Below are 113343 nucleotides of genomic sequence, written 5' to 3'. Positions count from 1 at the left end.
CGCCGTCGTGCGTTTGGCTACGGTGCGTCTTGCCTGGGCAAATGGGGGCTAGAAGCCGCCCATGCCGCCCATCTCGTCGCCGCCACCCATGGCCGGAGCGTTCTTCTCCGGCTTGTCGGCCACTACGGCCTCGGTGGTGAGGAACAGACCGGCAATGGAAGCCGCGTTCTGCAGGGCAGAGCGGGTTACCTTGACGGGGTCGTTGATGCCGGCAGCCAGCAGGTCGACGTATTCGCCGGTGGCTGCGTTCAGGCCGTGGCCTGCGGGCAGGCCGCGGACCTTGTCCACCACAACGCCGGGCTCGAGGCCGGCGTTGAAAGCGATCTGCTTCAGCGGAGCGTCGATGGCAACCCGGACGATGTTGGCGCCCGTTGCTTCGTCACCCGTGAGGTTCAGGTTGGCGAACGCCTTGGCGCCGGCCTGGATCAATGCAACGCCGCCACCGGCGACGATGCCTTCTTCAACAGCAGCCTTGGCGTTGCGGACAGCGTCCTCAATGCGGTGCTTGCGTTCCTTGAGCTCAACTTCGGTTGCGGCACCGGCCTTGATGACTGCAACGCCGCCGGCCAGCTTGGCCAGGCGTTCCTGCAGCTTCTCGCGGTCGTAGTCCGAATCGGAGTTTTCGATCTCGGCGCGGATCTGGGAAACGCGGCCAGCGATCTGGTCGGCGTCGCCGGCACCTTCAACGATGGTGGTCTCGTCCTTGGTGACAACAACCTTGCGGGCGCGTCCCAGGAGTTCCAGTCCGGCGGTCTCCAGCTTGAGGCCGACTTCCTCGGCGATGACCTGGCCACCGGTGAGGACAGCAATGTCGGCCAGCTGGGCCTTGCGGCGGTCGCCGAAGCCCGGAGCCTTGACGGCAACAGACTTGAACGTACCGCGGATCTTGTTGACGATCAGCGTGGCCAGGGCCTCGCCCTCGATGTCCTCGGCAATGATCAGCAGCGGCTTGGACGACTGCATGACCTTTTCCAGGACAGCAACCAGTTCCTTGACGTTGGAGATCTTGGAGTTGACGATCAGGATGTACGGATCCTCAAGGACCGTTTCCTGGCGATCGGTGTCGGTTACGAAGTAAGCGGAGATGTAACCCTTGTCGAAGCGCATGCCTTCGGTGAGCTCAAGCTCGAGGCCGAAGGTGTTCGACTCCTCGACCGTGATGACGCCTTCCTTGCCAACCTTGTCCAGGGCCTCGGCGATCAGGGCGCCGATTTCGTCGTCACCGGCGGAGATGGAGGCGGTGGCCGCGATCTCTTCCTTGGTTTCGATCTCCTTGGCGGAGGCAAGCAGTTCAACCGTGACGGCTTCTACGGCCTTCTCGATGCCGCGCTTGAGGGACAGCGGGTCAGCGCCGGCCGCAACGTTGCGCAGGCCTTCCTTGACCAGTGCCTGGGCCAGCACGGTTGCCGTGGTGGTTCCGTCGCCAGCGACGTCATCAGTCTTCTTGGCAACTTCCTTGACCAGCTCAGCGCCGATCTTCTCGTAAGGGTCGTCCAGCTCGATCTCCTTGGCGATGGACACACCATCGTTGGTGATCGTGGGGGCGCCCCACTTCTTTTCGAGGACGACGTTGCGGCCACGCGGGCCGAGGGTGACCTTGACGGCGTCGGCGAGGATGTTCAGGCCCCGCTCAAGACCGCGGCGTGCCTCTTCATCAAATGCAATGATCTTGGCCATAACGGCAGTAGTCCTTTCGGGACAGTCGTTAAGAATGAACCTCACTGCAGTGCCCGCGACGGACGATCTTTGACCGCGGCCTCTGTATGCCGTGGCTGGGGATCTCACTCCAGCTAGGTGTTTCTCTCGCTCCAGGCCCGGCGCCAAGCTCCGCAACCGGCGGATGCCGGACGTTGCTTTAGCAGTCGGTACGTAGGAGTGCTAACTCAATAATTAGCACTCCCTAGGTGAGAGTGCAAGCGAATGGACCTCGAAACCGCGTATCCGCCGGTGGCCGTTCGCCGTTGGCGATCAGCCTGCCGCCCGGCCTGCTGCCTCGCGTCCGGTGAGTACGGCCCGGTTGTCCGCGCCGTATGTGAACACCATGAAGTTCGCCGTGGTGATGTCCCCGTGGGAGTCGAAGGCAACCGGCCCCGATTCGCCGTCGTAATTGATTTTCGCCCCGGTCTTCAGGACTGCCAGGCAGTCGGCATACGAGAGGCACGCTTTGCCGGGCTGGCCCGCGTCCTGCCCGCCGGCAGTCCCGCCGGACACGGCGATCAGGTTGGCCGCGATGGAGCGACCCGCGTCGTCATCGGCCACAGCCGCGGCCAAGGCCGCAAGGTTCACTGCATCGAAGGCCTCGGCTGCGAAGGACAGGTCCTTCAAGGCCGGATTAACTTCCAGCAGCCGCGCCTGAAAGGCTGCCGAGGCGAACATGCCGGGCACCACGGCGCGGGCACCATCCAGGGCCTTCGAACCAAGCCCCGAACCATACTGCGCGAAGGCACCGTCACTGAGGATAATTTTGGCGCCGGAGAGCCCCGCATTATTGAGTTCCGCGAGGTCACCCTGAGCGTCGTCGCGCGCGATCAGTATGACGGCGTCGGGCTTTGCAGCCCGGGCAGCTGCGGCTGACTTCTGCGCGGCGCCCGGTTTGAAGCCCGATGTGCTGACGGTTTCCAGGCCCGCTGCCGTGGCGGCGCCGGCTACCGCGTCAGAGACGTCCTTGCCGTAGGCGCTGTCCTGGTGGACAACGGCGATGCTCTTGGCTCCGCCGTCCTTGGCCAGCTTCACCAATACGGAAGCCTGGGCAACGTCAGCTGCCGCCGTCCGGAAATAATAGCCGCCGCTCTTGTACGAACTCAGCGCCGCTGCTGAATTCGCCGGCGAGATCAGCGGTGTCCTGGCGGCGGACAGCACGTCGATGGCGGCTGCCGCATGGCTGGAATCCGTGGGTCCAATCACTACGTCGGCTTTGCCGGCAACGAGGTTACCGGCCTGCGCTCCGGTATCCTCGCCGGCCCCGATGATCAACTCAACAGGTCTGCCCTTGTGGCCCCCGGCGGCGTTTATGTCCTTGACGGCAACCTCGGCCGCCGCCCGCTGTGCGTCGTTGAGGAAGCTCTGCTTCCCTGCGTTGTCCAGGATCATGCCGATGCGCAGGACACCATCGCCGGAAGCTTCAACGGTGTCCAGCCGGGCGTTGCCCCCGGCGGCGACGGCACACCCGGCCAGTGCCAGAAGGACGGCCGCCGCTGTGGTACTCCGGAGGATTGCTGATGTCAGGCTGCCGCAGTTCACTCTGCGGGCCGGACGCTTTCGGCCTGCGGGCCCTTCTCGCCTTCGCCGACTTCGAGCTCCACCCGCTGCCCCTCTTCGAGGGCCCGGTAGCCTTCGCCGTCGATGGCCGACCAATGCACAAAGACGTCATCCCCTGAGCCATCCACGGTAATGAAGCCATAGCCCTTTTCGGTGTTGAACCACTTGACGGTTCCCAATGCCATGATGTCCACTCTTTCCGTAGTGCCGACGGTCCACCCCGCTGTGGGCACGTGCAGCCGTGCGCCGCGACAGGGACCGAAGCCTGAAATCACTCTAGCCACAACCCCTTCAAGTGGCCGAGCCGCCCTGCTCACGGCTGCCCGAAAGTTATGGACGCGTGACCGCTGGTGCTAGCGGTAGCCCGGCCCCAGCACCACAACAAGGGGAACCTGGAACTCCTGGCTGTTGACCAGTGTGGGGACGCCCAGGAGGGTCCCGAGTGCTTCAGCGTTGGCCCGCTGAGCCTCACCCGCATAGAAGATCCTGGACGTCTGTTGCGGCGCCCCGGCCCAGTTGCCCACCTGCCCCAGCGTCCAGCCGTCGTTCTGCAGGACCGAACTGACACGTCCGGCCAGCCCGGCGGTACCGGCCGCGTTGTACACCGCAACGCCCTGCGCTTTGTTCAGGACGGTGGCCGGCGTCGCTGTGGCGGACGGCGAGGCCGAAGGCTCCGGGCTCGCTGACGGCTCGGCGCTCTCCGAGGCCTCGGCGCTGGGGGACGGCTCCGCGCTGGCCGACGGGGCGGCGCTTGTTTCGGGTGACGCGGACGCTTCCAGGCTTGTGGACAGCTCGCTGCCGGCGTGAGTGAAGCCGAGTTTGGGAAGGATCAGGAAGGAAACAAGTCCGATGGCCAGCGCCGCGATTCCCACCGCCAGGACCGGCCAGAGCTTTCGCCGGACGGCCACCGCGGCCGTGCGGTGGACGCCTTGCCGCGAGGCGGTCTCCGGTACCTTGTCGAATTCATCGCGAGCGTATTTGGTCATGGTGCAGGGACGTCCTTGTTGATTGCTGCTGATGGCTCAGCACGAAGTTAGTCAGGCGTCGGAACCCAGGCGGCGAGCAGTGCGCGCCCGGTGACGCGACGTACGTAGTCTACGCAATCGCTTGACCAGCATGGGGTCGTGGGCCAGCGCCGCCTCGGAATCAATGAGGGCATTCAGCAGCTGGTAGTAGTGTGTCGCGGACAGGTCGAAGAGCTCCCGGATGGCCTGTTCCTTCGCCCCCGCGTACTTCCACCACTGCCGTTCCAAAGCCAGCATCTGCTGGTCGCGCTCGCTCAACGGGGAGTCACGAAGGGTGAAGTCAGCCAGCAGCGGGCTGTGCTCCGCGGCTTCCGGCAGGTGTTCCCGAGCAGGCTCCGCCACGGCACATCCCTTCGCTGGTGAGGTTGAAATTCTCATCCCATGCTACGGCGTAAATAACAGGCTTGTCATTTGCGGCCCGGCCGCTGTGGCCGTCGTCCCCGGGAGCATCCCTGCGAGAATGGGACCGTGTTTGAATCTGACGCCCTGTTCGAGTTGGCGGCGGAGCCGGCGGATGCCGTTGGTTTCGCCGAGCTGGTTGCCATGCCGCTGCGTGAGCTGATGGCTGCTGACTGGGCGGAGGCCCTGGGCGCGGTTGAAACAGAGCTGCGCGGCGTCCTCACGTTTTTGGCCGCGGAAGTGGACGCGGGGCACAAAGTGTTGCCGTCGCCGTCGAACGTCCTCCGCGCCTTCAGGCAACCGCTGGCTGATGTCAAGGTCCTCATCGTGGGCCAGGACCCCTATCCGACGCCCGGCCACGCGGTAGGCCTTTCCTTCGCCGTCGACGCCCGGACGCGGCCCATCCCCCGGAGCCTGGCGAACATCTACCGCGAACTGGAGTCCGATCTCGGCATTCCGCCGCGAGTCCACGGCGACCTGTCCGCGTGGGCCAGTCAGGGCGTTCTGCTGCTGAACAGGGTCATGAGCGTCCGGGCGGGTGCCGCAGGCTCGCACCGCGGTAAGGGCTGGGAGGCAATTACGACGGCGGCAGTCACCGCAGTGGCCCACCGGCGCACCGCTGACGGCGGCAGTCCGCCGCTCGTGGCGGTGCTGTGGGGCAGGGATGCCGAGGGCGTCCGGCCGCTTCTGTCCGACGCGGCCGTAGTGTCCAGCGCGCACCCGAGCCCGTTGTCGGCGTCGCGCGGATTCTTCGGCTCACGGCCTTTCAGCGCCATCAATGAGCTGCTGCGGGAACAGGGCTCGTCCGGCGTAACCTGGGAGCTCCCCCAGGTTGTTTAGCTTAGGGTTGCCTTATGAGCACTGTCCCGGCCGCCACGAGCGCAACAAAGAACACCCGTCCGCAGATTGACCTCACGGTCATCCGACGGGAAGAACTCTCGCCGCACATGGTCAGGATCGTGGCGGGCGGCCCGGGCTTTTCCGCGTACGTGAACAACGCTTTTGTGGACCGCTACGTGAAGATCGTGTTCCCGCAGCCCGGCGTTGAGTACGCCCGGCCGCTGGATCTGTGGACCATCCGCGAAACCATGCCCCGGGCGCAGTGGCCGTTCACCCGCACCTACACGGTCCGCTGGGTGGATACGGCTGCCCAGGAACTGGCCATCGACTTTGTGGTCCACGGGGACGAAGGACTGGCAGGGCCGTGGGCAGCCACCGCGAAGCCCGGCGATACCTTCACGTTCACCGGCCCCGGGGGCGCCTACAACCCCTCGCCTGACGCCGACTGGTACCTCTTCGCCGGGGACGAGGCCGCCCTGCCTGCCATCGCGGCAGTCATCGAATCCCTGCCGGCTGACGCCCGCGGCCTGGCATTCATCGAGGTGGACGGCGACGCCGACATCCAGCACATCGCGGCCCCGGCAGGTGTCCAGCTCAACTGGCTCCGCCGGAACGGTGCCCCCGCGGGCGAAGGCGATCTCCTTGTCTCCGCAGTGGCCGACGCCGACTGGCCGGCGGGACGGGTTGACGTTTTTGCCCACGGCGAGCGTGGCTACATGAAGGCCCTGCGGGAGGTGTTCTTTGTCCAGCGTGGCCTCGAGCGGAAACAGGTGTCACTGTCCGGCTACTGGGCCAAGGGCCGGGTAGAGGACGATTTCCAGGCTGAGAAGAAGCTGCCCGTAGGAAAGATCTAAACAGGGAAGATCTGAGCGGGAAAGATCTGCGCGGGCGGACCGCTGCAGACGCCCCGCGCGGCCCGGCGCCGTGCTGCCAGCGGCTTTAGCGCCGGCGGGCGCGGCGGCGCTCGTTGCTGGCCAGGCTGCGCGTCAGGGGCCGTGCAAGCGTGTCACCGAGGACAATGCCGGCCGCCGTGCCCAACACAATCGCCCCGGCGTTCAGCATCCCACCGGCGCCAAACAGAATTTCGGATTCTTCGATGGTCAGGACGTACATGGAGCGGAAGATGGTCAGGCCGGGCAGCAGAATCAGCGCAGCCGGAACGGCAACCACCAACTGCGGGGCGCCCATCTTCAGTGCCACCACCCTCGCCAGCAGACCGATCACGACGGCGGCGATCGCCGGGGAGAACCGGTCCCCAACGCCGAGGGAGCCGGCGCCCAGGAGGACAAAGTAACCCACCACGCCCACGCCCGCTGTGGGCAGCAGCAGATCCCAGGAGGTCTGCTCCGTGATGCCGATGGCCATCACAGCGAGGGCAATGAAGATCACCAGGACCCACAGGTCGTAGGCGGGCGGGAACGTCTCGGTGACGTCTATGGCCTGCATCCCGGTCATCACCCCGACCACAGAGGCCACCGCGATCCCGGCCACAATTGCGCCGAAAGTCAGCAGCGTGGACAGGAACCGGCCCGCTGCCGTGACGGGGAACCCGTTGATGGCGTCCTGGACAGAGGAAACCAGCCGCCCGGTGGGGAGGAGCAGCAGGATGCCGCCCACCACCACGATCGCCGGCGCATTGGTGAGTCCGAAGCGCCACAACAGCAGCGCGGTGAGCGTGACACCGAAGGAGCACGCCGCCGTCGTAAAGAAGTCCGGGACCCGCCACCGGCCCAGCTGGCGGGCCAGGAGGCTGACCCCGAGGTTGGCCACGAAGGCGATGGCTGAAGACGCCGGACCCCCGCCGAGGACGCCCACAAAGACTGCAGCGAAAACGCCGAAGGCCATGGTGACCATCCAGCGCGGGAACGGTTTGGGGCTGGTGATGGCCTCGTCCAGCCGGCGGATGGCTTCATCGCGTCCCACTCCCCCGGCCACAATGTCGGTGACCAGCCGGTGAACTTTCGCCAGCCCGGCGTAGTTGTTGGTCCAGGACCGGACCACCCGAAGCAACGCGATGGGCGGCTGGTCTTTGGGAGCGTAGTTGATGGCCACCGACTGGTTGGTGATGTCCACCTCGATGTTCTTCAGCCCCAGCGCTGCGGTGACGGCAATGATGCTCGTCTCCACCTCCAGGGCGCCTGCTCCGTACCGGAACATGGTCTCGGCCAGGTGCAAGGCAAAGTCCAGGGTTTTGCGCGCGGAGGTGTCCACGCCTCCCACCTGGATCATGGGGTTGGCGTAGGGGCTCCCCGCGAGCCTGTCCACGATGCTCAGTGGCGCCGTCGGCGGGTTTTCCCCCTGGACCAGGCGCCGCAGCATCCGCTTGGCGGCAGCATCCTGGCGGAGCTGGGAGGGCGAAAGCGGCTCTGTCTTGGGCAGGCCGTCGGTATGAGCCTTGCCCCGGGAATTTTCAGGACGTTTGGTCATTTTGGTCCTCCTCCCTGTTTGGCGCTTGTGGTTTGGTATTACGCCTGCCGCTTCAGCGGCAGTTTGCCGAGCAGTATCCTGGCGGCGGCAATGGCTGATCGGCCCAGGCGGTTGGCCTGGAAGGCGACGGGCCGGACCGGCAGCACGAAGTCGCCCACCAGTTGAACCACATTCCCGCCGAAACCCTTCTTGAACTGGTAGCCGCCGTGGCCTTCCTCGTCCTGCCCCTCGATGCCGAAGGTGCCGTAGAAGTTGTACCTGGCGTAGCCCTTCTCCAGGCCGTGCAGCATCATGCCCCAGTACAGGGAGGTGGCCCCGTTGAAGTAAATGTAGTCCTGTTTGGTGCCGCCGATCACGCACACCACTTCGTCGCCAAAGCAGACAAAATGGATGGCGGCCACGGTGGCGACGCCCACGGAATCGGGGAACCGCTCAATGTCCTTGAGGCTGCGCTCATAGCTGTCCGCGAGGTCCTGGACCACTTTGAGCCGGTTGGCTTTTTTCTTGCTGCCGGTTTCCTCGACCTCGCGGCGCAGTTCGGCGGCGGCCGCGGATTCGGCCTCCAGCCGTTCGGTGATGGACTTCCGGTACGCGGGGATGTCGATCTTGGCCATCATGAGTTTGGTGAACTCGGGCGACGTGGTCCGCAGAAGCTGTTCGTAGTATTCCCGCTCCCGGTAGACGAAGCCCTTCTCGTCCCCGGCGGTGCTCAGCGCGCTGTAGAACTCATCCAGGGTGTCCAGGGTGGCCTGTTCCAGGAACACACCGTTTTTCTCAGCCTTCCGGATGGCCTTGCGCGTCCGGTAGCTGGTGCTCATGATGAGCTCCTCGGAATCCTTGATGCCGTCGAGCTTCTTGATGAACATCCAGTTCACGTTGACGAAGTCCATCTCCGAGCCCTGGTGGTCAAAGCCCAGGCGCCCCAGCTCGGCCACGAGGGGCCTGTTATCCGTGATGTCGGGGTGCTCGGCACCGTCTTCATCCCGGGCGATGTACGGCAGGTTCGGGGAGATCCGGAGTTCCGCCGCATTGTGGAACGCGCCGCGTTCCTTGAGGAGTCCGACGACGTCACGCACCAGTGCGGTGTCCGTATAGTCCATGAGGGGGCCCTTGGCGCACTCGCACACCTTGTAGCCCCACCGGTTGGTGGTGTAGTTGAGCTTGCCGGCGGCGACGAGTTCGCCGTCGCGCCTGACGCCGAAGAGTTCCACCACCTGGCCGCGGGAACGCTGGAAGCGGACAAAGTCGGCGGACTGGATGAAGTTGTTCTGCGGGTGTTTGAGGGAGAAAGCCTCGAACTCGGCATCGCTGAGGATGCCAGGCTGGAGTCCGGCGTCGGCCTTGGTTGGATTCACGGAAGTAACCTCATCTGTGGCTGCGCCGCCCGGCTGGGGCATGCGCTGGCGTTCGTCTGTGTGTGGTCGGTGTGTGTTGGTGGCGCGCTGTCAGTAGAACTGCTGGCCGGTGCGGGCAGTTTCGACCCGTCGGAAGATCCGTTCCGCTCCCTTGACCCAGAGTGCGTGCCGGACCGGCGACAGGACATAGTCGTGGCAGCCGACGAAGTCCGTGACCGTCTTGGTGAAGCTCGTCTTGAACATGCCCATACCGTACAGATTGTGGGATTTGTCCTTGATCCCGGCCGCCGGCGGGGTTCCGCAGAAGTCGTATTCGGTGCAACCGAGCTCCTGCATGCGGCGGATCGCGGCCCACTGGACCAGGTGGGAATCGCCGTACTGCTTGCGGTTCTGGGTGGAGCCGCCGTCCTTGTAGGTTGCCTTGGCACCGTAGTTGATCACAAAGGCACCGACGCTCGGTTTGCCATCCTCATAAACAAAGAAGAACCGGCCTTGGCCGCGGTTGCAGAACTCGTCCCAGAACTGGGCGTAGTACTCGTAGCTGCGCAGCGGCATGGAGCCCTTGGCGTTGACGGTGTCCGCCATAAGGTCATAAAGGGCGCGGTACGTTTCCGGGCTGCTTTCTCGTTCCACCACCTCGCAGCCTTCGCGTTCGGCCCGGCGGATCGCGTTGCGGGCGCGGGAGGAAATGGCGCGAAGCACTTCGTTCGCGGGCGCGGCGATGTCCAGCAGCGCAGTGGAATCATTGGACTGGATGTTGGGTGCCTTCACCAGGCCCGCGGCCGCCAGCTCTGCCCGGACTTCCGGCGAGGAGATGATGTCCGGCTCGATCTTGATGCTGAAGACCTTGAGCTTGCGGCTGCGGGCGAACGCGGCGCAGGCTTCTAGGGCCGGCTTAAGGTCTGCGACGGAGTCCAGGTCGGGTCCCTTGATCAGGTACCAGAGCCGGCCCAGGACCGGGAACTTCCTCTCGAGGACCAGGTTGTAGCTGGACGTTGCTCCCGATTCCAGGACCAGGAAGCGGACGCTCCAGCCACTGCCGTTTTTTACGGACGCATAAGCCGCAGACTGCAGCATGTTGCCGCCGTTGGGGTTTGCCGTGACGTGCTTGTCCCAGTTCTCAATTTCCTCCGCTGTGGCAAAGCGGGCGGTGAATTCTCGCAAGGGGGCAGTGTCCAATCTCAGGGTTTCGTGCGCGGTTCTGTTCTCGTGGCAGCGTGCGGACATATAGCCACAAGTCTAAAGCCTGATCAGGTACAGCCGTTCCAGCAGGGTGGCGGGCGGCTTGACCAACGGGCCGCCCTTCGCAAGGGTTGACCCATGGAGCCACTGCCGGAAAATCCCGCCCAAAGCCACGAAGGCACCAGCCCGAAACCACGGCTCGGGCGCCAAGTGTTTGCCCTCGCGATCTTCCTGGCAGCCTCCGCCTTCGTCGCCTGGCTGGGTGCCTTCGCCACAGTGGCCAACGTGAACGGCTGGTACGTCGACGCTGATAAGGCTCCCTGGTCGCCGCCGAATTGGCTGTTCGGGCCGGTCTGGACGGCGCTGTACACAGCCATGGCGGTGGCCGCGTGGCTGGTGTGGCGCCGCCACAGCCCGGCGTCGCGGCCAGCCATGGTGGTCTACGGACTCCAACTGGGCCTCAACCTGCTGTGGACCCCGACGTTCTTCAGCTTGTACCCCCTGATCGGCACGGCGGCTCTCTGGCTGGCTTTTGCCATCATCCTTGCGCTGATCGTGGCCGTGACCGTAACCGTGGTCCGCTTCGGCCCGATCAGCCGCGTTGCCGGGCTCCTTCTGCTGCCCTACATCACCTGGATTGTGTTCGCGTCGTCCCTCAACCTCTGGGCCGCGCTGAATAACTAGGCTGGCGCCCGGCTTGTGCCCGCTGACCTTAGTTTTCGAATTCGGAAAGCGGCGGGCAGGAGCAGATGAGGTTGCGGTCCCCGCCGGCGCCGTCGATGCGGCCGACGGGCGGGAAGTACTTGTCCTGCTTGAGGTGGTGGACGGGGAAGACGGCCTGTTCGCGGGTGTATTCGCGGGTCCAGTCCGTGTTTACGACGGCGGACGCGGTGTGCGGTGCGTGGCGCAGCGGGGAGTTCTCCACGGTGAAGTCACCGTTGGCGACCTGGTCGATTTCCTTGCGGATGGTGATCATCGCGTCGATGAACCGGTCGATCTCGGCCAGGTCCTCGGACTCGGTGGGCTCCACCATCAGGGTCCCCGCCACCGGGAACGCCAGGGTGGGGGCGTGGAAGCCGTAATCGATGAGGCGCTTGGCCACATCCTCGGCCGTCACGCCGGTCTTCGCGGTCAGCTCACGGAGGTCCAGGATGCACTCGTGCGCCACCAGACCGCCCTCACCGGTGTACAGGACGGGGAAGTACTCGTTCAGGCGGGCGGCGACATAGTTCGCTGCCAGGAGAGCGGACTTGGTCGCTTCCTTCAGGCCTTCGGCGCCCATGAGCTTCACATAGGCCCAGGAGATCGGGAGGACACCGGCGGAACCGAAGTTCGACGCCGAAATGGCCACGCCGGTCCCGTCCTGGTGGGCTGCCTTGTTTGCGTCGCCGGGCATGAACGGGGCCAGGTGGGCCTTGGCTGCGACCGGGCCAACACCGGGGCCGCCGCCGCCGTGCGGGATGCAGAAGGTCTTGTGCAGGTTCAGGTGCGAGACGTCGCCGCCGAACTTGCCCGGCTGCGCCAGTCCCACCAGGGCGTTCAGGTTCGCCCCGTCCACGTAGACCTGGCCGCCGGCGGCGTGGACCGCCTCGCAGATCTCGGTCACGTCCGCGTCATAGACGCCGTGGGTGGAGGGGTAGGTGATCATGATCGCCGAGAGTGCGTCCTTGTTCGCCTCGATCTTCGCGTACAGGTCGGTGTGATCGATCGTGCCGTCCGCCGCGGTCGCGACGACAACAACCTTCATGCCCGCCAGGACGGCGGAGGCGGCGTTCGTGCCGTGCGCGGAGGCCGGGATCAGGCAGACGTTGCGCTGGGTGTCGCCGTTGGCGCGGTGGTAGCCGCGGATCGCCAGCAGGCCCGCGAGCTCACCCTGGGACCCGGCGTTCGGCTGCAAAGAGACCTGGTCATAGCCGGTGATCTCCGCCAGATCAGCTTCCAGGCCGCTGATGAGTTCGCGCCAGCCCACGGTCTGGGACTCCGGGGCGAACGGGTGGATCGAGGCGAACTCCGGCCAGGAAATGGCTTCCATCTCCGCGGTCGCGTTCAGCTTCATGGTGCAGGAGCCCAGCGGGATCATGGTCCGGTCCAGGGCCAGGTCCCGGTCGCTCAGCTTGCGGATGTAACGCAGCAGCTGGGTTTCCGAACGGTGCGTGTTGAACACCGGGTGCTGCATGAACTCGGAGGTGCGCTCGAGGGCGGCATCGAGGGCGAAGCCGGCCTGCGTGACCGCGTCGCCAGCTACGACCTGGGCACCAAAGCCATCCGCGACGGCGGCGACATTTTCCGGCGTCGTGGTCTCGTCCACCGAGATGCCCACCGTGTCGGCGTCGATGCCGCGCAGGTTGATGCCCTTGGCCTCGGCCGCAGCAACGATCTCAACGGCCTTGCCCGGCACGCTGACGGTGATGGTATCGAAGAAACTGCCATGCAGGACCTTCAATCCAGCCGCATTAAGGGACGCCGCCAGGGTGCGGGCGTGGTTGTGGGTGCGCTCGGCGATCGCCTTCAGCCCGTCCGGGCCGTGGTACACGGCGTAGAACGAGGAGACGATGGCGAGCAGGGCCTGCGCGGTGCAGATGTTTGAGGTCGCCTTTTCGCGGCGGATGTGCTGCTCACGGGTCTGCAGCGCCAGGCGGTAAGCCGGGAGACCGGCGTCGTCCTTGGAGACGCCCACCAGGCGGCCGGGCATCGACCGCTCCAGGCCCTTCGCGACAGCCATGTACGCAGCGTGCGGGCCGCCGAAGAACAGCGGCACACCGAAACGCTGGGTGGAACCGACGGCGATGTCGGCGCCCTGCTCACCCGGGGGCGTGATCAGGGTCAGGGCCAGCAGGTCAGCGGCGACCGTGACCAACGCGCCGCGCTCCTTGGCAGCATTGATGACCTCGGCGTGGTTGAACACCCGGCCGGACACGCCCGGCTGCTGCAGGACGATGCCGTTAATGACACCCTCGGGCAGGCCCTTGGACAGGTCAGCGACCTCCACCTCGAAGCCGAGGGCCTCGGCGCGGCCCTTGACCACGGCGATGGTCTGCGGCATGACGTCGGCGTCCAGGACCGTCTTGCCGTCATGCGCTTCCTTGTTCTTGTTGGCGCGGCGCATCATCAGCACGGCCTCGGCCACGGCGGTGGCTTCATCCAACAGCGAGGCGTTCGCAATCGGCAGGCCCACCAGGTCCTGGACCATGGTCTGGAAATTCAGCAAAGCCTCGAGCCGGCCCTGGGAAATCTCGGGCTGGTACGGCGTGTAGGCGGTGTACCAGGCCGGCGCCTCTAAGACGTTGCGGCGGATCACGGCGGGCGTGACGGTGTCGTAATAGCCCTGGCCGATCATCTGGACGGCGGTCTTGTTCTTGCCGGCGAGCTTGCGCAGCTCAGCCAGGACCTCAACCTCACTGAGGGCGTCCTTAAGGGCAAGCGGCTTGGCCTGGCGGATCGAATCGGGAACCGCGGTGTCCACCAAAGAATCAACGGTGTCATAGCCAACGGCCTTGAGCATGGTGTCGATATGCGACTCGCGGCGGGCACCGATATGCCGGTCAACGAAGGTGGCTGAGGCGGGCTTAACACTCACAGGGAACTCCATAACTAAAGCGGGCAGGGGTACGCCACATCGAGCCGGTTCCTCCCTGCCCTTTCCGGGACTTGAGAGTTTCCGCCGGGCCTGTTTTCACAGAGCGGGGCTGGCACCGTGATTCGTATGCTGTGCCGGCCGCTGGCGGCCATCACGAGGTCCAATTCTCCTCCGCTGGCTGGTCATCGGGCAAATAGGCCGTCGGATTTTGCGCCATCATTCCGGTGCGGAGCACCAGAGCGTCCGGACACCCGCGGGCCGCGCCAAGGCCTGGCCGAATGATTGAGCAGAATCAGCCGCGCAGCCGCTCCACAGCAGACAAAAGCACCTCCACATCGCCCTGCCGGCCATCCGCGCTCGAGGCTGCCCCGCCTTCCCACATGGCATTCAGGTACAGCCCGTCCCCCATATAGAGCACAGCCTTGGCCATGCCGCTGCCAACATCGGCGGCGATCAGTTCCAGCCAGTGCTGCTGGATGGCAGCGAAACGACGCCGGGCCTCCACGTGGGCCACCTCAGCCAGGCGGCTGGCTGCGAGGAAGGAGCGGTCCATTGGTGAACCGGACCAGAGCGACGTCCGGATGAAGTAGGTGGCTGCGCCTTCCGGTGCCGCCGCCATGAGGGCAATGTCCTCGCCGGCCAGCGAATCTAGGCGCTCCAACATGGCCACGATCAGCGCCTCCTTGTTGGGGAAGTGGTATAGCAGGCCGCCTTTGGACACTCCGGCCTGCTTGGCCACGGCCTCCAGCGTGGCAGCCCGCTCCCCCACCCCGATCAGGAGTTCTTCGAACGCATCGAGGACGGCATCGCGTGCTACTGGTTTTCTGGCCATGGTTCCCATCATGCACGGTCGGCGGGCGGGCTTTTTAACTATACCGTCTGGACGGTATAGTTATCTAATGACATTGTCCAACGTCTTCCCCCAGAACACGCACAGAACGCAGGCCGGAGCCATACTGCCGAAGCCCGGGGGGGCGCCGTGGCGCGACTGGCTGGCTCTGATCCTGCTGATGTTCCCGGTACTTCTGGTGGCAGTGGACAACACGGCCCTGACGTTCGCACTACCGGCGATCGCGGGCAGTCTTCAGACCACCGGTGTCCAGCTGCTGTGGATTGTGGACGCTTATCCCTTGGTGCTTGCTGGCCTGTTGGTGGCCATGGGCAGCCTGGGTGACCGGATCGGGCGCCGCCGCCTGCTCCTGATTGGCAGCGTGGGCTTCGCTGCGGTTTCGGCAGCCACAGCCTTTGCCCCCAGTGCAGAGTGGCTCATCGCCGGCCGGGCCGCGCTGGGCTTCTTCGGTGCGATGCTGATGCCCTCCACCTTGTCCCTGATTCGCAACATCTTCCCCGAGCCAAACCGGCGCCGGCTGGCCGTGGCCATCTGGGCGGCGGGCTTTTCCGGCGGTGCCGCACTGGGGCCCATCTTTGGCGGCTGGCTGGTGGAGCATTTCTGGTGGGGCGCCATCCTGCTGGTCGCAGTCCCCATCATGCTTCCCCTCGTGGCCTTTGGCCCCGCCTTCATCCCGGAGTCGAAGGATCCGCACCCCGGACGCCTGGACGTGCCGAGCATCGCCCTGTCCCTGCTGGTGATGGTGCCCCTGGTGTATGCCATCAAGGAGCTGGCAACGGAAGGTTTCGGCGCCGCCCCTGCAGCCCTTGTCGCCTTTGGCCTGGCCATGGGATTCGTCTTTGTCCGCCGCCAGCAGCGGCTAAGCAGCCCGCTGCTGGACGTGTCACTCTTCAACAACCGGGTCTTCAGCACTGCCATCACGGCCAACGTGCTGGCGCTGTTCTCCTTCACGGGCTTCATCCTGTTCCTGGCCCAGCACCTGCAGCTCCTGGACGGAATGAATCCCTCGGCCGCCGGAGTAGCCATGATCCCCGCGTTGGTGGCCACGGTAATTGCCGGCCTGGCGGTGGTTCCACTGGTCCGGAAAGTGCGCCCGGGCTTCGTGGTGGCCGGAGGCCTGGCTCTTAGCGCCACCGGCTACGGGCTCGTCGCCTTTGGAGATCACGCTTCCGGCCCGGTCCTCCTGCTGGCCGCACTGCTGATTCTTGCCGTGGGGGTAGGCGCTGCGGAAACGATTTCCAACGATCTCATTCTGGGCTCCGTCCCTGCAGAGAAATCCGGCGCGGCGGCGGCCATCTCGGAAACCGGCTATGAGCTGGGCTCCTTGCTGGGAACTGCCGTTCTGGGGTCCATCCTCACTGCGTCCTACCAGCACAACCTGCACCTTCCGGCGGGGCTGGAAGGGTCGGTGTCCGCGAGCGCGGTGCACCAGGCGGGCGAGACCCTTGCCGGAGCCACGAAACTGGCCGCCGGCCTCCCGGCCCCACTGGACGAGGCGCTCCGCGGAGCGGCGCGCTTCGCGTTCGATTCAGGCGTCCACATCACTGCGGCAATTGCACTGTTACTGATGGCGGCCGCGGCGGCCGTCACCGCCGTCGTCCTCCGAAAGGTCCCGACGGCGGACTAGGCGCAGCCGCCCGGCCTGCGGAAGAGCGCACAAAGAAGGCCCCGGTACCGGAAGTTATTCCGGCGCCGGGACCTTCGCGCCCAAGACGCGTCCGACTCTTACTTCGTGTCAGGCGCGGTGACGCTGGCCGAGGGTTTCATGGTCTCGGCGTTCACCATCCATGCATACTGCTCCAGCTTGGCGATGAATTCGTGGAGCAGGTCCGCGGTGGTGGGGTCCTCTTCATCCACCTCGTCATGGACCTTACGCATGGTCCCCACAGCAGCTTCAAGGGCGGCAACGATCCGCTCGATGGCGTCCTTGGTACTGATGAGGCCCTCGGGGAACTGGGCGAGGGACGTCGACTTGGCCACGGTGGAGCTCCGGCCATCCGGCAGGGCGTGCAGGGCGCGCATCCGCTCTGCCGTGTCGTCCGCGAACTGCCGGGCGGCATCGACGATTTCGTCCAGTTGCAGATGGAGGTCGCGGAAGTTGGTTCCTACGATGTTCCAGTGGGCCTGCTTGCCCTGGATGTGCAGCTCGATCAGGTCCGCGAGAACGGCCTGCAGATTATTGGTCAGGGTCGGTGAAGCCTTCATGAATCCTCCTCGATTGGTCCAGTAATGCCGACGCTATCAGTCCAGCCGGGGCTGCGCTCGGCGGACGGACAAGATTTCTCAGTAAGCTTACTAAGCTGCCGGGAATGGCCCAAAGCGGACTCCATGGATATTCCATTCCTGAACAATGGCAGGAAGTTACCGGCGGGTAGGCCGGGGAGTCAGGCATGCTACGTTTTCAGTTATGACGCTCACCCGAACAGCATTGGCCCGGCTCCTGACGCGCCCCGCCCGGAAGGTCTCGGCGCCTCGGCTGATCGGAGCCGTTGCCTTGGGCGGTGCATTGGTGTTCGCCGGCGCCAGCCACCTCACTTTTGCACGGCAGGAATTCCAGGCGCAGGTCCCCCCGTGGTTCCCGATGGATAAAGACTTTGTGGTGCTGGCATCAGGAGTGGTTGAAATCAGCCTCGGCGCCGCACTGATCGCCCTGCGTAAGCGCCGGGTCCCGGTGGGGCTGGTGGCGGCGGCGTTCTTTGTACTGATCTTTCCCGGCAACATCTCGCAGTACGTGACCCGGACCGACGGGTTCGGCCTGGATACGGACCGTGCGCGCCTATCGCGCCTGTTCTTCCAGCCTGTCCTGGTCGCGTGGGCACTGTGGTCCACCGGAGCCTGGAAGGAATTGCGCGCGACGCTGCGCCAGGGCAGCCGCCCGGAATAGCCCCCGCCGTCGGAATTCATGGTCCGGCCGATGCCCGCCCCGAAAGGGCTTGCGCCCGGCTGCGAGCGCACAGAAGAGTGCCCGCCCGGAGTCTTCCCAGGCAGGGCACCTCCCTTGGGTTATTGATTTGTCTCAACGTCGGAAAAGCCGCGGACCGGTGGTCACCAGAAGTGCGCTACATCCACCACCAGGCGCGAGCCGGAGCCGGTGCCGTCCAGGGTGAAGACCTGGAAGGGGAGCCGGGCACGGACGCCCAGCCCGAGGCTGGTGTAGCCTTCAAAGCTGCCTGCGGAGGCCACCTGACGGAAGGTCTGGTATCCCGACACGTCGGACAGTTCGGCCTGCGTACCGGGGCTGTACGTGGGGTTGCCGTTGCTGTCGTAGGACGGAGCGTTCACCGTTACCTGGAGGAATGCCGAACCCCGCAGCGGGATGTCAGCACCTGAACCGTCCTGGACTACCACCGGAACATACTGGACCATATAGCCCTTAACCGGGCCGTTGAGATCAACCACCATCCGGTCGAAGCAGTAGTGCTGCCCCGTCCTGACACTGGTGACGGATGCGGTACTCAGGTCCGGCTCTGATTTAGCCAGCGACCCCCATGCGAGCCCACAGTACGATGTTGCTGCCGAGGCGGGCCCCGGAGCCAGGAAACCCAATCCAACAGCCATCAGAATGACTGTCAGCCATGCATGAAGCTTTTTCATTGTGGGCCACCCTTCGAGTGATTTGGTACCTCAAGCGTAGGAGTCTCGGGGGCCGTAAATAAGGGTTGTGGCCGCTTCGGCGCGGAACCGTTAAGAGCGGCTTTCGCCGGTCACGCCGGAGTAATTCCGCCTGGTTTTTGCCGCCTAAAGAAACGCTTTTAACACCATTTCTGCACCCCGCCGTTATGCATCATAACGACGCCGGACCGGCCCACCGGATGGCGGTGTTCCGGTTGCGCCGCGGAGACGCAAAAAGCCCCGTACAGCCGGTGGGCTGACGGGGCTTGGTTCGCGCTTGAGGGGGCGGAAAATCCTAGCCTTCGCACTCGATGCAGTACTTCAGGCCGTTCTTTTCGCGGGCAATCTGGGAGCGGTGGCGGACCAGGAAGCAGGACGAGCACGTGAACTCATCGGACTGCTCGGGAACAACCACAACCGTCAGTTCTTCGCCCGAAAGATCGGCGCCGGGCAGGTCGATGCCCTCGGCCGTATCGTTCTCCTCGACGTCGATGACAGCGGTCTGGGCGTTGCCGCCGCGGGACGCCTGAAGTGCCTCCAGCGACTCGGCGGAAGACTCGTCATCTGTCTTGCGTGGAGCGTCGTAATCGGTAGCCATAGCGGGGTTCACTTTCGTTGCTGCGCGGCACCATTTCAGGCGCCTCAGTGAAGCAGTTTAGGTCATTGCCCCACCACTTAGGCAATAGTGTGGGCAATTCGACAGATTAGGCGGGCCTTGACGGGGTTAGGCTGAGTTGGCCGGCATTCCACGTCGAACCCGCAGGAGGCACTATGGCCGCCAAACTCAACCCCAAAGCACTGACACACGCCCGCAAGCTCATCAAGAGCGGAAAAGTCGAACGGGATGTCCGCGATGACTGGAGTGAGCACGCGCCTTCGGCTGACGACGGGAACGCCTACATCGACAAGCACGGCTTCGCGGCATTCGCCGAATGGCATCTGGGCCGGGACGATGCACAATCCAAGGGCACGAAGGGCAGCGTCAGCTTTCCGTTCGGCGACTTCAAGAAGATCCACCGCTGCGCCGTAATCTCGCTGGAAAGCCGGGCCGCACAGCACGGCCACGATGACATTCGGGACGCCGCCAAGAAGCTTTTGGAGCTGATGGATTCGGAGTGATGGCAGTGCCGCCTTGGCGCCCGACCATTGACAGTTGTCCTGCAAAGAGATCTAATGGTTGTATCTTCAACCAAGAAACCCTTCTCCACGCCTCAAGGACTACTCATGAACCTCCCCGCCAACCCCGCCGCTGGCCTACCCTCTACGAGCGCTCAGCACGTTGTGGCGACGGCAGGCTCAACCGATCCATCCGCCCCGCTGGTGGTGCTGCTGCACGGGCGGGGCTCCAATGAGCGCGAGATCCTCAGCCTTGCAGGCCACCTTCCGCAAGGCTTTGCCTACGCGGCCGTTCGAGCCCCTATTGCGGAGGGCAACGGCTATGCGTGGTTTGCCAACCGGGGCATCGGCCGGCCCATCCCCGAGTCCCTGGCCGAACAAATGTCCTGGTTCCGTCGCTGGCTCGATGGATACGCCCCGGATGGCCGGCCCGTTCTCCTGGTGGGCTTCAGCGGCGGCGCCGCGTTTGCCGGCGGCCTTGTACTTGACGATCCCAACCGCTACTCCGGTGCAGCCATCCTGTACGGCACCTTGCCGTTCGATGCAGGAGTGCCGGTCACACCGGCAAGGCTGGCCGGTACTCCCATATTTGTCGCCCACGGGGACCAGGACCGGGTCATCCCCGCCGGGCTGCTCGCTCGAACCTGGGAGTACTTGACCACGGAGTCGTCGGCCCGCGTCCACACCCGCCGCGACCCCGGTGGACACCAAATCTCGGCCCAGACGCTGAGTGAACTGGGAACCTGGATCAGCGCTACGGGATCTCCATCGGCCTGACCGGCGTCCGTAGCCAGTCGTTGAAGAACCCGTCGAGCTGTTCTCCCGACGCCTGTTGCATCACGGCCTGAAAGTCGTCAGTGGTGGCTGAGGAGCCGTCGTACCGGGCCAGCCACACTTTGGCGCCCCGGAAGAACGCCTTGTCGCCGATCTTGGCGCGGAGTGCGTGCAGGGCTGCCGCGCCACGCTGATAAACCTGAGGCGCGAACAGGTTGTCCCGGCCGGGGTCTGCGATGTCCAGCCGCCAGCGATTGTTGGCATCGAGGGAGGCCACAGCCTTGGCGAATTCCTGTTTCACCGTTGTTGATCCTTGGTGTTCGGCCCACAGCCACTCCACGTACGTCGCCCAGCCCTCGTTAATCCAGACGTGCTGCCAGTCCGCCGGGCTGACGGCGTTGCCGAACCACTGGTGTCCCAGTTCGTGGACCACCGTCAGTTCATCGGAGACTCCTGAGTAGACCGGTCGCGTCTGTGTCTCGAGGGCGTAATCGACTGAATCGTCGTCGACGATCGCGCCAAAGGCCTCAAACGGGTACCGCCCAAACAGACCCTCCAGGAACTTGATCATCGCCGGCTGCAGGGCAAGCGCGGCCTTTGTCTGCACCAGTGCCTCGCCGGCAACGCCAGCATCGACGGCGTTAATTATCGGCAGCCGCCTGGGCCCGACATCATACGACAGCTTGAAGTCACCTACGGTTGCAGTAGCCAGGTAACTGGCCATGGGGTCCGCCGCGTTCCACGTCCATGTGGTCCATCCCGCGACCGTCTCCGGCCGCCCGTCGGGCAACCCATTGGCCACAGCAGTCTTGCCCTCCGGAACCGTGATGCTGAACGTGTAGGTCGCCTTATCCTCCGGATCATCGTTGACCGGGTACCAGGTCGAGGCCCCCTCCGGCTCATTGACCACCAGCGCACCGTCCGCAGTGGTGACCCACCCGTAGAGGGCCCCGGTTGTGTCGACGGGACGGCCGGTGACGCCCCCGTACTCGACGACGATGGTGGCAATCTGACCGGTATCCAGCCCCTGCTGCAAACCGATGGTGAGTTCCCAGAGGCGGTTGGCATCATCCTGCACCTGCGCCCATTCGGTGGCCCCGCCGTCGTTCGCTTTCCCGTGCTTGGCGTTCTTGCCATCGACGCTGACGGCCGTTACTGTCAAGCCGCGCAAATCGAAATTGAGCGATTGCAGCCCTTGGGTGGCCTTTACCCTGATGGTGGCTGTGCCTGTCAAGTGCCCTTGAAGTATGGCAGGGTCCGACGGCGGCGCGTAGCGGAGGTCGAGGTCGTAGTGGAGGACGTCGTACCCGCCGTTGCCGGCATGGGGAAAGTACGGGTCACCGCTGCCCGGCGCACCCGCCGTGTATGGCGGACCCGAGTGGCCGGGGGCGGCCTGAGCGGTTGCACCGATGCCCGTGAGGCCGGCCATCACAAGAACAACCAACGCTGCGCTGTGGCGGCGTTGGTTGGCACGGGTGAACGGGACTCTAAAATCTGTAAACAGGGCAGAATGCGCGCGGAAATGCCGCACCAAGGTGATCATTTTGTACTCCTGATGGCGGCCGAAGCCAACCAGGGTTCTCGCCCGAAATTTGCCGATCGGCAGTAGAGATGAGTGCCTTTTCGGCGACGAGACCCATACCTGCGCCGCCGCAGCGCCGCACCCCACAGACGAGCATCAATGTAAGCCGACCAGGCAACCAAGTCAACGGTAGCCGGAAAGCAGATCGCCGCCGTCGTTTGTTCCCGCTTGATTTAGAGGCGGGTGACTCCGATGGTGTGGTCGGTGGTGAACTCCTCTATGGCCCATTCGCCGTTGAACCGGCCCAACCCGGAATTGCGTTGCCCGCCGAAGGCCACGTGAGCTTCATCCTGGACTGTCATCTCATTGATGAAGGTCATCCCGGCCTTGACCTTCTGGGCGAATTGCAGGCCGCGGTCGAGGTTCTGGGTAAAGACCGCGCTGGAGAGGCCGTAGGCGTGATCGTTGGCGAGTTCGAGGGCGTGCGCCTCGTCCTCTGCCCGCAAGATTGCGACCATCGGGCCGAAGATTTCCTCGCGGGCGATCTCCATGTCAGCGGTAACGTCGGCGAAAACGTGCGGGGGCACAACCCGGCCCTTGATCTCGCCCTCCACAACGGTGCGGGCACCGGCTTCCCGGGCCGATGCAATCTTCTGCTTGAGTCCTGCGAGCTGGGAGTCGTTGACCACGGGGCCCACCAGGGTGCCCTTGACGGTAGGGTCGCCGTAGGCCACGGATGCTGCAGCGTCGGCGAAGCGGGCGACGAAGTCGTCATACACCGGGGCCTCGACGATAATCCGGTTGACGGACATGCATATCTGGCCGGAGTGCAGGAACGCCCCGGGAATGGCAGCGCCCACGGCTGCTTCAAGGTTGGCGTCGTCGAGTACCACCATTGGGGCGTTACCGCCGAGCTCCAGAGCCACTTTCTTCAGGTGTTTCCCGCTGGTGGCCACTGCGCCCACGTTCTGTCCAACCGGGGTGGAACCGGTGAAGGAAATCAGTCCGGGCACAGGGTGGGCCACAAATTCGTCACCGATTTCCGAACCGGCACCGATGACTGTGGAGAGCACTCCTGCCGGCAGGCCGGCTTCCTTGAAGACCCGCGCCAGGATGAGCGCGCCGGTAACAGGAGTGTCACTGGCAGGCTTGATGACCACGGCGTTGCCAAGTGCCAGGGCCGGCGCTACGGACCGCTGGGACAGGTGCAGCGGGAAGTTCCAGGGGCTGATCACGCCCACCACACCGATCGGCTTGCGGTAGACGCGCATCTCCCGGTTGGGGGTGTTGGAGTCAAAGATTTTGCCGTGGACCCGGGTGGGAAACGATGCAGACTCTTGTGTGATTCCGACGGCGAGGGAAACCTCTGCGTTGGCCTTCAGCAAGGTTGAACCGGACTCGCGCACCAGCCAGCCGACGATCTCCTCCCGGCGGTCCTCGAGGATCTGTGCGGCACGGCGCATCACCTTCTGGCGCGCGGCCGGAGGCAGGGCAGCCCACCCGGTCTGGGCTGCCTCGGCGGCGCGGTAGGCATCGTCCACGTCAGCGATAGAGGCCTGACGGATGGTGGTCAGGACGCTGTCGTCAAAAGGGTTCGTCACGGTGAAGATTTTTTCGGACCGGCCCTCACGCCATTGCCCGGCGATGTACTGGAGGCTGACGTCCTGCCCGGCGAATGTGGCGGGGGCTTTCATGGTGGAGGTGGTCATCGAGTATTCGATCCTGTTCAGATATGCGGAAAGGATGGCCGGACTACGTGGCGTGTTCAGTCTGGCGGTCCCCCTGATGGAGAGCAAGTAGACTTCGGCTTCGGTTCACTGCCCGGGCCCGCAGGCGCCGAAAGATCAATCGAATCTGTTGACGCTCCATGTGATGCACGCTACAGTTGAGCGAGTTATACGAATAACTAACAGCTCGTAAATGGCCCAAGGAGGTGCTCATGGCTGGATCACGGCCGAAGTCGGGACCCACAATGCATGATGTCGCTGCTGCCGCGGGCGTATCGCAGGCAACTGTATCCCTGGTGTTGAATTCGGCCTCAGGCTCGCGCTTCTCGGACGAGACGCGAAAGCGTGTTCGGGACGCCGTGAACCGGCTGGGTTACCGCACCAACGCCCACGCCAAGGTTCTCCGCGAGGGAGTGGCCGGCATGATCGGTTTCATCGGCGATTCCGTGGCCACCACTCCCTTTGCCGGCGCCATCATCGAAGGTGCCCAGCAGCGAGCCTGGGAGGACGGGCTCCTCCTGCTCTCAATAAACACCGGTGGCGATCGGGAGCTCGAGGCCGCATCCTTGGACGCCATGCTCTCTTACAAGGTTGCCGGCGTGGTCTACGCCGCCATGTATCACCGGCTGCTGGACGTTCCGGAGGCCCTGGCCGGCGTCAGATCCGTAGTGCTGAATTCGCAGGACCGGTCCGGCCGGGTTCCGAGCGTCGCCCCGGACGAAGTCAAGGGCGGGTACGCGGCCACCAGCCGGTTGCTTGAGGCAGGCCACACCAGGGTGGGGATGATCAACATCGAAACCCTTGAGAGTGACCTTCCTGCCGCCGTCGGCCGCTACCAGGGCTACTGTGCGGCGCTTGAGGCAGCGGGTCTAGGCGTTGATCCGTCGCTGGTCCGCTTCGGCTCGGGCGGCGAGGAAGACGGCTACAAGTACACGATGGAGCTTCTGACCTCCGGCAACCCACCCACCGCAATCTTCTGCGCGAATGACCGCGGCGCCTGGGGTGCCTACCAGGCCGTCTCGGACCTGCGCCTCGCAATCCCCGGCGACGTCTCGATCGTGGGGTTTGATAATCAGGCAACTCTGGCGCCGTTTCTGCGCCCGGGATTGACCACTTTTGAATTGCCGTTCGTCGCCATGGGCCGGCGCGCGGTTGACCTGATCCTCCAGGACGCGGAACCCGATGGCCGGGTCGAGCTGATGGACTGCCCTCTGATTGAACGGAACTCAGTGACCCATCCCAAGGAGATGCCATGAGCCGCACCATCCCGGCGAGACGCGGGCGTCCCGCTGCGGCGCCGTTGCCACAGCGTAAAAATTCTCTTTCGCTCCGCCTGAAGAGGATTTCCCGCGCCTGGCAGTTATACGTATTACTAGCCCCAGCGATCATCTACATCCTGGTCTTCAAATACTGGCCTATGTACGGCGTGCAGATCGCCTTCAAGAACTACAACCCGGTGGACGGGTTCACGGACAGCCCTTGGGTGGGCCTGACCCACTTCATCAGGTTTGTTAACTCGTACCAGTTCGGCCAGGTGGTCGGTAACACACTGTGGATCGCCGTCCTCGGACTGCTGGTGGCCTTCCCGATCCCGATCATTTTGGCGTTGCTGGTCAACCAGTTGCAGAGCGAGCGGTTCAAGAAGTTCACCCAGACGGTGCTGTATTCGCCGGCGTTCATCTCCACTGTGGTGGTGGTGGGCATCATGTTCGTCGTTCTGTCCCCAAGGTCGGGGCTGGTGAACAACGCCATTCAACTGGGCGGCGGTGAGCCGATCTTCTTTATGGGGTCCGCGGAGTGGTTCCGCCCCATTTACGTCATCTCGGATGTCTGGCAGAACGCCGGCTTCTCGATGATCGTCTATCTTGCAGCCCTGGCGGCCATCGATCCGGCACTGCATGACGCGGCCAAGGTTGACGGCGCCTCCAAGCTGCAGCGAATCCGGCATATCGACCTTCCGGGCATCATGCCGGTGGTAACCATCCTTTTCATCCTTGCAATCGGCAACCTGCTCAACGTCGGTTTCGAGAAGGCACTGCTGATGCAGACGCCCCTTAATATCTCGACTTCGGAGATCATCCAGACGTACGTCTACCACGCGGGTCTCCAGCAGGCGCAGTTCAGCTATTCGGCCGCCATCGGCCTGTTCAACTCCCTCCTCAACCTGGCGCTGCTGCTCGTCTTCAATACGATTGCGCGCCGGGCCAACCAAGCGACCCTGTGGTGATGCCGAAATGTCTCTGACAACCAACCCCCGCACAATCGATGCCCCGCCCCGGACCATCAACCAGGGCCGCCCCAAACAGACGCTGCGGGACAAATACGGCGACCGCGCCTTTAATATTGGCGCCACCACCGTTCTGCTCCTGTCCATCCTGGCCGTGGTGTACCCGCTGTACTTCATCGTCATCGCCTCCATCAGCGACCCGAACGCCGTCTACGAAGGCAAGGTCTGGCTCCTGCCCTCCGGCATCACGACCGAAGGCTACGAGCGGATCTTCGCCGACAGCCGGATCTGGAACGGTCTGGGCAACACCGTCATTTACACCGTCCTCGGCACTGCTATCAGCGTCAGCACCATCCTGTGCGGCGCCTACGCGCTGTCCCGTAGGGACATGCCCGGCCGGAAAATCCTGATGCTCCTGTTCGTCATCACCATGTTCTTCGACGGCGGACTCATCACCAAGTACCTGGTGGTCCGCGACCTGGGCATGCTGGACACCGTCTGGGCCGTGGTCCTGCCAGGAGCGGTGGGCGTATGGAACCTGATCATCGCCAGGTCCTTCTTTGAACACACCATTCCGAACGAACTGCGTGAAGCCGCCCAGATGGACGGGGCAACCGACTTCACGTTCTTCTTCAAGATGGTCCTGCCTCTGTCCAAGCCACTGATCATGCTGATGATCATGGTCCATGTCGTGGCCCAGTGGAACTCATTCTTTGATGCACTGATCTTTCTCAACGACGACTCCAAATACCCGCTGCAGCTCGTGCTGCGCAACATTCTCATCCAGTCAGATGTCTCCTCCACCGGAACCACCGGCGGAGACATCGCATCCTATGCCGCCGCGCAACGGATAGCAGAGCTGACCAAGTACGCCATGATCGTCGTCTCGAGCCTTCCACTGATGATCGCCCTGCCCTTCATGCAAAAGCACTTCACCAAGGGCGCCATGATCGGCGCCGTCAAATAACGTGTCCCCCGCATCGACCGCCCGGGCAACCGCCGTCGGACGGCATCATCCCCCTCAGAATAGGAATGACCATGGCATTCAGCCGCAAATTTACCGCCCTCGGCGCCGTCCTGGCCGGAACATTGATGTTCACCGCCTGCTCCGGCGGCTCCGGCAAAACGGAGCTCAAAGACGCCTCCGCAGACTTCGGCTTCCAGGAAACGGGCTTCCCGATCGTCAGCAAGCAACTCGACCTGACCTTTTCAGGCACCAAAGCCGCCTTGGCCCCGGACTACAACACCATGACCGTGGTGAAGGAATGGGAAAAAGCCACCCACGTCCACATCAACTGGGAGAATCTGCCCGAGACGGTCTTCCAGGAGAAGAAGAACCTGATCCTGGCCAGCGGCGATCTTCCCGATGCCTTCTTCAACACCGGCCTGACCGACGCCGAGATCGCCACGTACTCCGCCAGCGGCACGCTCATCCCGCTCGAGGGGCTCATCGAAAAGAACGCACCCAATCTCTCCAAGCTGCTCTCTGACCGGCCCGACATCAAGGCCGCCATCACTTCCTCGGACGGGCACATCTACTCCCTGCCGTCCATCGAGGAACTCGGCCTGGTCCAGTTCCCCAATGAACTTGCCATCAACACGTCGTGGCTGAAGAAACTCAACATCCCCATGCCAAAGACCATCAACGAGTTCCACGATGCATTGCTGGCCTTCAAGACCCAGGACGCCTCCGGGACGGGCAAGACCATCCCCCTCAGCTTCATGCCGGGCTCCTGGTGCGGAGACATCGTCGACCTGATCGCCGCCCTCGGCGGAGTGCCGGACAACATGGACCACCGCATCGTCCAGGACGACAAAGTCATCTTCACCCCCACCCAGGACGGCTACAAAAAAGCCATCCAGACGTTGCACGAGTGGTACCAGGAAGGCCTGATCGACCCCGAGTCCTTCTCCCAGGATGACAAGGCCTACCTGGCCAAGGGCAAAGCCGCCACCGAAAACCTCGGCTCGTTCGTCTGGTGGGAAGTCCCCGAAATGGTCGGGGCTGACCGCGCCAACAACTACACCCTGGTCCCCGTCCTCGAAGGCGTGAACGGCAAGCGGATCGCCAGCCAGTCCAACAACCAGGAAATCGCCCGCGGAGCCTTCGCCATCACCCGGGCCAACAAATACCCGGCAGCGACCATGCGTTGGGCCGACAACCTCTACGATCCCATCCAGTCCGCCCAGGCCAACTGGGGACCCATCGGAGAAACCCTGCAGAAGGACGCCGGCGGCCTGCTGACCCAGATTCCCGCCCCGGCCGGAACCAGCGAAGGCGAACGCCGCCAAAAGGTCGCCCCGGGCGGCCCGAAGGCGAACACCGCCGAGAACTTCACCGCCGTCGTCGCTCCCGAACCACGCGCCGCCGAACGCCAGAAAACCGTCAACGACCTCTACAAGCCCTTCGCCGGCAACGACGGCTACCCACCGGTCGCTCTCTCCAACGAAGAACTGCAGCAGATCAGCACCATCCAGACCGACACCACCTCGCTGGTGAAGCAGAACGTGGCGAAATGGATCGTCTCCGGAGGCATCGACCAGGAATGGGACGGCTACGTCGCCCAGCTCAAGAACGTCGGCGTCGACAAAATGATCGAGGTCTACCAGCAGGCCTACGACCGCTACAAGAAGAACTCCTAGCTTCCGACATACGGATGGGCCGGTGCTTCCGCGCCGGCCCATCCGCTATCAGATCCACTTGCTGGTTTTCGGCCCAACCTGCAAGAGTCCCAACCTGCAACGAAATGAGAATGACCTTCATGACTGCCGCGACCGCCACGACAGCCGACACTTTCCGCCCGGCATTGCATTACTCAGCCCGGAACACCTGGCTCAATGACCCCAACGGCCTGATCCATCATGAAGGCGTCTACCACCTCTACTACCAGAGCAACCCGCTGGGCAATGTGTGGGGGAACATGTCCTGGGGACACGCCACCTCAACAGATCTGCTCACCTGGACCGAACACCCCGTCGCCATTGCCTGCGACGATGACGAAGACATCTTCTCCGGCAGCATCGTCTGTGACCGTGACAACACCAGCGGCTTCGGCGCCGGGTCCATTGCCCCGCTCGTCGCCATCTACACCAGTGCCTTCAAGCCCGGCTCCGCGCATGAGGGCATCCAGGCCCAATCGCTGGCCTACAGCCTCGACGGCGGCTACACCTGGACCAAACACGCAGCCAACCCCGTACTGAACCGGGGAACGGCCGAGTTCCGCGACCCCAAAGTCATAAGGTACGACGGCGGCGCCGGCAGCTACTGGGTCATGGTCGCCGTGGAAGCCACAGACTTTCAGGTGGTGCTCTACAGGTCCGATGACCTGAGGAACTGGGATCTGCTGAGCAGCTTTGGTCCGGCAAACGCCACCGGCGGTGTCTGGGAATGCCCCGACCTGTTCCCACTGCCGGTCGACGGCGACCCCGATAACCTCAAGTGGGTCCTCACTGTCAACCTCAACCCCGGCGGCCCCAACAACGGCTCTGCCGGGCAGTACTTCGTGGGTGACTTTGACGGGAAAACCTTTACCTCTGCCACTACCGTCACCCAAGGACTGCAGGATCCTGCGCGGCTGGGCGAGTACCAGTGGCTGGACTGGGGCCGGGACTACTATGCCGCTGTTTCCTTCAGCGATGCACCGGACAACCGCCGACTCATGATCGCGTGGATGAACAACTGGGAATACGCCAACCAGATCCCCACCTCACCCTGGCGCAGCCCCATGTCCCTAGCCCGCGAGATTTCACTCCACACCAGCGACGGAAACCTGCGTCTTGTGCAGCGGCCCGTAGGCGACTGGGCGGCACTGGCTGACCCGTCCAAGTCCTTCAGCCTTCCCGAGACGACCATATCCAACGGCACCCAACTCCTGGACGGCGCAGCCGGCACGGTCCAGCGGATCGACGTCACGTTCACCCCCGCGACAGCTGAGGAATTCGGCCTCGTCCTGCGCGGAGCCGGACCTCGAGGAACCCGTGTTGGCATCAGGCCCGGGGACGGTTCCCTCATCGTTGACCGCCGGGAATCCGGACAGACGGACTTCCACGAGTCTTTTCCGTCCATCGACAGAGCCCCCGTCCTGGCAATGGACGGCGTCTACCAGCTCACCATCTACGTGGACCGATGCTCCGTTGAAGTCTTCGCCCAAGGCGGGCAGGTCACCATGACCGAATTAATCTTTCCCGGAGATACCAACACCGATTTCGGCGTCTACGCCACCGGCGGCACAGCAACCATCAACCACCTGCACATCACTCAGTTCGCGTAGCGCCGCACCGATGCCCACAGACACAGACATACACTCCGCCAGAACCGCAGCCCCCAGCCAGCAGACGTTGGACGTCGTCGTTATCGGTGAAGCCCTCACCGACATCGTCACCACCCCGGGAAGCATCACCGAACACCCCGGCGGGTCCCCAGCCAACGTCGCCTACGGTCTGGCCCGGCTGGGGGTCAGCACCGGGCTCCTCACGGCTGTGGGCGCTGACCGCCGCGGCGCGGCCCTTGAAAATCACCTGCAAAGCGCCGGTGTGGTGCTCCTGCCCGGCTCCCGCTCACTGGCGAGAACCTCAACGGCCACCGCAACCACCGCCGCAGACGGGTCGGCCAGGTACGCCTTCGACATCCGTTGGGACCCGGGACCGCTTCACCCCCTCGTCGTCTCCCCCAAGGTGCTGCATACCGGCTCCATCGCCAGCTTTCTCGCGCCCGGCGCCTCACGGGTGAAAACCGTACTGCAGCAACTACACTCTGCCTGCACGATCACCTATGACCCCAACATCAGACCAGAGTTGCTCGGCACTCACGCCGAATCACGGTCCATTTTCGAGGAACTGCTCCACCTGACCAACGTCGTCAAACTCAGCGATGAGGACGCCCAATGGCTCTACCCGCGAAAGACGCTGGAGGACACCGCTACGCACATTCTGAGCCTTGGCGCCGAACTGGCCGTTATTACTAGAGGCTCATCCGGCTCACTGCTGGCAACAACCGGCGTCTGCCTCAGCATCCCGGCCGTGCACACCCGTGTCGTAGATACCATCGGGGCTGGCGACTCCTACATGTCCGCCCTGATCCTAGGCCTCCTCACACGCGGGACTCATGGCCTGGCACCCGCGGTTCTTGAGCAACTAGGACGTACCGCCGCGATGGCGGCTGCAATCACCGTAGCCGGGGCCGGAGCCAATCCCCCGACCGAAAACGAACTCCGCTCCCAGCACAGCAAACAATGGCCCTGACTCCGCCTAATATTCACCGCGACACTCAAAATTTCGCACAAAAGGCCGCGCGCTGATATTTCCAGCTGGCATGAAAAGGGAGTACCCCGACCCGGATTAGGGTGAGTAGAAGGTGAGTCCCGTGGGGGCTGGGCATCCTCCGGCCCACTCGAATCGCAGGTCAGGACCATTTACGAAGCCCACGGTCGGACTAGACCGACGAATACCGTCCAAGTCCTGCACAGAGTCTGTGCCTGCGCACGCGAGCTGTCCCCAAAACCGCAGCCAAAGCCACAACTGGAGCCTCCTGTCAGATTCGAACTGACGACCCCCGCTTTACAAGAGCGGTGCTCTGGCCAACTGAGCTAAGGAGGCGCACCCTTACCGGGTGTGCGCCTGAACGGCGCTAGATAAGGTTAGCCCAAGTCCGCCCGCTCGTAAAAACGCGGCGCACCGCCGTCGTAAATGGCCCAGCGCAGCGCGGCACATACAGAAACGAAAATGGCCCGGCCCCGGAGTGAATCCGGAACCGGGCCCATATCAGCAGAAGCTGAGGGTTAGCCCTTCGCGGCGATCGCAGCCTGCAGGAAGTCCGGGAACGGCGTCTGGGCGCTGGCGCCCTTGCCCCACTGCTGGCCGTCAACGAACACCGTGGGCGTGCCGGTCACGCCGATGGCGGCAGCCTGCTTGGTGGTGAACTTCACGAACGGGCGGTAGGTCTTGTCATCCACGCAGCTGTCGATGGGCTTGGCGCCGATGTCTGTGGCCATCTTCTTCAGGTCGTTGTCAGAGATACCCGCGGTGCCTTCAGCCGGCTGCTTGGCGAACAACGAATCAACGAATTCGGCGTACTTTTCCGGGGACTCGTTCACAACACAGGCGGCGGCGTTGGCTGCACGCGAGGAGTAGTTGGTCGAGGACCGGTTGTCCAGGAAGCCGAGGGCACGGTATTCCACCGAGATCTTGCCCTCGTTGCGCAGCGACGTCAGCTGTTCGTTGTACTGTGCCTCGAAGTTCTTGCAGACCGGGCAGATGAAGTCGATGTACAGGACCACCTTGACCGGCTTGCCGGCCTCAGCTTCGGCGCCGGGAGCAACCACTTCTGCCGGGGCAGTCTGCGGCGGCTCTCCCACGGACGCCGCGTCAACGGTGGCCGGTTCCAGCTTGGCGACGTCGGCGTTCGCGAGCAAGGTGATGCCGCCGTTGACGTTGCCGTTGGCCGGCGTCGGCCCCTGGTCGGCAATGGGAGCGTTCTGCCGCATGGTTGTGGTCACCACAAGGGCCACCACCGCAAGGATGGCCACCACGGCCACCACGATGCCCCAGCCGATCAACAGCTTGTTGCGCTTGTCCTTCTTAAGCTGGGCCTCCCGGATCAGGCGGGCCTTCTCGCGCGCCTCCGTAGTGCGCTCAGCCTTGGACTTACGTATTTCATTTGCGGGGCTCATGTGTTCCTAGGGTCGATCGACATAGGGGGACCACTCTGTGGCGACTCCACCCATTTTAGGACAGAAACCTGAGAGCTTGCCTTTTCAAGTATTCGGCCCTGATAACCAACGGACGAATGGCCCCAAAGTATCCATCCTATTAAGGTGAACTAAAGGCACAAGCAACCCCAGGGGGCCGCAATGCAAACACCCGTCCAAGAAAAACCGACAGCCGTACCCGACGACCATCCGGCCGCGCACGCCCACAATACGCCCACAAAGTACGACTTCATGGTGGTGTCCAACCGGCTGCCCGTTGACCGCAGCACACCAGGTGAGAGCGGAGACGACGGCTCCGGCTGGCGCCGCTCCCCCGGCGGGCTGGTGACAGCCCTCGCACCCATGATGACCAAAACCGACGGCGCATGGGTGGGCTGGCACGGCGCTCCGGATGAAACCGTCAAGCCGTTCAGCCACGGCGGCATGGACCTGGTCCCGGTCCAGCTGAGCACGGACGACGTCGAGCTCTATTACGAAGGCTTCTCCAACGCCACCCTGTGGCCGCTGTACCACGACGTCATCGCGCCACCGGAGTTCCACCGGACCTGGTGGGACGCGTACCGCAAGGTCAATCAACGGTTCGCCGACGCCGTCATTCACCACGCGGACAAAGGCGCCACCGTGTGGGTCCAGGACTACCAGCTGCAGCTCGTGCCGCGGCTGCTCCGCGAGGCGCGGCCGGACCTGAGGATCGGGTTCTTCAACCACATCCCCTTCCCGCCGCCGGAAATTTTCGCGCAGCTGCCTTGGCGCAAGGCCATCATCGACGGCCTGATGGGCGCTGACCTCGTCGGCTTCCAGCGTCCCAGCGACGCCGGAAACTTCATGCGCTCCGCCCGCCGTTTCCTGGGCGCGAGCGTCAAGCAGCAGCAGGTGCACGTGAAGGGCCACGACGGCCAGATCACCCACATCGCCAGGGCCCAAGCATTCCCCATCTCCATTGACGTGGCCCAGATCAGCGAACTGGCCCACAAGCCGGAGGTCATCGAACGCGCCCGCCAGATCCGCCAGGACCTCGGCAACCCCAAGACCATCCTGCTGGGGGTTGACCGGCTGGATTACACCAAGGGCATCCGCCACCGGCTCAAGGCGTTCGAAGAGCTCCTCGACGAAGGCAAGCTGGCCGTCACGGACGCCACGCTGATTCAAGTGGCCAGCCCCAGCCGGGAACGGGTGGAGCAGTACCGCCTCCTGCGGGAAGAGATCGAGGGTACGGTCGGCCACATCAACGGCACGTACGACACCATCCAGAACACAGCCGTCCGCTACCTGCACCACAGCTACCCGGTGGAGGAAATGGTGGCACTGTACCTCGCCGCGGACGTCATGCTGGTGACCGCCCTGCGGGATGGCATGAACCTCGTGGCCAAGGAATACGTCACGGCCCGAAAAGACAACGACGGCGCCCTGGTGCTCAGCGAGTTTGCCGGTGCGGCCGACCAGCTGAAGCAGGCCCTGCTGATGAACCCGCATGACATCGACGGCCTCAAGGACACCATCATGCACGCGGTCAACATGTCCCCGAGGGACGCTGCCCGCCGCATGCGCGCCATGCGCAAGCAAATCCTGGAGCACGACGTCGACCACTGGTCAGCAGACTTCCTCGCGGCCCTGAACGAAAAGGTTGTCCGTGATGACTCCTGACGGCCGCCCCGCCAAACAACCGCTCGCACTGTCCCCGGAACTCCGGGAGGCCGTGCGGCGCATCGCCCAGACCGAAAACCTGCTGGTGGCACTGGACTTCGATGGCACCATTTCCCCGATCGTCGACCGCGCCGGGGACGCCCGCCCCCTTCCGCGCTCAGCCACCGCCTTCGCCGGACTCGCCGCGCTGCCACGGACGACGACGGCACTCCTCTCCGGCCGCGCCCTCGCCTCCCTGCGTGCGGTGGCGTCGCCGCCGGTGGACACCCTGCTGATCGGCAGCCACGGGGCCGAAGCCTGGCTGGGCCCCGGCTCCGCAGAGCTGACCCTCGACGAGGGCCAGCGCCTGCTGCTCGCCGAGGTCCGGGGTGTCCTCGAAGACATCGTGGAACAGGCACCGGGAACACTCCTGGAAGACAAGCCCGCCGGCGTGGTCCTGCACACCCGGCTCGCTGAGGACGATGTTGCCGAGGATGCGGTGGCTGCGGCCCGTTCGGTGCTCCAGGACCGCAAAGGCGTCTTCCTGAAGAACGGCAAACGCGTCCTGGAAACCTCCGTGGTCAACGCGTCGAAAGGAGAGGGCCTCACGTTCCTTCGCCAGATCACCGGGGCAACCGCGGTCCTTTTCGCCGGGGACGACGTCACCGATGAGGACGCCCTCGGCCGCCTCGAGGCCGGCGACGTGGGCGTGAAAGTTGGCTTGGACTTCACCCAGGCCGAGTTCCGGGTGGAGTCGCCGGTCCACGTGGCGGAACTGCTGGAGGCCCTTCTGCAGGAGCGGAGCCTGGTGGTGGCCGAGGAAGGCCCCGCCGCGCAGTGATGGACCCTCACTGGCGGGCCCTTATGTCCAACCTCACGTGTGACGTCCGTAACATTTACACCAATTCAGCATTCTTCTGACATACTCTTGTTTGTGATGTGGCGCACAGAACCGTGCGGCGTCACGCGATACTCCTCGGCTTCGGCCGGGGAGTACACGGCTGCAATGCCGTGGATAACTGAATTACATGAACCATTCACTACGGATCGTCCGGCACGTACCTGCCGGTGAAGGGATTGATAACTGTGGCTACAGTTACTTTTGATAACGCTACGCGTCTGTACCCGGGCACAGAGAAGCCCGCTGTTGACAAGCTCAACATTGAAATCGCCGATGGCGAATTCCTGGTCCTCGTTGGACCCTCCGGTTGCGGTAAGTCCACCTCCCTGCGCATGCTCGCAGGCCTCGAGGACGTCAACGCCGGCCGGATCCTGATTGGCGACCGCGATGTCACCGATGTTCCGCCGAAGGACCGCGACATCGCGATGGTTTTCCAGAACTACGCGCTCTACCCGCACATGACCGTTGCGGACAACATGGGCTTCGCGTTGAAGATCGCCGGCGTCTCCAAGGAAGAGCGTGCCGAGCGCGTCCGTGAAGCAGCCAAGCTTCTTGACCTTGAGCCGTACCTCGACCGCAAGCCGAAGGCACTCTCCGGCGGTCAGCGCCAGCGTGTTGCCATGGGCCGCGCCATCGTGCGTAACCCGCAGGTCTTCCTCATGGACGAGCCGCTTTCCAACCTGGACGCCAAGCTGCGCGTCCAGACGCGTACGCAGATCGCGTCCCTGACCCGCCGCCTCGGCGTCACCACGGTTTACGTGACCCACGACCAGGTTGAGGCCATGACCATGGGTGACCGCGTGGCGGTGCTGAAGGACGGCCTGCTGATGCAGGTTGACACCCCGCGCAACCTCTACGACAAGCCCAAGAACGTCTTCGTTGCCGGCTTCATCGGCTCCCCCGCCATGAACCTGCTCGAACTTCCCGTGGTCGACGGCGGCGTCCAGTTCGGCGGAACGGTTTACCCCGTGCCGCGCAACGTCCTCGAAGAGGCCCACGGCAGCACCGTCACCTTGGGCTCACGCCCTGAGGACCTGGAGCAGGCCGCGCATGGCGAAGGCCTCCAGGTGGAGGTCGACGTCGTTGAGGAACTTGGTGCCGACGCTTACGTCTACGGCCACACCACGCTGGACGGCAAGGACCACGACATCGTGGCACGCGTCGACGGCCGCCGCCCCCCGCTGAAGGGCGAGACCATCTACGTCCGCCCGCAGTCGGGCCACGTGCACCTGTTCGACACCAAGACCGGCCTGCGCCTGGGCGACTAACCCAACCGCTGATCGAGCCTGACGAGATCGCTATCCGACGGCGGCTCTCCCCACTTCGGGAGGGCCGCCGTCGGCGTTTCAGCAGTTTGCCCCCTGCGGCCCCAATGTACGGAAGAATTGACTCATGACCGATGAAAACAGCGCCCAGTGGCACGACGAGCCCACCGACTACGCGCAGGTGGGCAAACTGCCCCGGTTTGAGGCGGCAAGCGCCAACGACTCCAAGCTCGCCGCGGTCTCAAGCTCCCTGAGCATCACGGCTGCGGCCGCGGATCCTGAACTCCTTGATCTGCCCTGGCACATCGCACTGGAGGACTGGCCGGCCGAGAACCTCGCGGCCCTCCCCCGCGGTATCTCGCGGCACATCGTGCGTTTCGCGCATCTGGGCGGCTCCGTCATTGCCATCAAGGAAACATCCGAGCATATAGCCCGCCATGAGTACCACATGCTCCGCAAGCTGGCCCGCCTGGATGTCCCCTGCGTTACCCCGGTGGCAGTCATCACCGGCCGCACCACCCTGGACGGGCGCCCGCTGAACCCGGTGCTGGTCACGCGCCACCTGAAGTTCTCCATGCCGTACCGTGCCCTGTTCTCCCAGATGCTGCGCAAGGACACCCTGACCCGGCTCATCGACGCCCAGGCGCTCCTGATGGTCCGGCTGCACCTCGTTGGCTTTTACTGGGGCGACGTTTCACTGTCCAACACGTTGTTCCGCCGTGACGCAGGCGCATTCGCCGCCTACCTGGTGGACGCCGAGACCGGCGAACTCTACCCCGACCTTTCCACCGGCCAACGTGAGTACGATCTCGAAATCGCGCGCGTCAATATTGCCGGTGAGCTGATGGACCTCCTGGACGGCGGCCTCATCGAGGAGAAGGTGGACCCCGTTGCCACCAGCGAACTCATCATGGAAAGCTACCGCCGGCTCTGGGCGGAGCTGACGGAGAAGGAATCCTTCGAACTCGGCGAACGGTGGCGAGTGGCCGCCCGCATCCGTCGGCTCAACGAACTCGGCTTCGACGTCGAGGAATACGCCATCAAGACCACCCAGAACGGCTCCACCATCCAACTCCAGCCCAAGGTGGTGGACGCGGGCCACCACATGCGCCGACTGCTGCGGCTTACCGGCCTGGACGCCCAGGAGAACCAGGCGAGGCGCCTCCTCAACGACATGGACACCTTCCGGGCCGACAACAACCCGGGGATGGACGAGGAATACAGCGCGCACCTGTGGGTCAGCCAGGTCTTCGAGCCGATCGTCCGCTCCATCCCGCGCGACCTGTCCCGCAAGCTGGAGCCGGCGGAGGCAGTCCACGAGGTGCTGGAGCACCGCTGGTACATGTCCCAGGATCAGGCCCGCCACATCCCGCTCGCGGAAGCTGTGCAGTCCTATATTGATTCAATCCTGCGCCACCGCCGTGACGAAGCCGCCATCATGCTCAACCCGGACACTGACATGATCAAGATCCTCGAAGTGGAGACGGAAGAGTCACGCTACGGCGCTGACGAATCAGCCGACGAGTACCCGGACGTCGACGACTAGAAGCCCCGTTCCGGTTGCAGCACGGCTGTGTTAATACCACCCCAACTAGGTAGCAGCAGATGTCGTTTTGAGCGCTCATAACGACATCTGTTGCTACCTAGTTGGGCCGGGGCCTTAAATGGCCTTGCCGGGGTTCAGGATGCCGGCGGGGTCGAAGAGTGCCTTGATTCTCCGCTGGAGCTCCCGGACAGGTTCCGGCTGCTCAAGGCCGAGCCAACGCAGTTTGTACTGGCCCACTCCGTGCTCCCCCGTGATGGTGCCGCCCATGTCGAGGGCCGCGACCACGGAAGCATCCAGGGCAAGGTTCAGCCGGTCCATGGCGCCCGAGTCGACGGCACGACCGTCCCGATCAATCCAGAATGTGGGGTGCAGGTTGCCGTCCCCGGCGTGCGCCACAACTTTCAGGTTTACGTCATGCTTCGCTGCCAGGCCTTCGAGGGCGGCGACGTAGTCCACCAGGCGTGACCGCGGCACTGCAACATCCTCGCCTACCCGGTACTGGTCGTCCACTTCCACACCGCGGCTGTTCCGGCGGAGTTCCACAAGCTGTTCGGCTTCGGCGGTGGCTTCCGTACTCACCGTTGCCCCACCGGCGGCGAGGACGGAACGCACGACGTCGGCCTCTGCCGCAGCGCCGAACCCGTCGGTTTGGATCAGAAGCAGCGAACGTCCGCGCGAAGTCAGATCCGAGCCGTGGAGGTGGTCCAGCTGGGCCAGAGTCCCGCCGTCGAGCAGTTCCATGATGGCCGGCTGCACCCGGGCCCGGCCCACAGCCAGGACCCCCGCGGCGGCCTGACGGAAGTCGGGGTAGAACGCAGCGATGGTTTGTACGTCCCGGGGCAGGTACTTGAGGCGCACTGTCACGCCCACCACGATCCCCAACGTCCCTTCGGAGCCGACGAACAGGCCCGTCAGGTCGTAGCCGGCCACACCTTTGAACGTCTGATGCCCTGTGTGGAGAAGCGACCCGTCCGCCAGCACCACGTCCAGTGCCAGGACCGAGTCCCTGGTGACGCCGTATTTCGCGCAGCGCAGTCCACCGGCATTGGTGGCAACATTGCCGCCAATGGTCGAGGTGCGGAAGCTCGCCGGATCCGGCGCATACATCAGGCCGTGGGGAGCTGCCGCTTCGTTGAGGGCGGCGTTAACGACGCCGGGCTCGACGACGGCGGTCTCGTCGTCCGCGTTCAGGTCAAGGATGCGGTTCATCCGTTCCAAGGACAGGACGATGGAGTTCCGGCTTGCGTGCGCGCCCCCGGAAACACCGGTCCCCGCACCGCGGGCCACCACTGCAACCCCGCGTATAGTACACAGCCTGAGGACGGCCTGGACGTCGGCCACCGTACGGGCGAAGACCACGGCCTCAGGCAGCTGGAAGTCCAAGACGGGGGCCTGGTCCACTGCGTACCTTTCCAGCGCCGCTTCATCCGTGCTGACCTGCCCGGGGCCGAGAGCGTCAACAAGCTCGTCAACAAAGCTGCCTACGAAGCTTCCTGCCTTCATTTGCCGGCCCCGTCATCATTTCCGGCGCCACCCATGAACCTCACAAAACGGTCCAACACCTCTGGCCAGCCGGCGGCGTAGGACGCCCGAGTGGCAGCCGGGTCCTCGGCGCCCTCCCAGCCGTCGTGCACCAGACGGATTTCGGTCCCCTCAGGGACAGCTCTAAATGCCAGCCTCAGCTCCGTGGACCACAACGCCGTTGTTCCGGGATGCCACGAGGCGTGGAAGGACAACGGTGGCTGCCAATCATCGATACTGCCCCAGACAGCAGTCCTGCCGTCGTCAGCCGTTTCCATGATGAGGTTTTCCTCAAACTCGACATACGAGCCGGCACCGAACACGCCCTGAGATTCCAGTGGCCACCACAGATGGGTGTGGTCCGTGAACCCGGCAAACGCCTGCGCCACCGGGCCAGGCACCGTCACCGTAAAGACGACAGGCTCGAGGCTCTCCGCTGGCTCTGTTGGTACAGGCACGGCATCGTCCAAGTGACTGAAAAGGTTATCCATGGACGTCAACTCTACGCGGCCCATCCGGACGCTCCCGCACGTGGTGGCCTGGGTTTCGTGGGTGGGGGGTTAAATGCGGGAGAGCCTCCGGACTGTGTCTGGAGGCTCTCGACCGTTTAATGGTGTTCCGGCGGTGACCTACTCTCCCACACCCTCCCGGGTGCAGTACCATCGGCGCTGTGGGTCTTAGCTTCCGGGTTCGGAATGGGACCGGGCGTTTCCCCCACGCTATGACCGCCGTAACCTTGTGTCCGCACCCTGCCGGCGTGTGGGCCGTGGGTGGGAAATCTGTGGCTACAACATTGTGGTGTTGTTATTGTGTTGTGTTTTTTGTTCCTCAAGCAACGGGTTTGTTGTTTGGGAACCACATAGTGGACGCAAGCAGTCTTGTTTCTTTTTACTCTCTTCATTGGTGTGAACCCCTTTTGAAACGGGTTCACGAAGAGAGTGTGTGGTGTAAGTTATCGGCCTATTAGTACCGGTCAGCTTCACGAGTCGTTAGTCCTCGCTTCCACATCCGGCCTATCAACCCAGTGGTCTGGCTGGGGGCCTCTCACACACAAGGTGTATGGAAATCTCATCTCGAAGCGAGCTTCCCGCTTAGATGCTTTCAGCGGTTATCCCATCCGAACGTAGCTAATCAGCGGTGCACTTGGCAGTACAACTGACACACCAGAGGTTCGTCCGTCCCGGTCCTCTCGTACTAAGGACAGCCCTTCTCAAATTTCCTGCGCGCGCAGCGGATAGGGACCGAACTGTCTCACGACGTTCTAAACCCAGCTCGCGTACCGCTTTAATGGGCGAACAGCCCAACCCTTGGGACCTACTCCAGCCCCAGGATGCGACGAGCCGACATCGAGGTGCCAAACCATGCCGTCGATATGGACTCTTGGGCAAGATCAGCCTGTTATCCCCGAGGTACCTTTTATCCGTTGAGCGACGGCCATTCCACAATGTACCGCCGGATCACTAGTCCCGACTTTCGTCCCTGCTCGAGATGTCTCTCTCACAGTCAAGCTCCCTTGTGCACTTACACTCGACACCTGATTGCCAACCAGGCTGAGGGAACCTTTGGGCGCCTCCGTTACTTTTTAGGAGGCAACCGCCCCAGTTAAACTACCCATCAGGCACTGTCCCTGACCCGGATTACGGGCCGAAGTTAGATGTCCAAAGTGACCAGAGTGGTATTTCAACGATGACTCCACCCGAACTGGCGTCCGGGCTTCAACGTCTCCCACCTATCCTACACAAGCCACTCCGAACACCAATACCAAACTATAGTAAAGGTCTCGGGGTCTTTCCGTCCTGCTGCGCGTAACGAGCATCTTTACTCGTACTGCAATTTCGCCGAGTTTATGGTTGAGACAGCGGGGAAGTCGTTACTCCATTCGTGCAGGTCGGAACTTACCCGACAAGGAATTTCGCTACCTTAGGATGGTTATAGTTACCACCGCCGTTTACTGGGGCTTAAATTCTCAGCTTCGCCCGTAAGGGCTAACCGGTCCTCTTAACCTTCCAGCACCGGGCAGGAGTCAGTCCGTATACATCGTCTTGCGACTTCGCACGGACCTGTGTTTTTAGTAAACAGTCGCTTCCCCCTGGTCTCTGCGGCCCCGATCCCCTCCCACCAGCGTGTGGTGTTCAAGGTTGGGGCCCCCCTTCTCCCGAAGTTACGGGGGCATTTTGCCGAGTTCCTTAACCATAATTCTCTCGATCGCCTTAGTATTCTCTACCTGATCACCTGTGTCGGTTTGGGGTACGGGCGGCTAAAACCTCGCGTCGATGCTTTTCTCGGCAGCATAGGATCACCAAATCCCCCCTTACGGGGGTCCCATCAGATCTCAGGCATCATGAACAGCGGATTTGCCTACCGTTCGCCCTACATCCTTAGACCGGGACAACCATCGCCCGGCTCGGCTACCTTCCTGCGTCACACCTGTTAATACGCTTGCCTCCCAGGATCAGGTCCCGCGCTCCACCAAAACCCGCACACCACAAGGGTGATTGGGCAGGTCTCGGGCGGTTAGTATCCCCTGTTCAACATGGACGGTTTTTCGCCGGTACGGGAATATCAACCCGTTGTCCATCGACTACGCCTGTCGGCCTCGCCTTAGGTCCCGACTTACCCAGGGCAGATTAGCTTGACCCTGGAACCCTTGATCATTCGGCGGACGGGTTTCTCACCCGTCTTTCGCTACTCATGCCTGCATTCTCACTCGTGTAGGCTCCACCGCTGGTTTACACCGCGACTTCACTGCCCACACGACGCTCCCCTACCACTCCAAACGCCTGAACCAACCCAACAAGTGAGCGGCTTGGCAAAAATTTGAAATCCACAACTTCGGCGGTGTACTTGAGCCCCGCTACATTGTCGGCGCGGAATCACTTGACCAGTGAGCTATTACGCACTCTTTTAAGGATGGCTGCTTCTAAGCCAACCTCCTGGTTGTCTTCGCAACTCCACATCCTTTCCCACTTAGCACACGCTTAGGGGCCTTAGTTGGTGGTCTGGGCTGTTTCCCTCTCGACTATGAAGCTTATCCCCCACAGTCTCACTGCTGCGCTCTCACTTACCGGCATTCGGAGTTTGGCTGACGTCAGTAACCTTGTAGGGCCCATTAGCCATCCAGTAGCTCTACCTCCGGTAAGAAACACGCAACGCTGCACCTAAATGCATTTCGGGGAGAACCAGCTATCACGAAGTTTGATTGGCCTTTCACCCCTACCCACAGCTCATCCCCTCCATTTTCAACTGAAGTGGGTTCGGTCCTCCACGACGTCTTACCGTCGCTTCAACCTGGCCATGGGTAGATCACTTCGCTTCGGGTCTAGATCACGCCACTGCAACGCCCTATTCAGACTCGCTTTCGCTACGGCTTCCCCACACGGGTTAACCTCGCGACGTAACACTAACTCGCAGGCTCATTCTTCAAAAGGCACGCCGTCACACCCATACAGCAAGCTGCAGATGCTCCGACGGATTGTAAGCACACGGTTTCAGGTACTGTTTCACTCCCCTCCCGGGGTACTTTTCACCTTTCCCTCACGGTACTGGTCCGCTATCGGTCATTAGGGAGTATTTAGGCTTATCAGGTGGTCCTGACAGATTCGCACGGGATTTCTCGGGCCCCGTGCTACTTGGGATACTCTCACAGGCGGCACAAAACATTTCGGTTACGGGGCTCACACCCTCTCTGGCCGGCCTTTCAAGACCGTTCACCTATGCCTGCACATCACACCCCACCAATCCGGCAGAACTGGTATGGAAAGTCCCACAACCCCGACCATGCAACGCCCGCCGGCTATCACACATGGAACGGTTTAGCCTGATCCGCGTTCGCTCGCCACTACTAACGGAATCACTATTGTTTTCTCTTCCTGCGGGTACTGAGATGTTTCACTTCCCCGCGTTCCCTCCACGCACCCTATGTGTTCAGATGCGGGTCACCAGGCAGATCGCTCCCCTGGCGGGGTTTCCCCATTCGGACACCCTGGGATCACAGTCCGGTTATCGACTCCCCCAGGCTTATCGCAGATTCCTACGTCCTTCTTCGGCTCCTAATGCCAAGGCATCCACCGTGTGCTCTTAAAAACTTGACCACAAAAGATCAATTCAGAAATTTTCGAGAGAACCACAGAAACCACTGCTCCATCCCGAAAGACAGAACAACAGATCCAGGTTCATATTCTTGGAAATTGCTTCTTATAAAAGATGCTCGCGTCCACTATGTAGTTCTCAAACAACAACCCCAAACCACACACCCCACACACACCCGCCCCCGCAAAGAGACAAGCAACCGTGTGATCGGTGCAGCCAGGAAACCAGAAACAAACAAGTACCAGGACAAGAACACACCACAGCCCGTAAGCCACAACGCATCCCACCCGGCCCTGTTGCCTCAGGACCCAACAGTGTGCCAAACACTACCCAGCGATAGAACACCGGCGAACGTTCCAGAACCACACCCCCCGAAGGGAACCATGATTCGTACTAGCCGCCGGCATGTGCCGCCAGGCACCTATTTGCTGATATTCCACCCGTGAGCACCCGCCGCAGAACTTGCGTCTGCGCAACGGGCGTACTCCTGACAACACCACCACACAGACATAACGCCTGGCAGGGTTGTTGTAGGTGCTCCTTAGAAAGGAGGTGATCCAGCCGCACCTTCCGGTACGGCTACCTTGTTACGACTTAGTCCCAATCGCCAGTCCCACCTTCGACAGCTCCCTCCCCATAAAGGGGTTAGGCCACCGGCTTCGGGTGTTACCAACTTTCGTGACTTGACGGGCGGTGTGTACAAGGCCCGGGAACGTATTCACCGCAGCGTTGCTGATCTGCGATTACTAGCGACTCCGACTTCATGGGGTCGAGTTGCAGACCCCAATCCGAACTGAGACCGGCTTTTTGGGATTAGCTCCACCTCACAGTATCGCAACCCTTTGTACCGGCCATTGTAGCATGCGTGAAGCCCAAGACATAAGGGGCATGATGATTTGACGTCGTCCCCACCTTCCTCCGAGTTGACCCCGGCAGTCTCCTATGAGTCCCCGCCATAACGCGCTGGCAACATAGAACGAGGGTTGCGCTCGTTGCGGGACTTAACCCAACATCTCACGACACGAGCTGACGACAACCATGCACCACCTGTGAACCGACCGCAAGCGGGGCACCTGTTTCCAGGTATTTCCAGTCCATGTCAAGCCTTGGTAAGGTTCTTCGCGTTGCATCGAATTAATCCGCATGCTCCGCCGCTTGTGCGGGCCCCCGTCAATTCCTTTGAGTTTTAGCCTTGCGGCCGTACTCCCCAGGCGGGGCACTTAATGCGTTAGCTACGGCGCGGAAAACGTGGAATGTCCCCCACACCTAGTGCCCAACGTTTACGGCATGGACTACCAGGGTATCTAATCCTGTTCGCTCCCCATGCTTTCGCTCCTCAGCGTCAGTTAATGCCCAGAGACCTGCCTTCGCCATCGGTGTTCCTCCTGATATCTGCGCATTTCACCGCTACACCAGGAATTCCAGTCTCCCCTACATCACTCTAGTCTGCCCGTACCCACCGCAGATCCGGAGTTGAGCCCCGGACTTTCACGGCAGACGCGACAAACCGCCTACGAGCTCTTTACGCCCAATAATTCCGGATAACGCTTGCGCCCTACGTATTACCGCGGCTGCTGGCACGTAGTTAGCCGGCGCTTCTTCTGCAGGTACCGTCACTTTCGCTTCTTCCCTACTGAAAGAGGTTTACAACCCGAAGGCCGTCATCCCTCACGCGGCGTCGCTGCATCAGGCTTTCGCCCATTGTGCAATATTCCCCACTGCTGCCTCCCGTAGGAGTCTGGGCCGTGTCTCAGTCCCAGTGTGGCCGGTCACCCTCTCAGGCCGGCTACCCGTCGTCGCCTTGGTGAGCCATTACCTCACCAACAAGCTGATAGGCCGCGAGTCCATCCAAAACCACAAAAGCTTTCCACCCCCCACCATGCGATGAGGAGTCATATCCGGTATTAGACCCAGTTTCCCAGGCTTATCCCAGAGTCAAGGGCAGGTTACTCACGTGTTACTCACCCGTTCGCCACTAATCCCCCCACAAGTGAGGTTCATCGTTCGACTTGCATGTGTTAAGCACGCCGCCAGCGTTCATCCTGAGCCAGGATCAAACTCTCCGTTGAAGTAAAACAAAAACGAACACAACACGGAACCACGGAAATAACGCGGAAACCGCACTGCAAAATTTGAAACCAGCTGTAAAAACCAGACCACACCACAGGGGCGGCACGATCCAGTCAATTCAACCAATTAATAATAAATTGGTATCAACAAACTTGGCACACTATTGAGTTCTCAAACAACAGACACACCCGGCACCACCACCAGCACTAAACAACCGTGGATCGCTCCGGAGCAACTTTTCAAACTTACCGACTGGTCTCACTCTTGTCAAACCGGCGTCCGCGACTCTCAACGCCCTAGGGCTTTCGTGTCGGTTTTTTCGGTCTGACTCCGTGGAGCAGCGCGGAGATAAACTCTACCACCACTTCTCAGGGTTGACCACCCGGCCCCGGAACAGCCCCGTGCTACCCGTCCATCAGCCAACGAAAAAGCCCGGAATCTCAAGGGATTCCGGGCTTTTTCCGTCGGCTTTAAGAGACCGGCTTCACAACTGGCTGTCCGCTGGCGGGCTGCCCAACGGCCGGCACGGCGCTGGGCTTGAAGTAGGCTGCGCCCAGTGGCGGCAACGTCACGGTCAGCGTTGCCGACTGACCATCGAGCCCCTTGTCCGTGGCAATCAGCGGGCCGGCATTGAGAACACCTGATCCGCCATAGGCCTCTGCGTCGGTGTTGAGCACTTCAGCCCACGCCCCGGCCGCCGGAACGCCAAGCGCGTACCCCACATGAGGGCCGCCGGAGAAGTTGATGGCACAAACCACCGGGTTACCGTCCTTGTCCCAGCGGATAAAGGTCAGAACGTTGCGGTCGGCGTCCCCGCCATTGATCCACTGGAAACCGCCCGGCTCGTTATCCCGCTCGTAGAGGGCCGGCGTCGCGCTGTAAAGCTCGTTCAGGTCTTTAGTGAGGAGCTGCATTCCGCGGTGCGCCGGAATTTCGGCGAGATACCAGTCGAGACCGTGCTGTTCGGACCACTCGGCCTCTTGGCCAAACTCGGTGCCCATGAAGATGAGCTGCTTGCCTGGGTGTGCCCACTGGTACGCCGTGAACGCCCGCAGGTTGGCCAGTTGCTGCCAGCGGTCACCCGGCATCTTCCGGAGCATGGAACCCTTGCCGTGCACAACTTCGTCGTGGCTGATGGGCAGCAGGAAGTTCTCAGTGAAGGCGTACACCATGGAGAACGTGACCGTCCCGTGGTGCCATTTGCGGTTGACCGGATCCTCGGAGGCGTACTTGAGGGAGTCATGCATCCAGCCCATGTTCCACTTCAGGCCGAAGCCCAGGCCACCCTGGCTCGTCGGGGCAGTCACGCCGGGGAAAGCCGTGGACTCCTCGGCTATCATCACCGCGCCCGGGTGGGTCTTGTAGACGGTGGCGTTGACTTCCTGCAGGAAGGAAATGGCCTCGAGATTTTCGCGGCCGCCGAAACGGTTGGGCGACCATTGCCCGTCTTCCCGCGAGTAGTCCAGGTACAGCATGGAAGCCACAGCATCCACGCGGAGTCCGTCGATGTGGAACTCGTCGAGCCAGTACAGCGCGTTGGCCACGAGGAAGTTCCGCACCTCGGTCCGGCCAAAATCGAAAATCAGCGTTCCCCAGTCCGGGTGTTCGCCCAGGTTCGGATCGGCGTGCTCATACAGCGCCTCGCCGTCAAACTGTGCCAGCGCCCAGGCGTCCTTGGGGAAGTGCGCCGGTACCCAGTCCAGGAGCACACCGATGCCGGCCTGGTGCAGGGAGTCCACCAGGAACCGGAATTCGTCCGGGTGGCCAAAGCGCGAGGTCGGAGCAAAGTATGACGTCACCTGGTAGCCCCAGGAACCGCCGAAGGGGTGTTCGGCCACGGGCATGAACTCCACGTGCGTGAAGCCGAGCCACTTGACGTAGTCAACCAGTTCCTTGGCCAGCTCGCGGTAGCCCAGGCCGAGGCGCCACGAGCCGAGGTGGACTTCGTAGACGCTCATCGGGGAATTGTGCGGGTCGCGATTGGCGCGTGCTTCCATCCATTCGGCGTCCTTGAACGCATAGGAAGGTTCCACCACCCTGGAAGCTGTGAGCGGCGGAACCTCGGTGCCGAACGCCAGGGGATCGGCTTTTTCCACCCAGTTGCCGTGCTTGGTCCGAATCTCAAACTTGTAGCACGCCCCAGCTAAAACGCCGGGGATGAAAACTTCCCAAACGCCTGAGGACCCCAGCGAGCGGAGCGAGTTTTCGCGGCCGTCCCACGCGTTGAAGTCCCCTTTGACACGGACTGCCTGGGCGTTCGGTGCCCAGACGGCGAAGGAAACGCCGTCCACGTCACCCAGCGAGGATTTGTAGTGCTGGACGTGGGCGCCAAGGACTTCCCAAAGCTTCTCGTGCCGCCCCTCGCCGATCAGGTGCAGGTCCACTTCGCCCACCGTGGGCAGGTATCGGTACGGCTCGTCCACTGTCACAGGTTCTGCACCGGGGTACGTGACGTCCAGCCGGTAATCCGGCACGTGGCCAGCCTCCAGCGGTTCCACCACTGCCACCCAGACGCCGTGGTCCTCGTGGGTCATGGGAACCGAACCGGCGGCGGTCACCACACTCACGGACTCGGCCAGGTGCTTGACCGTCCTGACCGTGACGTGACCATGGCTGTCCAAGTGTGCGCCGAGCACGGAGTGCGGCGCATGGTGCTCGCCGTTTGCCACCTGGCCCAAAGTATCCGGGTCCACGTGAAGCGGCACGCTCGGCCTGTCTGTGGGTGCTGAACCTGTCATGTTGATACCTTCCGATGCTGCCCTGGCATGATCGCCGGAGCCTTTAACGCTGAGGAGCCGCCTGGACGCATTCGCTGGAATGGCCAGCCAGTCAGGTCTGTTCCGCAATTCATAAACAACTTCGTAGAGCGCCTTGTCCAGCCACAATGCCACAAAGAGCGGCGAAGCACGGTCGATGGTGCCGGGCGTGACGGAGGCATAGCCTGCAAGGAAGGCATCTGCGCAGTCGTCGACCCAGGATGCCGGAACGCGGGCCCCTTGGTATTCCCGTTCAGCCGCCCCGGCCGCGTAGTCGAAGGAGCGCAACATCCCCACTACGTCCCGCAGCGGGACGTCGGGGAAATTGCGTTCCGAAATGGGCCGGAGTGGCTCGCCTTCAAAGTCGAGGATGGCCCAGCGGCCCGGTTCGCTGCCGGGACCGGGGACCTGCAGGATCTGCCCCAGGTGGAGGTCACCGTGGATCCGCTGCAGAGGACCCGCTTCCACGCCGTCGAGCTTGCCCAGCAGCGCCTGCAGCGGCTCGTCGTAGGGCCCGACGGCGGCAGCGGCTTCCGCCCATGCCTGCCGCACGCGCTTGGCTACTCCGGGCGCAATTACGTGGCCGGGGACCGCCTCAACGGAGGTTCCAAACGCGGCAGCCAGCCTGCGGTGGACGGTGGCAGTAGCGGCGCCGAGGGCGTGTGCCTCCGCCGTAAAGTCAGATCCGGTACGGGCGGCATCCACGGCGAGGCGCCAGGCGTCGCGGCCTCCGGCGAGGAATTCATGTGCGACAGCCAGTTCGCCCTGCGCCTGCCGGGGCCCTGGCACGGTCTCCCCCGCCGGCTGCGGCGCAGCCGTTACCGCCGGTTGCGACGCAGCCGTTTGCCACTCCCCCCGCACCCAGCCCAGGGTGGCAGGGACCTCGGAGGTACCTTCGGCGGTCAACGCCGCACCAACCTCAACCTCCGGGTTTGTCCCGTCGGAGAGCACACGGAAGAACTTGACGATTGCCGCGGAGTCGCCGTCGTCAACGATCACAGAACTGTTGGACTGCTCCCCGGAAAGGACTTTGACCATGCCGTGGGCCGTGGGCAGGCGGTGGTTCGAGGACGTCCGGTGACCGGTGGCTCCACCTGCCCGCGAGGCCGACTCTGAGCGGATCAGCTCCAGCCAGGCGGACACAAAGGACGGGTCATGCACGGCGTCGTAAATCCAGGCCATCCCGGCGTCCGGAGCCTGCCCCACCAACGCGTTGTCGGCGCCTGTCAGCGGAGCGTCGCGATAGCTCAGGGGAACCTGAACAACGTCCGTCCGCTGTCCGCCGTCGGCTGTCCGGGAAGAAACGGCCAGCAGGAAGACCTCAAGGCGAGCCTGTCCGGCCGCATCCTCAAGGCTCAGGCTGCCTGCCTGCTCCAGCGAAAATTCGGCTGACTTTACCGGGAACCAGCGCTGGCGCGGGAGCCATTCGCGCATGACGTCAGTGAGTTCGGCTGTAAGAGTTGGCTGGGTCATATCAGTTCCTGATCGGCAGGATGGGGAGCGCTTGCGTCTGGGGCGAAGAGGGGTTCGACGCTGCCGAGCGCACCCGCAGCCAGAAGAAGTCGTGGCTTCCCAGTGTCAGGGTCAAGGATCCGTCCTCGTCAATCCCGGGGAAGGGCTGGCCGCCGAAAACGTCGCGGAGTCCGCGGCCGGCGTACTGCGGAATCCGCAGTTTCGCGGCGACCGGGTGCTGGGAAAGGTTGAACGCGCACAGAATCACTTCCCCGGGCGCACCAGCGGCGTTGTCGTCCGAGAGTTCCCGAAGGTAGGAGACCACGGCGTCATGGTCGGCCTCGACGTGCTTGAAGTTGCCCAGCCCGAAACCTGGATGGTTTTTACGGACGCTGAGGATCTGGCGGGTCCAGCGCAGCAATGACCCGGAGTGGGCGGCTTCGGCTTCCACGTTCGCCATGTTGTAGTTGTACACCAGCGACTGGATGACGGGCAGGTACAGCTTCCCAGGATCGGCGTTGGAGAATCCGGCGTTACGGTCAGGATTCCACTGCATCGGCGTGCGAACGGCATCGCGGTCCTCAAGCCAAATGTTGTCCCCCATGCCGATCTCGTCACCGTAGTACAGGAACGGGCTGCCCGGCAGTGACAGAAGCAGGGCATTGATCAGCTCGATCTCGGCCCGGGAGTTGTCCAGCAGCGGAGCCAGGCGGCGGCGGATACCGATGTTGGCCCGCATCCGCGGGTCCGGGGCGTACCAGCCCAGCATGGCCGCGCGTTCGTCGGCGGTGACCATCTCCAGTGTCAGCTCATCGTGGTTCCGGAGGAACGTCCCCCATTGAGCTCCCTCGGGAATCTCAGGGGTATCATGCATCGTCTCGATGATGGGGGCGGCCTTCTGGTCGCGCAGGGCGTAGTAGAGCCGCGGCATGATGGGAAAGTGGAAGGCCATGTGGCACTCGGGTTCTTCGGCCGTCCCGAAGTACTCCACCACCTCGTTGGGCGGCTGGTTGGCCTCGGCGATGATGACGCGGCCCGGGTAGCTTTCGTCCACCATGGCCCGCAGCTTGCGCAGGAAATCGTGGGTTGCAGGCAGGTTTTCGCAGTTCGTCCCCTCTTCCTCGAAGAGGTAGGGGATGGCGTCGGCCCTGAATCCGTCGATGCCCTGGTCCAGCCAGAACCGCACGACGTCAAAGAGGGCGTCAATCACCTTGGGGTTCTCGAAGTTCAGGTCGGGCTGGTGGCTGAAGAACCGGTGCCAGAAGAACTGGCGGCGGATCGGATCGAAGGTCCAGTTCGACTCCTCCGTGTCCACGAAAATAATGCGGGCATCCTGGTACTTCTCGTCTGTATCGCTCCACACATAGAAGTCGCCGAACGGGCCCTCAGGGTCCTTACGCGATTCCTGAAACCAGGGGTGCTGGTCCGAGGTGTGGTTCAGCGGCAGGTCGATGATGACCCGGACGCCGCGGGCATGGGCCTCGGCAACCAGCCGTTTGAAGTCGCTGATGGTCCCGAACTCGTCCAGCACGGAGTTGTAATCCGAGATGTCATAGCCGCCGTCCCTCAGCGGAGACTGGAAGAACGGCGGAAGCCACAGGCAGTCCACACCTAGCCACTGCAGGTAGTCCAGCCGGTCAATCAGGCCAGAGAAATCCCCCGAACCGTCGCCGTTGGCATCCGCAAACGCCCTGACAAGCACTTCGTAAAAAACGGCCTTCCGATACCACAGGGGATCGTGGGCCAGGCCCGGGGCATTCAGTTCGAACGTGCTTTTGGGGGTGAAATGCTGGCTGGAACTCTGCGGGTTAAAACTCACTGATGCGATCTCCTGATGCTCAGAATGTGTGCGGGTTCGACGTGCGCGTCCAGGCGGACGTAATTGTATTCGCCCCATTCCCAGGTTTCGCCGGTAATGAGGTCCTCCACCCGGAACCCGCCGTTGGGCGAGAGGTCCTCGGGGTCCAGTTCCAAAGCGGCGAGATCCAGCGAAACCGTGCTCTCCCTGGTGCCGTGCGGATCCACGTTGACCACCACGATGATGGTGTCCTTGGTGCCATCCGGCAGCGCCTTGTGCTTGGAGTACACCACCGTGGCGTCATCAGTGCTGTGGTGGACCGTCAGGTTCTGCAGGTCCTGAAGCGCCGGGTGGGCGTGCCTGATGCTGTTCAGCCTGGTCAGGTATGGCGCAAGTGTTCGGCCCGATTCCGCAGCGGCGTCCCAGTCGCGGGCCTTGTACTCGAACTTTTCGTTGTCGATGTACTCCTCCGCGCCAGGGCGCGCGACGTGCTCGTAGAGTTCGTAGCCGGCATACACGCCCCAGAGCGGGCTGGCGGTGGAGGCCAGCGCCGCACGGATCTTGAATGCCGCCGGACCGCCGAACTGGAGGTATTCGGTGAGGATGTCCGGGGTGTTGACGAAGAAGTTCGGGCGGAAGTATGCAGGTGACTCATGGCTGACCTCGTGGAAATAGGTCTCCAGTTCTTCCTTCGTGTTCCGCCAAGTGAAGTAGGTGTAGGACTGCTGGAACCCGGCCCGGCCCAGAGCGTGCATCATGGCGGGGCGGGTAAACGCTTCTGCGAGGAACACCACGCCGGGTGTCTTTTTGTTGACTTGGGCGATGAGCCACTCCCAAAACCACACCGGCTTGGTGTGCGGGTTATCCACCCGGAAGATCCTGACGCCGTGGCTGATCCACAACTGCACTACCCGCAGGATCTCCTTGGAAAGCCCTTCAGGATCATTGTCGAAGTTGAGCGGGAAAATGTCCTGGTACTTCTTGGGCGGATTTTCCGCGTAGGCGATACTGCCGTCCACCCGGGTGGTGAACCATTCCGGGTTGGATTCAACCCACGGGTGGTCCGGAGCGGCCTGCAGAGCCAGGTCCAGGGCGACTTCCAGGCCCAGTTCATTGGCTCGGGCCACAAAAGCGTCGAAGTCCTCGAAGGTGCCGAGGTCAGGGTGGATAGCGTCATGGCCGCCTTCTTTGGCGCCGATCGCCCACGGCGAGCCGGGATCGTGCGGGCCGGCGATGAGCGTGTTGTTCGGACCCTTGCGGTGCTGTACGCCGATCGGGTGGATCGGCGGCATGTAAATGACGTCGAAGCCCATGTCCGCCACGGCGTCAAGCCGCTTGGCCGCCGTCCGGAAGTTACCGGAAGTCCATGCCCCGGTGGAGTTGTCCCGGACGGCACCTTCGGACCGGGGGAAGAATTCGTACCAAGCCCCGCGGCCGGCGAGGTCTCGCTCGACCAACAGCGGGAACTGCTCGGACACGGTGACCAGTTCCCGGATCGGCTGGCGGTCCACTACGGCGGCCACATCTGCACTGAAGCCGCCGGCGAGGCGCTCCTCCTCGGAGAGGGAGGGGTTGCCCAGGATCGAAGCAGCCATGCGCAGGGTGCGCCGGTCCGACGCGTTGCGGGAGACGTCGTCAGCCGCGTCAGCGAGAAGTGCCTCGCCTTCGGCGAGCATCAGCTCCACATCGATGCCCGCAGCCACCTTGACCTCGGCATTGTGGTGCCAGGTTCCATAGCGGTCGTGCCAGGCCTCAATGAAGAAGGTCCAGTTACCAACGGCCGACGGCGTGAGGACGCCCTCCCAGCGATCGGTGCCGAGGCCGCGTTCCCCCCTGGGCGGCGCCAGCCGGACGCGCTGGCGTTCCTTCCCGCGGGGATCCAGGAGGACGGCGCTAACGCCGAGTTGGTCATGGCCTTCCCGGAAAGCAGTGGCACCGACCACGATTCCTTCGCCCGGCAATGCCTTGGCGGGGTAGCTTCCACCCTCGACCACAGGTTGCACGGCGGTGATTGGAAAACGGCCAAACCTGAGGCCGTCGGTGATTTTGCCTTTCGGCTTTTTCTTGGAGGCGGCGGTGGTTCCTGAGTTAGTCGTCACATGCTCGACGTTAGCGAGAAATGACCCAGATAGCTAAGCCTGCGAGGTTTTTTGTCGCGGCGATTCGTCTTATCCACGGCGTCAACTGTCATTTACCTAAAAGAAAGCCAAAGCAGTTCCCGCTGTTGAGGTTGTCGGTTAGTGTGGCGCAGGTGAAGGCAATCCGCAGATTTACCGTCAGAACCGTCCTCCCCGAGCCGATCAGGCCCCTGGTCCGGTTAGCGACCAACCTGCGCTGGTCCTGGCACCGGCCCACCCGGGAACTATTCGCCAGCCTGAACCCGCGTAAATGGGAGGAAAGCGAGCAGGATCCCGTCAGCTTCCTTGGCCGGGTCAGCCGCGAGGAGTTCCAGGCCCTGGCCGCGAACCAGTCCGTGGTGGAACGCGTCCGGGCCGCCGCTGAGGATCTTGACCGCTACCTTGACCAGCCGCGCTGGTATCAGGGCCTGGGCGCCGACGCCCCCGCCGCCATCGCGTATTTCTCACCCGAATTTGGTATCACCGAGGTACTGCCGCAATACTCCGGCGGCCTGGGCATCCTGGCCGGAGACCACCTTAAGGCGGCGTCCGATCTTGGCGTGCCCCTCATCGGTGTTGGACTCCTGTACCAGGCCGGCTACTTTAAGCAGTCGCTCTCCCGCGATGCCTGGCAGCAGGAAACATATCCTGTCCTCGATCCGGATGGCCTGCCCCTCACGCTGCTCCGCGAACCGTCCCCTGACAATAACGGCCGGCCGTTGCAGATCACCCTGCCGCTCCCCAACGGCAGGCGACTCCTTGCGCACATCTGGCGTGCCGACGTCGGGCGTGTTCCGTTGCTGCTCCTGGATTCCAACGTTCCGGGCAACGACGACGCCGCGCGGGGCGTCACCGACCGGCTCTACGGCGGGGGTGGGGACCACCGGCTGCAGCAGGAACTCCTGCTGGGCATGGGCGGTGTGAAGGCACTGCGCGCTTACCAACGGCTGACGGGAACGCCGGCTCCGGAGGTGTTCCACACCAATGAGGGCCATGCCGGTTTCCTCGGCGTCGAGCGGATCCAGGAGCTGATGTCCGGGGAAGCGGCCCTGACTTTCGACGAGGCGCTTGCCGCCGGCCGGGCGTCCACGGTGTTCACCACCCACACGCCTGTGCCCGCCGGGATCGACCGCTTTGAGATTGCCCAGATCCAGCACTTCTTCCAGGCCGGGCTGGCGCCTGCCGTGCCCGTGGACAGGATCCTGGAGCTTGGCCGCGAAAACTACGCCGAGGGCAACCCGTCAGTCTTCAATATGGCGGTCATGGGACTCCGGCTGGCCCAGCGGGCCAACGGCGTGGCCAAACTGCACGGCGAGGTGTCCCGCGGAATGTTCTCCGCACTGTGGCCCGGCTTTGACCACTCCGAGGTGCCCATCACGTCCGTCACCAACGGCGTCCACGTGCCCACGTGGGTTGACAGCCGGATTTCCCAGCTCGCCCGGAAACAATTCGGGCCGGAGGCCGAAACCCAGGGCCGCTGGGACTTGGCCTACAACGTCAGCGACGCCGACGTCTGGGCGCTGCGCCGCGAAATGCGCTCGGCCCTGGTGGACGACGTCCGCCGCCGGCTCCGGGCCGCGTGGAAGAAGCGCGGGGCGGCCGACGCTGAACTGCGCTGGACTGACAGCGTGCTGGACCCGGACGTCCTGACCATCGGCTTCGCCCGCCGCGTCCCGACCTACAAGCGGCTTACCCTGATGCTGCGCGAGCCGGACCGTCTCAAGGCACTGCTGCTGCACCCGGAACACCCCATCCAGCTGGTGATCGCCGGAAAGTCCCACCCTGCGGACGACGCCGGCAAAAAGATGATCCAGGACCTGGTCCGGTTCACTGACGACCCCGAAGTCCGTCACCGGATTGCGTTCCTCCCGAACTACGACATCGCCATGGCCAGGACGCTGTTCCCGGGCTGCGACGTCTGGCTCAATAACCCGCTGCGTCCACTGGAGGCCTGCGGCACCTCGGGTATGAAGGCCGCCATCAACGGTTCGCTGAACCTCTCGGTGATGGATGGCTGGTGGGATGAGATGTACGACGGCGAAAACGGCTGGGCGATCCCCACAGCCAACAATGATGCGTCCCCCGAGGAACGCGACGACATTGAGGCTGCCGCACTGTATGAGCTCCTGGAAACCCAAGTGGCGCCCCGCTTCTACGGCAGCACGGTGTCCGACAGCGCCGGCGCTGCAGGCCCGTCCAGCACCGGGGCCGAGAAAGTACCCACGCACTGGGTGTCCATGATCAAGCACACGTTGTCGCACCTCGGCCCGGCCGTTTCTGCGGACCGGATGCTGCATGACTACGTCAATGTTCTCTACCGGCCTGCAGCGGTGGCCGGACGCAAGGCGGTGGCCGACTCCTACTCGCAGGCACGGTCGCTCGCCGCGTGGACGGCCCAGGTGCGTGCAGCCTGGCCGCTGCTGCACGTGGAGCACGTTGACTCCGTGGGCGTTTCCGAGGATCCGCAGATCGGGGACACCCTGCAGGTGAACGCCTACGTCGCGTTGACCACCCTGACGCCGGACGATGTCTCCGTGGAGGTCGCCTACGGGCGCGCCGAGGAAAGCGACACCCTGGCCGACGTGACGGTGATGGACCTGCAGCCCAAGGAGGACCTGGGCGGTGGCCGCTACCTGTTCAGCGGCTCCCTGGTGATCGACCGCTCCGGCCCGTTTGGCTACACCGTCCGCGTCCTGCCCCGGCATGAGGCGTTAGCGTCAAAGGCCGAACTGGGGCTGATCGTCAACGCCTGACTAGAGGAGGACCGCGGCGACCGCCAGGTCGCCGCGGGCGTAGCTCTCGGCGTCCTGGAGGATCTCGCAGATGATCCCGAAGGAACGGTCGCCGCGGAATGTCGCGGCGACCTGCCAGAGGATGGTGACCGGGGCGTTGCCGTTTTCGCTGATGCTGTCCGCGAAATCGTGGAGTGAATCGTTCAGGGCGTCCAGGTTCACGCCGTAGTGCTCGGGGAAGCCCAGGACCTCACCGAACGTTTCGAGGACCGCTCGTTTGCTGTCCGCAGCAGGCACCCGCAGGCTGCGGCGGCCGGCATCGGCCACCTGTTCCCGGAGTTCTTCCATGGTCCATGTATCGGCGGAGTAGATTTTCATACCGGGGTTCAGCTGCCTTCTGCAATGAATTTGAACGAGTCGTAATGGTCTTGGGTGTAGTACTTTTCTCCCCCGGCGCCGGCAATGATCCGGCGGGCCCCGCGGTCCGACTCTCCCGGGGTGGGCACGGTGTACTCGCGGTAGTAGCCTGACGCCTTTCGCGGGAGGATACGTTCGAAGTTGCCGAAGGTCTGGTCATCCTGGCTGTAGGAGTAGGGCCCGCCTTTACGGATCAGCACGAGGGTCCTGCGGGCTTCGGCCGGGAGCGCAGACTCGCTGATCGCCGGCAGCCCGGAGGGGTTGGCGGGAACCGCCGCCACGGGTCCTGAAACTTCCGCCGGACCGGGGACGGGAGCCTCCGGAACCGGTGCAGCGCTGGGACTTGCTGCCGGCGTCGGACTTCCCGTCAAGGATTCAAGGAGCCCGGGCCCGCCGAAAGCAAACAGCGCAAGGGCCAGCAGTCCGGCCAGCAGCAGGGCAACGACAGGGCGGTTGCGAATTTTTGGCCCCTCCGCGGCTACGTGCGGTAGATGTTGATCGAGTTTGCCTCCACCAGGTCGGTCTCGCCCGATGCCACGAGTCCGCCCTGGCGGATCTCGTGGAGGGGCGACGTGGTCAGCCGCAGTTCGAACATCCGGCGCGGCGTACCGTCGTCGTTGGTGAGTTCGGGGAGGGTGATCTTCACGTCGGATGCGCCGCCGTTGATCACCACAAGGCCCGCCAATGTGCCGTCGTCCGAGCCGAGCAGGAGCTGCATGACCCGGTGCCGCGGGTCATTCCACCGATCCATGGACATCGGCTGTCCGGAGTGGTCGAACCAGTGGAGATACGACTGTTCGTCCCGGGCCGGATAATCGTGCGGCTGGCCTGCCAGGAACTCCTTGCGCAGCCGGATGAAGCGCTTGGTGCTGCGGAGCATCTCGTGGGATTCCGGGGTGCGCGTCCAGTCAATCCAGGTCAGGGGGTTGTCCTGGCAGTAGGCGTTGTTGTTTCCCTGCTGGCTACGGGCCAGCTCGTCCCCGGCGGTGATCATGGGCACGCCCAGGGAAATCATCATCGAAGCCATGAGGTTGCGCCGGGACTGTGCCCGCTTGGCCAGGATGTCCTCGTCCTCGGTGGGGCCTTCGAAACCGTGGTTGTAGCTGCGGTTGTCCCCGTGGCCGTCCCGGTTCTGCTCGCCGTTGTCCTCGTTGTGCTTGCGGTCGAAGGAAACGAGGTCGTGGAGGGTGAAGCCGTCATGGGCGGTAACGAAGTTGAGCGACGCCAGCCTGGAACGGCCCGATGCTTCAAACAGCCCGGCCGAACCGGACAGGGCATCGGCCAGCCGGGCCACGGATCCGCCCTGCCCGCCAGACTCAATGGCCGCGCGGTCGGCGAGCCAGAAAGTACGGACCCCGTCACGGAAGTGATCATTCCAGTCAACCCAGCCGCCGGGGAACCGGCCGGTCTGCCAGCCGCCGTAGCCTACGTCCCACGGTTCGGAAATGAGCTTCACATCCGACAGCACAGGATCGGCTGCCACAGCCACCAGGAATGGATGATGGGGATCAAATTGGTTGTCCGCATTCCGGCAGAGCGTCACGGCCAGGTCAAAGCGGAACCCGTCAACATGGAATTCGTCCACCCAGTAGCGGAGGGAATCCAGGACCAGCTGGACCACCCGGGGGTGGCCAAAGTTCAGGCTGTTCCCGCAGCCGGTGGTGTCCACATATTTCCCGTGACCGTCGGTGCGGTAATACGTTTCCTCACCAAGGCCGCGGAAGCTGGTGGTGGGGCCATCGGGCCCGCCCTCGGCCGTATGGTTGTACACCACGTCAAGGATCACTTCCAGCCCGGCCGCGTGAAGCAGCTTGACCATTCCCTTGAATTCGTCCTGGACCGCCTGCGGGCCGGCCTCCTGGGCAGCCTTGGTGGCATAGTCCGGATGCGGGGCGAAGAACGCTGCAGTGTTGTAGCCCCAGTAGTTGGTCAGGCCAAGGTCCTGAAGGTGCAGCTCATCCAGGTGGAAGTGCACCGGAAGCAGTTGAATCGAGGTGACGCCCAGGCTTTTGAAATGCTCGATGATGGCCGGGTGCGCCATGCCTGCGTAGGTTCCGCGCAATTCTTCAGGAACATCCGGGTGCAGCATGCTCTGGCCACGGACATGGGCTTCATAAATGATGGTGTTCCGCCAGTGCAGCCTCGGCCGCTGATCGTTTCCCCAGTCAAAATCGGCGGCCATGCGCACACTAGTCAGGAATCCCTCACGCTCATCCACCGCACGGCCGTAAGGATCGAGCAGCAGCGGCTGCCCGGCGTCCCCATCCAGGTCCAGCATGGGGAAGGACAGCGGCAAAGCCTCGGAGGTGGGCGCCGCGCGGAACCCGTAGCGCGAGCCGTAGGGGAAATCCTGCACAATGCCGTGGTGGACGCCATGCGTGACATTGGGTAGCAGTTGCCTGCGCCACACACCGTTGGGGGCGTTGTAGACAATCTCGAGGTTTTCCACGCCGGGCGCATAGACAGCAACATTGGCGCTGGACGGCAGGACACTGTCCGTGCCAGTCCCGGCGCGCGGCACAGTGACACCGAGTGGATGCGCCGAGGAGGCATCCATGGTGGAGGCGGTGTCAAATAGCGGCATAACCATCACGGTCAATGGTAGCTGTCAGCGCCTGTTCAGCCGCACTCCGGCGTTTGTGACGCCGGGCGTCCGCCCACGGCGGGTGGGTCCGGAGCTGTCTCCGGGTTGCATACTGGAGGGAAACGTCGACATGGAGGTACATAGTGCGGGTTGCGCTGGCTCAGATCATCAGCGGCCGGGACCTGGCCGCTAACCTGTCCATCCTGGAGCAGGAGGCGCGCAGGGCCAAGGCCGGCGGCGCGGACATGGTGGTGTTTCCGGAGGCATCCATGCGGGCATTCGGGAACTCGCTGCTGGACATTGCCGAACCCTTGGACGGGCCGTGGGCCTCCCGGGTGCGCAGTGTTGCGGCCTCGTTGGAGATCGTGGTGGTGGCAGGCATGTTCACGCCCGGCTCCGAGGGAAAGGTGCGCAACACCCTGCTCGCGACCGGGCCAGGAGTGGAAACCAGTTACGACAAGGTCCATCTTTTCGACGCGTTCGGCTTCCTGGAGTCGGACACCGTGGACCCGGGCACCGAACCAGTGACATTCGCTGCGGGCGGCCTGACTTTCGGGCTTTCCACCTGCTACGACATCCGTTTCCCTGCGCTTTTCATGGCCAACGCTGAGCGGGGTGCGGACGCCAACATCGTCTGCGCCTCGTGGGCCTCCGGGCCCGGCAAGGTGGACCAATGGCGGCTCCTGGCGCGGGCCCGCGCGCTGGATTCCACCACGTACGTCCTCGCCTGCGGGCAGGGTGACCCGGTCACGCAGGGCGTCCCGGCCAAGAGCGGAGCACCGACGGGTGTGGGCCATTCGGCGGTTGTCTCGCCATTTGGGGAGATATTGGAAGAGCTCGACGGCGCGCCCGGACTGCTGTTCGCAGACCTGGACGCCGCCGTGGTCAAGGAAGCCCGCCAAAAGCTCCCGGTGCTGGCCAACCGCCGCGCGTTCTAGACCCGGACGCTCTATCACTTAATGTCGCTTAAACGGCAACGCTCTCTCACTTTCTTAGGGAAAGTGAGAGAGCGTTGCGTCAGAACCCACATTAAGTGAGAGAGCGTTGCGTCAGAACCCACATCAAGTGAGAGAGCGTTGCGTCAGAACCCACATCAAGTGAGAGAGCGTTGCGTCAGAACCCACATCAAGTGAGAGAGCGTTTGGTCCCGCAGCCTCGCTGCGAGTTACTTGGCGGAGCGCTGCCTGGAGATTTCGTACAGCGAGATGCCGACGGCCATGGAGGCGTTGAGCGACTCCATGGCGGAGTCGATGGGGATGGAGACGATCTGGTCGCAGTTTTCGCGGACCAGGCGGCTCAAGCCCTTGCCTTCGGAGCCAACCACGATGCACACCGGTTCCGTGCCGAGGGTGAGGGCGGGCAGCGAGACATCGCCGTCGCCGTCGAGCCCCAGGACGAAGATGCCCATGTTCTTGAACTGCTTCAGCGCGCTGTTGAGGTTGCCCGCGCGGGCTACCGGTACACGTACGGCCGCGCCTGCACTGGTCTTCCAGGCCGAGGCTGTGACGCCCACGGAACGGCGCTCCGGGACGATGACGCCATGGCCGCTGAAGGCGGACACGGAGCGGATAATCGCACCCAGGTTGCGGGGGTCCGTGATGCCGTCGAGCGCCACGAAGAGCGGCGCGTTGGAAACGTGGCCCTTCTTCCAGCGGTCCACGGTTTCCTCGGCCAGGTCATAGGCGTCCTGGTATTCGTACGGCGGGATCTGCAGGACGAGGCCCTGGTGGACGGCGTCGTCGGTCATGCGGTCAAGTTCGGGCTTGCCGGTCTCGAGCAGCGGGATGCCGCGTTCGGCAGCGATCTTCAGCGATTCCTTAACACGGTCGTCCATTTCGATCCGGATGGCGATGTGCAGGGCCTTCGCGGGGATGCCGGCACGGAGTGCTTCGACCACCGAGTTGCGGCCGGTGACGACTTCTTCGGTGGCGCGTCCCTTGGGACCGGAGCGGGCTGCGCCGGCGCTGCGGGCGCCGGTACCGCGCTTGGCCGCAGAGCGTTCGGCGAGCTGCTTGCTCTTGTGCGCCTTGTGGTACGGGCGGTCCTCCGCCTTGGGTGTGGGGCCTTTGCCTTCCAGAGCCTTGCGGCCGTGGCCACCGGTTCCGATGGTTGGCCCCTTCTTTGCTTTGACCGACCGGCGACCGTTGTTGGCCATGAGAGTTCCACCCTTGATTGTTTGACTGAGTCTGCTTACCAGTCTACTGAATCAAGTAAAATCGCCTGACCTTGGCGAAAATCCTGGCGTCAGTCCCGCTGGAGGCTCCAGGTGGCGCCGTCAGGGCCGTCCTCGACGGCGACTCCCGCTGCCTTGAGCGTGTCCCGGATGGCGTCCGAGGCGGCCCAGTCCTTGGTGGTCCTGGCCTGGGCCCGGGCAGCGAGCTGGGCTTCGATCAACACCTCGAGGGCAGCCGTTTTGCGGGCATCCGATACCGCGCCGGTTGCCACGGCGTTCAGGCCGAGAACGCGGAGCATGTCATGAACCGAGTGCAGCGCCTGGCGAGCGTCCTCCGGCCGGCCTTCCGTCAGTGCGGTGTTGCCGGACCGGACGGTTTCGTGCAGCACCGCGAGTGCCTGCGGCACGTTGAGGTCGTCATCCATGGCCCGCTCGAACGCCCCCGGCACCTTGCCGTAGGTGGCGAAGCCGTAGTTGCGGCCGTCGGAGAGGGCCCGAACGGCACGGCTGATGAAGCCGTCAATGCGTTCGACGGCGGCGGCAGCCTCCTCGAGCGAGGTGGGACGGTAGTCCAGCACTGAGCGGTAATGCGCCTGGCCGAGGTAGTACCGGACCACCCGCGGGGAGGCGAGCTCCAGCATCTCGGCGGGGCTGATGGTGTTGCCGATGGACTTGGACATCTTTTCACCCTGGTAGGTGACCATGCCGTTGTGCATCCAGAAGTTGGCGAAGCCGTGCCCCGCCGCCTGCGATTGGGCCATTTCGTTTTCATGGTGCGGGAAGCGCAGGTCCAGGCCGCCGCCGTGGATGTCGAACTCGGTGCCGAGGTATTTGGTGACCATGGCGGAGCATTCCAGGTGCCAGCCCGGACGGCCGGCACCCCACGGTGAAACCCAGCTCGCCGTCGTCGGCTCGCCCTCTTTGTAGCCCTTCCACAACGCGAAGTCCCGGGGATCTTTTTTGCCGCGGGGATCGGCGTCGGGCGCGCCCTGCATGTCGTCAATGTTCTGGCGCGTGAGAGACCCGTATTTATCCCAGGACCGCACGTCGAAGTAGACATCGCCGGAGCCGTCCAGCGCCGGGTAGGCGTGCCCGCGGTCGATCAGCTGCTGCACCAGCGCGTGCATCTCCGGGATGTGGCCCGTGGCGCGGGGTTCGTACGTGGGGCGGGACACACCCAGTGTGTCGTAGGCCTTGAGGAATTCCTGCTCGTAGCGGTAGGCCAGCGCCCACCACTCCTCCTCGCGGACTGTATCCGGCCCTTGGTCGAAACCGGGTTCGAAGGACTCTGCGGATTTGGTAAGGATCTTGTCGTCAATGTCCGTGACATTGCGGACGGCGGTGACGCGCAGGCCCCGGTACTCAAGCCAGCGCGTGAGTTGGTCGAAGGCGATGGCTGACCGGATGTGGCCCACATGCGGCATGCCCTGCACCGTGGCGCCGCAATAGTACAGGCTGACCTTTCCCGGGACGAGGGGAACGAAGTCGCGGACTTCGGCGGATGCGGTGTCGTAAAAACGGAGGGTCACCGCTCCAGATTAGCCGATCCGGCCCGGTCGCTTGGGATACACCAGAGCGGTGGCGATGGCGGAAATGCCTTCGGCGCGGCCGGTGAAACCCAACCCGTCGCTGGTGGTGGCGGTAACGCTGACGGGCGCGTCCGCCGCCGCGCTCAGGACGTCCTGGGACTCCTGCCTCCGTGGCCCGAACTTTGGCCGGTTGGCCACAAACTGCACTGCCACGTTGCCGATCTCAAACCCCGCCGCCCGGACAATCCTCGCCGCCTCGGCCAGGAGAGTTACCCCTGAAGCGCCGGCGAACTCCGGACGGTCCGTGCCGAAGTGGGTACCCAGATCTCCGATGCCGGCGGCCGAGAACAGCGCATCGGCGACGGCGTGGGCCACGGGGTCGCCGTCTGAGTGCCCGGCAAGTCCGCGTTCGCCCTCCCACAGCAGCCCGCCCAGCCAAAGCGGACGGGGGTTCTCCTCGGAGGCGTAGGCGTGGACGTCCAGGCCGATGCCCGTGCGCGGCAGGATCATCCGTGCTTCCTCCATGCTCACCCTTCCACCCACCGGATGCCGAGCGGGCCTTCGAGCAGCCCCTCGGCAATGATCAGGTCAAGGGGTGTGGTGATTTTCAGTGACTGGGTGGCCCCATGGACGGCATGGACGGGGACGCCCAAAAGTTCCACGAGCATGGCGTCGTCAGTGACCGCGGCGGCCTGCGCCTCATCAAACCGGGAAGCCGACTCATGGGCCTGAAGCAACGTGGACAGGCGGAACCCCTGGGGCGTCTGGACAGACCTAAGGTCCTCCCGCGGGGCGGTACCGGTGACCAGTTCCGGCGCGATGGCGCTGTCATCGCCGCTCGTTCGGGTTACGGTCTTGACCGTATCCACCACCGGGACTGCCGGAATGACCGCAACGGCACCGGCGGCCAGCGAGTCCACCACGCGGTGGAAAACATATTCGGGTGTCAACGCGCGGGCGGCGTCATGTACCAGCACCGCTTCAATCCCCTCGATCAGGCCGTCGATGCCGGCCCGGACAGACTCCGCGCGGGTGGCACCGCCGCCCACCAGCGTGAGGACGGGGCCGCCGTCGGCCAGTTCCTGCCTGAATGCCTCCAAAGGCCCCTGCAGGCCGTCAGTGTCTGCCGGCAACACCACGCACACCTGGCTGCACACGCCGGAGGCCACGACGCCGCGGAGCGCATGCATCAGGATGGGCTCGCCGCCAAGTGGCACCGCCGCTTTCGGCATTCCGTAGCCAAGCCTTTCGCCGGAACCGGCGGCCACAAGGATGACGGCGGTGACAGGGCGGGGCAGTCCGTTGTTCATGGCGTCTAGCCTACGTCCCACCCGGCCCGTCCGGAGGAGCCCCGCGGCGGGATTCCACGGTCGCCGGGGCGCAACGGCCCGGAATTGGGCAAAAAGAAACCCCGGAGGTGCTTACACACCCCCGGGGTTCAATTCTTAGGAAGCCAGGACCTCGTCGAGAACGCTTGCCGCCTTCTCTTCATCGGTCTTTTCAGCCAGCGCAAGTTCTGAAATCAGAATCTGCCGGGCCTTGGCCAGCATGCGCTTCTCACCTGCGGAAAGGCCCCGATCGTGATCACGGCGCCAAAGGTCACGGACGACCTCTGCTACCTTGATGACGTCACCGGAAGCAAGCTTCTCCAGATTTGCCTTGTATCTGCGTGACCAGTTGGTGGGTTCTTCAGTGAACTCGGCACGGAGCACGTCGAATACGTGCTCCAGGCCTTCCTTGCCCACTACGTCACGGACCCCAACAAGGTCAACGTTCTCTGCTGGAACTTCAATGGTCAGATCACCCTGGGCCACCTTGAGCTTGAGATACATCTTCTCTTCGCCCTTGACAGTGCGCATCTTGATTTCTTCAATTTTTGCAGCACCGTGGTGAGGGTAAACTACTGTCTCGCCGACCTCAAATACCATGTAAACATTCCCCTTTCCCGGCAACCAGTTTATCACGATTAAGGCATATGACTGGCCGGGAACCGGGCCCGGAACCCCGTGTTTCCGCGGAAAATGGGCCAAATCAGACCCTTCGGACCCCTTGACGGATGCGGATAATAGTGCATGCAGGGCCTCCTGCCAAGGACAATGTGACCGCGCGGAATCCTCGTTTGGGCCTGTTTGCCGCTAGGCTAAGGCTGATTAATGTTTCCACACTCTCGAGGAGTACGTGACGTGCGTTTCACTGCGATGAACCGGGCCCAGAGCGGCAAACTGGCACTGGCGGCAGGAGTTCTGGCCCTGGGCTTGGCGACGATGACTGGCTGCGGCTACATCACCCCCCAGCAGACCACTCACCAGTACTCCTCCTCGGACGGCATCCGCGCGGACCTTGGGCCGCTGCAGCTCCGGAACATGCTGATCGTCTCCTCCGGCGAGGACAAGCCGGGCCGCCTGATCGGCGCCGTCTACAACTCTTCCTCGCAGGATGTGAAGCTCACGGTCAACGGCGCCAAGGGTTCACAGACCCAGGTCCCGGTAAAGGCCAACTCCTACACCCTGCTCAACGAATCCACGGACGAAGCCATCCTCAGCACGAGCGGCGGCATTCCGGGTTCGCTCGTGGACATCAAGGTCACTGAGGACGGCACCAACGTCAATAAGACTGTGAAGCTGCCTGTCCTGGACGCCACGCTGCCCGAGTACAAGGAGTACCTCCCTGCCGGCAGCGAACCGACCGGATCCGCCTCACCCACGCCCACGCCCTCGGCCTCGGCAAGCGCCTCCGCCGCAGCGCACTAGGCACACACAGCACTCAGGCAACTGCAGCACACGCAAAAGGAGGGGCTCCCCCGGGAGCCCCTCCTTTTGCATTCGCCGGCGCCACGCGTTTACCGGCTGCGCGCCCCGGCCTACGGCTCGAACTTGTAGCCGAGACCGCGGACCGTCACCAGGTAGCGCGGGGCTGAGGGGTCGGGCTCGATCTTGCCGCGGAGCCGCTTGACGTGCACATCCAGGGTCTTGGTATCCCCCACATAGTCGGATCCCCAGACCCTGTCGATCAACTGGCCGCGGGTCAGCACCCGGCCCGAATTCCTGAGCAGCATTTCCAGCAGCTCGAATTCCTTCAGCGGCAGGAGGACCTGCTCGCCGTCCACGCTGACCACGTGCCGTTCTATGTCCATGCGGACGGGGCCCGCCTGGACTGTGGCAGAAATCAGTTCTTCCGGCTCACCCTGCCGGCGGAGCACGGCCCGCACGCGGGCCACCAGCTCACGGGAAGAATACGGCTTGGTGACATAGTCATCGGCCCCCAGTTCGAGGCCCACCACCTTGTCAATCTCCGAGTCCTTGGCCGTCAGCATGATGACCGGCACACCGGAACGCTGGCGCAACTGGCGGCAGACCTCCGTTCCGGACAGGCCGGGCAACTGCAGGTCCAGGAGGACCAGGTCCGCCCCGTTCCGGTCGAACTCGGTGATCGCATCGAGGCCGTTATCCACTACCTCGACCTCGAATCCTTCCTTGCCCAGCAAATAGGACAACGGGTCGCTGAACGACTCTTCGTCCTCAACAATCAAAATCCTGCTCAAGCGCTGGCTCCTTGCTCATGTACGCCGCGCTCTTTAACACGCTCGGGTACGGCTCGATCTTTGACAACTGGATTATCGGGTTCGTCCTGCCTCTCCATCTCGGGGAGCCTCAGGGTGAAGGTGGAACCCTGGCCGGGCCGGGACCACAACGTCACCTCACCGCCGTGGTTCGATGCAACGTGCTTAACGATGCTCAGGCCCAGGCCCGTGCCGCCGGTGTGGCGGGACCGTGCCGCGTCCACACGGTAGAAGCGCTCGAAGACCCGTTCCTGGTCCTCCGGGGTCATCCCCTCGCCCTGGTCCGTAACCGATACGGCGATGAGTCCGTCCTTTGACCGGACACCCACGCCCACCTTGGTGTTTTCCGGCGAATAGCGGATGGCGTTGTCGATCAGGTTCCGCAGCGCAGTAACCAGCAGGTCCCGGTCACCAAACACCGTTGCGTCTACGGGTTCCCCCACAACGATCTGGATTTTCTTGCTTTCAGCTGGCAGCTGGGAACGGTCAACGGCTTCGGCGATAACAGCGTTAATGTCCACCGCGCTGCCCCCTTGGGACACGCTGGCGCCTTGGAGCCGGGAGAGCTCGATGATGTCCTGGACCAGGGCGGCCAGCCGGGCTGATTCCTTCTGCATCCGCTTGGCGAAGCGGCGGACAGCCTGTTCGTCATCTGCTGAGGATTCCAGCGCCTCAGCCAGCAGGGAAATCGCACCCACCGGAGTCTTCAGCTCGTGGGATACGTTGGCAACGAAGTCGTTGCGGATCTCTTCCGTGCGGGTGATCTCGGTGCGGTCGTCGGCCAGCAGGAGGATGTATTCCTCCCCAAGCATGGCCGCACGCACCTGCACAATGATGGTGCCCTGGCCCAGCGGGCCTCGCGGGAGCTCGAGCTTCTTCTCCAGAATCACGCCGTCGCGGCGAACACCGGCTGTCATGTCCAGCAGCTCCTTGTGGACCACCGTGTGGCCGCGCACCAGGCCATAGGCGTACGCAGCGGGGCTGGCTCTCACCACTCCGTCAACGGCGTCCACCACCACAAATGCCCGGCCAACCACGGCCAGCACTTCCGCGGCGCCTTTCGGCAGGGAAGGCTCGTCCATGTCGACGTCGACAAACTGGCGCTGCTTTTCACTGACCCTGAACGCGAGCACGCCAAAGGTGCCGAGCGCCAGGCCGACGAGGCCCGCGATGACACCGATAAGCATAGGATCCACGGCTCCAGCTTATGCTGAGATGAGCGGCTTGCCGGTGCGTCCGGGGCCGTTGCACCGACGGTTCAGCTAACGTTCATTTACAAGAGACCGTCCGTTCACCGCACGCTGGCAGAGTTACGGGTTGGAGTGCCGAACGGCGACATGAATTCCGTCTGCCATTGGGGGCGGGATTCCAGAGAAAGGACGCCCCCGTGCGTAAGGTTTTTCAGGAAGAGCTGACCCAGGTCGGTGAGCAGCTGGTTGAGATTTCCAAGTTGGTCAGTGAGGCAATGGAGAAGGCCACCACGTCTTTCCAGGTTGCAGACGTTGACCTGGCGGAAGACGTCATCGCGGCTGACGCCCGCATCGATTTCCTGCAGAACAGCCTGGACGAACGCGCCATCGACATTCTCGCCCTGCAGGGTCCGGTAGCCAGCGACCTCCGTATGATCGTCGGCTCGCTCCGGATGAGCGCCTCGCTGGAGCGGATGGGCGACCTTGCCCGGCACGTGGCCCAGCTGGCCCGGCTGCGCTTCCCGTCCAACGTGATCCCCGCATCCATGACGGAAACGTTCAAGAAGATGGCCGAACAGGACCAGCTGATCGCGGACAAGCTCACCGTGCTCCTGGAAACCAGGGACCTCGAAGTGGCCCGCGACATCCTGAAGGCCAATACCGCCATCGACGACCTTCACCTGAGCGTCTTCAAGGCCATCGCTTCCCCGGACTGGGCAGAGTCCCCCGCCACCACCGTGGACGTTGCCCTCGCGAGCCGCTACTTCGAACGGTTCGCTGACCACGGTGTCTCCGTGGCACGCAAGGTCACCTACCTGGTGACCGGCGAATGGCAGCCACAGGGTCTCTAGCCCAACTTCACCCCGTACGACGGCGGGCCGGTCACCTCGAGGTGACCGGCCCGCCGTCGTTATAGCTGCTTTGCCTATTTTTTGCCCTGGTTCGCGACTGCCAGGATGGCCTCGGCCGCGGCGTCGGGGTCCAGATATGTGCCGCCCGGCTTGATCGGCTGGAAGTTCTCGTCGAGGTCGTAGACCAGCGGGATCCCGGTGGGGATGTTCAGGCTGGCGATGGCGTCGTCGCTGATGCCGTCCAGGTGCTTGACCAGGGCGCGCAGGGAGTTGCCGTGCGCGGTGACCAGGACAGTCTTGCCGGCCTTAAGGTCTTCCTTGATGTCCGATTCCCAGTACGGCAGCAGGCGGACCAGGACGTCCTTGAGGCACTCGGTACGCGGCAGGGCGTCGCCGAGGTCGGCGTAGCGGGGATCGTGGGCCTGGGAGAACTCGCTGTCATCCGACAGGGGCGGCGGCGGGGTGTCGTAGCTGCGGCGCCATTCCATGAACTGCTCTTCGCCGAACTCGGCCAGGGTCTGGGCCTTGTCCTTGCCCTGCAGGGCGCCGTAATGGCGCTCGTTCAGGCGCCAGTCACGCTTGACGGGGATCCACCCGCGGTCCGCCTTGTCCAGCGTGATGTTCGCCGTGTTAATGGCGCGCTTGAGCAGTGACGTGTAGAGGACGTCGGGCAGGATGTTGTTCTCCACCAGGAGCTCACCGCCGCGGGCCGCTTCCTCGCGCCCCTGGTCGTTAAGGTCAACGTCCACCCAGCCGGTGAACAGGTTCTTGGCGTTCCATTCGCTGTGGCCGTGGCGCAGCAGAATCAGCTTGTAAGTCATGATTTTCATCCTAGCCGAGGCGCACTACAGCCCGTTTTGCGTTACGAAGATAGGGTTGGGCCGTGGTGCAAAAAGCTGAACGGGTTAGCGCTTCCCAAGACCGGGGCGGAAAGCCGGTGGGAAACGTCACCCGCGGTACCACCAACCCCAACCGGATGCGCCGCGTGGACCGCTGGCTCACGGGACCCCAGTCCTGGCGGCTGCGCGCCGCCGCAGACCCGTTGGTGGTTGACCTGGGGTACGGCGCATCGCCCGCCACCGCCGTCGAACTTTTTGACCGCCTCCGCGCCGCCCGGCCGGACGTGCGCGTGGTGGGGATCGAGATCGAACCGGAACGGGTCCGTGCGGCCAAGGCGCTGGAACGGCCGGGACTCACCTTCCAGGTGGGCGGCTTCGAACTGCCTGTACCGGGGCGCCCTGTCCTGGTCCGTGCCTTCAACGTCCTGCGGCAATACGAAGAGGCTGACGTTGCGGGAATTTGGCGCCTGGTCCAAAGCAGGCTCTCCCCCGGCGGGCTTTTCATTGACGGGACGTGCGATGAAATCGGCCGCCGGGTGACCTGGATTGCCCTCGACGCTGAACGGCCGCTGTCACTGAGCATGTCCATGCGTTTCGGCAGCTTTGACCTGCCCTCAGACATCGCCGAGCGCCTGCCGAAGGCCCTCATCCACCGCAACGTCCCCGGCGAACCGGTGCACCGGCTGATGCAGGCCATGGACCGCGCCTGGCTGGAATCAGCGCCGCTGGCCTCGTTCGGCAACAGGCAGCGCTGGCAGGCGATGTGCAAGGCACTGCGCGACGGCGGGTGGCCGGTTCAGAACGGGCCGTCGCGGTGGCGCCTGGGTGAACTGACAGTGGGCTGGGAAGCGGTGGCGCCGGGGGCCCGGGGTCACCAGCCGTAGGGGCGGCTGCCTCCGCGGCCGGCGTCCTTGACGGCGGGGCGGACGTCGGCGAGGTAGACGGAAGCTGCCACCACGGCAGCCAGCCCGAACAGGCCGAGGGTGCCGAAGATGCCGCCACTGCTGAAGAGAGAGATGACTCCGATGAGGGTGGCGCCGGCGGTCAGCGCCAGCCAGAACGTCTTGGTCCGTTTGCCGGTGGCTTCAAAGGCGGCGGACTTGTGGCGGACGCAGTCCAGCAGCGCCCACGCCTCAAGTCCCAGTGCCACCAGGGCAAGGACAAAAAATATTGCCGTCTCTACGTATGAAATCATCACTCGACCGTCCACCGTCCAAGCCTAGCCGCCCAGTGAGTCCAGCGCCTGCTTCAAATCGGCCCAGAGGTCCTCAACATTCTCGATGCCCACGCTCAGGCGCACCAGATTCTCCGGAACGCTGAGCGGCTCCGCAGTGTGCCGGCGGCGCCGCTCAATCAGTGACTCAACGCCGCCCAGCGAGGTCGCAGGCAGCCAGAGCTGCAGGGCGCGCACCAACTTGTCCGCAGCATCCGCTCCGTCCAGGCCGCCAACCCGCGCGATCTGCACGCACACGATCGATCCGAAGCCCTTCATCTGGGACTTCGCACGTTCGTGCCCGGGGTCGGTGGAAAGCCCGGGAAACCGGATACTTTCGACCAGGGGGTGCTTGCTGAGGCGTTCCGCCAGGACTGCCGCTGATGCCTGCGACCGTTCCACCCGCAGGGCCAGGGTCCGGAGTCCACGCAGCGCCAGCCAGGCCTCGAACGGGCCGGCGATGCCGCCGTGGATGGTGCGGTTATGCAGCAGCGCCGCCCGGATGTCCGGGTTTGAGGTCACCAGGGCGCCAAGGACGACGTCGGAATGTCCGGCCAGGTATTTAGTCACCGAATGCAGCACCACGTCCGAGCCGAGGGACAACGGCTGCTGGACCAAGGGCGTGGAGAAGGTGTTGTCCGTAACCACAATGGCACCGGCTGCATGGGCAGCCGCGGTCAGTTCGCGGATGTCGGCGATTCCCAGCATGGGGTTGGTGGGGCTTTCCAGCCACAGCATCCTGGCGGCCTTGGCACCCGGTCCCTGCGGGGCCAGCTGTTCCTTGACCGCGTCCGTGTCCGCGATGTCCACGGTCCGGAGTTCGAGGAACCCTTTCTGCGCCAGCTCGCTGGCCATCACCAGGGAACCCGCGTAGCTGTGCGAGGGCATCACCAGCACCCCGCCGGCAGGCAGGAGCGACAGGGCTGAGCTCACCGCTGCCAGCCCCGATGCATAGAGCAGGCCCGGCAGTTCTGACCCTTCCAGCTGGCCCAGGGCCTCTTCGAAGGGATCCCACGTGGGGTTGGCATAGCGCCCGTAGCCGCGGTCGCCGTCGCCCAAGGCTCCGGTGCCGAAATACGTCGAGGACAGCACGAGGGGCGGGTTGACAGGCTCGTCGTGCTCACGCGGGGGCCGGCCGGCGGCAACCACCACGGTTTCGGCGGACAGGGACGCTGCGTGCTGCTCCGTGAGGCTCATGGTGAAAGAGTACTTTGACGCGCGCCGACCGCTGAAGTCGGTAGGCTGGAGCAGTGACCATCACCAACAGCCCTGGACTTTTCATCGCCTTTGAAGGCGGCGACGGCGCCGGGAAGTCCACGCAGGCGGCTTTGCTCGCCGAGGCCTTGGAATCCCGCGGCCTGACGGTCCTGCGGACCCGGGAACCAGGCGGGACACCCATCGGCGAAAAGCTGCGTTCCCTGGTCCTGGACCACGGCCATGGCCACATTGATGCCCACACCGAGGCCCTGATCTTTGCAGCCTCGCGTGCTGCCCACGCCAGCCAAGTGATCCGGCCGGCGCTGGAGCGCGGTGAGGTTGTCCTGACTGACCGCTACATCGACTCCTCCGTGGCATACCAGGGAGCCGGGCGCGATCTCGGCGCTGATGCCGTCCGTTCACTCAATGAATGGGCCACCTCGGGGCTGCAGCCTGATCTCACTGTCCTGTTGGACGTGGACCCGACTGTCGGCCGGCGCAGGCGGACTGCCGGCGCCGCCGCCGAAGACCGGCTGGAATCCGAAGCTGACGAGTTCCACGCCACCATCCGTGACGCCTTCCTCGAGTTGGCCGCCAGCCGCCCGGACACCTACCTCGTCCTGCCTGCCCACCTGCCTGTCCCCGATCTCGCGGCGCGGATCCTGACCCGCCTCGACTCCCTGCTCGCGACTGCGCGGGGTGCCGCGTGACGGTATGGGACGACCTCCAGGGCCAGCCCGCCGTCGTCGAACAGTTGCGTCAGGCGACCCTCGGTGAGGGCCTGACCCATGCCTGGCTGTTCACCGGCCCGCCCGGTTCCGGGCGTTCCAACGCCGCGAAGGCGTTCGCAGCGGCTCTCAACTGCGACCAGGAGGACGTGACGAAGCGCGGCTGCGGCGAGTGCCACGCCTGCCAGACCATACTCGGCGAGACTCATTCGGACGTGACGTTCGTCCGAACCGAAAAGGTCACCATCACCATCGACGAGGCGCGCGACCTGGTCTCCACGGCAGGAAACCGTCCGTCCTCCGGGCGTTGGCGGATCATCGTGGTGGAGGACGCGGACCGCATGGCCGAACGCACCACCAACGTCCTGCTGAAGGCGATCGAGGAACCTACCCCGCGGACCATCTGGATGCTGTGCGCGCCATCGCCCGCTGACGTCCTGGTAACCATCCGGTCCCGCTGCCGTGCTGTGGCCCTCCGTCTGCCTCCGGCCGCCGACGTCGCGGCTTTGCTGGTGAAGCGCGACGGCGTGGAACCGGCCCTCGCCGAACGCGCGGCCCGCGCCGCGCAAAGCCATGTGGGGATCGCCCGCCGCCTGGCGCGGGATCCCGAGGCGCGCGAACGCAGGCTGGAAACCGTGAAGTTCCCGCTGGGGCTGCGCGGGGTCACCGCGGCGGTGATGATGGCGGACAAGCTCGTGAAGATCGCCACCGCCGAAGCCAACAGTTCCAATGAGGAGCGCGACGCCGCCGAGAAGGCCGCGCTGCTGGCCACCTTGGGTGCCCCTGAGTCAGGGACGCTGCCGCCGGCCATGCGGAGCCAGATCAGGCAGCTGGAAGAGGACCAGAAACGCCGGGCCAAGCGGTCCATCACCGATTCGCTGGACCGGACCCTCACGGACCTGCTTTCCTTTTACCGGGACGTGCTGATTATCCAGCTGGGGAACAGTGTGGAGCTGGTGAACGTTGAACTCAGGAGTGAACTGGAAGAATTTGCCGCCCGGTCCGCCCCGGAAACCACGCTTGCCCGCATGGACGCCATCAACAAAGCCCGCCAACGCATCACCACCACCAACGTTGCTCCGCTGTTGACCATTGAGTCCATGGCAGCCAGCCTGATCTAGCCCTTCCAAGGAGAACTCTCGAATGACTGCTCGCCCCCTGCCCGCACGCTCCCGCTCCCTGAGGAGTGGACTGCGGGCTGCCGGCGCCCTGGTTCTGGCCCTGACGCTGGCATCGTGCAGCCTCATTGGCGGTAACAAGGCGGACGAAGCGCCCGCCACGGGCAAGGCGGATCCCTCCATCGTGGCGTCCGCCCCCGCCGGGCTTGACTCCTTCTACTCGCAGGAAGTGGTGTGGGAGCCGTGTGAAAACGGCTTCCATTGTGCCAAGGTGACCGTGCCGATGGACTACGCGAATCCTGGCGGGGACAAGATCCAGCTCGCTGCCCTGCGGGCGCCCAGCACCGGCAAGAAGACCGGCAGCCTGCTGGTCAATCCGGGCGGCCCGGGCGGTTCCGGCTACGACTTTGTCAAAGACGCTGCCGGGACGCACTTTTCCCAGTCCGTCCGGGCGAACTACGACCTCGTTGGCTTTGATCCCCGGGGCGTCAAACGCTCCGCCCCCGTAAAGTGCATGACGGATGAACAGCGGGACGCGGCACGGGCCAAGATTTATGACCTGGAAACTGACGCCGGACTGGCCACGGTCCTGGCGGACAACAAAGCCATCGCCGAACAGTGCGCGACACAGACTGGACCCTCCCTCGGCCACATCGACACCATCAGTGCGGCCAAGGACCTGGACATCCTCCGTGCCGTGGTGAACGACACGAAGCTCAATTACCTGGGCTACTCCTACGGCACCTTCCTCGGCTCCACCTACGCCTCGCTGTTTCCCAACAACGTGGGCCGGATGGTTCTGGACGGCGCCCTTGACCCGTCCATCAGCAATGAGGAACTGACCATGGGCCAGGCCGTTGCCTTTGAGAAGGCCATCAGGTCCTACGTGGCCAGCTGCCAGCAGGGAGACGGCTGCCCGCTTACCGGCAACGTGGACAGCGGCGTCCAGCAGATCCGAGGCCTCATCAACTCTGTCCAGGAGAATCCGCGCCAGGCGAAGGACGGCCGTACCGTCAACGCGACGATGTTCGTCAGTGGCCTGATCACGCCCCTCTACAACGACCAGAGCTGGCCCGCACTGACCCAAGCCCTCGCAGCCGCTGCGACAGGTGATGTGAGCCTGATGCTGCGGCTGGCAGACCTCGGCGCCGACCGCGGCTCCAACGGGAAATACACCTCCAATTCCGCCTTCGCCTTCAGCGCCATCAATTGCCTGGACTACCCCATGGTCTCCGACACGGCGTCCATGCGTGCCGAGGATCAGCGGCTGCGGCAGGCTTCGCCCACCCTCGGCTACTTCTTCGCCTATGGCGGCACCAACTGCGTGGATTGGCCGTACAAGAACGTGCGGACCCCCGCCCCGGTGGAGTACACCGGTGAGTCGCCCATCGTTGTCGTCGGGACCACCGGAGACCCGGCAACCCCGGTGGAATGGGCAGCATCCCTGCGCAAACAGCTCGGCAACGCCTCGCTGATGACCTGGCAGGGCGAAGGCCATACTGCATACGGGCGGGCGAACAGCTGCCTGGAGAACGCGGTGGACAGCTACTTGGTGGACGGCAAGGTTCCTGCCGACAACACGGTCTGCTGAACCGCCCGCCGGGTCCCATTTTGACCCGGACGGCGGGACTCTATTACAGTTGACTCTTGCATGAACCGCCCGGTTACGCCGAGAGATTCCATGCGGTGCTTCCTTAGCTCAGTCGGTAGAGCGTTTCACTCGTAATGAAAAGGTCATCAGTTCGATTCTGATAGGAAGCTCGGGACAAACCCCCTAGAAATCAAGGTTCCTGGGGGGTTTTTCGCTGGCTTGTGGACAAGCGGGGAATCTTATGCATTCCCCGCTTTTCCCGTCTTTTCCCGGCGTACTCGTCACTTTTTCGTCACCGGCGACAACTACCTTCATCGGCTTCGACACTCCATCCACCTCGGAATACCGAGCGACCGCGCGCCGGCAGCATCATGGAAGGCAGGAACGCGGAACTTGCCGATGCCCTCATCAGAACTGAGGCTCTACTGATGAGGGCCGGTGTCGTGTCTCGGGCCGCGGACAACGTCGCTGCATGCCGGTTCCTGAACTCCGCCGTGGCACTCCTGGAGAGCCAGCCCACATCAAGGGTCAAGGATCTATGGCTGGCGGAAACCCTCACCCGGGCCGGCGATGCTTTGCGGCTGGCCGGACAATACCCGGAAGCTGAGAAGGCTCTGGCCAAAGTCTTTCGCCTGCCACGCTGGGACGAATTGGAGCCGCTACGCAGGGCCGCTGCCCTCAACGCCAAAGGAATCCTGTGTAAGGACACCGGCCGTTATCAGGAAGTTGCCGCGCTCTACGCTGAAGCGTTGACTCTGACCACCGAAGCCCTCGGGCCCGATGATCCGGAGGTCGCGGCGATTCACCATAACTTGGCCGGGCTGGCCCACATCCAAGGCCACTATGACGACGCCGAACCGCACATCCGGGCTGCCCTGGACATCCGACACCGCCGCTCTCGTATCAATGTCGCCGGGGTTGCGGCTGACACGTCAGTGTTGGGTGCCATCTTGGGCGGCCAGGGAAAACTGGATGCAGCCGAGGCCACCCTTTCGGGAAGCCCTTCGCCTGTGGACCGCCGAGCACGGACCGGACCACTACGAGGTGGCTGTGCAGCTGACCAACCTCGCCTCACTTCAGCAACAAAAAAACGAGTATTCCGAAGCGGAGTCAGGCTACACCCGCGCCCTCGAGATCAAACGCCGAGTACTCGGTCCGGAACACCCGGAAATCGCCGCCCTTCTGAACAACCTGGCTTCACTGGAAGCTGACCAAGGACGAAAGTCCTCTGCGGCCGCGCACTACGACAAAGCCATCGCAATACTGGAGAACTCGCTGGGTTCGCAACATCCCAACACGCAGGCCTGCATTGCAAACCGCAGTCGGCTGGAATAGCCTGGCCGGCATTCGGTGGTATCAATCGATCCGTGAAGATTCAGCCTTCGGGCAGGGAAAACTGAGGACCGCGTTGAGCCCGAGACTTGCACGATGGTGATTCACCGTCGAGCCGCAGGTACTGTGTCACCCAGCTAGAGTTTGTGAGACTTCGCGGGCTCCGTCGTCCGGCTCCGGCACTCTTTGACTCAGCTCGTCGCGGCCGCTTTCCGTGGGACCTCAAAATGGTGGTTCTACAGGTCGTGTGGACAAATCTCAGAGCCGGCAAGCTCAGGCCTTCCCTGCCCGTATGAGGGGTCATCGTCGCTTCCTGCCCAGATGACACCGCCTCCTGGGCAGGGCATCACATCGAACGCCCTGCCGTTGAGGCGCGCCCGCAGATGGTGCCCGTCATCCTCGACCACTTCCCAGCCGGCCGCCTGCAGCGTTGCGCGATAGTACTGCAATACATCGACGTCTCCTGAGAGCTTGAACCACCGGGTACAGCCGCCCACACCACTCATACCTCCGCCGTTGAAGTGGCCGATGTGGCTGATGGAATCGAACACCTGCTGGGCCTCACGATCCGTGGCGGCCATGGGCTCATCCGTGCCCTCGGTCACGCATTGCGGAGACGAAACGTATTGCTTCTCAAGCCGCTGTTCCAGGGCTAGGGGGGTAACAGCGAACATCCCGATCAGCATGAGGACAGGAATGGCCGCGGATGTCAGTCGCATCCATCGCCGTGTCGCGAGCATGAAACTGATCACGACAACGATCAAGACCAGAAGGAGCGCCAAGTTGGAGGGTCCGGCCGTCAACCCCCAAATGAATCCGTTGAATGCGGTGCCGGTGACATCCCCGTAGACACTCATGAATCCGTAGTGAACCAGTACGCCAAGCATCGCAAGTCCTGCCCCAACGACGAGCAGCACCGTAGCAGCGACGGCTCGTCCGGTCACGGGCATGACTGATGATAAGTTTTGCCCGACCAAAAGTCCACGGGCCTTGTCCCAATGTAAGGACCGAGCTTGCAAGTCACGACTGCGAAGAGGCCCAGAGCATCCTGCTGCATCGCTATCGCCGGCTCCTTGAACGGTCGGAGAGGCTGTACTGAGGCAGCCTGAAATACCTTTCAGTTCGTCGGCACCAAGGAGGTGGTGGTGGAAGGTGATGGCGTCCACAGGTCAGCTCCCCACTCGTGAGGAGGAGCTTCGGCACAAAGAAGGGTACAGCCGGCGGGAAGCAGGGTAGCGGTTACTCTGTTGCGATTTGCTGGGCGGGCGTATGTTGACGGCACGTCTGCCCGGGCCATTCTGACGGACAGGTGCTTCTCTCATCAACCAGGAGGTCAACCATGCGCCTTACCCGCAAAATGCTCGCGGTTCCCGTCGTAGCGGCAACGCTGCTCGTTTGGGCCGGCGGGGCGTCCGCTGCCCCCGCTGAAGTCATCCGATTTGGCTTCAGTGAAGGGGGTTCCATCACCGGCTGCGCCAACGAACAGATCGCCTTCACCGATGGCACCTATCAGCTACTCGATCACACCAACGTCAACGGATCCGAGTTCCTCCACTGGTCGCTCCGCGGCACGGGCATCGGGGACCAGGGCCACGTGTACGTTTTCAAGGAGAACGGTTGGAACAAAGTGAGCACCGGTGGAGACCAATTCGTTCAGGATCAACTCCGCTTGATCAGTAAGGGGTCAGGCCCGGACCTGCTCGTATCTTACAGGTTCACCGCATTCGCCAATGGAGATTTTCAGTTCACTACTGACAAAACTGTTTGCACGGGGTGATTTGACCGGACGACCAGCGTTGGAATCCACCCAAAGTAAACCGGGGCCTGCTACGTCTGGTGCGGTGAACCGGGGGGACTAGCGTGAGGCCGCCAGCGGCACCAACTTCACGCCTCACCACAGAGAACAGGATCCCGCCATGAGTTCGTCCCTTGAAACCCGTCACCTCCTACCCAAAGCAGTCGGCCTGTTTCTGATGGTCATCGCCCTGATCACCGGAACGGTGTCCCCTGCCAGCGCGGCCGTGACCGTCCAAAACCTTGATGTGCCCCTCACCGGGACGTTCAGTGTCGCCGGGGCCGGGACTTTCACCCTCAGCGGCACCGCCCACCTGGTCATTCAGCAACCAGGCGACCCTGTCACCCCCGTGACCATCCAGACGAACCTGGTCCACGCCGTCGCGACCAACGGCACGGTATCCTACCCGAAAAGCGTCCGCGGCGCCTAGGCCGTGTCGCACTCCGTAAACACCGCGTTCCCGGTGGGCCACAGAGATAATCAAGGCGACGCAGGAGAGCATTCCGGCCGCCGGCTAGGCTGGTCCGGCCCGCCGCTCCTGCCGCCGTGACCGCGGAGCCAGACGAGCAGGGGGAGACCTGACGGACCATGAGAAGCCGAAACGCATTGACACGACCTTTAACGTCAACCGGGATGCCCAAGGGAAAGACCCTGACAAGTACAGCCCGACTCTGAAGGACTATCACCGAAAGCTGTGGAGCAAGGATCTCCCCTGCGGAGAAGGGCGCTTTGATCTGACACCGGAATCCAGGGCATACCTGGTGCACAGGTCCTCGAATGGCGTCTTTTTCATGGCCAGCGACGCCATCACCACGAGGCTGAAGAAACGAGCGGGGCGCATCATCCGGAATATCCCGCCGGAGGACCTGCCAGCGTGGCCCGGCTACACGGTCGGAAGCTCCATTGTGTTCCCGGGCAACAGAGTCGGTGGGAAGATGACCATCAACGGTGCCCGCGGACTTAACGGCAAGATCGCTGACCGTTTCGACCTGACCCTGGAATGCATCCGCCGCTACTACGAGGGCCGCCAGGAGTGGAGTCCCCTCGAAGAGGTCCTGGACAGATACAAAGCATTCTTCGCCCTGTTCTGCGACTTCAAAGGGTACGTCGACTTTTTCCTACTGCAGGACCTTCTGAAAGATGACGGGACCGTCGACTACTTCCACGACTTCGAAAACTTCAACACCCCGGCCGTTCCGCAGGACGAGAAGGAATACCTGAAGTACCTGGCCAACAGCAATAGCTTCATCAGGGCCCGCAACGCCAGGATCGACGCCCAACTGTGCACGGATCCTAGCTGAAAAGCCGTACCCGGCAGGGGCGGGTTCCACAAACAAGGCCGCGACTCTCCGGTCTCTAGGCTGGCGCAGCTTTCCGGTTTCTGCCCTGGTAGAGACGGCGGTAGCTGGAGGGTGTGGTGCCGAACTTCCGCTCGAAGTGGAGCCGGAAATTCGCTGTCGTTCCCAATCCGGTCGTGGAGGCGACCGCCTGTACCTTCAGGTCGGTTGTTTCCAGGAGCCGGCAGGCTTCGGCGACCCGTTGGTCGTTCAGCCACCTCAAGGGGGTCATGCCTGCTTCGGCAGTGAATTTCCGGGTGAAGCTGCTCGTTGCCCAGCCGGCGTGGGTGGCCATGTCCTCCACAGTGAGTGCTGCCGCGAGGTTCTGTCTGGCCCAGGCGCAGGTGCCGGCGAAGAGGGCCAGTGGTGCGGCAACAGTGCGCTCCATGTACTGGACTTGGCCCCCTTCCCGGTGCGGAGCAACGACCATCCGTCGCGCAATGCTGTTGGCTGCCTCGGTTCCAAAGTCCTTGCGGACCAGGTGCAGACACAGGTCTATGCCTGCCGCGACCCCGGCACTGGTGCTGACGCTGCCCTGGTCTATGTACAGCACATCCGCGTCGACGGTGACGCCCGGGTAAAGGGTCTGCAGCCGTTCGGCGTTTCTCCAGTGGGTGGTTGCCCGCTTGCCGTCCAAGAGACCTGAAGCAGCGAGGGCGAAGGCGCCTGTGCACACGGACACGACACGGGCGCCGTTGCCCGCTGCCTGGCGAAGGGCCTCGCAGACTTCGGCGGTCGGATCGTTGAGCGGTGCGTAGCCGGGCACCACGACCGTATCCGCCGACAGCAGGGCGTCCAAGCCATTCGTTGCCTGGATGGAAAACCCGGAGGTCGTCGGCACCAGGCCGGGCTGGGCTGCGCAGACCCGGAAGGAGTACCGGCTCCGCTCATCCTCGTGGCCGAAAACTTGCGCTGGAATGGCAAGATCGAAAGCGACCACATCCGGCAGTGCCAGTGCGACGACTCGGTGCATAGGGCCACTGTACTCACGAAGGCACGGTCTGGGCAGAATCCTTTCCATGCAGGGCATTTTTGCCGCGCATTTCCGATCCCGGTGACTGACAGCATTGGCGTATGACAATCTTTTCGGCAGGGCAGAGCACGACCGCTGCCACCCCCATGAGCACCACATCCAGGGGCCAGGACCGGCCGTCCAGCGCGGGTCGTTCAAAGAGGGGGCGCATCGGTTGGATTGTGGCCGGCTCGTTGGTTACGGGCATCATCGCTGCTCCCCTTCTGGCCTTCGCCCCGTTCGTTCCGGCTACCGAAAGCGGCGTGACCGGCGGCATCCTTTTGGGACTTGGCGCGGGATGGGCCGCGCTGGCTGCACTGTCGGTCCGGTTCACTGATCAGCCCCAAAAGTGGGCCTCGAGTCCAGCACTCTTCATGGGATTGGGCGGATTCCTCCTGGTGGTGTTCGGCTCCCCAGCCCAGGAACTGCTCGCCTGGTTGTGGCCGCCCGCTTTGCTGGTGTTAGCGATCTGGATGATTTTTCAGGCCCATCGGCAGCTGCGCAGCCGGAGCGGTCGCATCCTGCTGTATCCAGTGATCGCGGGGCTCGTCCTGGCTTCATTGGGCGGCGGCTTCGAAACCCTGCGCAAAACGCCCGACGCGGAGGCGGCTCCGGTGCAGGGTCAGCTGATCGACGTCGGCGGGCACCGCCTGTACCTGAACTGCGCTGGCTCCCGGAGCCCCACCGTCGTGCTCGAACCGGGCGCCGGCATGATGTCCTCTGACCTCGGATGGATAGCACCGGCCGTTGCCCGTGACACCAGGGTGTGCGTTTATGACCGGGCAGGCCGTGGGTGGAGCGACCCGGCGACCACGCCGCAGGACGGCGCACAGACGGCGACCGACCTTCACACGTTGCTGCAGCGCGCGAACGTGCCGGGACCGTATGTGCTGGCTGGGCATTCGTTCGGCGGCCTCTACGCACTCACGTTCGCTGCCCGCTATCCCGAAGACGTGGCCGGGTTGGTCCTGCTGGACTCGACCGCGCCGGCATCGGACAAGGAAGCAGCGAACGGCACGACTGCGGAGGCCGAGGACACGATGGGGCGCGCCTCCGCACTCGCTTCGATGGCAGGGCGTCTTGGTCTGGGCCGGCTGCTCGGACTGACACCCGGGCACCTCAAGAGCACGCTCAACGAGTACATCCGTGCAGGCTCCTCGACGCAGCAAGCCGCAGAGTTGAGGAACTTCACCGATAAGCCGCTGGTCGTCCTAACAGCAGGCTCCGGTGGCCAGCCCGGCTGGGACGCTTCACAGGACGCCCTCGCCTTACTCTCAACCAACAGCCTGCACCGAATCATTGACGGATCCACCCACATGTCATTGATCGATGATCGGGAGGACGCGGCCGCGTCCGCTCGGGGGATTCTGGATGTGGTCTCGGCAGTGCGAACGGCAAACCCGCTGGCCCCGTAGCTCCACTCCCCCCGAGTGGATTGACGAGACGCGGCGCAAACTAGAGGGCCGGGAGGTCAGGAGGTCGGCGACGACCGTAGACTGCACACGGGGCCATCGACAGGCCCCGTAAAGTTTCCTCGAAGGAGCTCCATGGCCGACCTTGTCCCTGAATACCTGACCTTCGATTACCGGTGCCAGTTCCGCGGGACCCCGGGCGCGCGCCACGACCCGGAGGACTACCCGATGTTCTGGACCGTCAAGGTCAGGGGCACCGTGTGGGACGACGAGGATGAGGGCGGGGACGGACAGGAAGTCTCCGTCGGGAAGGCGGAGCTCTACGTGGTGCCCGACGCCGGGATCATCGATCTGTTCATGACCTTGGACGCGGTGAACCAGGAGGTCGCGAACGTCGCCGAGATGCTGACGATCAAACGCCCTGACCTCATTGAAGAGACGGCCCTCGGCGGGGACTTGGTGATCCTGTCCTCCCTGCAGATTGCGCCGAAGTTCCGCGGCAACAAACTCGGCCACGGAGTCCTGAAATCGATCCTCGGCACTGTCGGCCGCTCAACTGCCCTGGTCATCGTGGAAGTTGCCCCGCTCCTCACCAAGGATGTCCCCGAGGAGGGAACCCCCGGGCACGACGCGGCCAAGGCTGCACTGCGGCGCTACTGGGAAGGCTTCGGTTTCCAGTCAGCGTACGGCGACTATCTGGTCTTGGACGCGATGGCGGACGTCCTGGAGTAGACCCGCACCCCGTTCATTGCCTGTACGGACGGCACTTTAGTAGTCGATGGCTTTCCCGTCCATGGACTTGAGCGCGGCGAGGCGTGCTTCCACTTCGGCCTGTTCGCCGAGGTCTTCCAGGGAGGCGAACTGGGCATCCAGGGATGAGGCGGCGAGTTCCTGCTGGCCCCGGATGGTGGCTTCCTGGCGGCGGATGTTCTCCTCGTACCGGCCGATGGCGGAGGTCGGGTCGCCGGCGTCCAGGGACTTGAGTGCGTCGTGGACCTGGGACTGGGCTGCTGCCGTCCGGGACCGGGCCACCAGCTGGTTGCGCTTGGCGGTCAGCTCGTGCAGCTTGCCCTTCATGGAGTCCAGGCCGCCCTTGAGCTTGTCGACGACCTCGTTCTGTGCGGCCAGGCCGGGTGCTGCGCCGGTGACGAGCTTCTCGGCGGCCATCTGCCGCTGGAGAGCGAGCTTGGCGAGGTTGTCGAACTTCTGCGCGTCAGGGTTGCCGGCGGACCGGAACTGGGGCAGTTTCAAATGCTCTCCTGGGGCCAGAAATACTTGACACGATCACGGGTACCCGCCTGTCGCATTTAATTTAGCTCTTGACTCTTGATCGCGTGGGTGGGAACGTCACCGCACCACCGGGAGCCTGCAACGGTGCCGGCTTCGTCGAGGTGGAAAGGAAAGTTCCTGGCTAGAGGGGAAGACAATGAACAACTCAGAGCAAACACCGAAGCCTGACCCGGATACGGAAATGAGCTACGCCGAAGCTCGAAAGCGGAAGCAGAATGTCAGCAGTGAGGAACCGATAGAGCCCGAGGAAGGCCTTCAGGAGGCCCCAGGCTCTATCGGGCGGGAAGGGCCGGGTAAATAACATGTCATTCGTTCAGATACCCACGACATACGCCGCCGACCCTTCGAATGTGTGGGCGCCTAAGGCATTTTTTAACGGGTCGGATCCATTCGCCATCGTCATGCGAGTCCAAGCGTCCAGCGACTTGGTGAAAGCCGGGCTGTCCTACGACGCGGTATTCCAGATGGCCAACCCGAGACAGGACGAAAACTACCGCTGGTGGATCGCGCTCGGCGACCACGCATATGACCAACCAACCAAGGACATCCACAAGGATAATCAGCATTTCCAATACGACAACTTTGCCCACTGGATCTCTTGGAGCAAGTACAGTGATGCGGTCCGCGAAATCAGGGGTATTGAGCGCAACAAGGGGCTCTTCTTCGTCCGCGCCCAGATCGACGTCATCGGCACCAACCTCTTCGCACACTCTGGTGACTTTTGGTATAAAGCGGTCCCCTAGGGGCTTGGGCCGCCCGCAAAAGCACGCCGGGCACTAATGCCAAACAGGGGCCGCACTGTGGCGTTGCCCCTTTCTCTACTGCGCGAGTTTGGCCTTGATGGCTTTCATCAGGGGTGTGGACTCCAGCCAGTCGAAGGCCTCGGCGAAGTAGCCAAAGCCGGCGTCGTCCACACCCAGACCAGGCGTGGGCACTGCGCCCTTGTCCAGGGCGTAAAGGAGCTCAGCGCGGTCCATGGAGTATGACAGGACGTTTGCCAGGTAGCCGTTGGACATGTCACCCAGCTGGCGCTTCGTGCCCCCGCCGTCGATCCAGTACTGATCCTGCTGGTAGGTGGCCGGAACGATTTCCGTGCCCTGGCTCATGCCAGCTTCGCCTTCACGATCTCGCTGACTGCCTTGCCATCAAAGCGCCCTGCGATCTGGGGCGTCACGGATTTCATGACGGCACCCATGGAGCGCACCGAGAATTCGTGGCCAGCGGCCGTCAGCGCAGCAATGGCCTCGTCGACGATGGCCTGGACCTCGTCTCGGGTCAGGGCCTTGGGCAGGTACTCCTCGATGATCTCCGCTTCGGCAATCTCTGCGGAGGCACGGTCGGCTTCGTTCGCCTCGGTATAGATGCGGGCTGTGTCGCGGCGTTTGGCAGCTTCCTTTTGCAGGAGCGAGGTCACCTGGGCGTCGTTGAGCTCGACTGGCGTCTTGCCGGACTTCTCGCGGGTGCTGATCTCGCCCAGGACGTTGCGGACGGTCGTCAGTGCCAGCTTGTTGCCGGCCTTCATGTGGACGACGACGTCGCCCTTGAGCTTTTCTTTCAGGGACATGGTTCTGCCTCATTCTTGGTTAGGGTGAGGACTATGTGTGCGGCATCCCTCGGCCGGTTCCCCGGAGTTACGGATGCGCAGGCATATTCAGGCATCCAGAAAGGTCATCATGGCAGCGGAAACACCGGCACAGCGGGCACGGGCGGCCTCAGACCTGTTGTCCGAGCAGGAAGACTTTCTCAGGGGCCGACGGCACCTCTCGGACGGTGAGTTGCGGGCTGAGCTTGTTGCGGAGCTGCGCCGGGAGAAGGCCGTCGTTGACCGCTGGATTGATTCGGGAGACTGCTTCGTCCTTTCGGCAGCGGGGAAAGTTCACCTGCCCTCGTGCCCCAGCATGCGGAGCCTTGTTGATCGGGAGGCGGCCTGGGCCCCGTACCTGGATGATCTGGAGCGTGTCAGGGACTGGCACGGAAGCGACAGCGCACCCCCGATGCCAGCCTTGATGAGCCGATCCGACGTTGAGGATCTGAAGCGCTACACCGCCTGTACGGTGTGCGCTCCGACGTTGGATCACGCTGAGAAGCGTCCGGTCGCACGCGGATGGACCCTGCTGCCAGCCGGAAGCCTGAACTACCGCCACTTTGGGACCGCGTTCACCCTCGTTGATGACGGCGTCGAACTTGGGATCCTGATCAAGATTTCACGGGTCGAGACGGCGGAGGGGCTGGAGTTCAGTGCCGAGTTTGGCGGCGTGGAAGAGCCGATCACCGACCCGCTCACCGAGGTGATGTACCGGACTGGCTCTCGGCCACCAGCCGTGGCAGCGGAGACGGAAGCGGCCCCGCAGTAGTTGCCGCGGGGCCGTACTACCAGTTCCGCGGTCAGACCGCGACCGGCGCCTTGATGACGGGGTGCGGGTCGTAGCCGACGATTTCGAAGCAGCGCTTAGGACGCAATATTGAAGGGCACGCCGAGGAACATGTCCGCGGAGCGCTGGTGCAGCTGGCAGGAGAGCTTGCCGGGGGCGCCGTCGGTGCCGGGGGCGACGTAGAACTGGAAGAGGGCGTGGCACGGAGGCAGCGCCATGTTGTCGACCTCATTAGGGTTCCAGGCAATCACGATGTGCCGGCGGGAGTTCGGGTTGTTCTTGATGGATTCCACGACGTTGGCGATCTGGTCGATCTGGCCGCCGTCCGGAGTGGGCCAGGAACGCCACTGGGAACCGTAGACGGGTCCAAGGTCGCCGTTCTCGTCGGCCCAGGAATCCCAGATGGTGATGCCGCGCTCCTGGAGCCAGCGGACGTTGGTGTCGCCGCGGAGGAACCAGAGCAGTTCGTAGGCCACGGACGTCCAGTGGACCTTCTTGGTCCAGATCGGCGGGAAGCATTGGGCCAGGTCGAAGCGGATCTGGCGGCCGAAGACGCTCGTAGTGCCGGTTCCGGTCCGGTCACCCTTGGCGGCGCCGGCGGCGAACACTTCGGCAAGGAGGTCTTCGTAAGGGGTTTCAATCGTGGGCATGGGGAGCCTTTCAGTGGGGGTCTGCTGTCCACTACGCGCCCGGTGTGCCGGCGGCCGCGCCAACGCCGGATTCGTCTGCGCACCACGGGTTTTCGGCCGCTCGGCTACAGGATAGGGCGGCCAAGAAATTCCTGACCGCCTTGTCTCGCTCAGGCCCTCGTCATCCGGATTTCCAGAATCCGAGTATTCCTGGTCGTACTGAACTGATAACGGCCACCGCTCCCACCCCTCACTGTGAGATGCGGTGACAGCATGGGGGAAGTCATTTCCTTGAGGAAGGTTGCATCGTCGGCCGGACTGGAGCCATCGCTGAGTATTTCAATGACGACGCCGCTCTGGTCGAGGGACTTCCAAGTGTTCGCGCCGGCCACCGCCAGCCTGTTGATGAGGCCGATCCGCGGAGCATGGCGCTCTGCAGCACGTTGTCCTCCGCCTCCCGCTGCAGGACCCCTTCCCCGAACCGCCGACGGCGCCAGGCGTCGAAGTCCCGTTCCGCCGCCGTCCACTTGGCCGGGCTGGCGGTAGCCGCGCAGCGGACATGCTCGTGCGGCACACTGAAGCCGGCGATGTGGGCGGCCTCCCACTTGTCGGCACTGATGCCCTTGACGATGATCTCTCCGTCCTGGCCGAGTCGGAACAGACTGACACCCAGGGGGTGATTACGGGCGCGGAGACCGGGAATGCCGCTGACCTCGGCGTCGAGGTCCTCAGGGAACTCCGGGTTGACGGGCATGACGTTGACAACGAAATCCGTGATGTCTGAACCCCGATCCAGCTCGATGAGGAGTTGATCGTGGGCGGGGGCAACCCGCTTGATGCCGAAGCGTGTGGTGAGCGAGCAGTTTCGCGAGTCGCGAGCTGTTTGAAGCAGGCACAGTAGTCCTCCGGTATTCCTGCCGACTCAGAAACCAGGACGTGTGTCTGTCAAAGGGGTGAAGGGTGAAACACCAGTAAGAGCCGTGCTCCTTCTTGGCAGCCGACCCAGTCGGGGGGGCTCCACCAACGGTTACTCGTAAACCCGTCTGCCAAAAATAGTACGTCCGAGGTGAACGAGACGTGTGCAGACACGCCGACAGGCCAGATAGGCGAAGTGGTCCGCGGCCCGGCGCCGCGAATCGATCCTCGAGCCAGGCTTGAACTGGCCACCTCCGGTCGCTGGGGCCGCCCTCTACCAAAATGAGCTAACAAGGCGCGTGGTGTGCAGATCAGCACGGTGGCAGCACCGAACCTCTGCTCCGGACTGGGCACCGCTATGGTCCTGTGTCCGGTATTCCGTGGCACCATCCACCAAGGCCGGTCAGTATGCTTCCCGGGAGCCCTGGCCGGACGGCTTCCCTCGGTCCGGGCAGTCCCGGTTCATATCTCTATGCGGGGATGCCTGCGACGGCTGCTGTTTGGGCTGCTTCCTCGGCCAGGTAGTGCTGGTAGCACGCCTTCATGGACTGTTCAGTGGTCAGCGCCTTGCCGTCCCGCAGGTCACGCAGGTAGGCCAGGACGCGCTGCTTCGGGGTGGCCTGGGTGTACGTATTGCTCTCACCGTCGTTGATCCCGTAGATCCCATAGGTCGTCGACCAGAGGTTCTCGAAGGTGTTCCACAGGGCGCTGCCTTCGGCGTCGTTGGCTCCCATGTTGAAAAGGTGCCCGAAGAAGCAGTATGTGGCTCCGTCGGCCGAGCGGACAGTCTTGACCCGCCATGACTCCTCCGCCGTAGCGTCCATGTAGGCGATGACCCCATTGAGGTTCTGGAGTTGGCTCTCGGCCCAACGGCCGGCACGGATGTGCTCCGCCTTGTCTTTTCGTCCATGGAGCCCATGTGTGCGGTGGCCCGAAGCTCCTTCACCGGAGGCCTCAGGGCTGACGAGTACGGCGCCGCCAGACAATGAACCCTCCGGCCAGGGCAGCCGCCAGGAACAACCCGCCAGCGACGAACGGCACGGCACTCGGCGAAACCATGACCACCGGAGTGTTGTTGACGCCGGCGAGCTCTGCAGCCTCGGGAGTTGCCGGTGCCGACGGTCCTGGTGTTTCGACGACTGTCGCTGCCTGGCTGGGCGCACCTTCGACGGGCACGACGTCGGCTGGGAGCCCGTCGGCAACCTGGCCGGGCTGACCGGCATCGGCCGCCGGGGCTTCGACAGCTACGGACTGGCCCTGGACGGGTGCGGCGGTCCCTCCGCCTTGGACTGGGGTCTGGACATTGCTGCCCGGTCCGGCGACCTGGGCCGGTGCCACTGGTGCGGCAGGAAGCTGTGGCACTACGGCCGGTGGAGCGGGGGCTGCAGGGATCGGGACATACACCGGCCCTGGTGGGGCAACCGGCACCGGAATTGTGGGCGCTATGGGCACCTCATTGTTTGGCTTGCCGCCCAGGTCAACCGTCACATCACCGCCGGATCCGCCGCCGCTGGCATTCGGCATGCAGAAGCCCGTGTCACCCCAGGCGTTCCAGTGCTGGCCGGCAGGGCACGTTGTCGCGTGCGCAGGAGCGGCACCGATGGTCGCAGCGCCGACAAGGGCGACGGCAGCCATCATGCCGCGTCCGGAACGAACCATGCGTTTCAATTTCATGCCTCCGATACTGAGGGGTTCTGGCCCAGGCGGCCTTTCCTCCAATACAGGAAACATGCGGCGATGACGAGGACACCCAGTGCGCCCGCGATGAACCCGGCAAACGTGGTCTCAGCATCCGAGGTCTGGACACCATTCACAGCCTCGGTGGACGCGGGGGCGCCGGCCACAGCTTCCGGCGTGGCATTGGGAGCCGCCGAAGGCTGGAATGCAGCGTCGGCCACGGCAACCGCGGTTTCTGGCGGGGCCTCGACTGCATTGGCTTCAGGGGCTTCATCCTGTTCCACGGTGGTCAGGGAAACGCTGCCGGTCCCGCTCTGAGGTGTCGTCCCGTTCTGAGCCGCCGTCCCGTTGTGCGGGGCGGTCTTCGCCGGGACGTACTGGCCCTGGATCGGAGCCGCAGGCACGACGGCAGGAGCTGGTGCTGCAGGTGCTGGCGCCGGGGCGGCCGCCATGTAGGGTGCGGCCGGAGCGGGAGCCGGGGCCTGTGGGAGTGGGGCCGGTGCCGGCCCCATACCGCCTCCGTTGACAGGCCCTGCCTGGCCGGGTGTACTGATGGTGCCTGGCCCGGTTCCGACTGAACCCGAACCGCCGCCCGATACTCCCCCGGTACCGGTCGGCGAGCAGGATTCGATCCCGTTGAAGAACACGGGCACGTAGCCGGCCGGGCAGGTAATCGCGGACGCCGGTCCAGCCGACCAAAGGGACGCTGCCAGCACTGCAGCCACAGCCAGGGCAGACCCAGCTGTCCGCTTACGCATGGTGGCTGCCGCCGTTCCGCCGTGCGGTCTGTCCGGGGCGAAGCCTGAACCAGTACGCTGCCGCGGCAAGTCCGGCTATCAGGGTGCCCGCGGTGGCCAAAATGAGGACGACCCCTGTGGGTGCTTCAGCCGACGCCGAGGTGGTGTCAGCGTGGATGACGAGGCTGGCCGCCGTTTCCGAGGCCGTCGCGGAGGCACTGGCTGACGCTGCCTCGCTGGCGGCCACCGTCTGGTCTCTCGCCTGCGGGGTTGTGGCCTCAGCTACCGCAGCTGCACCTGCTGGGGTCTCTGGATTGGTGATGCCGGCTTGGGCCCCGGGAGCCTCTGCGGCCGGGGCCTGCACCCCGTTCTGTCCTGGCACGGGAATGACCTGGGCGGGACCCGCGGGTGCCTGGTACTTCGGGACAATCTCGAGGTGCACCGTACCAGGCGCGGGAACAGGGGCCGCCGGAACCGGAGCAGCAGGGACAGGTGCAGGTGCGGCAGGAGCTGGCGCTACAACAGGAGGAGCCACTACGACAGGTGGTGGGGGTGGTGGTGGCGGTACCTCCCCCGGGCTACTTCCTCCGCCGCCTACGTTTCCGCCACCAACGCCGCTTCCTTCGCCGGAACCCGGCCCTTGGCCGTTGTCGAAGCAGTACTGCGCGCCGTTCGGTGCAATTTGGCAGACCTCGGCCGCCCGGGCCGGGCTGAGCAACAGGCTGCTGGCGAGGACAGCCAGTGCGGCAGAAGACGCCAGGGTGCGCCTATTCATGGGAGCCGCCCTTGATCCGGCGGGCCCGCTACATGGGCGGATGATGAGGAAGTACGCCACGGCGAGTCCGGCGATCAGGAAGCCCGCGATGATCCCGACAATCCACTCGGTCGGGAAGCCGGTGGATGAGGAGGCGGTGTCGGCCCGGATCACGGTCGGTGACGTGGACGCCGATTCTGAGGAGCTGGCCGACGGCGATGCGGAGGGCATCGAAGACTCTGCGGCCACCGATGCGCCATCACTGGCTGCCGCGGGTTGGTCGGCTGCCTGCTGAGTCGCTTCGCCTTCAGCGTTGACCTGTGCGGGAGTTCCGGCGTCGGGTGCGCTTACCTGTCCGACGGATCCTGCCGGTGCGGCTGGTGCGGGGGCCTGAACCTGGTTCTTTGCTGCCGGTGCAGGCGCCTGTGCGGCGGGAGCCTGGACTACAGGGGCCGCTGGTGCAGGCGCCGCTGGTGCTGGAGCCGGAGCAGCTGGAGCGGGGGCCGGTGCCGGAACAGCGACAGGTGGTGGGGGTGGTGGCGGGACGGCCCCGGGACCGCTCCCTGCGCCACCTACGTTGCCACCTCCGGAGTTGTTGCCGCCCCCTCCGGGCCCTACGCCGTTATCCCCGCACACTTGCGATCCGTTAGGCGCGGTCGTACAGACGATTTCGGCGTGGGCCGGTGGACTGAGCAGCAGTGGCCCTGCAAGGATGGCGAGGCAGAGTCCGGCCCCAAGTTTGATGCGCATTGTTCCCCCAATGATGCGCCGGACATACCGGCTCTCGCCTAGCGTAACCGAGCCGGACTGCTTTGTGTTTGTGCAGGTCAGAGCGTTACGGGCTTTGTCGACCCGCGGCCAAGCGGGCCAGCTGGCCGTCGTCCAGCGACATCCCTCACCGATCCGGTCACCGAGCTGATCTACTGGACCGGGACGAGGCCGCAGGCGTCCTAGAGGCCGCGCCGGTTACTTGGAATACTCAACGGAACCAACAGAGACAGTCGTACCTGCAATTTTCCAGACGCCGGGAGTTACTTGACGTACAACAACTTGACTGGTCGCCGTGACTTTTTCTGCTGCTTTTTCCCCTTGCTTGAGGACGGGGAGTTCGAAGAAGAGGTCGGTATTGAACCCGACGTACCTTTTGCCGTCCTGCTCCATGGACACGACCCGGTTGAGTGCGATGTGGCGGCAAAGAAGCTGGATGTTGTCCTCGCTATATTCAAGGTTGTAGCCCTTAGCCGCCCGTTCGGGGTTCTGGTAGACAGCGGCGTCCTTAGCCGTGAATGGAGCGCTTAAATCATCTATGACCTCTTGGGCCTGGTCCGGGTCAAAGGTGTCCTTCACTGACGCCCACCACAGGTCCTTGTCCCCTTAGGTGATGTTGTCGCCCTTGAGGACTGAATCAGTGATCTCGTCCGCCAAGTACACCACCGCTACTTTGTGTGCCGCAGAAATCTCCTCCACGGTGAAAAGTGACGATGTTTGCTCGGTTACCTGCTCTGGCTGGTAAGTGAGTAAGCGGTCATCTGAAGCGAGAGTGGTCTTGACGAACTTCCTGCCCTGGGAATCCGCTGCCGGCACTTTTTTCGTCGCGAATCCATTGACAGAAGATCCCGCGACGCTCAAGGTTGCAGGTGCCTTGGAACTGTTGGCAGGGGGATTCTCCGCGACCGCACTTCCGCAGGCCGTAAGGAAGGCCAGCGCAGTGGCTACACCAACGAGCCTTGTTCCTGCACTCAGCCGATTGCGTCCTGCACTCCGATTTGTTCCCATTGCGTCCCCCTTCTTGTCTATCCGCTCAATTGTGAAGTTTATCAACCCGGTGACATAGCCGCAGGTCAGGTCGGCCTCACCCCGGGGTCAGGTCCGAATACTGAGGCTACGTCACCGGCGCCTGTTAGACCGCATATGTGTGCGGAGGCCGCCGCCACGCTCACCGGCTGCCAGTGGCAATATATTGCCAGATCGAGTGGATCTGTCCCCGCCTGCTGCGCAATGCACCCGAACCGGAACGATCCTGCCGCTGCTATGCGTTGGCGCAGGGAGCATCTCTCATGTCTGCGTGGCGGCGCTGGCCCTCTTCAGTCGACACGCGGCTTGGCGAGCGGCGGATGGATGTGCCGGTCGGTGGCGGTGAACAGGGATGCGGGCGCCCCGGCGGCGGCCCTGGCCTTCCTCCCGGTGTCCTCCAGTTGGGGCATCATCTTGCGGGTGAAGTTCCCGGCCGCCATCGTGGTGTTCCAAACCGCCTCGTACACGGTGCGCAGCTGCGTCATGGTGAACTCGGCGGGCAGCAGCCGGGCCGCGACGGTCGTGTATTCCATCTTCCCGGCGAGCCGCTCCAGCCCGTCCCGAAGGATGGTGCCGTGGTCGAACGCCAGGGCGCCGCCGTCGAGGATCTCGTGGACGGGGTGCCACGCGGCTGCTGAGGCGTCGGTGCCGGCTGAGATTTCGGGCAGGCTCTGGCCGTCGGTGGCGAGCAGGGCCAGGTGGGCGACTGAGACGACCCGCATGCGGGGGTCCCGATCCGGTTCGGTGTAGGTGGCCAGCTGTTCGACGTGGACCGGCAGCTGCCCGAGGTCCAGGCCGGTCTCTTCGGCAAGCTTTCGGTAGGCTGCCTGCTCTGCTGATTCCTGGGGGCCGACGAACCCGCCTGGCAGCGCCATCATGTCTTTGAACGGGTGGCCGCCGCGGCGGACCAGGGCGGTGTGCAGCACTCCCCCGGTTACGGCGAAGACGACCAGGTCAGCGGTCAGCGCGATGGACGGGTAGTCCTTGGGCTTGTAGGTGTCGAGGAATTCCTTCTCGGACTTCGCCGCGGGGGTCATCGGGTGGCTCCTTCGAGGACGGTGCGGGTGGCCCAGGGCGGGGAGGTGAATTCGCTCCGCTGGGCGAGGATCAGGTCAATGATTTCGACGGCGGTCTTCGTGCGCCGGTCGTGGTCGCCGCTGACCAGGATCCAGGAGTGGCCGTCCTCGGTCAGGGTCTCCTTGAACCATTCGGTCATGTCGGCCCGGCGGTGTTCGCCTTCGCGCCAGCCGTCGTCTTCAAAGTCCACACCTTCATAATCGGTGATCAGGTACAGGTCACGCTTGGGCAGTTTGCTGGCTGCGTCATAGGACCCGTAGCTGCGTTCGCCGATGTAGAACCGCTCCCACAAGGTGGTGGCCAGGGAGTCGGTGTCGGCGATAACCAGCGGGCAGGCCTCGGCTGCGGCGTTCTCCATCGCGTTCTGCCGGGCACCGATCCGGCCGAAGTCCTGCTCGGTCCAGACCATATCGGTCAGCCGCGCGTCCGGCTTTTCGGCCTGCAGGGCGCCGAACTTCGCGTAGGTGTATTCGCGGCCGTACTCGGTGACGTCAGCGATCCGGGGGAAACGGGGCCGGTAGTGCTTCGTGAGGGCCTCCGCCAGGGTGGTGGTGCCTGTGGATTCTGCGCCGACCACGATGATGCGGGTGGCGAGCTCCTGCCGGGCGGGGGTGATGATGTACGGCCAGGCCGCCCCAAGGTCATCCCGGCAGAGCGTGCCGCTGACCGGGTAGGTGGTCCTGGACTGGTCCACGAGGACGTGCTCGGCTTCGAAGGCCTCAGCCAGCTGGGCGCCGTACTCCTCGGAGCTGAAGACCGCGTCAACGGTTGTCACGCCGCGGGATTTCAGGGCCAGGCGCATGAGCTCGTTCTGGGCCTTCCAGATTTCGTCCGAGTGGTAATCCTCCGGGCAGTCGTTCCGCATCCCGATGACCTTGACTCCGGGGGTGTCGGCGAACTCTGCGGCGAGCCAGTTGGCCCGGTCGGGAACGGTGACGGATTCGAATCGGTTGCCGAGGACGAGGACCGCGACGTTCTCGGACTGTGCGGCGGCGGTGTTGATCAGGTGGGCATGGCCGGCGTGCGGCGGGTAGAACTTGCCGATGACCATGGACTGCTTGTACATCTCAGGCTCCCGCCGTGACGGTGTCGGGGGTGGCGGACGGGGCTTCCAGCTGGCGGGTGCGCTTCCAGTCGATGAGGCCGTAGATGCACAGGGCGAGGAAGCCGATGTAGAGGATGGCGGTGAGGGCCAGTCCTCGGCTGAAGTACAGCGGGATGGAGACGACGTCGATGAGGATCCAGACGTACCAGTGCTGGAAGATCTTCTTGGCCTGCCCGTAGGTGGCGACCAGGGAGGCGGTCAGGACGAAGGCGTCCGGCCAGGGCACCTGGGAGTCGGTGCCGTGGGTGAGGATCATGGCGACCCCGGCGGTGCCGACGAGGGTGGCGGCAACCCCGAGGATGATCTCTTTGGTGTTGGCGTCCCGAATGGGGAGGTCGTTCCTGCCGTCGGTGGCGGCGTTGCCGCGGACCCAGTTATACCAGCCGTAGACGGCGACGGCGGCGAAGATGACCTGCAGGACGGTTTCGCCGTAGAGGCCGGCGCCGAGGAACAGGATGATGAACGCGAGGTTGTTCAGGATGCCGATGGGCCAGTTCCACAGCTTCTGCCGGGCGACCCCGTAGACACAGGCGGCGCCGGTGACGAAACCGATAACCTCGATCCAGCTGACAGGGCTGCCGAGGAGGTTGGGGATCGCTGCGGAGTTCATCCAGTCGAGCAGGGTAGTCATCGTCAATCCGTTTCGTTGTTGTCACTATGACAATAAAGACACTACCAGCTTTATTATCAGCCTGACAACAACTGTCCAGTACGCCCGAAGATTAACAGTTCCGCGTATAGATTTTCCGCACATTAACAATTGTTAATTTCGACGCGGGAGCAGGCTAGTTTTCCGCCTGCTCGGTTCTTGGAATAGAGCAGACAACTACCACGCTTCGAGGCTTCTCCTGCAACCGAATTGCAGCACTTGCTCAGATGAGATGCCAGCAAGGCGAACTGGCCGATCTCCTCGGGAGACTCCTAGATGCTGTGACACGCGGAGCGCCGTGATTCGCCGCCTGTTCTCGCGTTCTCGGGCAGGGACCGGCGGCGGTGTTTATTGCCGTCGGACCTCAATGTCGCGGTGGTTCTCCTCGACCCAGTCGGCCATCCGGTTGCCCCGCAGCGCTATGAACTTCAGCGAGGCTTCCTGAACCCTGATGTACTCGTCCTTCGTGACCGGGACGCCGAGGCGCGTGAAGACCTTGTCCTCATCCTCGTCGAGGAAGAAAACGATCTTCCCCTCCGGCGTCACGAGATCCTGGAAGTGGAAGAACTCCACGAACTTCTCGAACGTGCAGAAGAGTTCGAAGAAGTCCCCATAGTTAGTGGTGACGTCGGCGAGGGGGCTGCCTGGCTCCTTGGCGTAGTGGCGACGGATGCATTCCAGAGTCAGGTCCATCCGGTCCGCAATCCGTATCCGCATTCCCCTGGCGGTGTTGAGGGTGGGCAGGTGTATTGTCCTGACGGGCCAGATCATGGCGCTGCCGATCGTGTATGGCGGGTCGAAATAGCAGCGCTTCTGCTCCTCACTCAACTCGGCCTTAGCCTCGACCAAGGCCTTGGGCTTCCCCCACCTGGTGTAGGAGTTCGTGATGGCGTCACTGCCGACCGTGAAACACTTGTCGGGCGTCTGCTCGAACATCAGGTAGTTTTTCCGACGCACCTTGGGAACTTCCGAGACCGCCAGTTCGAACAACTGCCCCTCGCTTAGCTCCTTCTTCCAGAGCAGCTGATGGTCAGCCTTGAGCCGCGGACTATGGGAGTCCGGGTCCTTTCCTGGAGGCGTGGTGTCGAGCAGGTAGTTGAAGGCAATGTCGAAGACGCGCATGGAAGGAATTCTATGTGCCCGCCTATTGCGAACCGCGGAACCTGCAGCTGCAACAACCGCGCGGTCGCGCAAGCACTTGGATGATAATCTTCGGCGGCATTGTGACTCCTCCAGTCCAGTCCTGCTCAAAGCTAACAATTCATGTCGAAATTAACGCTCGCCTTGTCTCCTGCGGGTTATCGCGGATGTCCCTCCATGGGGTATACGAATTGTTAAGTAACAGGCAAAAGCAGGCGGCCCCGATTGTAAGGTCCGCCCAAAAAGCCCATAGACACAAGGGCTGATTGCTAATCTTCTGCCGGATTGGACAACAACCATGCTATGTGACCTCCGTCCCGCTACGCGGCGAGCAGCAGCTGCATATTTCCCTTGCCGAGCGGGTTGGCTGCAGGCAGCCCCATGCCGGGGCCCAGTACGAGATATTCGGTTCCGACCCGGGAACTGCCGGCGGTGTGCGGGATGTCGAACTCGACGACCTCTGAGCCCGGGTACAGCAACGGGATCTGCGGGTGGGCGTCATAGGTGAGCAGCCATGGAGCGGTCAGCTTGTTCAACGCATGAGCCAGACGCTCGTGCAGGTCATCATCCATGCCGATGGCGTACAGGTCGTTGCCGACCCCGATGTAGGGTCCACGAAGCAGAAGACCTCATCCTGGATTCCCGAGCTCGGCAGGTCTTCCAGGAAGGCGATGCCGTCGCCGGCGAAAACTTTGAACCGGTCCCCCAGAGCGTGAACAGCGCGGATCCGGTCCGCCAGCGCGGGGGCATTGAAGCGGGCGCCAATGGTGTCCCGTCCCGATTGCGTCCTACCTCCGATGGGCCCGACGTTCGAAATGATCATGCCGGAGCGGGAGCAGCGGTTTTGAATGAAAGCGGCCAAGCCAAGCTCAAACGGATCGACAGTGTCACCGTTCAGCGAAGCCGTGACTTTCTGCCCACTCCTGGAACAGCTCGAGCGTGGGGACAGTCGCTTCGACCCGACGGGCAAGCGCCGGCCCATCCTCCATCACTGTGATCCAGAACGCGGCCAGAGCAGAGCAGGAGATCTGGGCGTTCGCGGAGCAAGAGATCTGGGCTGAATTGCCGTCCTGGACGGCTGGCTTCGCCGGCGCGAGCCCAAGTTATTGGAGGCAGCGGCCAGTGCCCGCCCGTTTGATCCGCTCGAGTCCCCCATGGACCCGATCAGCGGGCATGACCAGGTACCGGTTGCTGCCGCCCAATAGTCTTGGCTTGGACGTGCCAGCCTGCGACGGAGCCCCGGCAAGCGCGTGCTCGCCGGGGCTTCAGGGCTGCTGTCAGTTCTTCTTCAGGTTCACGGTGGTCGTCGTGCCCATCGCGCTGGCCTTGTAGCTGATGGTCCCGTCCTTGTAGGTGAACTCCTTGCTGGCGTCACTGGATGCAAGAAGGGCGGACTTTGTGGCCTCCACGTCCCGCTGTGAGGTCCCGGCGTAAGGCTCGGTCGCGTCCGTCGGAGCCTTGAAAGTACCGACCCAGTACGTGGACGTGGTGTTCCCGCCATCGGTGACCCATTCGACGGTCATCGTGTCGGCGGTGATCGTGGCCTGCTGGTAGGACTTTTCGCTGTTGGGATTGCTTTGCTTCCAGGCTCCGGCAAGGTCAGCGGCCTTCTTTGGCGCTGCTTCGGCGGCCTTGGAATCGGCAGTACCCGCCGGTGCGGTGCTTGCTTCGCCGCAGCCGGTCAGGGCGAGGAGGGCGGCGAGGGCGATGGGTGCAATGAGTTTCTTCATGGTTTCAAGCTTTCGTTGCTGGTAGGTCTAAATGGCTGCAGGGAAACAGGCCACCGAACGTGGCGGCTTGCCCCGGTGGGGTTAGAGCCGGCTGAGCAGCTCGGCGCGCTTGGCAGTGAACTCGTCGTCGCTGAGGAGTCCCTGTTCCTTGAGGCGGGACAGGTCTTCGATCTGGGTGGCCACCGATGGTGCCTGCTGTACGGCAGTGGGTGCTGGGCAGTTGTTGATGATGGACCGGACGATGATCCCTGTCAGGACGAGTACGATGCCCAGCACGATAAAGATCCAGGTCGGTACGGCTGCTGCCGCAATGCTCTCCTTGCAGTCGACGGCCGCGCTGCCGTACCCGTAGCCACCCATGCTGTCGAAGAGTTCCGCGGCCAGGCTGTCGGAGCTGAAGACGCTCCCGCACATCCCGCTTTTCGACGACCCGATGATGATGCCGATGATGGTTAGGATCGGCCCGAGAACGACGAGCCAGATCCATGCCCTGGACTTGGCAGGGCTCTGCGCAGTGGTTGATGTCATGTTTCCCCAATTGAAGATGCGATGGTGTGCGTCGGCATCATATCGGCGAAAGACGACGGGAACCGGACCGCGCCGCACACGTACCGGATATGACCACCACAGCAGCCCGCCAGCCCCGAGGCATTCCCGTCGGCGGCCAGTTCGCCGCCCAGGCCCACTCTGAAGCCGGGTTTACCTCTCCCCCACCCCGGACCGCGCCGAGGTGATCGCCTCGCTGAAGCAGTACGACGCCGACACGCGGGCACAACAGCGCGAGCTGCGGGAAGCCTCGAACCTGATTGACCAGGAACGCGGCAAAGTCGGCGCAGCCCTTGCCGGCATCGAGCTGAAGAAAGCATTCCCGGCCGCCGCCGTGGTGCGGTTCGGCCGGATCCCCTTCCAGGGCACGGGCGTAGCCATCAACCCGGAGGTCCGTGACGGATTCGGAACAGTGCTGTACCCCGAGGCAGGATATTCGAGCATCTCCAGTGCCCCGAAGGAGCAGAGCGGCCCGCTTCAACGCGCGTTATCCCACCTCTCCGACGTTCACGATGACGAGCTCGAAGCCCAAGGCATCAAGGAGGTGCGTCGGCCGCACGGAACGGTGCACGAACTCGACCTCGAAACTGCGCTGGCCCTGGCCGCCGAAAGAACCCCGCCGGCCAGGTCCGGTCCCGCAGCGCACCTCGACCTGTCCACCCTCGCCGCCGGCGAAGCCAAGACACTGGGACCGGCCGAGCACGGCCTGCCGGATGTCGACACCCTCACCATTACCAATCTTGGCCCCGGAAAGAAACTCCAGGACCGCGACGTCATCTCGTTCACCTACACGCTCCCCGCCGCGGCCAACCTGCGCGAACTCTATGACTTCGATGACCGCGACCGCAGCGGAGCGCACTGGGCCGCCCAGCAGGCAGCGGCCGACCTTCTCGGCTACATGGACTTTCCCGAGGACGGGGTCAACGGGTTGCCCGGCGACGGGGTCGGCCTGGACGGGGACGGCAACCTCACCGTCCGCCAGCACGACTTCTTCAAGCCAGGCGAGGCGATCGACCCTGAAGACCTGAGGTCCTGGGCAGATGGCGTCCGGCAGTTCTCCGAGCCGGCAGCCCGCCGCCGCCTCGAAACGACCATCACCGAAAACTACAACGAAGGCTGAGCGTCCGCACCCATAAGGGCATGACCGATAACCTCGCACAGTAGCCCGCGGGCGGACACGTCCAGCCTTCACGACAAAAAGGACCGACAATTAGTAGGAACCAGACACGACAGCCGAAGGGCACCCCCGACGGCGGCCGTTACGCCGGGCACCTTCACGCGGAGCCCACAAACCTGGGTGCCCCTGTCACTGCGCCGAAACGAGGACCCGTGTTCACCGAGGAACAGCTGGCAAGCACTCTGCAAGGCAGAGCTGTCCAGGTCGCCCGGCAGGGGCTGGAGGAACTACGCAAAACGCCAGTCCGCAACATCCTTAGCTTCCGGGCCGCTAGGGAGTTGAGCGCTGCCAAAGAAGCCCTCCGCCATCTGGAAATTGACTATGACTACAAGGTCACGAGGCTCGCTGCCAAGAATGAGAAGTGGCACCAAGAGAATCCAGAAGCCCCTCCATGGACGTACCCAAACGACATCTTCGTCGCCGAACTTTGCAGGCAGCTGAGGGGGTTTCCGGTGAAGGCCGAACTTCTGCCACGGTCGGCAGATCACATGTCTCCAGGCCTGGAGGCCGCAAAGGCATCACTTCACTATTCCCAGCTCAACGAGTCCGATCAGGGAATCCTGAAGCAGTATTTCTTCAAGCACGACTGGCACGACTGCAAGGACCACGCCCAGGAGTGGAGTTCCTATTGGCCCGTGCAGGATGATCTCAACCGCGTTGTCACCCAGATTGCCCCTATGTCTCAGCCGGTGACGGTGTGGCGCGGTGAAAGCTACAGTGCTTCGGAAGGGTTCGACCTTCATGGACGAAGCGGCCGTAGTCTCCAGCGACTTGAGTACCTTATGGGCCTCCAGCCGGGGCAACAGTTCCAATGGGAGAACTGCGCAGCCACATCGTTATCCCTGGACGTCGCCGCCAATAAGTTCAGTGGGTCACAACGCCCCGAAGATTTCAGGTTCATCGGCCGGCAGCATGCCGGACAGAGGGTCTCCCATTCGGTCCTTTATGAACTCGAGACTGACCGAGGAGTGTTCATAGACACTGGCCTAACGAATGCCGATTACTCCAACGAGAATGAAATTCTCCTGCCGCAGGGAATGCAGTTCGAAGTAGTCGGACATACGCAGCTTCGTGCCGAACACGTCAAGGTCAACGACAAGAGCACCGCCTATCACCTGATCAAATTGAAGATGGCCGGCAACTAGCGGGTACCGCTGTGCTGAGCGGGCCGCACACAAAAAGGCATGAGTCCGATTCTTCAGCCCCGTCAGCCCGGAGGCATCCGCACCGGCGGTCAGTTTGCCGGCCGCGCCCACAATGACCCCGACCTCAGTCTGGCCGGCGAAACGGTCCCGCAGCCGGCATCTCTGCCCGACGACCCGTTCCGGGGTCACCACGCCGGTTGCCCGGTGCCGCGACCCGAGGAATGGGTGTTCGGCGAGGACTCAAGCATCGATGCAGCCGTCGGCACCGTCATGGACGGGCCCCTGTCCCGCGGGGTGGTGAACGCCCAGCGCCGGGCGGCCTTCAACGCCTGGCACGACTGGACGATGGCCAAGGCGCAGGCCACGAACGATCCGGCCTACAAGGACTTCGCGGCGGGCCTGCGCACCGGCATCGCCTCGCTGTACGAACGTCGGATGAACCACTACGAACCAGGCATGGACCGCTTCAAACTGGACGGCCCCGCGGTCTACGTCGCGGACCATGCCCTGCAGGTGTCCGGGTCCAAACGTGCCTCCGCAGAAGACCGGGAGCACTGGCGTAAGCTGCTCAAGCATGCCCCGACAGAGGAGTGGCATCGGGGCCACGTTGCCGCCGGGCTTATCCTTTCCGGCGCGGATGGATTTTGGGGCCTCCGCGATAACCCGGATGCAGCTGTGACAGTCCCCATTCACTCCATCGAGTAAGGACATCATGACAACTTCAGACGACGTCTTCGGCAATGACGAGGACTTTCGCGTCGCTCCATCGGCCGACCAGACGTACGAGAACCGGCACGCTCAGATCCACTCAACTCTTGAAGCCATCGACAACGGCACGTTCAGAAGCATGCTGCTTGCTGATTCGGCAATCCAGGGAGCGCTCCGCCAGTTTCCGGAGGCCTTCAGTGGCCACCTCCTGGTGAGCAGGGATGCCAGCGGAACCCTGGCTCCGATCGGCGTCGAGGCTTTCGACAAGCTGGTCAGTGAAGGTGTCCCGGGCTGGGAGAAGCAGGAACTCAGCGGCACCCCGGGCCGCACCATCGAGAAGGACCTGGCGGGCATCCACCCGGACCATACCCAGCTGCTGGATCTGCAGGAATCAGGCAATCAGGGCATCTACCGGATCAAGATCGGGTCACCATTCGGTACGCCCTGAACACATAAGCCCCGTGTGCGGCCGCCATATTCCGTGGGGGCCGCACACACCAGGGCATGCCCATCACTTCAACACGCCAGCCCCCGGGCATCCCCGTCGGCGGCCAGTTTGCCGCCACCTCCCACGCAGAACCGGGCTTCGGCCTGCACGCTACGGCTCCAACAGCATCGGTGCCAGTGCAGGGCGGCCGAGTGGACCTGCACGAGTCCTCGTTCGGATCCCTGCCTGAACGTCCTGCCAGCGCCGGCACCCGATCCCTGAACCAGGACCTGTCCACGGAGACCCTGCTGGAGATCCGCGCGATCATCGACAGGACCCTGGGCAAGCAGGACACACAAGCCTGATTGTCACGCCACCATCAACCGGTGCGGGCCTATATGCTAATCGAGCCGCGGGCAGAGGCCGCAGCAAGACTGTTGGGGGAATCTTGAAAGCACCATTTGCTTCCGCGCTGCTGATCGCAGCTGCACTGCTGACCACGGGATGCGGCGGACCGGGCACACAGACCCCGGCGCAAACGTCCGCGAAGCCGACCACGCTTGCCAGCGACACCGCGAAAAAGGTCTCCCTGGACGACAGCTGTCTGAAACTGTTCGGCCACACCACTCTTGCGCTGGACAGTGCCAAGTTCCTGCGTGACGTGTCCTCCCTGGACGCCGACACGGCCAAGCAGGCGGACTCCTTTGACGCCAAGCTCGGGGAAGTCGCAGCTGCAGCGCAGCCCGAACTGGCCGGGCCGCTCCAGGACATGCGGGTGGTCTTCCAGGACTTCTCCCAGGCGTGGAAAGACTCCGGCAGCTGGGAGCTGGACACTGAATCGTACGGGGCAGCCAAGGCCGCGATTTCCAGCACCTGCACACCCAGGATCGAGGCCCTGGATTCAGGGCCTGCTACGGCGACACCAACCCCTGCTCCGGCCTTGACTGACGAGGAAAAATTCCTGGCCAGCGTCAGAAAAGCGCACCCTGCGATGAAGTCCACGGACGAAGCCAACATGGTCAGCGTTGCGAAAAACTTCTGCACGATTTACGACACCGCCACGGCCAACGGCAAGGCTGACATGGCACCTTCCACCGTGAACGCTCTGATCAACGCCGCAGTCGGGATTCAGTACACACTTCCGGAGCTGCAAACGATCCACAAGACGGGCGTAACGGTCTTCTGCCCCCAGCACATCGACAAGCTCACCTGACGCCTCCCATAACAGCAGAACCTTCGTAAGGGCCACTCGGTCCGCGGGCCGGTCCCTTACTTGTCGTCAGCCGCACACACCACAGTATGAGCACACTTCGGACCCGCCAGCCCAGGGGCACTACGACCGGCGGTCAGTTCGCCGCCGCGGCCCACCACGAATCCGGTATTCAACTTCAGGCCGACACCGGTGACGAAGCGTCCTGGGATGCGTGGCTCGCCGTCACCATGCCCGCCGTGGACCAGGAACTCCTCGACTGATAGTCATCGGAGAGCCCGGTGGGTTCGCCGGACGCGGAGAAAGGTCGGACAGGGGGCGCTCTGGCGATAAGCCCCTGGATGTCAAGAAAATCCGCCAGTGATAGGTCCAGGACGTTACCGTGGACCGGGTTGTACCCGGCCGCCTGGGCGGTCTTCACCGCTGCTGTATCCAGTTCGATGCCCGTGATGCGCCGTGTGTCGATGCCGGCGAGCTCGGCGCCACGGTCCCAGCCGCCGGGCCCGGCGAAAAGGTCAAGGATGTCGGGTTCGATGCCGCGGACATACGGGCTCCTCCTCGGGTTGGTTTTCGCTTCAACCCGAATGTGTGCGGAGGGGCATGGCCCGCTCCCCTGTGTCCGATGCCCCCGCCACTTTCCATGCATTTGAATCCAAATCCGACAATGACGTGTAGCATCCGAACTACGGGCAGCATCGCCCGTGACGCTATTGGGGGAAGCGATCATGCTCATGACTGTCGGCGCGCGCGATGAACCGCCTTCGCGGTCCGCGGACCACGCCCAGTTCCCTCAATGCGCGTTCATCTCCGCACCCACCCCGCACGATCCGCATCGCACGTCGGTCAGGTGTCCTATGGAAGGACTCTCATGAGCCAAACCCCCTACACTGCCCCCTATCCCCCGGTCCCCGGCTACGGGCAGGCACAGCCAGGTAAGTCATTCCTAGTGACGTGGCTGCTCGCCCTCCTCCTCGGCGTTCTGGGCGTGGACCGGTTCTACCTGGGCAAAATCGGAACCGGCATCCTGAAGCTGGTCACCCTCGGCGGCCTGGGCATCTGGGCCCTCGTCGACATCATCCTCCTGCTGCTCAACAAGACCCGCGACAAGCAGGGACTCCCGCTGGAAGGCTACGACCGGCATAAGAAGGTCGCCCTGATCGTCACCGTCGCCTTCTTCATCCTGGGCATGATCGTCAACCCGGCCCGCGGCCTGACCGGCAGCACCTCAGCCTCAAGCGTCTCCACCGCGAAAGACTCCGCGACCGCACCCACGACCACTGCCACCCCAACCCCCACCAAGGATCCCGCCGTCGCGGCCGCCGAAGCAAAGGCCAAGGCCGACGCCGATGCCGCCAAACAGGCGAAGGCTGAAGCAGACGCTGCCGCCAAGGCCAAAGCTGACGCGGACGCTAAAGCAAAGGCTGATGCAGACGCGGCCGCGAAGGCTGCCGCCGAGGCCGCAAAGGGAACGATCAGCCAGCAGAGCGCCCAGCGGAAAGCCGGTGACTACCTCAAGTTCAGCGCCTTCTCCCGGACCGGACTGATCGACCAACTGGTCTTCGAAAAGTTCTCCGTCGAGGACTCCACCTGGGCCGTGGACCACATGACGGTGGACTACAACGAGCAGGCCGCCAAGAAGGCCAAGGACTACCTGAAGTTCACCTCGTTCTCACGTCCCGGGCTGGTCGACCAGCTGATGTTCGAAGGCTACACACCGGAGCAGGCCGAGTACGGAGCAAGCACGACCGGCCTCTAGTCACCAAAGCCCGCCCCGGCACGGCAAAAGACCCCCTGGACAGCCTCCAGGGGGTCTTTTTGTGCGTCACCGATCGGCTAAGCCCGCAGCGGCTCCGCGCAGGACTTGCACTCCCGGCGGCCGCCGACGGTGGCCGCATCGATCACGAGCAGCCCGTCCGGGTTGTCGTCCCACACGGTTCCGACGGCGATGCACCAAGCAGGGTGGAACACGGCCCCGGTCTTGGTTACGTACACCTGGCCCGCACCAACCTTCGGTGATCCATCAGAGTGGCGGGAGGCAGGATCGACAGGGCTGAGCGGCCCGAGCTCCCTGACCTTGTCGTAGGCCTTGGCGACGGCCTTCCAAGGGCGCTTCTTGCGGGTCTGTGGCATGAGGAGATCGTACCGGTGGTCAGTCCTTGCCGCCGTCGATGATGTGGAATGCCGGCGCCATTTTCGGCCACGCATGGAGGGCGTCGGCCCACTGGAAGCCCAGCACGTCGCCTGGCTCTTCGAAAGAAGAGCCCTCCTCCGTTCAGTTTCCGGATCCGGGCGCTATACGACGGGTAGATTCGTGTTTTAGCAGCCGAAGAGGAAGCCGGACAACCGCCGGGCCGACGGCACCATCATCCGCGACGGTGGCATGCGCATCGCATACGAATCTACCGCGACCCCGTCCCGGTCCTTCGAGAACAAGGTCCGCCGCTGGGCGCAGCTCATCAGCGAACGCCCGCTGGAAACCTCCGGCCTGACCGTGCTGTTCATTGCCGCACTGCACCCCGACCGGCCCAAGGACAAGTCTGAGGACCCGCGGCACGAAATGAAGCACAACATCCCGGACTTGTTCCGCTCTCGTCGCTCGGCATTGAAGTGGCCCGCGCTCTTCGCCGCGTTTGGTCTTACATGTTCCACAGCATCGAGCGTGCTGCTACTCCCACGGCTTGGGTGTGCTCCCTTTGCTGCATGGATTCAGTTAGCCCTACGGTTCGTTCCCACTGATCTTCGCCGCCATGATGAGGGACGGGGTCCAAACAATCTTCAGCTTGTTGGCCAACTGTAAGGCTTGATGTTCGGGATGACGGTCCCCTTAGGCTGTGGCTTCAAATGGTCAGAGCCTACCGCTAACGACTCCTTCCACGGTGAAGGTAGACGTGGACGCGGTAGGCAAGATGTTCGGTGAGCTCCTGGCGCCGGTAGTGACGTCGCCTATTAGGACCTGGAGCCAGAACCCGAGTACCTGCCGGAGCCGGCACGGACTACATAGACCTCGTGGATCACAGACGCGGCTCTACTTCGGAGACCTGCACGTCAAATGGCTGGCAACCCAAGAGGTCTGCCGGACTTCTCAAAGCTGACCGTGAAAAGCTCATCACCGGCCGCTTGGCCACTCTTGGCTGTGTGATCACCGTGTCAGCACTTAACTCCGGTGATCACTGGTGATGGCCGGTGACAGGTGTGGCGCCGAACCGCCTAGATTCCCCGGAATCGAGGCACAGGAGGTTCATCCAGTCCCTAGGGGTGATGGTGGTCAAATCACCTCAAGTCAGCTCTCAGGTTACGGCGACCGGATCACTAGAGGATGACCTTGATGGAATCTTTAGGGCCACAACTTAAGATTCTGGAGCATGACGAACACGGGGGACAAAAGCCGCCAATTTGGGCCGAACGATAATTTGTATGGGGAGATTAAGGACGACGTTGAAAAGCTTGAGCGCCAACTATTGTTCGTGCTGAAGCTTTGGGGAGACAGGGATGAGAACTACGAACGAATCGCAGGCGCCGTCCGAGTCGGGGCGGGAAAAGTCCGAACTAAAGCCCAGGGCCTTAGGGATTCTCGAGACCGGCAGGACATGCTGCGGAAGATCGAACGCATGATCTCGGATATTTCGCACCTCAACCGATACCCGCCATATGTCCAAGGCTCCGGAGGACAGCGTCCAGCACCTCCCCGAGGCCGAATCAGCTCGATAAAACCCGGTGGGCTGCCGGGGTTTGGGAAGCGGCGATAATCCGAGCGCAGGCTATCGCACACCGACCCAAAGAATCGCCGGATGCTCTCGGAGACCCTCAAAGCCATGCTTGAAAATGCCGCCACTCGGGCCGCCGTCGTCGCCTCTACACGAAGGTGTCCAAGAGATCCTCTATGTGATCAAGACCCCGTACCCCGTGCCCAGATCCTTCCTCACCCCTCGTCGTTTCGTCGGCTGCGAAGTCTTTGGCGCTGAGGCGGTGCTGTTTCCCTAGGACCTCACGAAATGCACACACCACGAGATACAGGTGGGTACCGAATTGGTAATGGCTTCTGAAGAAGCCTAGCGGCGTGAAGCGGATTCAGGATTGCGCACCTCGCATCATGGAGGACAGGTGCGAAGTGCCGGGACCGCGTGTCAGCGCTGGCGGCCTAATCCTCGGTAAGCCGAGTCATGTCGATGCCAGATGAATAGTCCGGCACGAGGTCTGGCAGGTGGACGTAATGTTTTCGTGTTGTCTCAGGCGATGAATGGCCCAGTTGTTTCTGCGCCGCCTCATAGTTGAAGGTCTCCGCAACTGCACTCCCGACTGTGGACCGAAACGTGTGCGGCGTGATCTTTTCGCTGAGGCGAGCTGCTTTCATCGCCTTTTAAGGTCCGTACGGAAGTTGCTCAGCCGCATGAACGTGCCGTTCCTTGTTGTAAAAACCGCGTTCGTCCGTGTTGCTCCTTTATTCGTATGGCGCCTGTGGAACATTTCCAGCAGGAAAGGATTCATTAGCTGTAACGTCCTGTGGCTCTTTGCGTTTTTCGGATAGATCTGCCGATAGAAGCCGCCCTTTTCGATGAGGGTGCCACTGACGGTGACCAATACCACGTCACCCCTAATTTCTACGTCATCCCAGCGAATGCCGAGGGCTTCACCGATCCGCATGCCCGTACCTTGAAGAAGGAGGACGACATCGGACAGCCTGCTCGACGGCTTCGGTCCGCCGATTCCGGGCTCCGGCTGACGAGCACGAACCGCGCCGTGAACCGCAGTGAGAGTAGCTGACGGCAGTCTCACCGGCACCCTCTGGGAGTTGGGAACCTTGGACACAAAACGAACCGGGTTGTCGAGTCGGTGTCCCTGTCGTACCGCGTGGTCCATGATCTGGCTAAGGACCTGTCTTGCCATTTCAGCTGTCCGGTACCCCTTACCAGTGTTCTTGTTGTACATGGCGTGGATTGCCTCCTCGAAATGATGGGTCTTTAGCTCGTTAACAGCAAAATGTCCCAAGACAGGAAGCACGTGGATCCGCAGGTTGTCATCATACGAAGTCCATGTCTGCATGCGCATCTGATCAGTCGGAGGTGTGCCGGTTTGCATAGATTCGTCAATTTGTACGGGCGGAGGTTTCTTTACTGCCAGCCACTTTTCCGCCACGTCTGCGAGGTTAGGAGAATGCTCCTCCTGCGCGGCGGCGTCCCTTTTCAGCTGTTCCTCCTGCGCCTGGGCCGCATCCTTTTTCAGCTGTTCCCACCGCTCCCGGGCGTCTGCGACAGCAAGCCGCATGGCCCGTTGCAGGGCAGTTTTTGTCCTGCCTGACCGCTTGACCGGGTGTCGTATTCCCGCACCATCGTTGTAGTTGCTTCGGCCTATCCATTTGCCGTCCTAGGTTTGCTTGGGGACGTACTCAAATAGTTGCCACGCTGGTGTCTTTGCGCGAGCCATCAGGCGACCTTGTTGGCCTGGTGCTGCATCCAGTTGTCTATGTCGTCTCTGCGGTACAAAACGCGACCACGGCCTAAGCGGACGTATTCCGGGCCGCAGTCCAAGCTAGCCCAGTTCGCGAGCGTTGCGGGGCTGAGGCGCATATGGTGGGCGGCTTCCTTGCGCGTAAGCCAGATGGTCTTCTCGGTGTCTTCAATACGATGGGTCACGCTGATCTCTATGCAAGGTTCGCCGTGGCGGCGGTCAGCGCGGGACATGTCGGCCCACGGGCACACTTTGGGGCACACTTTGAAAAGTGATCCGCAGGAGCGCGCGTGAATGCTTTGCCTAGAAGAATCAGCTAGATGACGGGCTTTAGGGCATATACGGGAGTACGCAGGAACGTGCGGGATACCTTCACTCGTAATGAAAAGGTCATCAGTTCGATTCTGATAGGAAGCTCGGGACAAACCCCCTAGAAACCACGGTTTTTAGGGGGTTTTTCGCTGGTTAACGGTCAATGCCTGAGCACATCGTGATCACATATATTTTCGCCGGGCGATGTCGAGGCGATCCGCGACGTTATCCAGATCGTCCTCGACTAGATCCGCCTACGTGTTCAGAGTCATCGCAGCGTCCTTGTGACCTAGCATCCGCTGGATTGCCTTCACGTTCGCGCCGGCAGAAACAGCGAGCGACGCGGCAGTGTGCCTGAGGTCGTGCGGAGTCACGACGAGTGCTGATGGGTCCGTAGCGCGCATGACCTTGAGTGCTGGATTGAAGACACGCTTCCGGAAGTTATTGCCGCGCAACACTCCCCCATCAGGCGCGGTGAACACGAGGTCCTCCCGCCCCTTGCTTTCGCACCTCGCATCGCCCATGATATTCAGGCACCCGCCCACGAAGTTGCCGACGCTATCGCCGAACTTGAGGCCGAGGCCAACGGCCCCCGCAAGGCGACACCCCCAAAGAAGGCACCTGCGAAGGTTGCCGCCAAGAAGGCCCCGGCACCGACGTCACCCACCGACTGCACCCACGTAAAGTCAGGTGCAGAAGGCAAAAGGGCCCGCGCTGCATGCCGCCGGGAACGCGCTGCCGAAGCCGCAAAGGCTGCGAAGGTATGACCCGCGACCAAATGATCTCCGCAGGCGACTTCGTCCACGCATCATTCGGTCCCGAAGCCGATCTCGACATCGACGACGATGGCTCCGCGTTCATCACCACACCGCACGCGACCCTTGCAGGCTTCTTCGCCTTCGACCACGAATGCGTCTCGCGCCTGACCCTCGTCCCGTAACATCAACCCACACCCCGGCAACGGGGGTTAGTGGTGGCTGCACTGATTCAATGGTGTCCCTCCGCTGGGCTACGATCATTGATGTCTCAAGTATTCGGATCCTGGGGGAAAATTGAAAAGTCCATTCATTATCTTTGGCGCTGCCGCTCTTGCACTCACGTCATGTTCTGCTGCACCGCCACAATCAGCGCCGGATGTCCCAGTCGCCCCGGCTGCTGTACCGTCTGCAACACCGACACCCACGCCGAAACCGAGCCGCAACGAAAATGCCCGTGGCGAGCTGGTTAAAGCACTAGGCGAGACGGCGTCGTTGTTGACAGACAAGAACTCCGAAGTTCCCACTTTGACTTTCAAGATCACATCAATCCAGCCGGTTACGTGCGATGCACCCTACGCGACTCCTCCGGCGGGCACCATTATCGGCGTCAACCTTGAAATTGCCGCCACGAGCACTTTCTCGGGCCCACTGATCGTCAATGGTGAAGAAGGCCTTATCAGCTTCGATCCGTATTACTGGAAAGGCTATGCGGCTAACGGAACGCGTATGAACACCGTTGACTCTAGTGCCACACGCAACTGCCTCGCTGATAAGTCCAAGGTACTGCCGAGTGAGATAGGCAAAGGCGAACAGCTGAATGGCCTCGTTCTCCTCGACGTAACCTCCCCTTCTGGCGAGGTCGCTTTCAAACCGTCGAGTGGCGGCGGCTGGGTGTGGAAATACCCGTCGACGTGATCACGCGCTGACAGCAGCCTGTCGATGAGACGTCCGCAAGGCTCTCCCTGACGATCCAACGAGCGCGCTGTGCGTGATCGTGTCACCTGCCTAGTCCGCCCGCCTACACGCTCACTGATGACCGATTGCATGGGAATTAAGACGTGGTGGTTCATCCGTTACTGTCGGGGCCCCATATGATCACTTCAAACACTACTTCTGGGGGTATATGTGGCTCGTCAAAAAGTCCTTACAGGCTGTCGTGACTGCGTGAAGTGTATGGGATCAGGCATAGGTGTCGGTGCGCGGAACGTTGGACGCGGGTCCGTTGCCCTGATGACAGGTGGCATGTCTGAACTTGGGCTAGCTTTCATGCCTAAATGTCGGGCATGCGGCCATCAACGCTCACTCCACCGTGCTGAATCAGCCGGCCCAGCCCCCACAGTCCAGCAGGCTCCCGCAAGACAAGCCCCCGCACAGCCAGTAGGGCCACCTCCGGGGTTCTATAAGGACCCGCAGAACCCCTCTGCTTCCCGCTGGTGGGACGGCCACCAATGGACCGACATTTACCAGTAGTCGAGCCGCCGCACCGTTGACATCAGGCTGATATCGAATTGCGGGCGCTGGTTCCGGCTTAGTGCCATGCCGAGCTGCCGCGAACGTGGCTGCCGCGCTGCCCATAACCTGCCCGCTGCCCCGCCCTGCCGTGCCCGTCATTGCATCGACGCGTGATCATGCATGACGCGTGAACGATCGTCTGTCGCCGTATCCGCCGCCTCTGCCGCATGCTGTTGATCGCCGCCTGTGACACGACGCCATGGGGTCGACACCCCTCCCCTGGGCAGCTAATTCCTCCCGGTGCGTTCGGGCGCTCGTTTTATCTACGGGTCTGGGGAAATCAAAAATAGTACGTAAAGAGCCCTCCGTAGAGCTTCTTAGAGCCGCGTGGACTAGTCAGTCGTGGGGTCGAAAGCGAAAGTGGCCCCGGCAAGATAGCAGGGGCCACTCTCAAATGCTTACTACTTCTTGCCTGAGCCGTTCATACTCGGGTCAACGAACACGTAGCCCTGGCCGGGCTTGCTCGTCGGGGGCAGAGGACGCCCGGCAATTGAAGTGATCTCGTGGCCGGTAGAGCCGCCGCGTGGGCCGACCTGCTCGTACTGGCCCGAACCGGGTGCAGATTGTCCGGGCTTGTAAATGTTCTCCGACATGGCGGATTCCTTTTCCGCAAGCGGCGGCAGGCGAAACACCGGCTGACACGCCGGACATTTAGTCCGACCGCCTGCGCGATGTAGGCTCAGGTGATCTGCCAAGATACCTAGGGCCCCAGTCGCTCGCCTAGCTTTTCAGCTGCGTGGTGCAACTGGGGCTCTTGCTTGCCCTTTGAGACTACATGTAGTGCAGACGGCTAATTGGAACCCCAAGATGATGTATTACAAGTATGTCCTTTAGCCAGTTTTAATCCACAGGTGTGGGCTTCAAACTGTCCCGGATTCCAGCGATATTTGCATACTTCATCCACACCCTGTGGAGTACCTAGCCACATTTAAAGGCCCGCGTGTCGTTTGCTGGACGAATCGGGCGACTGTGATCACCTTTCGAGGTTGAAACCCCTGAGATGACAATTGCCGGAGCGGATTCCTCAGCCCCGGCGTTTCGTCAACTATCCGCGTTTCAGGTCCCTAAGCTCGGGGCATGCCTTCCATAGAAACGCAGGATCCGCGGTCCGAGCATCGGCTGCCGGCGGTCTTCGCTCTACTCGTCGCGCTGGGCCTCTACGCGACCCTGCCCAGCACCTTCCTTCCCGGGCTGCGCTACGCGGTGGTCGGGATCGGGCTGGTGATGCTGATACCTCTGCTCATTCTCAATCCGCGGCGCCTGCACAGGGAAACCCGTTGGTCAAAGTACCTTGCGACGGGACAGGCGCTCCTGCTCGTGGCCGCAAACGAGGTGGCCCTGGTCCAGCTGGTCGTGCTGCTGACAACGTCCGGGAGCAGCGACGGCCCCACCCTCCTGCTGGCCGCCGTTCAGGTCTGGGTGACCAACATTATTGCGTTCGCCCTGGTCTTCTGGGAGCTAGACCGTGGCGGCCCGGTTTCACGGCGGCACGCGGACCGCACGGATATGCCGGCCGCGGATTTCCGGTTCCCCCAGGACGAAGACCATGACGCTGTCGAAGAGGTGGCCTCACGGTCCTCTGTTCGGACGGGCTGGGTCGCGTCCTACGTCGACTACCTCTACTTTTCCCTTTCCAACTCGATGGCGTTCAGCCCCACCGACACCATGCCTCTATCCAGTAGAGCCAAAATGCTCATGGGACTCGAAGCAGCCGGCGGGTTTGTGCTGCTGGCGTTGGTGATCGCCCACGCGGTGGCACTCCTCAACTAGTGCTACTCCCCCGCGACGCCGGCTTTATAGCTCGCGTGCTCCACCTCGGCGATGGATTGCCCAGGTAAACAAAGATGCCATGAGGGCATGATCCCACCCATGGCCGCGTCTGGAAGTAC

Annotated in this window: 102 protein-coding genes, 2 tRNA genes, 3 rRNA genes and 6 pseudogenes; 50 read left to right on the top strand and 63 right to left on the bottom strand. The window is 63.3% G+C overall.

The annotated features are described in order from the left end of the window. Positions 1 to 48: 48 nt before the first annotated feature. The 5 genes from groL to AC1MCD_RS03790 form a co-directional block, all read right to left on the bottom strand. Positions 49 to 1677: a chaperonin GroEL gene (groL, locus tag AC1MCD_RS03810; protein WP_498675990.1), complete on the bottom strand. Its 1629-nt coding sequence runs from the start codon at positions 1675 to 1677 to the stop codon at positions 49 to 51. Between the two features lie 291 nt (positions 1678 to 1968). Continuing rightward, on the bottom strand, positions 1969 to 3240 hold the full coding sequence (locus AC1MCD_RS03805) for an ABC transporter substrate-binding protein (RefSeq protein ID WP_498675988.1): 1272 nt from the start codon (positions 3238 to 3240) through the stop codon (positions 1969 to 1971). Continuing rightward, positions 3237 to 3443 (bottom strand): cold-shock protein, encoded by a 207-nt coding sequence (locus tag AC1MCD_RS03800; RefSeq protein WP_498675986.1) that lies wholly within the window; start codon positions 3441 to 3443, stop codon positions 3237 to 3239. Before AC1MCD_RS03800 ends, AC1MCD_RS03805 begins: the two co-directional genes overlap by 4 nt. Positions 3444 to 3611: 168 nt before the next feature. Next, a complete protein-coding gene (locus tag AC1MCD_RS03795) occupies positions 3612 to 4244 on the bottom strand; it encodes a LytR C-terminal domain-containing protein (protein ID WP_498675985.1) in 633 nt (210 codons plus the stop codon). 51 nt (positions 4245 to 4295) lie between these two features. Continuing rightward, a complete protein-coding gene (locus AC1MCD_RS03790) occupies positions 4296 to 4625 on the bottom strand; it encodes a DUF3263 domain-containing protein (RefSeq protein ID WP_498675983.1) in 330 nt (109 codons plus the stop codon). Positions 4626 to 4751: 126 nt separating this feature from the next. On the opposite strand from AC1MCD_RS03790, the gene AC1MCD_RS03785 reads away from it, so the two are divergent. Continuing rightward, positions 4752 to 5522 carry a uracil-DNA glycosylase gene (locus AC1MCD_RS03785; protein WP_498675981.1) on the top strand — a complete coding sequence of 257 codons (771 nt, stop codon included), beginning with the start codon at positions 4752 to 4754 and terminating at the stop codon, positions 5520 to 5522. 14 nt (positions 5523 to 5536) lie between these two features. Beyond that, complete coding sequence (locus AC1MCD_RS03780; protein ID WP_498675978.1) at positions 5537 to 6376, top strand: siderophore-interacting protein; 840 nt, start codon at positions 5537 to 5539, stop codon at positions 6374 to 6376. 85 nt (positions 6377 to 6461) lie between these two features. On the opposite strand, the gene AC1MCD_RS03775 is transcribed toward AC1MCD_RS03780, so the two are convergent. The 3 genes from AC1MCD_RS03775 to AC1MCD_RS03765 all read right to left on the bottom strand — a co-directional run bounded on the left by AC1MCD_RS03775 (position 6462) and on the right by AC1MCD_RS03765 (position 10468). Then, positions 6462 to 7949, bottom strand: coding sequence for a threonine/serine exporter family protein (locus tag AC1MCD_RS03775; RefSeq protein WP_498675977.1), 1488 nt, complete (start codon positions 7947 to 7949; stop codon positions 6462 to 6464). Positions 7950 to 7987: 38 nt separating this feature from the next. Further along, positions 7988 to 9304, bottom strand: coding sequence for a peptidoglycan bridge formation glycyltransferase FemA/FemB family protein (locus AC1MCD_RS03770; protein WP_498675975.1), 1317 nt, complete (start codon positions 9302 to 9304; stop codon positions 7988 to 7990). A gap of 90 nt (positions 9305 to 9394) precedes the next feature. Then, entirely contained in the window at positions 9395 to 10468 is a 1074-nt protein-coding gene (locus AC1MCD_RS03765) for a lipid II:glycine glycyltransferase FemX (protein ID WP_498675972.1), read from the bottom strand. Positions 10469 to 10624: 156 nt separating this feature from the next. Here AC1MCD_RS03765 and AC1MCD_RS03760 point away from each other — a divergent pair, with 156 nt between their 5' ends. After that, the gene (locus tag AC1MCD_RS03760; protein WP_498675970.1) at positions 10625 to 11170 is read left to right on the top strand and encodes a TspO/MBR family protein; all 546 of its coding nucleotides are present in this window, start codon (positions 10625 to 10627) and stop codon (positions 11168 to 11170) included. Between the two features lie 28 nt (positions 11171 to 11198). Here AC1MCD_RS03760 and gcvP read toward each other — a convergent pair whose 3' ends face one another. After that, positions 11199 to 14063, bottom strand: coding sequence for an aminomethyl-transferring glycine dehydrogenase (gene gcvP / locus AC1MCD_RS03755; protein ID WP_498675968.1), 2865 nt, complete (start codon positions 14061 to 14063; stop codon positions 11199 to 11201). 292 nt (positions 14064 to 14355) lie between these two features. Further along, on the bottom strand, positions 14356 to 14895 hold the full coding sequence (locus tag AC1MCD_RS03750) for a TetR/AcrR family transcriptional regulator (RefSeq protein WP_498675964.1): 540 nt from the start codon (positions 14893 to 14895) through the stop codon (positions 14356 to 14358). 67 nt (positions 14896 to 14962) lie between these two features. Here AC1MCD_RS03750 and AC1MCD_RS03745 point away from each other — a divergent pair, with 67 nt between their 5' ends. Continuing rightward, complete coding sequence (locus tag AC1MCD_RS03745; RefSeq protein ID WP_498675962.1) at positions 14963 to 16540, top strand: MFS transporter; 1578 nt, start codon at positions 14963 to 14965, stop codon at positions 16538 to 16540. Positions 16541 to 16638: 98 nt separating this feature from the next. Here the strand turns inward: AC1MCD_RS03745 and AC1MCD_RS03740 are convergent, their stop codons facing one another. Then, the gene (locus tag AC1MCD_RS03740; RefSeq protein WP_190991451.1) at positions 16639 to 17118 is read right to left on the bottom strand and encodes a Dps family protein; all 480 of its coding nucleotides are present in this window, start codon (positions 17116 to 17118) and stop codon (positions 16639 to 16641) included. Positions 17119 to 17320: 202 nt separating this feature from the next. Here AC1MCD_RS03740 and AC1MCD_RS03735 point away from each other — a divergent pair, with 202 nt between their 5' ends. Then, the gene (locus AC1MCD_RS03735) at positions 17321 to 17797 is read left to right on the top strand and encodes a DoxX family protein (protein WP_498675960.1); all 477 of its coding nucleotides are present in this window, start codon (positions 17321 to 17323) and stop codon (positions 17795 to 17797) included. Between the two features lie 161 nt (positions 17798 to 17958). Here the strand turns inward: AC1MCD_RS03735 and AC1MCD_RS03730 are convergent, their stop codons facing one another. Beyond that, the gene (locus AC1MCD_RS03730) at positions 17959 to 18507 is read right to left on the bottom strand and encodes an AMIN-like domain-containing (lipo)protein (protein ID WP_498675958.1); all 549 of its coding nucleotides are present in this window, start codon (positions 18505 to 18507) and stop codon (positions 17959 to 17961) included. Between the two features lie 313 nt (positions 18508 to 18820). After that, complete coding sequence (locus AC1MCD_RS03725) at positions 18821 to 19123, bottom strand: DUF4193 domain-containing protein (RefSeq protein ID WP_190991448.1); 303 nt, start codon at positions 19121 to 19123, stop codon at positions 18821 to 18823. Between the two features lie 173 nt (positions 19124 to 19296). On the opposite strand from AC1MCD_RS03725, the gene AC1MCD_RS03720 reads away from it, so the two are divergent. Both AC1MCD_RS03720 and AC1MCD_RS03715 read left to right on the top strand, forming a co-directional pair. Further along, positions 19297 to 19644 carry a hypothetical protein gene (locus AC1MCD_RS03720; protein ID WP_498675955.1) on the top strand — a complete coding sequence of 116 codons (348 nt, stop codon included), beginning with the start codon at positions 19297 to 19299 and terminating at the stop codon, positions 19642 to 19644. A gap of 105 nt (positions 19645 to 19749) precedes the next feature. Next, the gene (locus tag AC1MCD_RS03715; RefSeq protein ID WP_498675954.1) at positions 19750 to 20418 is read left to right on the top strand and encodes an alpha/beta hydrolase; all 669 of its coding nucleotides are present in this window, start codon (positions 19750 to 19752) and stop codon (positions 20416 to 20418) included. Here AC1MCD_RS03715 and AC1MCD_RS03710 read toward each other — a convergent pair. Continuing rightward, on the bottom strand, positions 20396 to 21958 hold the full coding sequence (locus AC1MCD_RS03710; RefSeq protein WP_498675953.1) for a M1 family metallopeptidase: 1563 nt from the start codon (positions 21956 to 21958) through the stop codon (positions 20396 to 20398). The two genes, AC1MCD_RS03715 and AC1MCD_RS03710, sit on opposite strands and share 23 nt — an antisense overlap. Before the next feature lie 212 nt (positions 21959 to 22170). Next, on the bottom strand, positions 22171 to 23646 hold the full coding sequence (locus AC1MCD_RS03705; RefSeq protein ID WP_498675952.1) for an aldehyde dehydrogenase family protein: 1476 nt from the start codon (positions 23644 to 23646) through the stop codon (positions 22171 to 22173). Positions 23647 to 23876: 230 nt separating this feature from the next. On the opposite strand from AC1MCD_RS03705, the gene AC1MCD_RS03700 reads away from it, so the two are divergent. The 6 genes from AC1MCD_RS03700 to AC1MCD_RS03675 all read left to right on the top strand — a co-directional run bounded on the left by AC1MCD_RS03700 (position 23877) and on the right by AC1MCD_RS03675 (position 31132). Next, complete coding sequence (locus AC1MCD_RS03700) at positions 23877 to 24920, top strand: LacI family DNA-binding transcriptional regulator (protein ID WP_498675950.1); 1044 nt, start codon at positions 23877 to 23879, stop codon at positions 24918 to 24920. Then, positions 24917 to 25891, top strand: coding sequence for an ABC transporter permease (locus tag AC1MCD_RS03695; protein ID WP_498675947.1), 975 nt, complete (start codon positions 24917 to 24919; stop codon positions 25889 to 25891). Before AC1MCD_RS03700 ends, AC1MCD_RS03695 begins: the two co-directional genes overlap by 4 nt. A gap of 7 nt (positions 25892 to 25898) precedes the next feature. Beyond that, entirely contained in the window at positions 25899 to 26858 is a 960-nt protein-coding gene (locus AC1MCD_RS03690; protein ID WP_498675945.1) for a carbohydrate ABC transporter permease, read from the top strand. Positions 26859 to 26929: 71 nt separating this feature from the next. Continuing rightward, on the top strand, positions 26930 to 28534 hold the full coding sequence (locus AC1MCD_RS03685; protein ID WP_498675944.1) for an ABC transporter substrate-binding protein: 1605 nt from the start codon (positions 26930 to 26932) through the stop codon (positions 28532 to 28534). A gap of 110 nt (positions 28535 to 28644) precedes the next feature. After that, positions 28645 to 30162 (top strand): glycoside hydrolase family 32 protein, encoded by a 1518-nt coding sequence (locus AC1MCD_RS03680; RefSeq protein ID WP_498675942.1) that lies wholly within the window; start codon positions 28645 to 28647, stop codon positions 30160 to 30162. A 28-nt stretch (positions 30163 to 30190) separates the two neighbouring features. Beyond that, positions 30191 to 31132, top strand: a complete 942-nt coding sequence (locus AC1MCD_RS03675; protein ID WP_498678159.1) for a carbohydrate kinase family protein — start codon at positions 30191 to 30193, stop codon at positions 31130 to 31132. A 277-nt stretch (positions 31133 to 31409) separates the two neighbouring features. Here the strand turns inward: AC1MCD_RS03675 and AC1MCD_RS03670 are convergent. Together AC1MCD_RS03670 and AC1MCD_RS03665 are read right to left on the bottom strand one after the other, a co-directional pair. Then, a tRNA-Thr gene (locus AC1MCD_RS03670) sits at positions 31410 to 31486 on the bottom strand. Positions 31487 to 31668: 182 nt separating this feature from the next. Then, positions 31669 to 32559 carry a DsbA family protein gene (locus AC1MCD_RS03665; RefSeq protein WP_498675941.1) on the bottom strand — a complete coding sequence of 297 codons (891 nt, stop codon included), beginning with the start codon at positions 32557 to 32559 and terminating at the stop codon, positions 31669 to 31671. A gap of 180 nt (positions 32560 to 32739) precedes the next feature. On the opposite strand from AC1MCD_RS03665, the gene AC1MCD_RS03660 reads away from it, so the two are divergent. The 4 genes from AC1MCD_RS03660 to AC1MCD_RS03645 all read left to right on the top strand — a co-directional run bounded on the left by AC1MCD_RS03660 (position 32740) and on the right by AC1MCD_RS03645 (position 37933). Continuing rightward, entirely contained in the window at positions 32740 to 34242 is a 1503-nt protein-coding gene (locus AC1MCD_RS03660) for an alpha,alpha-trehalose-phosphate synthase (UDP-forming) (RefSeq protein ID WP_498675938.1), read from the top strand. Next, complete coding sequence (gene otsB, locus AC1MCD_RS03655) at positions 34232 to 35062, top strand: trehalose-phosphatase (RefSeq protein WP_498675936.1); 831 nt, start codon at positions 34232 to 34234, stop codon at positions 35060 to 35062. Before AC1MCD_RS03660 ends, otsB begins: the two co-directional genes overlap by 11 nt. A 245-nt stretch (positions 35063 to 35307) precedes the next feature. Then, a complete protein-coding gene (locus tag AC1MCD_RS03650; RefSeq protein ID WP_498675934.1) occupies positions 35308 to 36390 on the top strand; it encodes an ABC transporter ATP-binding protein in 1083 nt (360 codons plus the stop codon). Positions 36391 to 36514: 124 nt separating this feature from the next. Next, positions 36515 to 37933, top strand: coding sequence for a DUF4032 domain-containing protein (locus AC1MCD_RS03645; RefSeq protein WP_498675932.1), 1419 nt, complete (start codon positions 36515 to 36517; stop codon positions 37931 to 37933). A 114-nt stretch (positions 37934 to 38047) separates the two neighbouring features. Here the strand turns inward: AC1MCD_RS03645 and AC1MCD_RS03640 are convergent, their stop codons facing one another. The 8 genes from AC1MCD_RS03640 to AC1MCD_RS03605 form a co-directional block, all read right to left on the bottom strand. Continuing rightward, positions 38048 to 39436: an FAD-binding oxidoreductase gene (locus AC1MCD_RS03640; RefSeq protein WP_498675929.1), complete on the bottom strand. Its 1389-nt coding sequence runs from the start codon at positions 39434 to 39436 to the stop codon at positions 38048 to 38050. Then, positions 39433 to 39945: an SRPBCC domain-containing protein gene (locus AC1MCD_RS03635; RefSeq protein ID WP_498675928.1), complete on the bottom strand. Its 513-nt coding sequence runs from the start codon at positions 39943 to 39945 to the stop codon at positions 39433 to 39435. Before AC1MCD_RS03635 ends, AC1MCD_RS03640 begins: the two co-directional genes overlap by 4 nt. Before the next feature lie 125 nt (positions 39946 to 40070). After that, a 5S ribosomal RNA gene (gene rrf, locus AC1MCD_RS03630) occupies positions 40071 to 40187 on the bottom strand. 209 nt (positions 40188 to 40396) lie between these two features. Continuing rightward, positions 40397 to 43545 (bottom strand): 23S ribosomal RNA (locus AC1MCD_RS03625). A gap of 543 nt (positions 43546 to 44088) precedes the next feature. After that, a 16S ribosomal RNA gene (locus AC1MCD_RS03620) occupies positions 44089 to 45612 on the bottom strand. Together the 16S, 23S and 5S rRNA genes form the textbook arrangement of a ribosomal RNA operon. Positions 45613 to 46083: 471 nt before the next feature. Continuing rightward, positions 46084 to 49842: a 1,4-alpha-glucan branching enzyme gene (locus tag AC1MCD_RS03615; protein ID WP_498675926.1), complete on the bottom strand. Its 3759-nt coding sequence runs from the start codon at positions 49840 to 49842 to the stop codon at positions 46084 to 46086. Position 49843: 1 nt separating this feature from the next. Next, positions 49844 to 51640 carry a maltose alpha-D-glucosyltransferase gene (gene treS, locus AC1MCD_RS03610; protein ID WP_498675923.1) on the bottom strand — a complete coding sequence of 599 codons (1797 nt, stop codon included), beginning with the start codon at positions 51638 to 51640 and terminating at the stop codon, positions 49844 to 49846. After that, complete coding sequence (locus tag AC1MCD_RS03605; RefSeq protein WP_498675919.1) at positions 51637 to 53718, bottom strand: alpha-1,4-glucan--maltose-1-phosphate maltosyltransferase; 2082 nt, start codon at positions 53716 to 53718, stop codon at positions 51637 to 51639. Before AC1MCD_RS03605 ends, treS begins: the two co-directional genes overlap by 4 nt. Before the next feature lie 152 nt (positions 53719 to 53870). Here AC1MCD_RS03605 and glgP point away from each other — a divergent pair, with 152 nt between their 5' ends. Then, positions 53871 to 56489, top strand: a complete 2619-nt coding sequence (gene glgP, locus AC1MCD_RS03600) for an alpha-glucan family phosphorylase (RefSeq protein ID WP_498675918.1) — start codon at positions 53871 to 53873, stop codon at positions 56487 to 56489. On the opposite strand, the gene AC1MCD_RS03595 is transcribed toward glgP, so the two are convergent. From AC1MCD_RS03595 to glgX, 3 genes are read right to left on the bottom strand one after another with little or no spacing between them, the layout of a single operon-like run. Further along, positions 56490 to 56846: a barstar family protein gene (locus tag AC1MCD_RS03595; RefSeq protein ID WP_498675916.1), complete on the bottom strand. Its 357-nt coding sequence runs from the start codon at positions 56844 to 56846 to the stop codon at positions 56490 to 56492. It lies immediately after the preceding gene. An 8-nt stretch (positions 56847 to 56854) separates the two neighbouring features. After that, on the bottom strand, positions 56855 to 57346 hold the full coding sequence (locus AC1MCD_RS03590) for a guanyl-specific ribonuclease (RefSeq protein WP_498678157.1): 492 nt from the start codon (positions 57344 to 57346) through the stop codon (positions 56855 to 56857). A gap of 17 nt (positions 57347 to 57363) precedes the next feature. Continuing rightward, on the bottom strand, positions 57364 to 59475 hold the full coding sequence (gene glgX, locus AC1MCD_RS03585; protein ID WP_498675915.1) for a glycogen debranching protein GlgX: 2112 nt from the start codon (positions 59473 to 59475) through the stop codon (positions 57364 to 57366). A gap of 137 nt (positions 59476 to 59612) precedes the next feature. On the opposite strand from glgX, the gene AC1MCD_RS03580 reads away from it, so the two are divergent. Further along, complete coding sequence (locus AC1MCD_RS03580) at positions 59613 to 60407, top strand: carbon-nitrogen hydrolase family protein (RefSeq protein ID WP_498675913.1); 795 nt, start codon at positions 59613 to 59615, stop codon at positions 60405 to 60407. A gap of 227 nt (positions 60408 to 60634) precedes the next feature. On the opposite strand, the gene rlmB is transcribed toward AC1MCD_RS03580, so the two are convergent. From rlmB to AC1MCD_RS03555, 5 genes are all read right to left on the bottom strand, one after another. After that, positions 60635 to 61624, bottom strand: a complete 990-nt coding sequence (gene rlmB / locus AC1MCD_RS03575) for a 23S rRNA (guanosine(2251)-2'-O)-methyltransferase RlmB (protein WP_190990216.1) — start codon at positions 61622 to 61624, stop codon at positions 60635 to 60637. An 89-nt stretch (positions 61625 to 61713) separates the two neighbouring features. Beyond that, positions 61714 to 63171, bottom strand: coding sequence for a cysteine--tRNA ligase (gene cysS / locus AC1MCD_RS03570; protein ID WP_498675910.1), 1458 nt, complete (start codon positions 63169 to 63171; stop codon positions 61714 to 61716). Positions 63172 to 63180: 9 nt separating this feature from the next. Further along, the gene (gene ispF / locus AC1MCD_RS03565; protein ID WP_498675908.1) at positions 63181 to 63696 is read right to left on the bottom strand and encodes a 2-C-methyl-D-erythritol 2,4-cyclodiphosphate synthase; all 516 of its coding nucleotides are present in this window, start codon (positions 63694 to 63696) and stop codon (positions 63181 to 63183) included. Between the two features lie 2 nt (positions 63697 to 63698). Then, positions 63699 to 64481 (bottom strand): 2-C-methyl-D-erythritol 4-phosphate cytidylyltransferase, encoded by a 783-nt coding sequence (gene ispD / locus AC1MCD_RS03560; RefSeq protein WP_498675906.1) that lies wholly within the window; start codon positions 64479 to 64481, stop codon positions 63699 to 63701. A 135-nt stretch (positions 64482 to 64616) separates the two neighbouring features. Next, positions 64617 to 65099 carry a CarD family transcriptional regulator gene (locus AC1MCD_RS03555; RefSeq protein WP_026266570.1) on the bottom strand — a complete coding sequence of 161 codons (483 nt, stop codon included), beginning with the start codon at positions 65097 to 65099 and terminating at the stop codon, positions 64617 to 64619. 270 nt (positions 65100 to 65369) lie between these two features. Here AC1MCD_RS03555 and AC1MCD_RS03550 point away from each other — a divergent pair, with 270 nt between their 5' ends. Next, on the top strand, positions 65370 to 65921 hold the full coding sequence (locus AC1MCD_RS03550; protein ID WP_498678154.1) for a hypothetical protein: 552 nt from the start codon (positions 65370 to 65372) through the stop codon (positions 65919 to 65921). A 110-nt stretch (positions 65922 to 66031) separates the two neighbouring features. Here AC1MCD_RS03550 and AC1MCD_RS03545 read toward each other — a convergent pair whose 3' ends face one another. Together AC1MCD_RS03545 and AC1MCD_RS03540 are read right to left on the bottom strand one after the other, a co-directional pair. Beyond that, positions 66032 to 66712, bottom strand: a complete 681-nt coding sequence (locus tag AC1MCD_RS03545) for a response regulator (protein WP_190990219.1) — start codon at positions 66710 to 66712, stop codon at positions 66032 to 66034. Further along, complete coding sequence (locus tag AC1MCD_RS03540; protein WP_498678151.1) at positions 66709 to 67917, bottom strand: sensor histidine kinase; 1209 nt, start codon at positions 67915 to 67917, stop codon at positions 66709 to 66711. Before AC1MCD_RS03540 ends, AC1MCD_RS03545 begins: the two co-directional genes overlap by 4 nt. A 200-nt stretch (positions 67918 to 68117) precedes the next feature. On the opposite strand from AC1MCD_RS03540, the gene phoU reads away from it, so the two are divergent. Beyond that, a complete protein-coding gene (gene phoU / locus AC1MCD_RS03535) occupies positions 68118 to 68771 on the top strand; it encodes a phosphate signaling complex protein PhoU (protein ID WP_498675903.1) in 654 nt (217 codons plus the stop codon). 74 nt (positions 68772 to 68845) lie between these two features. Here the strand turns inward: phoU and AC1MCD_RS03530 are convergent, their stop codons facing one another. Further along, entirely contained in the window at positions 68846 to 69592 is a 747-nt protein-coding gene (locus AC1MCD_RS03530) for a phosphoglyceromutase (protein WP_477708468.1), read from the bottom strand. A 62-nt stretch (positions 69593 to 69654) separates the two neighbouring features. Between AC1MCD_RS03530 and AC1MCD_RS03525 the strand changes: the two genes are divergently transcribed. Next, the gene (locus tag AC1MCD_RS03525; protein WP_498675900.1) at positions 69655 to 70494 is read left to right on the top strand and encodes a class I SAM-dependent methyltransferase; all 840 of its coding nucleotides are present in this window, start codon (positions 69655 to 69657) and stop codon (positions 70492 to 70494) included. Here AC1MCD_RS03525 and AC1MCD_RS03520 read toward each other — a convergent pair. After that, complete coding sequence (locus AC1MCD_RS03520; protein WP_441873041.1) at positions 70482 to 70805, bottom strand: DUF2516 family protein; 324 nt, start codon at positions 70803 to 70805, stop codon at positions 70482 to 70484. The genes AC1MCD_RS03525 and AC1MCD_RS03520 overlap by 13 nt on opposite strands. A gap of 24 nt (positions 70806 to 70829) precedes the next feature. Further along, positions 70830 to 72020, bottom strand: coding sequence for a trans-sulfuration enzyme family protein (locus AC1MCD_RS03515; protein WP_498675897.1), 1191 nt, complete (start codon positions 72018 to 72020; stop codon positions 70830 to 70832). Between the two features lie 59 nt (positions 72021 to 72079). Here AC1MCD_RS03515 and tmk point away from each other — a divergent pair, with 59 nt between their 5' ends. The 6 genes and pseudogenes from tmk to AC1MCD_RS03485 all read left to right on the top strand — a co-directional run bounded on the left by tmk (position 72080) and on the right by AC1MCD_RS03485 (position 76792). Further along, entirely contained in the window at positions 72080 to 72730 is a 651-nt protein-coding gene (gene tmk / locus AC1MCD_RS03510; protein ID WP_498678147.1) for a dTMP kinase, read from the top strand. After that, positions 72727 to 73869 (top strand): DNA polymerase III subunit delta', encoded by a 1143-nt coding sequence (locus tag AC1MCD_RS03505; protein ID WP_498675894.1) that lies wholly within the window; start codon positions 72727 to 72729, stop codon positions 73867 to 73869. The genes tmk and AC1MCD_RS03505 overlap by 4 nt, the downstream gene beginning before the upstream one ends. A gap of 22 nt (positions 73870 to 73891) precedes the next feature. Further along, a complete protein-coding gene (locus tag AC1MCD_RS03500; protein ID WP_498675892.1) occupies positions 73892 to 75457 on the top strand; it encodes an alpha/beta hydrolase in 1566 nt (521 codons plus the stop codon). A 97-nt stretch (positions 75458 to 75554) separates the two neighbouring features. Then, positions 75555 to 75627, top strand: a tRNA-Thr gene (locus AC1MCD_RS03495). 201 nt (positions 75628 to 75828) lie between these two features. After that, a pseudogene (locus AC1MCD_RS03490) lies at positions 75829 to 76284 on the top strand (tetratricopeptide repeat protein); the annotation flags it as partial. Positions 76285 to 76429: 145 nt separating this feature from the next. Next, on the top strand, positions 76430 to 76792 hold the full coding sequence (locus AC1MCD_RS03485; protein WP_498675890.1) for a tetratricopeptide repeat protein: 363 nt from the start codon (positions 76430 to 76432) through the stop codon (positions 76790 to 76792). Between the two features lie 233 nt (positions 76793 to 77025). On the opposite strand, the gene AC1MCD_RS03480 is transcribed toward AC1MCD_RS03485, so the two are convergent. Beyond that, positions 77026 to 77955 carry a hypothetical protein gene (locus AC1MCD_RS03480; RefSeq protein WP_498675889.1) on the bottom strand — a complete coding sequence of 310 codons (930 nt, stop codon included), beginning with the start codon at positions 77953 to 77955 and terminating at the stop codon, positions 77026 to 77028. 173 nt (positions 77956 to 78128) lie between these two features. On the opposite strand from AC1MCD_RS03480, the gene AC1MCD_RS03475 reads away from it, so the two are divergent. The 3 genes from AC1MCD_RS03475 to AC1MCD_RS03465 all read left to right on the top strand — a co-directional run bounded on the left by AC1MCD_RS03475 (position 78129) and on the right by AC1MCD_RS03465 (position 79885). Further along, positions 78129 to 78566, top strand: coding sequence for a hypothetical protein (locus AC1MCD_RS03475; protein WP_498675887.1), 438 nt, complete (start codon positions 78129 to 78131; stop codon positions 78564 to 78566). A gap of 139 nt (positions 78567 to 78705) precedes the next feature. Next, positions 78706 to 79014: a hypothetical protein gene (locus AC1MCD_RS03470; RefSeq protein ID WP_498675885.1), complete on the top strand. Its 309-nt coding sequence runs from the start codon at positions 78706 to 78708 to the stop codon at positions 79012 to 79014. A 148-nt stretch (positions 79015 to 79162) separates the two neighbouring features. Beyond that, positions 79163 to 79885, top strand: a complete 723-nt coding sequence (locus AC1MCD_RS03465) for a DUF6994 family protein (RefSeq protein ID WP_498678145.1) — start codon at positions 79163 to 79165, stop codon at positions 79883 to 79885. Positions 79886 to 79940: 55 nt separating this feature from the next. Here AC1MCD_RS03465 and AC1MCD_RS03460 read toward each other — a convergent pair whose 3' ends face one another. Further along, positions 79941 to 80894, bottom strand: a complete 954-nt coding sequence (locus AC1MCD_RS03460) for a GlxA family transcriptional regulator (protein WP_498675883.1) — start codon at positions 80892 to 80894, stop codon at positions 79941 to 79943. 101 nt (positions 80895 to 80995) lie between these two features. On the opposite strand from AC1MCD_RS03460, the gene AC1MCD_RS03455 reads away from it, so the two are divergent. Further along, a complete protein-coding gene (locus AC1MCD_RS03455) occupies positions 80996 to 82348 on the top strand; it encodes an alpha/beta fold hydrolase (protein WP_498675880.1) in 1353 nt (450 codons plus the stop codon). Between the two features lie 132 nt (positions 82349 to 82480). After that, complete coding sequence (locus tag AC1MCD_RS03450) at positions 82481 to 83077, top strand: hypothetical protein (RefSeq protein WP_498675878.1); 597 nt, start codon at positions 82481 to 82483, stop codon at positions 83075 to 83077. A gap of 36 nt (positions 83078 to 83113) precedes the next feature. Here AC1MCD_RS03450 and AC1MCD_RS03445 read toward each other — a convergent pair. Beyond that, positions 83114 to 83593 (bottom strand): annotated as a pseudogene (locus AC1MCD_RS03445) (PspA/IM30 family protein); the annotation flags it as partial. A 344-nt stretch (positions 83594 to 83937) separates the two neighbouring features. Here AC1MCD_RS03445 and AC1MCD_RS03440 point away from each other — a divergent pair. After that, entirely contained in the window at positions 83938 to 84378 is a 441-nt protein-coding gene (locus AC1MCD_RS03440) for a hypothetical protein (RefSeq protein WP_498675876.1), read from the top strand. 75 nt (positions 84379 to 84453) lie between these two features. Here AC1MCD_RS03440 and AC1MCD_RS03435 read toward each other — a convergent pair whose 3' ends face one another. Continuing rightward, the gene (locus tag AC1MCD_RS03435) at positions 84454 to 84741 is read right to left on the bottom strand and encodes a hypothetical protein (RefSeq protein ID WP_498675874.1); all 288 of its coding nucleotides are present in this window, start codon (positions 84739 to 84741) and stop codon (positions 84454 to 84456) included. Continuing rightward, the gene (locus tag AC1MCD_RS03430) at positions 84738 to 85199 is read right to left on the bottom strand and encodes a GatB/YqeY domain-containing protein (RefSeq protein ID WP_498675873.1); all 462 of its coding nucleotides are present in this window, start codon (positions 85197 to 85199) and stop codon (positions 84738 to 84740) included. Before AC1MCD_RS03430 ends, AC1MCD_RS03435 begins: the two co-directional genes overlap by 4 nt. A 109-nt stretch (positions 85200 to 85308) precedes the next feature. On the opposite strand from AC1MCD_RS03430, the gene AC1MCD_RS03425 reads away from it, so the two are divergent. Further along, on the top strand, positions 85309 to 85989 hold the full coding sequence (locus AC1MCD_RS03425) for a hypothetical protein (RefSeq protein WP_498675871.1): 681 nt from the start codon (positions 85309 to 85311) through the stop codon (positions 85987 to 85989). A gap of 98 nt (positions 85990 to 86087) precedes the next feature. Here the strand turns inward: AC1MCD_RS03425 and thyA are convergent. After that, a pseudogene (thyA, locus tag AC1MCD_RS03420) lies at positions 86088 to 86657 on the bottom strand (thymidylate synthase); the annotation flags it as partial. Positions 86658 to 87201: 544 nt separating this feature from the next. Here thyA and AC1MCD_RS03415 point away from each other — a divergent pair. Next, positions 87202 to 87420 carry a hypothetical protein gene (locus AC1MCD_RS03415; protein ID WP_498675870.1) on the top strand — a complete coding sequence of 73 codons (219 nt, stop codon included), beginning with the start codon at positions 87202 to 87204 and terminating at the stop codon, positions 87418 to 87420. A gap of 601 nt (positions 87421 to 88021) precedes the next feature. Here AC1MCD_RS03415 and AC1MCD_RS03410 read toward each other — a convergent pair. Genes AC1MCD_RS03410 through AC1MCD_RS03395 form a run of 4 tightly spaced genes read right to left on the bottom strand, consistent with a single transcriptional unit; the run spans position 88022 to position 90740 of the window. Next, positions 88022 to 88537: a hypothetical protein gene (locus tag AC1MCD_RS03410; RefSeq protein WP_498675868.1), complete on the bottom strand. Its 516-nt coding sequence runs from the start codon at positions 88535 to 88537 to the stop codon at positions 88022 to 88024. Further along, the gene (locus AC1MCD_RS03405) at positions 88506 to 89225 is read right to left on the bottom strand and encodes a hypothetical protein (protein ID WP_498675867.1); all 720 of its coding nucleotides are present in this window, start codon (positions 89223 to 89225) and stop codon (positions 88506 to 88508) included. The genes AC1MCD_RS03410 and AC1MCD_RS03405 overlap by 32 nt, the downstream gene beginning before the upstream one ends. Continuing rightward, positions 89222 to 89986: a hypothetical protein gene (locus AC1MCD_RS03400; RefSeq protein ID WP_498675865.1), complete on the bottom strand. Its 765-nt coding sequence runs from the start codon at positions 89984 to 89986 to the stop codon at positions 89222 to 89224. The genes AC1MCD_RS03405 and AC1MCD_RS03400 overlap by 4 nt, the downstream gene beginning before the upstream one ends. Then, entirely contained in the window at positions 89979 to 90740 is a 762-nt protein-coding gene (locus tag AC1MCD_RS03395) for a hypothetical protein (protein WP_498675862.1), read from the bottom strand. Before AC1MCD_RS03395 ends, AC1MCD_RS03400 begins: the two co-directional genes overlap by 8 nt. Before the next feature lie 88 nt (positions 90741 to 90828). Between AC1MCD_RS03395 and AC1MCD_RS03390 the strand changes: the two genes are divergently transcribed. Beyond that, positions 90829 to 91014 carry a hypothetical protein gene (locus AC1MCD_RS03390; RefSeq protein ID WP_498675860.1) on the top strand — a complete coding sequence of 62 codons (186 nt, stop codon included), beginning with the start codon at positions 90829 to 90831 and terminating at the stop codon, positions 91012 to 91014. A gap of 671 nt (positions 91015 to 91685) precedes the next feature. Here the strand turns inward: AC1MCD_RS03390 and AC1MCD_RS03385 are convergent. The 9 genes from AC1MCD_RS03385 to AC1MCD_RS03345 form a co-directional block, all read right to left on the bottom strand. Continuing rightward, a complete protein-coding gene (locus tag AC1MCD_RS03385; RefSeq protein ID WP_498675858.1) occupies positions 91686 to 92066 on the bottom strand; it encodes a hypothetical protein in 381 nt (126 codons plus the stop codon). A 27-nt stretch (positions 92067 to 92093) separates the two neighbouring features. Beyond that, a complete protein-coding gene (locus AC1MCD_RS03380) occupies positions 92094 to 92348 on the bottom strand; it encodes a hypothetical protein (protein ID WP_498675856.1) in 255 nt (84 codons plus the stop codon). A 455-nt stretch (positions 92349 to 92803) separates the two neighbouring features. Continuing rightward, positions 92804 to 93550 carry an NUDIX hydrolase gene (locus AC1MCD_RS03375; RefSeq protein ID WP_498675854.1) on the bottom strand — a complete coding sequence of 249 codons (747 nt, stop codon included), beginning with the start codon at positions 93548 to 93550 and terminating at the stop codon, positions 92804 to 92806. Next, positions 93547 to 94656, bottom strand: coding sequence for an AAA family ATPase (locus AC1MCD_RS03370; protein WP_498675851.1), 1110 nt, complete (start codon positions 94654 to 94656; stop codon positions 93547 to 93549). Before AC1MCD_RS03370 ends, AC1MCD_RS03375 begins: the two co-directional genes overlap by 4 nt. A gap of 1 nt (position 94657) precedes the next feature. Then, complete coding sequence (pnuC, locus tag AC1MCD_RS03365) at positions 94658 to 95326, bottom strand: nicotinamide riboside transporter PnuC (protein ID WP_498675849.1); 669 nt, start codon at positions 95324 to 95326, stop codon at positions 94658 to 94660. 366 nt (positions 95327 to 95692) lie between these two features. Then, complete coding sequence (locus AC1MCD_RS03360; protein WP_498675847.1) at positions 95693 to 96466, bottom strand: DUF6994 family protein; 774 nt, start codon at positions 96464 to 96466, stop codon at positions 95693 to 95695. Positions 96467 to 96804: 338 nt separating this feature from the next. Next, positions 96805 to 97056 carry a hypothetical protein gene (locus AC1MCD_RS03355; protein WP_498675845.1) on the bottom strand — a complete coding sequence of 84 codons (252 nt, stop codon included), beginning with the start codon at positions 97054 to 97056 and terminating at the stop codon, positions 96805 to 96807. A 705-nt stretch (positions 97057 to 97761) separates the two neighbouring features. Next, positions 97762 to 98214 (bottom strand): hypothetical protein, encoded by a 453-nt coding sequence (locus AC1MCD_RS03350; protein ID WP_498675843.1) that lies wholly within the window; start codon positions 98212 to 98214, stop codon positions 97762 to 97764. 81 nt (positions 98215 to 98295) lie between these two features. Continuing rightward, positions 98296 to 98742, bottom strand: coding sequence for an SHOCT domain-containing protein (locus AC1MCD_RS03345; protein WP_498675842.1), 447 nt, complete (start codon positions 98740 to 98742; stop codon positions 98296 to 98298). 202 nt (positions 98743 to 98944) lie between these two features. Here AC1MCD_RS03345 and AC1MCD_RS03340 point away from each other — a divergent pair, with 202 nt between their 5' ends. From AC1MCD_RS03340 to AC1MCD_RS03310, 7 genes are all read left to right on the top strand, one after another. Beyond that, positions 98945 to 99880 (top strand): hypothetical protein, encoded by a 936-nt coding sequence (locus tag AC1MCD_RS03340; protein ID WP_498675840.1) that lies wholly within the window; start codon positions 98945 to 98947, stop codon positions 99878 to 99880. A gap of 209 nt (positions 99881 to 100089) precedes the next feature. Next, positions 100090 to 101082 carry a hypothetical protein gene (locus AC1MCD_RS03335; protein WP_498675838.1) on the top strand — a complete coding sequence of 331 codons (993 nt, stop codon included), beginning with the start codon at positions 100090 to 100092 and terminating at the stop codon, positions 101080 to 101082. Positions 101083 to 101121: 39 nt separating this feature from the next. Continuing rightward, positions 101122 to 101787, top strand: coding sequence for a hypothetical protein (locus AC1MCD_RS03330; RefSeq protein ID WP_498675836.1), 666 nt, complete (start codon positions 101122 to 101124; stop codon positions 101785 to 101787). Between the two features lie 7 nt (positions 101788 to 101794). Continuing rightward, positions 101795 to 102238 carry a hypothetical protein gene (locus AC1MCD_RS03325; RefSeq protein WP_498675834.1) on the top strand — a complete coding sequence of 148 codons (444 nt, stop codon included), beginning with the start codon at positions 101795 to 101797 and terminating at the stop codon, positions 102236 to 102238. 56 nt (positions 102239 to 102294) lie between these two features. After that, the gene (locus AC1MCD_RS03320; RefSeq protein WP_498675833.1) at positions 102295 to 102582 is read left to right on the top strand and encodes a hypothetical protein; all 288 of its coding nucleotides are present in this window, start codon (positions 102295 to 102297) and stop codon (positions 102580 to 102582) included. Positions 102583 to 102665: 83 nt separating this feature from the next. Further along, positions 102666 to 103430 carry a hypothetical protein gene (locus AC1MCD_RS03315; protein ID WP_498675831.1) on the top strand — a complete coding sequence of 255 codons (765 nt, stop codon included), beginning with the start codon at positions 102666 to 102668 and terminating at the stop codon, positions 103428 to 103430. A gap of 86 nt (positions 103431 to 103516) precedes the next feature. Beyond that, positions 103517 to 103690: a hypothetical protein gene (locus AC1MCD_RS03310; protein ID WP_498678506.1), complete on the top strand. Its 174-nt coding sequence runs from the start codon at positions 103517 to 103519 to the stop codon at positions 103688 to 103690. Positions 103691 to 103746: 56 nt separating this feature from the next. On the opposite strand, the pseudogene AC1MCD_RS03305 reads toward AC1MCD_RS03310, so the two are convergent. Further along, positions 103747 to 104073 (bottom strand): annotated as a pseudogene (locus AC1MCD_RS03305) (hypothetical protein); the annotation flags it as partial. A gap of 222 nt (positions 104074 to 104295) precedes the next feature. On the opposite strand from AC1MCD_RS03305, the gene AC1MCD_RS03300 reads away from it, so the two are divergent. Then, complete coding sequence (locus AC1MCD_RS03300; RefSeq protein WP_498675829.1) at positions 104296 to 105183, top strand: Ltp family lipoprotein; 888 nt, start codon at positions 104296 to 104298, stop codon at positions 105181 to 105183. Positions 105184 to 105260: 77 nt separating this feature from the next. On the opposite strand, the gene AC1MCD_RS03295 is transcribed toward AC1MCD_RS03300, so the two are convergent. Then, positions 105261 to 105557 carry a hypothetical protein gene (locus AC1MCD_RS03295; RefSeq protein ID WP_498675827.1) on the bottom strand — a complete coding sequence of 99 codons (297 nt, stop codon included), beginning with the start codon at positions 105555 to 105557 and terminating at the stop codon, positions 105261 to 105263. A 250-nt stretch (positions 105558 to 105807) separates the two neighbouring features. Here AC1MCD_RS03295 and AC1MCD_RS03290 point away from each other — a divergent pair, with 250 nt between their 5' ends. Then, positions 105808 to 106224 carry a hypothetical protein gene (locus tag AC1MCD_RS03290; protein ID WP_498675825.1) on the top strand — a complete coding sequence of 139 codons (417 nt, stop codon included), beginning with the start codon at positions 105808 to 105810 and terminating at the stop codon, positions 106222 to 106224. A 1341-nt stretch (positions 106225 to 107565) separates the two neighbouring features. On the opposite strand, the pseudogene AC1MCD_RS03285 reads toward AC1MCD_RS03290, so the two are convergent. From AC1MCD_RS03285 to AC1MCD_RS03275, 3 genes and pseudogenes are all read right to left on the bottom strand, one after another. After that, a pseudogene (locus tag AC1MCD_RS03285) lies at positions 107566 to 108467 on the bottom strand (tyrosine-type recombinase/integrase). Between the two features lie 380 nt (positions 108468 to 108847). Next, positions 108848 to 109057 carry a helix-turn-helix transcriptional regulator gene (locus tag AC1MCD_RS03280; protein WP_498675824.1) on the bottom strand — a complete coding sequence of 70 codons (210 nt, stop codon included), beginning with the start codon at positions 109055 to 109057 and terminating at the stop codon, positions 108848 to 108850. Positions 109058 to 109441: 384 nt separating this feature from the next. Next, positions 109442 to 109693 (bottom strand): annotated as a pseudogene (locus AC1MCD_RS03275) (tyrosine-type recombinase/integrase); the annotation flags it as partial. Positions 109694 to 109947: 254 nt separating this feature from the next. Between AC1MCD_RS03275 and AC1MCD_RS03270 the strand changes: the two are divergent. From AC1MCD_RS03270 to AC1MCD_RS03260, 3 genes are all read left to right on the top strand, one after another. Further along, complete coding sequence (locus tag AC1MCD_RS03270) at positions 109948 to 110124, top strand: hypothetical protein (RefSeq protein WP_498675823.1); 177 nt, start codon at positions 109948 to 109950, stop codon at positions 110122 to 110124. A gap of 112 nt (positions 110125 to 110236) precedes the next feature. After that, positions 110237 to 110857, top strand: a complete 621-nt coding sequence (locus tag AC1MCD_RS03265; RefSeq protein WP_498675821.1) for a hypothetical protein — start codon at positions 110237 to 110239, stop codon at positions 110855 to 110857. A gap of 258 nt (positions 110858 to 111115) precedes the next feature. Further along, positions 111116 to 111412 carry a DUF2510 domain-containing protein gene (locus AC1MCD_RS03260; RefSeq protein ID WP_498675819.1) on the top strand — a complete coding sequence of 99 codons (297 nt, stop codon included), beginning with the start codon at positions 111116 to 111118 and terminating at the stop codon, positions 111410 to 111412. A gap of 443 nt (positions 111413 to 111855) precedes the next feature. Here AC1MCD_RS03260 and AC1MCD_RS03255 read toward each other — a convergent pair whose 3' ends face one another. Beyond that, the gene (locus AC1MCD_RS03255; RefSeq protein ID WP_498675817.1) at positions 111856 to 112047 is read right to left on the bottom strand and encodes a hypothetical protein; all 192 of its coding nucleotides are present in this window, start codon (positions 112045 to 112047) and stop codon (positions 111856 to 111858) included. A gap of 484 nt (positions 112048 to 112531) precedes the next feature. Here AC1MCD_RS03255 and AC1MCD_RS03250 point away from each other — a divergent pair, with 484 nt between their 5' ends. Further along, entirely contained in the window at positions 112532 to 113224 is a 693-nt protein-coding gene (locus AC1MCD_RS03250; protein ID WP_498675814.1) for a hypothetical protein, read from the top strand. The last annotated feature ends 119 nt before the right edge of the window (positions 113225 to 113343 follow it).

It is taken from the genome of Arthrobacter sp. BF1 (assembly GCF_056680215.1).
Note: the sequence above shows the minus strand (reverse complement) of the source record. Positions and strands in the feature narration are given on the sequence as shown.

Bases quoted from the DNA above. Each gene is read 5' to 3' on its own strand.
- groL (WP_498675990.1), bottom strand. From the start codon at position 1,677: ATGGCCAAGATCATTGCATTTGATGAAGAGGCACGCCGCGGTCTTGAG.
- AC1MCD_RS03800 (WP_498675986.1), bottom strand. From the start codon at position 3,443: ATGGCATTGGGAACCGTCAAGTGGTTCAACACCGAAAAGGGCTATGGC.
- AC1MCD_RS03795 (WP_498675985.1), bottom strand. From the start codon at position 4,244: ATGACCAAATACGCTCGCGATGAATTCGACAAGGTACCGGAGACCGCC.
- AC1MCD_RS03780 (WP_498675978.1), top strand. From the start codon at position 5,537: ATGAGCACTGTCCCGGCCGCCACGAGCGCAACAAAGAACACCCGTCCG.
- AC1MCD_RS03775 (WP_498675977.1), bottom strand. From the start codon at position 7,949: ATGACCAAACGTCCTGAAAATTCCCGGGGCAAGGCTCATACCGACGGC.
- AC1MCD_RS03760 (WP_498675970.1), top strand. From the start codon at position 10,625: ATGGAGCCACTGCCGGAAAATCCCGCCCAAAGCCACGAAGGCACCAGC.
- AC1MCD_RS03750 (WP_498675964.1), bottom strand. From the start codon at position 14,895: ATGGCCAGAAAACCAGTAGCACGCGATGCCGTCCTCGATGCGTTCGAA.
- AC1MCD_RS03745 (WP_498675962.1), top strand. From the start codon at position 14,963: ATGACATTGTCCAACGTCTTCCCCCAGAACACGCACAGAACGCAGGCC.
- AC1MCD_RS03740 (WP_190991451.1), bottom strand. From the start codon at position 17,118: ATGAAGGCTTCACCGACCCTGACCAATAATCTGCAGGCCGTTCTCGCG.
- AC1MCD_RS03735 (WP_498675960.1), top strand. From the start codon at position 17,321: ATGACGCTCACCCGAACAGCATTGGCCCGGCTCCTGACGCGCCCCGCC.
- AC1MCD_RS03730 (WP_498675958.1), bottom strand. From the start codon at position 18,507: ATGAAAAAGCTTCATGCATGGCTGACAGTCATTCTGATGGCTGTTGGA.
- AC1MCD_RS03725 (WP_190991448.1), bottom strand. From the start codon at position 19,123: ATGGCTACCGATTACGACGCTCCACGCAAGACAGATGACGAGTCTTCC.
- AC1MCD_RS03720 (WP_498675955.1), top strand. From the start codon at position 19,297: ATGGCCGCCAAACTCAACCCCAAAGCACTGACACACGCCCGCAAGCTC.
- AC1MCD_RS03715 (WP_498675954.1), top strand. From the start codon at position 19,750: ATGAACCTCCCCGCCAACCCCGCCGCTGGCCTACCCTCTACGAGCGCT.
- AC1MCD_RS03710 (WP_498675953.1), bottom strand. From the start codon at position 21,958: ATGATCACCTTGGTGCGGCATTTCCGCGCGCATTCTGCCCTGTTTACA.
- AC1MCD_RS03705 (WP_498675952.1), bottom strand. From the start codon at position 23,646: ATGACCACCTCCACCATGAAAGCCCCCGCCACATTCGCCGGGCAGGAC.
- AC1MCD_RS03700 (WP_498675950.1), top strand. From the start codon at position 23,877: ATGGCTGGATCACGGCCGAAGTCGGGACCCACAATGCATGATGTCGCT.
- AC1MCD_RS03695 (WP_498675947.1), top strand. From the start codon at position 24,917: ATGAGCCGCACCATCCCGGCGAGACGCGGGCGTCCCGCTGCGGCGCCG.
- AC1MCD_RS03690 (WP_498675945.1), top strand. From the start codon at position 25,899: ATGTCTCTGACAACCAACCCCCGCACAATCGATGCCCCGCCCCGGACC.
- AC1MCD_RS03685 (WP_498675944.1), top strand. From the start codon at position 26,930: ATGGCATTCAGCCGCAAATTTACCGCCCTCGGCGCCGTCCTGGCCGGA.
- AC1MCD_RS03680 (WP_498675942.1), top strand. From the start codon at position 28,645: ATGACCTTCATGACTGCCGCGACCGCCACGACAGCCGACACTTTCCGC.
- AC1MCD_RS03665 (WP_498675941.1), bottom strand. From the start codon at position 32,559: ATGAGCCCCGCAAATGAAATACGTAAGTCCAAGGCTGAGCGCACTACG.
- AC1MCD_RS03660 (WP_498675938.1), top strand. From the start codon at position 32,740: ATGCAAACACCCGTCCAAGAAAAACCGACAGCCGTACCCGACGACCAT.
- otsB (WP_498675936.1), top strand. From the start codon at position 34,232: ATGACTCCTGACGGCCGCCCCGCCAAACAACCGCTCGCACTGTCCCCG.
- AC1MCD_RS03645 (WP_498675932.1), top strand. From the start codon at position 36,515: ATGACCGATGAAAACAGCGCCCAGTGGCACGACGAGCCCACCGACTAC.
- AC1MCD_RS03640 (WP_498675929.1), bottom strand. From the start codon at position 39,436: ATGAAGGCAGGAAGCTTCGTAGGCAGCTTTGTTGACGAGCTTGTTGAC.
- AC1MCD_RS03635 (WP_498675928.1), bottom strand. From the start codon at position 39,945: ATGGATAACCTTTTCAGTCACTTGGACGATGCCGTGCCTGTACCAACA.
- AC1MCD_RS03615 (WP_498675926.1), bottom strand. From the start codon at position 49,842: ATGACCCAGCCAACTCTTACAGCCGAACTCACTGACGTCATGCGCGAA.
- AC1MCD_RS03595 (WP_498675916.1), bottom strand. From the start codon at position 56,846: ATGAAAATCTACTCCGCCGATACATGGACCATGGAAGAACTCCGGGAA.
- glgX (WP_498675915.1), bottom strand. From the start codon at position 59,475: ATGGTTATGCCGCTATTTGACACCGCCTCCACCATGGATGCCTCCTCG.
- rlmB (WP_190990216.1), bottom strand. From the start codon at position 61,624: ATGGCCAACAACGGTCGCCGGTCGGTCAAAGCAAAGAAGGGGCCAACC.
- ispF (WP_498675908.1), bottom strand. From the start codon at position 63,696: ATGGAGGAAGCACGGATGATCCTGCCGCGCACGGGCATCGGCCTGGAC.
- ispD (WP_498675906.1), bottom strand. From the start codon at position 64,481: ATGAACAACGGACTGCCCCGCCCTGTCACCGCCGTCATCCTTGTGGCC.
- AC1MCD_RS03555 (WP_026266570.1), bottom strand. From the start codon at position 65,099: ATGGTATTTGAGGTCGGCGAGACAGTAGTTTACCCTCACCACGGTGCT.
- AC1MCD_RS03550 (WP_498678154.1), top strand. From the start codon at position 65,370: ATGAACCGGGCCCAGAGCGGCAAACTGGCACTGGCGGCAGGAGTTCTG.
- AC1MCD_RS03540 (WP_498678151.1), bottom strand. From the start codon at position 67,917: ATGCTTATCGGTGTCATCGCGGGCCTCGTCGGCCTGGCGCTCGGCACC.
- AC1MCD_RS03530 (WP_477708468.1), bottom strand. From the start codon at position 69,592: ATGACTTACAAGCTGATTCTGCTGCGCCACGGCCACAGCGAATGGAAC.
- AC1MCD_RS03520 (WP_441873041.1), bottom strand. From the start codon at position 70,805: ATGATTTCATACGTAGAGACGGCAATATTTTTTGTCCTTGCCCTGGTG.
- AC1MCD_RS03515 (WP_498675897.1), bottom strand. From the start codon at position 72,020: ATGAGCCTCACGGAGCAGCACGCAGCGTCCCTGTCCGCCGAAACCGTG.
- AC1MCD_RS03500 (WP_498675892.1), top strand. From the start codon at position 73,892: ATGACTGCTCGCCCCCTGCCCGCACGCTCCCGCTCCCTGAGGAGTGGA.
- AC1MCD_RS03485 (WP_498675890.1), top strand. From the start codon at position 76,430: ATGCAGCCGAGGCCACCCTTTCGGGAAGCCCTTCGCCTGTGGACCGCC.
- AC1MCD_RS03475 (WP_498675887.1), top strand. From the start codon at position 78,129: ATGCGCCTTACCCGCAAAATGCTCGCGGTTCCCGTCGTAGCGGCAACG.
- AC1MCD_RS03470 (WP_498675885.1), top strand. From the start codon at position 78,706: ATGAGTTCGTCCCTTGAAACCCGTCACCTCCTACCCAAAGCAGTCGGC.
- AC1MCD_RS03460 (WP_498675883.1), bottom strand. From the start codon at position 80,894: ATGCACCGAGTCGTCGCACTGGCACTGCCGGATGTGGTCGCTTTCGAT.
- AC1MCD_RS03455 (WP_498675880.1), top strand. From the start codon at position 80,996: ATGACAATCTTTTCGGCAGGGCAGAGCACGACCGCTGCCACCCCCATG.
- AC1MCD_RS03450 (WP_498675878.1), top strand. From the start codon at position 82,481: ATGGCCGACCTTGTCCCTGAATACCTGACCTTCGATTACCGGTGCCAG.
- AC1MCD_RS03440 (WP_498675876.1), top strand. From the start codon at position 83,938: ATGTCATTCGTTCAGATACCCACGACATACGCCGCCGACCCTTCGAAT.
- AC1MCD_RS03435 (WP_498675874.1), bottom strand. From the start codon at position 84,741: ATGAGCCAGGGCACGGAAATCGTTCCGGCCACCTACCAGCAGGATCAG.
- AC1MCD_RS03430 (WP_498675873.1), bottom strand. From the start codon at position 85,199: ATGTCCCTGAAAGAAAAGCTCAAGGGCGACGTCGTCGTCCACATGAAG.
- AC1MCD_RS03425 (WP_498675871.1), top strand. From the start codon at position 85,309: ATGGCAGCGGAAACACCGGCACAGCGGGCACGGGCGGCCTCAGACCTG.
- AC1MCD_RS03405 (WP_498675867.1), bottom strand. From the start codon at position 89,225: ATGAAATTGAAACGCATGGTTCGTTCCGGACGCGGCATGATGGCTGCC.
- AC1MCD_RS03400 (WP_498675865.1), bottom strand. From the start codon at position 89,986: ATGCGTAAGCGGACAGCTGGGTCTGCCCTGGCTGTGGCTGCAGTGCTG.
- AC1MCD_RS03395 (WP_498675862.1), bottom strand. From the start codon at position 90,740: ATGAATAGGCGCACCCTGGCGTCTTCTGCCGCACTGGCTGTCCTCGCC.
- AC1MCD_RS03390 (WP_498675860.1), top strand. From the start codon at position 90,829: ATGATCCCGACAATCCACTCGGTCGGGAAGCCGGTGGATGAGGAGGCG.
- AC1MCD_RS03375 (WP_498675854.1), bottom strand. From the start codon at position 93,550: ATGACCCCCGCGGCGAAGTCCGAGAAGGAATTCCTCGACACCTACAAG.
- AC1MCD_RS03370 (WP_498675851.1), bottom strand. From the start codon at position 94,656: ATGTACAAGCAGTCCATGGTCATCGGCAAGTTCTACCCGCCGCACGCC.
- pnuC (WP_498675849.1), bottom strand. From the start codon at position 95,326: ATGACTACCCTGCTCGACTGGATGAACTCCGCAGCGATCCCCAACCTC.
- AC1MCD_RS03360 (WP_498675847.1), bottom strand. From the start codon at position 96,466: ATGCGCGTCTTCGACATTGCCTTCAACTACCTGCTCGACACCACGCCT.
- AC1MCD_RS03355 (WP_498675845.1), bottom strand. From the start codon at position 97,056: ATGGATGATGACCTGCACGAGCGTCTGGCTCATGCGTTGAACAAGCTG.
- AC1MCD_RS03350 (WP_498675843.1), bottom strand. From the start codon at position 98,214: ATGAAGAAACTCATTGCACCCATCGCCCTCGCCGCCCTCCTCGCCCTG.
- AC1MCD_RS03345 (WP_498675842.1), bottom strand. From the start codon at position 98,742: ATGACATCAACCACTGCGCAGAGCCCTGCCAAGTCCAGGGCATGGATC.
- AC1MCD_RS03330 (WP_498675836.1), top strand. From the start codon at position 101,122: ATGAGTCCGATTCTTCAGCCCCGTCAGCCCGGAGGCATCCGCACCGGC.
- AC1MCD_RS03325 (WP_498675834.1), top strand. From the start codon at position 101,795: ATGACAACTTCAGACGACGTCTTCGGCAATGACGAGGACTTTCGCGTC.
- AC1MCD_RS03320 (WP_498675833.1), top strand. From the start codon at position 102,295: ATGCCCATCACTTCAACACGCCAGCCCCCGGGCATCCCCGTCGGCGGC.
- AC1MCD_RS03310 (WP_498678506.1), top strand. From the start codon at position 103,517: ATGAGCACACTTCGGACCCGCCAGCCCAGGGGCACTACGACCGGCGGT.
- AC1MCD_RS03300 (WP_498675829.1), top strand. From the start codon at position 104,296: ATGAGCCAAACCCCCTACACTGCCCCCTATCCCCCGGTCCCCGGCTAC.
- AC1MCD_RS03295 (WP_498675827.1), bottom strand. From the start codon at position 105,557: ATGCCACAGACCCGCAAGAAGCGCCCTTGGAAGGCCGTCGCCAAGGCC.
- AC1MCD_RS03290 (WP_498675825.1), top strand. From the start codon at position 105,808: ATGCGCATCGCATACGAATCTACCGCGACCCCGTCCCGGTCCTTCGAG.
- AC1MCD_RS03270 (WP_498675823.1), top strand. From the start codon at position 109,948: ATGACCCGCGACCAAATGATCTCCGCAGGCGACTTCGTCCACGCATCA.
- AC1MCD_RS03260 (WP_498675819.1), top strand. From the start codon at position 111,116: ATGGGATCAGGCATAGGTGTCGGTGCGCGGAACGTTGGACGCGGGTCC.
- AC1MCD_RS03255 (WP_498675817.1), bottom strand. From the start codon at position 112,047: ATGTCGGAGAACATTTACAAGCCCGGACAATCTGCACCCGGTTCGGGC.
- AC1MCD_RS03250 (WP_498675814.1), top strand. From the start codon at position 112,532: ATGCCTTCCATAGAAACGCAGGATCCGCGGTCCGAGCATCGGCTGCCG.